This is a genomic window from Vreelandella sp. 162(4c) (assembly GCF_058152265.1).
In genome coordinates, this window is sequence record NZ_CM176981.1 from 4,916,601 (window position 1) to 5,029,316 (window position 112,716).

At 53.7% G+C, this 112,716-nt stretch carries 111 protein-coding genes and 2 pseudogenes (2 of these 113 running past the window's edge); 68 read left to right on the forward strand and 45 right to left on the reverse strand.

The features are described 5' to 3' along the window. The 21 genes and pseudogenes from AC4EYZ_RS22600 to AC4EYZ_RS22700 form a co-directional block, all read left to right on the forward strand. Nucleotides 1–1,436, forward strand: partial view of a LodA/GoxA family CTQ-dependent oxidase gene (locus AC4EYZ_RS22600; RefSeq protein ID WP_490204041.1) — the 3' portion only. Its footprint begins 397 nt before the window's first position; 1,436 of the gene's 1,833 nt are visible here — the last part of the coding sequence; the start codon falls outside the window, past its left edge; the stop codon is at nt 1,434–1,436. After that, nucleotides 1,436–2,518, forward strand: a complete 1,083-nt coding sequence (locus tag AC4EYZ_RS22605) for an NAD(P)/FAD-dependent oxidoreductase (protein ID WP_457547143.1) — start codon at nt 1,436–1,438, stop codon at nt 2,516–2,518. Before AC4EYZ_RS22600 ends, AC4EYZ_RS22605 begins: the two co-directional genes overlap by 1 nt. Nucleotides 2,519–2,521: 3 nt before the next feature. Beyond that, a pseudogene (locus AC4EYZ_RS22610) lies at nt 2,522–2,914 on the forward strand (VOC family protein); the annotation flags it as partial. A gap of 427 nt (nt 2,915–3,341) precedes the next feature. Then, a complete protein-coding gene (locus AC4EYZ_RS22615; RefSeq protein WP_474192699.1) occupies nt 3,342–4,220 on the forward strand; it encodes a class I SAM-dependent methyltransferase in 879 nt (292 codons plus the stop codon). Nucleotides 4,221–4,348: 128 nt separating this feature from the next. Then, the gene (locus tag AC4EYZ_RS22620; protein ID WP_474192698.1) at nt 4,349–5,410 is read left to right on the forward strand and encodes a MerR family transcriptional regulator; all 1,062 of its coding nucleotides are present in this window, start codon (nt 4,349–4,351) and stop codon (nt 5,408–5,410) included. A gap of 944 nt (nt 5,411–6,354) precedes the next feature. After that, entirely contained in the window at nt 6,355–6,819 is a 465-nt protein-coding gene (locus tag AC4EYZ_RS22625; protein ID WP_039859133.1) for an NUDIX hydrolase, read from the forward strand. 39 nt (nt 6,820–6,858) lie between these two features. After that, nucleotides 6,859–7,284 carry an N-acetyltransferase gene (locus AC4EYZ_RS22630; protein WP_041158571.1) on the forward strand — a complete coding sequence of 142 codons (426 nt, stop codon included), beginning with the start codon at nt 6,859–6,861 and terminating at the stop codon, nt 7,282–7,284. A gap of 61 nt (nt 7,285–7,345) precedes the next feature. Next, complete coding sequence (locus AC4EYZ_RS22635) at nt 7,346–7,780, forward strand: GFA family protein (RefSeq protein WP_084625343.1); 435 nt, start codon at nt 7,346–7,348, stop codon at nt 7,778–7,780. Between the two features lie 265 nt (nt 7,781–8,045). Beyond that, nucleotides 8,046–8,468, forward strand: coding sequence for a tetratricopeptide repeat protein (locus tag AC4EYZ_RS22640; RefSeq protein WP_474191410.1), 423 nt, complete (start codon nt 8,046–8,048; stop codon nt 8,466–8,468). A gap of 96 nt (nt 8,469–8,564) precedes the next feature. Next, nucleotides 8,565–9,050 (forward strand): YehS family protein, encoded by a 486-nt coding sequence (locus tag AC4EYZ_RS22645; protein WP_400671335.1) that lies wholly within the window; start codon nt 8,565–8,567, stop codon nt 9,048–9,050. Nucleotides 9,051–9,180: 130 nt separating this feature from the next. Continuing rightward, nucleotides 9,181–9,624 (forward strand): hypothetical protein, encoded by a 444-nt coding sequence (locus AC4EYZ_RS22650; RefSeq protein ID WP_474191411.1) that lies wholly within the window; start codon nt 9,181–9,183, stop codon nt 9,622–9,624. A gap of 65 nt (nt 9,625–9,689) precedes the next feature. Next, nucleotides 9,690–10,250 (forward strand): hypothetical protein, encoded by a 561-nt coding sequence (locus tag AC4EYZ_RS22655; RefSeq protein WP_474191412.1) that lies wholly within the window; start codon nt 9,690–9,692, stop codon nt 10,248–10,250. Nucleotides 10,251–10,726: 476 nt separating this feature from the next. After that, nucleotides 10,727–11,146, forward strand: a complete 420-nt coding sequence (locus AC4EYZ_RS22660; RefSeq protein ID WP_022523102.1) for a MarR family winged helix-turn-helix transcriptional regulator — start codon at nt 10,727–10,729, stop codon at nt 11,144–11,146. Between the two features lie 90 nt (nt 11,147–11,236). Beyond that, nucleotides 11,237–11,755 (forward strand): class IV adenylate cyclase, encoded by a 519-nt coding sequence (locus AC4EYZ_RS22665; protein WP_474191413.1) that lies wholly within the window; start codon nt 11,237–11,239, stop codon nt 11,753–11,755. 71 nt (nt 11,756–11,826) lie between these two features. Further along, the gene (locus AC4EYZ_RS22670; protein ID WP_474191414.1) at nt 11,827–12,204 is read left to right on the forward strand and encodes a nuclear transport factor 2 family protein; all 378 of its coding nucleotides are present in this window, start codon (nt 11,827–11,829) and stop codon (nt 12,202–12,204) included. A 51-nt stretch (nt 12,205–12,255) separates the two neighbouring features. Beyond that, a complete protein-coding gene (locus AC4EYZ_RS22675) occupies nt 12,256–12,882 on the forward strand; it encodes a LysE family translocator (RefSeq protein WP_009287036.1) in 627 nt (208 codons plus the stop codon). Between the two features lie 46 nt (nt 12,883–12,928). Beyond that, nucleotides 12,929–13,312, forward strand: a complete 384-nt coding sequence (locus AC4EYZ_RS22680; RefSeq protein ID WP_474191425.1) for a GFA family protein — start codon at nt 12,929–12,931, stop codon at nt 13,310–13,312. Between the two features lie 174 nt (nt 13,313–13,486). Then, nucleotides 13,487–14,014, forward strand: a complete 528-nt coding sequence (locus AC4EYZ_RS22685; RefSeq protein ID WP_161575205.1) for a GNAT family N-acetyltransferase — start codon at nt 13,487–13,489, stop codon at nt 14,012–14,014. Nucleotides 14,015–14,296: 282 nt separating this feature from the next. Further along, entirely contained in the window at nt 14,297–14,755 is a 459-nt protein-coding gene (locus tag AC4EYZ_RS22690) for an HIT family protein (RefSeq protein ID WP_141440954.1), read from the forward strand. 145 nt (nt 14,756–14,900) lie between these two features. Continuing rightward, nucleotides 14,901–15,392 (forward strand): RidA family protein, encoded by a 492-nt coding sequence (locus AC4EYZ_RS22695; RefSeq protein WP_474191415.1) that lies wholly within the window; start codon nt 14,901–14,903, stop codon nt 15,390–15,392. 141 nt (nt 15,393–15,533) lie between these two features. Further along, the gene (locus AC4EYZ_RS22700) at nt 15,534–16,040 is read left to right on the forward strand and encodes a GNAT family N-acetyltransferase (RefSeq protein ID WP_141440956.1); all 507 of its coding nucleotides are present in this window, start codon (nt 15,534–15,536) and stop codon (nt 16,038–16,040) included. 54 nt (nt 16,041–16,094) lie between these two features. Here the strand turns inward: AC4EYZ_RS22700 and AC4EYZ_RS22705 are convergent, their stop codons facing one another. Both AC4EYZ_RS22705 and AC4EYZ_RS22710 read right to left on the reverse strand, forming a co-directional pair. Then, complete coding sequence (locus AC4EYZ_RS22705; RefSeq protein ID WP_474191416.1) at nt 16,095–16,406, reverse strand: type II toxin-antitoxin system RelE/ParE family toxin; 312 nt, start codon at nt 16,404–16,406, stop codon at nt 16,095–16,097. Nucleotides 16,407–16,408: 2 nt separating this feature from the next. Continuing rightward, nucleotides 16,409–16,645 carry an addiction module protein gene (locus tag AC4EYZ_RS22710; RefSeq protein ID WP_474191417.1) on the reverse strand — a complete coding sequence of 79 codons (237 nt, stop codon included), beginning with the start codon at nt 16,643–16,645 and terminating at the stop codon, nt 16,409–16,411. A gap of 142 nt (nt 16,646–16,787) precedes the next feature. On the opposite strand from AC4EYZ_RS22710, the gene AC4EYZ_RS22715 reads away from it, so the two are divergent. After that, nucleotides 16,788–17,069 (forward strand): putative quinol monooxygenase, encoded by a 282-nt coding sequence (locus AC4EYZ_RS22715; protein ID WP_027957577.1) that lies wholly within the window; start codon nt 16,788–16,790, stop codon nt 17,067–17,069. Nucleotides 17,070–17,119: 50 nt separating this feature from the next. Here the strand turns inward: AC4EYZ_RS22715 and AC4EYZ_RS22720 are convergent, their stop codons facing one another. From AC4EYZ_RS22720 to AC4EYZ_RS22750, 7 genes are all read right to left on the reverse strand, one after another. Continuing rightward, on the reverse strand, nt 17,120–17,326 hold the full coding sequence (locus AC4EYZ_RS22720) for a YrhK family protein (RefSeq protein WP_022523108.1): 207 nt from the start codon (nt 17,324–17,326) through the stop codon (nt 17,120–17,122). Nucleotides 17,327–17,371: 45 nt separating this feature from the next. After that, entirely contained in the window at nt 17,372–17,827 is a 456-nt protein-coding gene (locus tag AC4EYZ_RS22725) for a carboxymuconolactone decarboxylase family protein (RefSeq protein ID WP_009287032.1), read from the reverse strand. A gap of 52 nt (nt 17,828–17,879) precedes the next feature. Beyond that, entirely contained in the window at nt 17,880–18,683 is an 804-nt protein-coding gene (locus AC4EYZ_RS22730) for a helix-turn-helix domain-containing protein (RefSeq protein WP_474191418.1), read from the reverse strand. Between the two features lie 45 nt (nt 18,684–18,728). Then, nucleotides 18,729–19,736 (reverse strand): GlxA family transcriptional regulator, encoded by a 1,008-nt coding sequence (locus AC4EYZ_RS22735; RefSeq protein WP_474191419.1) that lies wholly within the window; start codon nt 19,734–19,736, stop codon nt 18,729–18,731. Continuing rightward, nucleotides 19,729–20,295 (reverse strand): isochorismatase family protein, encoded by a 567-nt coding sequence (locus AC4EYZ_RS22740; protein WP_474191420.1) that lies wholly within the window; start codon nt 20,293–20,295, stop codon nt 19,729–19,731. The genes AC4EYZ_RS22735 and AC4EYZ_RS22740 overlap by 8 nt, the downstream gene beginning before the upstream one ends. A 203-nt stretch (nt 20,296–20,498) precedes the next feature. Beyond that, nucleotides 20,499–21,095, reverse strand: a complete 597-nt coding sequence (locus tag AC4EYZ_RS22745; protein WP_022523113.1) for a GNAT family N-acetyltransferase — start codon at nt 21,093–21,095, stop codon at nt 20,499–20,501. A 383-nt stretch (nt 21,096–21,478) separates the two neighbouring features. Further along, nucleotides 21,479–22,222 (reverse strand): class I SAM-dependent DNA methyltransferase, encoded by a 744-nt coding sequence (locus tag AC4EYZ_RS22750; RefSeq protein ID WP_474191421.1) that lies wholly within the window; start codon nt 22,220–22,222, stop codon nt 21,479–21,481. A 201-nt stretch (nt 22,223–22,423) separates the two neighbouring features. Between AC4EYZ_RS22750 and AC4EYZ_RS22755 the strand changes: the two genes are divergently transcribed. From AC4EYZ_RS22755 to AC4EYZ_RS22770, 4 genes are all read left to right on the forward strand, one after another. Next, nucleotides 22,424–22,831 carry a DUF4019 domain-containing protein gene (locus tag AC4EYZ_RS22755; protein WP_022523117.1) on the forward strand — a complete coding sequence of 136 codons (408 nt, stop codon included), beginning with the start codon at nt 22,424–22,426 and terminating at the stop codon, nt 22,829–22,831. Nucleotides 22,832–23,037: 206 nt separating this feature from the next. Further along, nucleotides 23,038–24,396, forward strand: coding sequence for an NfeD family protein (locus tag AC4EYZ_RS22760; protein ID WP_474191422.1), 1,359 nt, complete (start codon nt 23,038–23,040; stop codon nt 24,394–24,396). A 46-nt stretch (nt 24,397–24,442) separates the two neighbouring features. Beyond that, a complete protein-coding gene (locus AC4EYZ_RS22765) occupies nt 24,443–25,231 on the forward strand; it encodes a slipin family protein (RefSeq protein ID WP_009287026.1) in 789 nt (262 codons plus the stop codon). A 124-nt stretch (nt 25,232–25,355) separates the two neighbouring features. After that, a complete protein-coding gene (locus AC4EYZ_RS22770) occupies nt 25,356–25,673 on the forward strand; it encodes an antibiotic biosynthesis monooxygenase family protein (RefSeq protein WP_474191423.1) in 318 nt (105 codons plus the stop codon). A 192-nt stretch (nt 25,674–25,865) separates the two neighbouring features. Here AC4EYZ_RS22770 and AC4EYZ_RS22775 read toward each other — a convergent pair whose 3' ends face one another. After that, complete coding sequence (locus AC4EYZ_RS22775; RefSeq protein ID WP_027957570.1) at nt 25,866–26,684, reverse strand: DUF1206 domain-containing protein; 819 nt, start codon at nt 26,682–26,684, stop codon at nt 25,866–25,868. 142 nt (nt 26,685–26,826) lie between these two features. Between AC4EYZ_RS22775 and AC4EYZ_RS22780 the strand changes: the two genes are divergently transcribed. Beyond that, the gene (locus AC4EYZ_RS22780; RefSeq protein WP_009287024.1) at nt 26,827–27,660 is read left to right on the forward strand and encodes an AraC family transcriptional regulator; all 834 of its coding nucleotides are present in this window, start codon (nt 26,827–26,829) and stop codon (nt 27,658–27,660) included. Here AC4EYZ_RS22780 and AC4EYZ_RS22785 read toward each other — a convergent pair. Both AC4EYZ_RS22785 and AC4EYZ_RS22790 read right to left on the reverse strand, forming a co-directional pair. After that, nucleotides 27,646–28,251 (reverse strand): LysE family translocator, encoded by a 606-nt coding sequence (locus AC4EYZ_RS22785; protein WP_474191424.1) that lies wholly within the window; start codon nt 28,249–28,251, stop codon nt 27,646–27,648. The two genes, AC4EYZ_RS22780 and AC4EYZ_RS22785, sit on opposite strands and share 15 nt — an antisense overlap. 92 nt (nt 28,252–28,343) lie before the next feature. Then, on the reverse strand, nt 28,344–29,264 hold the full coding sequence (locus tag AC4EYZ_RS22790; protein WP_490204042.1) for a glutaminase: 921 nt from the start codon (nt 29,262–29,264) through the stop codon (nt 28,344–28,346). A gap of 204 nt (nt 29,265–29,468) precedes the next feature. On the opposite strand from AC4EYZ_RS22790, the gene AC4EYZ_RS22795 reads away from it, so the two are divergent. After that, nucleotides 29,469–30,332 carry a bifunctional transcriptional activator/DNA repair enzyme AdaA gene (locus tag AC4EYZ_RS22795; protein WP_009287023.1) on the forward strand — a complete coding sequence of 288 codons (864 nt, stop codon included), beginning with the start codon at nt 29,469–29,471 and terminating at the stop codon, nt 30,330–30,332. Here the strand turns inward: AC4EYZ_RS22795 and AC4EYZ_RS22800 are convergent. The 6 genes from AC4EYZ_RS22800 to AC4EYZ_RS22825 are packed head-to-tail and all read right to left on the reverse strand — an operon-like array spanning nt 30,329 to nt 36,043. Then, complete coding sequence (locus AC4EYZ_RS22800) at nt 30,329–31,195, reverse strand: phosphodiesterase (protein ID WP_051051972.1); 867 nt, start codon at nt 31,193–31,195, stop codon at nt 30,329–30,331. The two genes, AC4EYZ_RS22795 and AC4EYZ_RS22800, sit on opposite strands and share 4 nt — an antisense overlap. Then, entirely contained in the window at nt 31,188–32,270 is a 1,083-nt protein-coding gene (locus tag AC4EYZ_RS22805) for an ABC transporter ATP-binding protein (protein ID WP_039859114.1), read from the reverse strand. Before AC4EYZ_RS22805 ends, AC4EYZ_RS22800 begins: the two co-directional genes overlap by 8 nt. 23 nt (nt 32,271–32,293) lie before the next feature. Then, nucleotides 32,294–33,082, reverse strand: coding sequence for an ABC transporter permease (locus AC4EYZ_RS22810; RefSeq protein WP_474192212.1), 789 nt, complete (start codon nt 33,080–33,082; stop codon nt 32,294–32,296). After that, nucleotides 33,079–33,975, reverse strand: a complete 897-nt coding sequence (locus AC4EYZ_RS22815; RefSeq protein ID WP_009287021.1) for an ABC transporter permease — start codon at nt 33,973–33,975, stop codon at nt 33,079–33,081. Before AC4EYZ_RS22815 ends, AC4EYZ_RS22810 begins: the two co-directional genes overlap by 4 nt. A 2-nt stretch (nt 33,976–33,977) precedes the next feature. Then, complete coding sequence (locus tag AC4EYZ_RS22820; protein WP_009287020.1) at nt 33,978–35,009, reverse strand: ABC transporter substrate-binding protein; 1,032 nt, start codon at nt 35,007–35,009, stop codon at nt 33,978–33,980. Nucleotides 35,010–35,020: 11 nt separating this feature from the next. Then, on the reverse strand, nt 35,021–36,043 hold the full coding sequence (locus AC4EYZ_RS22825; protein WP_474192211.1) for a substrate-binding domain-containing protein: 1,023 nt from the start codon (nt 36,041–36,043) through the stop codon (nt 35,021–35,023). 202 nt (nt 36,044–36,245) lie between these two features. Between AC4EYZ_RS22825 and AC4EYZ_RS22830 the strand changes: the two genes are divergently transcribed. Beyond that, nucleotides 36,246–37,712, forward strand: coding sequence for a cobyric acid synthase (locus AC4EYZ_RS22830; protein ID WP_474192210.1), 1,467 nt, complete (start codon nt 36,246–36,248; stop codon nt 37,710–37,712). Here AC4EYZ_RS22830 and AC4EYZ_RS22835 read toward each other — a convergent pair. Beyond that, complete coding sequence (locus tag AC4EYZ_RS22835; RefSeq protein WP_022523133.1) at nt 37,672–38,070, reverse strand: RidA family protein; 399 nt, start codon at nt 38,068–38,070, stop codon at nt 37,672–37,674. The two genes, AC4EYZ_RS22830 and AC4EYZ_RS22835, sit on opposite strands and share 41 nt — an antisense overlap. 171 nt (nt 38,071–38,241) lie before the next feature. Between AC4EYZ_RS22835 and AC4EYZ_RS22840 the strand changes: the two genes are divergently transcribed. Together AC4EYZ_RS22840 and AC4EYZ_RS22845 are read left to right on the forward strand one after the other, a co-directional pair. Then, nucleotides 38,242–38,805, forward strand: a complete 564-nt coding sequence (locus tag AC4EYZ_RS22840) for a hypothetical protein (RefSeq protein WP_027957562.1) — start codon at nt 38,242–38,244, stop codon at nt 38,803–38,805. A gap of 125 nt (nt 38,806–38,930) precedes the next feature. Next, nucleotides 38,931–39,464, forward strand: coding sequence for a cytochrome b (locus AC4EYZ_RS22845; protein WP_027957561.1), 534 nt, complete (start codon nt 38,931–38,933; stop codon nt 39,462–39,464). A gap of 5 nt (nt 39,465–39,469) precedes the next feature. Here the strand turns inward: AC4EYZ_RS22845 and AC4EYZ_RS22850 are convergent, their stop codons facing one another. From AC4EYZ_RS22850 to AC4EYZ_RS22860, 3 genes are all read right to left on the reverse strand, one after another. Then, entirely contained in the window at nt 39,470–40,651 is a 1,182-nt protein-coding gene (locus tag AC4EYZ_RS22850) for a vWA domain-containing protein (protein ID WP_474192209.1), read from the reverse strand. A 3-nt stretch (nt 40,652–40,654) separates the two neighbouring features. Beyond that, the gene (locus tag AC4EYZ_RS22855) at nt 40,655–41,509 is read right to left on the reverse strand and encodes an AAA family ATPase (protein WP_490204043.1); all 855 of its coding nucleotides are present in this window, start codon (nt 41,507–41,509) and stop codon (nt 40,655–40,657) included. Nucleotides 41,510–41,787: 278 nt separating this feature from the next. Then, the gene (locus AC4EYZ_RS22860; RefSeq protein ID WP_027957559.1) at nt 41,788–43,770 is read right to left on the reverse strand and encodes a sigma-54-dependent Fis family transcriptional regulator; all 1,983 of its coding nucleotides are present in this window, start codon (nt 43,768–43,770) and stop codon (nt 41,788–41,790) included. 287 nt (nt 43,771–44,057) lie between these two features. Here AC4EYZ_RS22860 and AC4EYZ_RS22865 point away from each other — a divergent pair, with 287 nt between their 5' ends. From AC4EYZ_RS22865 to AC4EYZ_RS22875, 3 genes are all read left to right on the forward strand, one after another. Continuing rightward, complete coding sequence (locus AC4EYZ_RS22865; RefSeq protein ID WP_490204044.1) at nt 44,058–45,872, forward strand: NAD(P)-binding domain-containing protein; 1,815 nt, start codon at nt 44,058–44,060, stop codon at nt 45,870–45,872. 15 nt (nt 45,873–45,887) lie between these two features. Further along, a complete protein-coding gene (locus AC4EYZ_RS22870; protein WP_009287013.1) occupies nt 45,888–46,958 on the forward strand; it encodes a 2,3-butanediol dehydrogenase in 1,071 nt (356 codons plus the stop codon). Nucleotides 46,959–47,497: 539 nt separating this feature from the next. Further along, nucleotides 47,498–48,094 (forward strand): OmpW/AlkL family protein, encoded by a 597-nt coding sequence (locus tag AC4EYZ_RS22875; protein ID WP_027957556.1) that lies wholly within the window; start codon nt 47,498–47,500, stop codon nt 48,092–48,094. 142 nt (nt 48,095–48,236) lie between these two features. Here AC4EYZ_RS22875 and pepQ read toward each other — a convergent pair whose 3' ends face one another. The 7 genes from pepQ to AC4EYZ_RS22910 form a co-directional block, all read right to left on the reverse strand. Further along, nucleotides 48,237–49,535, reverse strand: coding sequence for a Xaa-Pro dipeptidase (gene pepQ / locus AC4EYZ_RS22880; protein WP_009287011.1), 1,299 nt, complete (start codon nt 49,533–49,535; stop codon nt 48,237–48,239). Nucleotides 49,536–49,578: 43 nt separating this feature from the next. Next, entirely contained in the window at nt 49,579–50,490 is a 912-nt protein-coding gene (locus AC4EYZ_RS22885; protein WP_009287010.1) for a LysR family transcriptional regulator, read from the reverse strand. 49 nt (nt 50,491–50,539) lie between these two features. After that, a complete protein-coding gene (locus AC4EYZ_RS22890) occupies nt 50,540–51,613 on the reverse strand; it encodes an ABC transporter ATP-binding protein (RefSeq protein WP_027957554.1) in 1,074 nt (357 codons plus the stop codon). Continuing rightward, the gene (locus AC4EYZ_RS22895) at nt 51,610–52,626 is read right to left on the reverse strand and encodes an ABC transporter ATP-binding protein (RefSeq protein WP_009287009.1); all 1,017 of its coding nucleotides are present in this window, start codon (nt 52,624–52,626) and stop codon (nt 51,610–51,612) included. The genes AC4EYZ_RS22890 and AC4EYZ_RS22895 overlap by 4 nt, the downstream gene beginning before the upstream one ends. 7 nt (nt 52,627–52,633) lie before the next feature. After that, entirely contained in the window at nt 52,634–53,590 is a 957-nt protein-coding gene (locus AC4EYZ_RS22900) for an ABC transporter permease (RefSeq protein ID WP_009287008.1), read from the reverse strand. Then, nucleotides 53,587–54,636, reverse strand: coding sequence for an ABC transporter permease (locus tag AC4EYZ_RS22905; RefSeq protein WP_039859109.1), 1,050 nt, complete (start codon nt 54,634–54,636; stop codon nt 53,587–53,589). The genes AC4EYZ_RS22900 and AC4EYZ_RS22905 overlap by 4 nt, the downstream gene beginning before the upstream one ends. Nucleotides 54,637–54,835: 199 nt before the next feature. Next, nucleotides 54,836–56,416, reverse strand: coding sequence for an ABC transporter substrate-binding protein (locus AC4EYZ_RS22910; protein ID WP_474191576.1), 1,581 nt, complete (start codon nt 56,414–56,416; stop codon nt 54,836–54,838). A gap of 297 nt (nt 56,417–56,713) precedes the next feature. On the opposite strand from AC4EYZ_RS22910, the gene AC4EYZ_RS22915 reads away from it, so the two are divergent. Continuing rightward, on the forward strand, nt 56,714–57,262 hold the full coding sequence (locus AC4EYZ_RS22915) for a hypothetical protein (RefSeq protein ID WP_474191575.1): 549 nt from the start codon (nt 56,714–56,716) through the stop codon (nt 57,260–57,262). A gap of 67 nt (nt 57,263–57,329) precedes the next feature. Here AC4EYZ_RS22915 and AC4EYZ_RS22920 read toward each other — a convergent pair whose 3' ends face one another. Continuing rightward, on the reverse strand, nt 57,330–57,716 hold the full coding sequence (locus AC4EYZ_RS22920; RefSeq protein ID WP_022523151.1) for a glutaredoxin family protein: 387 nt from the start codon (nt 57,714–57,716) through the stop codon (nt 57,330–57,332). Between the two features lie 275 nt (nt 57,717–57,991). On the opposite strand from AC4EYZ_RS22920, the gene mpl reads away from it, so the two are divergent. The 3 genes from mpl to AC4EYZ_RS22935 are packed head-to-tail and all read left to right on the forward strand — an operon-like array spanning nt 57,992 to nt 60,669. After that, complete coding sequence (gene mpl, locus AC4EYZ_RS22925) at nt 57,992–59,401, forward strand: UDP-N-acetylmuramate:L-alanyl-gamma-D-glutamyl-meso-diaminopimelate ligase (RefSeq protein WP_474191574.1); 1,410 nt, start codon at nt 57,992–57,994, stop codon at nt 59,399–59,401. Continuing rightward, on the forward strand, nt 59,398–60,042 hold the full coding sequence (locus AC4EYZ_RS22930; RefSeq protein ID WP_233974644.1) for a flavin prenyltransferase UbiX: 645 nt from the start codon (nt 59,398–59,400) through the stop codon (nt 60,040–60,042). The genes mpl and AC4EYZ_RS22930 overlap by 4 nt, the downstream gene beginning before the upstream one ends. A gap of 3 nt (nt 60,043–60,045) precedes the next feature. Further along, nucleotides 60,046–60,669 (forward strand): LysE family translocator, encoded by a 624-nt coding sequence (locus AC4EYZ_RS22935; protein WP_208797083.1) that lies wholly within the window; start codon nt 60,046–60,048, stop codon nt 60,667–60,669. 18 nt (nt 60,670–60,687) lie between these two features. On the opposite strand, the gene AC4EYZ_RS22940 is transcribed toward AC4EYZ_RS22935, so the two are convergent. Genes AC4EYZ_RS22940 through AC4EYZ_RS22950 form a run of 3 tightly spaced genes read right to left on the reverse strand, consistent with a single transcriptional unit; the run spans nt 60,688 to nt 63,909 of the window. Next, nucleotides 60,688–62,085, reverse strand: a complete 1,398-nt coding sequence (locus tag AC4EYZ_RS22940; protein ID WP_474191573.1) for a bifunctional DedA family/phosphatase PAP2 family protein — start codon at nt 62,083–62,085, stop codon at nt 60,688–60,690. A 43-nt stretch (nt 62,086–62,128) separates the two neighbouring features. Then, nucleotides 62,129–63,058: a diguanylate cyclase domain-containing protein gene (locus tag AC4EYZ_RS22945; protein ID WP_009287001.1), complete on the reverse strand. Its 930-nt coding sequence runs from the start codon at nt 63,056–63,058 to the stop codon at nt 62,129–62,131. After that, nucleotides 63,055–63,909 (reverse strand): hypothetical protein, encoded by an 855-nt coding sequence (locus AC4EYZ_RS22950; RefSeq protein ID WP_009287000.1) that lies wholly within the window; start codon nt 63,907–63,909, stop codon nt 63,055–63,057. The genes AC4EYZ_RS22945 and AC4EYZ_RS22950 overlap by 4 nt, the downstream gene beginning before the upstream one ends. A gap of 198 nt (nt 63,910–64,107) precedes the next feature. Between AC4EYZ_RS22950 and AC4EYZ_RS22955 the strand changes: the two genes are divergently transcribed. The 11 genes from AC4EYZ_RS22955 to lipB all read left to right on the forward strand — a co-directional run bounded on the left by AC4EYZ_RS22955 (nt 64,108) and on the right by lipB (nt 74,706). After that, nucleotides 64,108–65,415: a glutamate-5-semialdehyde dehydrogenase gene (locus AC4EYZ_RS22955; protein WP_022523154.1), complete on the forward strand. Its 1,308-nt coding sequence runs from the start codon at nt 64,108–64,110 to the stop codon at nt 65,413–65,415. A 9-nt stretch (nt 65,416–65,424) separates the two neighbouring features. Continuing rightward, nucleotides 65,425–66,084, forward strand: coding sequence for a nicotinate-nucleotide adenylyltransferase (gene nadD / locus AC4EYZ_RS22960; RefSeq protein ID WP_161463574.1), 660 nt, complete (start codon nt 65,425–65,427; stop codon nt 66,082–66,084). A gap of 78 nt (nt 66,085–66,162) precedes the next feature. After that, the gene (gene rsfS, locus AC4EYZ_RS22965; protein ID WP_022523156.1) at nt 66,163–66,549 is read left to right on the forward strand and encodes a ribosome silencing factor; all 387 of its coding nucleotides are present in this window, start codon (nt 66,163–66,165) and stop codon (nt 66,547–66,549) included. Continuing rightward, nucleotides 66,546–67,013 (forward strand): 23S rRNA (pseudouridine(1915)-N(3))-methyltransferase RlmH, encoded by a 468-nt coding sequence (gene rlmH, locus AC4EYZ_RS22970; protein ID WP_009286999.1) that lies wholly within the window; start codon nt 66,546–66,548, stop codon nt 67,011–67,013. Before rsfS ends, rlmH begins: the two co-directional genes overlap by 4 nt. Before the next feature lie 88 nt (nt 67,014–67,101). Then, nucleotides 67,102–69,009 carry a penicillin-binding protein 2 gene (gene mrdA / locus AC4EYZ_RS22975; RefSeq protein WP_022523157.1) on the forward strand — a complete coding sequence of 636 codons (1,908 nt, stop codon included), beginning with the start codon at nt 67,102–67,104 and terminating at the stop codon, nt 69,007–69,009. Between the two features lie 3 nt (nt 69,010–69,012). Next, on the forward strand, nt 69,013–70,173 hold the full coding sequence (gene rodA / locus AC4EYZ_RS22980; protein WP_490204045.1) for a rod shape-determining protein RodA: 1,161 nt from the start codon (nt 69,013–69,015) through the stop codon (nt 70,171–70,173). Between the two features lie 78 nt (nt 70,174–70,251). Further along, nucleotides 70,252–71,313, forward strand: coding sequence for a lytic murein transglycosylase B (gene mltB / locus AC4EYZ_RS22985; protein ID WP_009286996.1), 1,062 nt, complete (start codon nt 70,252–70,254; stop codon nt 71,311–71,313). Further along, entirely contained in the window at nt 71,310–72,326 is a 1,017-nt protein-coding gene (locus AC4EYZ_RS22990) for a septal ring lytic transglycosylase RlpA family protein (RefSeq protein WP_474192198.1), read from the forward strand. The genes mltB and AC4EYZ_RS22990 overlap by 4 nt, the downstream gene beginning before the upstream one ends. A gap of 96 nt (nt 72,327–72,422) precedes the next feature. After that, complete coding sequence (locus AC4EYZ_RS22995) at nt 72,423–73,637, forward strand: D-alanyl-D-alanine carboxypeptidase family protein (RefSeq protein WP_027957539.1); 1,215 nt, start codon at nt 72,423–72,425, stop codon at nt 73,635–73,637. A 95-nt stretch (nt 73,638–73,732) separates the two neighbouring features. After that, nucleotides 73,733–74,041 (forward strand): HP0495 family protein, encoded by a 309-nt coding sequence (locus AC4EYZ_RS23000; RefSeq protein WP_022523161.1) that lies wholly within the window; start codon nt 73,733–73,735, stop codon nt 74,039–74,041. Nucleotides 74,042–74,043: 2 nt separating this feature from the next. Next, a complete protein-coding gene (lipB, locus tag AC4EYZ_RS23005) occupies nt 74,044–74,706 on the forward strand; it encodes a lipoyl(octanoyl) transferase LipB (protein ID WP_009286994.1) in 663 nt (220 codons plus the stop codon). A 112-nt stretch (nt 74,707–74,818) separates the two neighbouring features. On the opposite strand, the gene lipA is transcribed toward lipB, so the two are convergent. Both lipA and AC4EYZ_RS23015 read right to left on the reverse strand, forming a co-directional pair. After that, nucleotides 74,819–75,883, reverse strand: a complete 1,065-nt coding sequence (lipA, locus tag AC4EYZ_RS23010) for a lipoyl synthase (protein ID WP_474192199.1) — start codon at nt 75,881–75,883, stop codon at nt 74,819–74,821. A 178-nt stretch (nt 75,884–76,061) separates the two neighbouring features. Then, nucleotides 76,062–77,048, reverse strand: coding sequence for a LysR family transcriptional regulator (locus AC4EYZ_RS23015; protein ID WP_009286993.1), 987 nt, complete (start codon nt 77,046–77,048; stop codon nt 76,062–76,064). Nucleotides 77,049–77,283: 235 nt separating this feature from the next. Here AC4EYZ_RS23015 and AC4EYZ_RS23020 point away from each other — a divergent pair, with 235 nt between their 5' ends. The 6 genes from AC4EYZ_RS23020 to AC4EYZ_RS23045 all read left to right on the forward strand — a co-directional run bounded on the left by AC4EYZ_RS23020 (nt 77,284) and on the right by AC4EYZ_RS23045 (nt 85,016). Beyond that, entirely contained in the window at nt 77,284–79,827 is a 2,544-nt protein-coding gene (locus AC4EYZ_RS23020; RefSeq protein WP_474192200.1) for a DUF3141 domain-containing protein, read from the forward strand. A 314-nt stretch (nt 79,828–80,141) separates the two neighbouring features. Next, nucleotides 80,142–82,769, forward strand: a complete 2,628-nt coding sequence (gene topA / locus AC4EYZ_RS23025) for a type I DNA topoisomerase (RefSeq protein WP_009286991.1) — start codon at nt 80,142–80,144, stop codon at nt 82,767–82,769. Continuing rightward, a complete protein-coding gene (locus tag AC4EYZ_RS23030) occupies nt 82,766–83,227 on the forward strand; it encodes a DUF6586 family protein (protein ID WP_022523167.1) in 462 nt (153 codons plus the stop codon). The genes topA and AC4EYZ_RS23030 overlap by 4 nt, the downstream gene beginning before the upstream one ends. Before the next feature lie 46 nt (nt 83,228–83,273). Beyond that, nucleotides 83,274–83,738, forward strand: coding sequence for a ferritin family protein (locus AC4EYZ_RS23035; protein WP_022523168.1), 465 nt, complete (start codon nt 83,274–83,276; stop codon nt 83,736–83,738). Nucleotides 83,739–83,892: 154 nt separating this feature from the next. Then, nucleotides 83,893–84,522, forward strand: a complete 630-nt coding sequence (locus AC4EYZ_RS23040) for a L,D-transpeptidase family protein (protein WP_027957534.1) — start codon at nt 83,893–83,895, stop codon at nt 84,520–84,522. A 230-nt stretch (nt 84,523–84,752) separates the two neighbouring features. Continuing rightward, complete coding sequence (locus tag AC4EYZ_RS23045) at nt 84,753–85,016, forward strand: Lpp/OprI family alanine-zipper lipoprotein (RefSeq protein WP_022523170.1); 264 nt, start codon at nt 84,753–84,755, stop codon at nt 85,014–85,016. 177 nt (nt 85,017–85,193) lie between these two features. Here the strand turns inward: AC4EYZ_RS23045 and AC4EYZ_RS23050 are convergent, their stop codons facing one another. Both AC4EYZ_RS23050 and mfd read right to left on the reverse strand, forming a co-directional pair. Continuing rightward, on the reverse strand, nt 85,194–86,363 hold the full coding sequence (locus tag AC4EYZ_RS23050) for a L,D-transpeptidase family protein (RefSeq protein ID WP_141440974.1): 1,170 nt from the start codon (nt 86,361–86,363) through the stop codon (nt 85,194–85,196). A 111-nt stretch (nt 86,364–86,474) separates the two neighbouring features. Beyond that, complete coding sequence (gene mfd / locus AC4EYZ_RS23055) at nt 86,475–89,924, reverse strand: transcription-repair coupling factor (RefSeq protein ID WP_022523172.1); 3,450 nt, start codon at nt 89,922–89,924, stop codon at nt 86,475–86,477. 231 nt (nt 89,925–90,155) lie between these two features. Between mfd and AC4EYZ_RS23060 the strand changes: the two genes are divergently transcribed. From AC4EYZ_RS23060 to sthA, 9 genes and pseudogenes are all read left to right on the forward strand, one after another. Further along, nucleotides 90,156–91,610, forward strand: a complete 1,455-nt coding sequence (locus AC4EYZ_RS23060; protein ID WP_474192729.1) for a glyceraldehyde-3-phosphate dehydrogenase — start codon at nt 90,156–90,158, stop codon at nt 91,608–91,610. A 306-nt stretch (nt 91,611–91,916) separates the two neighbouring features. Beyond that, nucleotides 91,917–93,266, forward strand: a complete 1,350-nt coding sequence (locus AC4EYZ_RS23065; RefSeq protein ID WP_490204046.1) for a Na(+)-translocating NADH-quinone reductase subunit A — start codon at nt 91,917–91,919, stop codon at nt 93,264–93,266. Nucleotides 93,267–93,268: 2 nt separating this feature from the next. Then, nucleotides 93,269–94,492: an NADH:ubiquinone reductase (Na(+)-transporting) subunit B gene (locus AC4EYZ_RS23070; protein ID WP_022523175.1), complete on the forward strand. Its 1,224-nt coding sequence runs from the start codon at nt 93,269–93,271 to the stop codon at nt 94,490–94,492. Next, nucleotides 94,492–95,313, forward strand: a complete 822-nt coding sequence (locus AC4EYZ_RS23075) for a Na(+)-translocating NADH-quinone reductase subunit C (RefSeq protein ID WP_009286986.1) — start codon at nt 94,492–94,494, stop codon at nt 95,311–95,313. Before AC4EYZ_RS23070 ends, AC4EYZ_RS23075 begins: the two co-directional genes overlap by 1 nt. A 2-nt stretch (nt 95,314–95,315) precedes the next feature. Continuing rightward, a complete protein-coding gene (locus AC4EYZ_RS23080) occupies nt 95,316–95,984 on the forward strand; it encodes an NADH:ubiquinone reductase (Na(+)-transporting) subunit D (RefSeq protein ID WP_009286985.1) in 669 nt (222 codons plus the stop codon). Nucleotide 95,985: 1 nt separating this feature from the next. Further along, nucleotides 95,986–96,603, forward strand: coding sequence for an NADH:ubiquinone reductase (Na(+)-transporting) subunit E (gene nqrE, locus AC4EYZ_RS23085; RefSeq protein WP_009286984.1), 618 nt, complete (start codon nt 95,986–95,988; stop codon nt 96,601–96,603). A gap of 72 nt (nt 96,604–96,675) precedes the next feature. Continuing rightward, complete coding sequence (gene nqrF / locus AC4EYZ_RS23090) at nt 96,676–97,908, forward strand: NADH:ubiquinone reductase (Na(+)-transporting) subunit F (protein WP_009286983.1); 1,233 nt, start codon at nt 96,676–96,678, stop codon at nt 97,906–97,908. Nucleotides 97,909–98,140: 232 nt separating this feature from the next. After that, nucleotides 98,141–98,395, forward strand: a complete 255-nt coding sequence (gene nqrM / locus AC4EYZ_RS23095; protein WP_022523176.1) for a (Na+)-NQR maturation NqrM — start codon at nt 98,141–98,143, stop codon at nt 98,393–98,395. 60 nt (nt 98,396–98,455) lie between these two features. Next, nucleotides 98,456–99,848, forward strand: a pseudogene (gene sthA / locus AC4EYZ_RS23100) (Si-specific NAD(P)(+) transhydrogenase). 63 nt (nt 99,849–99,911) lie between these two features. Here the strand turns inward: sthA and AC4EYZ_RS23105 are convergent. The 6 genes from AC4EYZ_RS23105 to leuS all read right to left on the reverse strand — a co-directional run bounded on the left by AC4EYZ_RS23105 (nt 99,912) and on the right by leuS (nt 106,983). Next, the gene (locus AC4EYZ_RS23105) at nt 99,912–101,117 is read right to left on the reverse strand and encodes a GGDEF domain-containing protein (RefSeq protein WP_474191627.1); all 1,206 of its coding nucleotides are present in this window, start codon (nt 101,115–101,117) and stop codon (nt 99,912–99,914) included. A gap of 288 nt (nt 101,118–101,405) precedes the next feature. Next, the gene (locus tag AC4EYZ_RS23110; RefSeq protein WP_474191626.1) at nt 101,406–102,344 is read right to left on the reverse strand and encodes a PA2778 family cysteine peptidase; all 939 of its coding nucleotides are present in this window, start codon (nt 102,342–102,344) and stop codon (nt 101,406–101,408) included. A 13-nt stretch (nt 102,345–102,357) separates the two neighbouring features. After that, nucleotides 102,358–102,756 carry a PA2779 family protein gene (locus AC4EYZ_RS23115; RefSeq protein ID WP_009286979.1) on the reverse strand — a complete coding sequence of 133 codons (399 nt, stop codon included), beginning with the start codon at nt 102,754–102,756 and terminating at the stop codon, nt 102,358–102,360. Nucleotides 102,757–102,842: 86 nt separating this feature from the next. Then, on the reverse strand, nt 102,843–103,910 hold the full coding sequence (holA, locus tag AC4EYZ_RS23120; protein ID WP_141440978.1) for a DNA polymerase III subunit delta: 1,068 nt from the start codon (nt 103,908–103,910) through the stop codon (nt 102,843–102,845). Beyond that, a complete protein-coding gene (locus AC4EYZ_RS23125; protein WP_190373119.1) occupies nt 103,907–104,401 on the reverse strand; it encodes an LPS-assembly lipoprotein LptE in 495 nt (164 codons plus the stop codon). Before AC4EYZ_RS23125 ends, holA begins: the two co-directional genes overlap by 4 nt. Further along, nucleotides 104,398–106,983, reverse strand: coding sequence for a leucine--tRNA ligase (gene leuS / locus AC4EYZ_RS23130; RefSeq protein ID WP_474191625.1), 2,586 nt, complete (start codon nt 106,981–106,983; stop codon nt 104,398–104,400). The genes AC4EYZ_RS23125 and leuS overlap by 4 nt, the downstream gene beginning before the upstream one ends. A 161-nt stretch (nt 106,984–107,144) precedes the next feature. Here leuS and AC4EYZ_RS23135 point away from each other — a divergent pair, with 161 nt between their 5' ends. Beyond that, nucleotides 107,145–107,666: a zinc ribbon-containing protein gene (locus AC4EYZ_RS23135; protein WP_009286975.1), complete on the forward strand. Its 522-nt coding sequence runs from the start codon at nt 107,145–107,147 to the stop codon at nt 107,664–107,666. 4 nt (nt 107,667–107,670) lie between these two features. Here AC4EYZ_RS23135 and AC4EYZ_RS23140 read toward each other — a convergent pair whose 3' ends face one another. Together AC4EYZ_RS23140 and AC4EYZ_RS23145 are read right to left on the reverse strand one after the other, a co-directional pair. Beyond that, entirely contained in the window at nt 107,671–108,984 is a 1,314-nt protein-coding gene (locus AC4EYZ_RS23140; RefSeq protein ID WP_474191624.1) for a hypothetical protein, read from the reverse strand. A gap of 412 nt (nt 108,985–109,396) precedes the next feature. After that, nucleotides 109,397–109,798, reverse strand: coding sequence for a phage integrase N-terminal SAM-like domain-containing protein (locus AC4EYZ_RS23145; RefSeq protein ID WP_427769744.1), 402 nt, complete (start codon nt 109,796–109,798; stop codon nt 109,397–109,399). 232 nt (nt 109,799–110,030) lie between these two features. Here AC4EYZ_RS23145 and AC4EYZ_RS23150 point away from each other — a divergent pair, with 232 nt between their 5' ends. From AC4EYZ_RS23150 to AC4EYZ_RS23160, 3 genes are all read left to right on the forward strand, one after another. Then, a complete protein-coding gene (locus AC4EYZ_RS23150; protein WP_474191623.1) occupies nt 110,031–110,333 on the forward strand; it encodes a hypothetical protein in 303 nt (100 codons plus the stop codon). Nucleotides 110,334–110,499: 166 nt separating this feature from the next. After that, the gene (locus tag AC4EYZ_RS23155; RefSeq protein ID WP_474191622.1) at nt 110,500–111,459 is read left to right on the forward strand and encodes an endonuclease domain-containing protein; all 960 of its coding nucleotides are present in this window, start codon (nt 110,500–110,502) and stop codon (nt 111,457–111,459) included. 143 nt (nt 111,460–111,602) lie between these two features. After that, a protein-coding gene (locus AC4EYZ_RS23160; protein ID WP_490204047.1) for a transposase crosses the window boundary here: on the forward strand, nt 111,603–112,716 show its 5' portion. Its footprint extends 461 nt past the window's final position; only the first 1,114 of its 1,575 coding nucleotides appear in the window; its start codon is at nt 111,603–111,605; its stop codon lies off the right edge, out of view.

The following is a 112,716-nucleotide window of genomic DNA, read 5'->3' on the forward strand; positions in this document are numbered from 1 at the left end:
CGCGTAGCATCAATACCTGTTTCGGCGTGGCTCAGTTTCAGGGCGGCACGTTCATGGGAATAGAGGTGCCACTGGGGGAGTTACGCACCGACACTGTTGGTCGCCTGCAGGTATTCGGTGGCCATGGGCGCTCCGCTTCCTATCAGGAAAAGCCACCCACTACCTTCGCCAATAATGACGGCTGGTATGATGACACCAGTGACGGCCCCGTGACGGCCACAGTATTGGTGGATGGCAGTCCGATTACCGTGACGCCAGCCTGGGTGGTGGTGGCTCCGCCCAATTACGGCCCACAGCAGAAAGCGGTGCGTACCATGTACGCGCTGATGACGGATGTGGCTATCCAGGCTGGCCGGTTACCGGCACCCACCAGACCTTCCTTTACCGACGACATACTGCCCATCCTCAAAGCCATGTGCGATCTACAATGGATGAATGCGGGCTTTGCCGCTGGCTTCGGCTATGGCATGCCCCAGTACTTCCTGGAGCACCGCTACCTGTCGCAACTGGCCGAGCCGGGTGAAACCTACGCCGAACTTAGGCGCACCGTGGCCAATAGCTTCCGCAATCCCCAGGACGGCGATATCTCCATGAAGCCTTGGCCCTGGATCTATGGCGATGCCATGAATGTTCCCATGCCAAATGTGCCCGACGCTATGAACACCCTGACCACCACCCAACTGGCACTTCTGGACAAGTGGGCAGAAGGGGATTTTGAAGCGGACTACGATCCACATCGGCAATCACCTGAGAGTATCGACAAGGTTCCGTTGGAGCAGCAGCCCGCTATGCTGGACAGAGCAGCGATGGAGTTCTGCATCGCTGACGCTTTCCATCCGGGGTGTGAGATGACCTGGCCGGTACGCCATAGCACCATGTATATGGAACCCTACCGCTGGCGCCACCGCAGCCCCGAAGATCCGGAGCCGGACTATGGCACAACGCTGACGCCAGCCATGGCGAAGTCCTATAACGGCCCCCTATACGGCCAATACCCCGGCTCTATTACCCGTTGGATGGCTATTCCCTGGCAAACTGACACTGCGAGTTGCCGCTCCGGCTACGACACCGAATACGATCCCTATCTACCCACCTTCTGGCCTGCTCGGGTACCTAATCAGGTACTGAGCAAGGAGAACTATGACACGGTGATGAACGACTCGCTGCCGAGAGAAGAGCGCTTGGCTGCCTACCATCATCGCGCCGACTGGGACCGCACCCTGGGCCCTGACCACAAGCAACAGTTGGCGAGAATGGTGACTGATTTCGATCAGATGGGGATTGTGGAGGTGCGGCCAGGACTCAACGGGGATCCCGACTTCCCGCCGCAGATGCAGATCGAAGATAGAGGCGGCCGTGACTTGACGCCTGAGGAGCGGCACGACACAGACAAAGGCATGCGGAAGCTGTTGATCGAACAACGACGCGGCCGCTAATGGCTAACTATCGCCCCTTCGACGTAGTGATTGTCGGTGCCGGACCTGCTGGGCTGGCGCTCGGCACTCTGCTGCGGCCGGAGCAGCGGGTGCTGGTGCTGGAACGCCGGGCTTCCCTGGCTAGGACGCCCCCCATTGGTGAGTCCCTGCCGGGAGCAGCAGCTGTGCTGCTGCAGCGCCTTAACTTGATGGCGGCTTTTCGGGACGCGGGACACCGGGAGCGGGGCGCTGCAGTATCGGTGTGGGACGATGATAAGCCGGTCTGGCGGGATGCCATCCAGGATCCGGCCGGACCTGGGTGGTATCTAGATCGGCGGGAATTTGAGCAGATGCTGCGTCTTCGAGCCCAGGATGTCGGGGTGACGCTGGGGGAGGGCTGCAAGCAAGTGGATATCCGCCACCGTCAGGGCCAGTGGTACTTGGACACGACACTGGGATCGTTTAGGGCGCCTGTGATGATTGATGCCACGGGCCGTAGTGGGTATCTGGGGCGTCAATTGGGATTACGGCGCGATGCTGATGATCCTTTGCTGTGCCTCTACAGTTTCCTGGACCAAGCGGCCGAGAGCCAGGACGCTACTATGCGCATTCAGGCGGATGCCCGTGGCTGGTGGTATACGGTGCCCCTGCCTCAAGGGCAACGGGTGTTGGCCTACCATATGGACGTCGATGATCCGCTATGCCGTCAGTTGTTGCGTCACCCCGATGCCTTTCTGGCCCGAGCCAGGGAGCATGCCCTATTGGCAGAGGTACTGGAGAGGGTGGCCCCCGCCCGTGTACGCGGTCGACCGGCGGGTACTTCCCTGTTGGAAGTAGGGCAGTTGCCGAAGGCGGGGCCGGGATTTCTGGCTATCGGCGATGCCCTGCTGGCCTTCGACCCATTGGCTTCACAAGGGCTCTTTCATTCCCTGGCTTCGGCAACCAGTGCAGCCAAGGCCATCGAATCTGGCTTGCACCAGTCACTCGGTGCCTACCAGCAGGAGATGCAAGCAGTCAGCCAGCGTTATCTCTGGCATCTCAAGGCCAGCTACCAGGGGCCAAGGCGTTTCAGTCAGGAGGCCTTCTGGCAACGGAGGCAGTGAATTGAAGGCCATGGCGAGTGATATGGCAAACCGCGTAAATGGGTGCACTTTGGTGACGACGAACATTACCTGGCGCTAAGCGATCACGGTGAAGGAGTGAATCGCGATTTGAAAGGCCACAGCGTTGGCTTGGCCCACTTTGCCTATGTGACCGATAACCTTGATGCCGTTGTGGCCAGGTTGAATAACGCGGGTTATGCCATTGCGAAACCAGGAGCTGTAGAGCCGTTTCGCAAAAATGTCTATTTTGTCGATCCGGCCGGTTTTGAAGTGGAGTTTGTCGAGTACCTGAACGATATCCCGGCCGAGCGGAATTTAAACCGCGATGCTCAGCAACCCGTAACGCAGGGAGAAACGCAGCAACAAGCAGTGCAACAACGGAAGGGGGAGGTGTGATGAACTATGGGTAGGTTTGGATATCCCAGGCAACTACGATCCTGAAATGCGTAACAGACTAGGAGCGCAATCTGGGCTTATCGCTCATTCAGTAGACGGTGTTTTAGATGACACAGACTTGTTCGCTGCGCGTTATTTAGGCCAGCGCGTGATGCAAGTCAGCAAGAAGTTTGCGGCATGTGGCCTATTCAATTGGGTGCTCGGGAGCCCCCTTCCATTTACTTCGTGACGTCAATCCACAGTAAAGAGGGTCCATTATTGCTCATATGCCACCGCTCTGGTGGGTAGATTAGCGTTTTGATACAAAATTCTGGATCTGCCTTAGTAGGTTAAAAAAAGCACTAAATTAATTCGTTCTGGGATATTGACCTTCACGCAACGTGAGGCCTTAGAGTCCCTGCATTGTTAAAAAACGATGGAGCTAACAATGCAGGATCCGAAGACGATTCAGACCTCAAAGGCCAATCCCAACGACTCTGCCCATCGCGTGGCGATTGCCCGTGCGGTGCATCAGTTGTTGGACGAGCCAAGAGTATTAGATGATCCTTTGAGCTTGTCCCTGCTCGGTTCAGAGCTTGGTAAAGCAGTGAGTGCTGACCCATTTGCTTATAACGACTCTAGCGCCCGTTCCATGCGCGCAGGCATTGTCGCCCGTAGCCTGCTTTCAGAAGATACACTAAATGCAGCTGTAGCAAGGGGCGTGTCTCAGGTAGTGAGTCTTGGTGCTGGTTTGGATACCTACGCCTTGCGTTATGGTGCAAGCATGCCTCATGTGAATCTGTATGAGGTGGATCAGCCAGCAATGCTGAAGCTCAAACAAGATCGGGTGGCGCAGGCCGGATTGACGATACCCGCCAAAATGCAGTTTGTAGCAGTTGACCTGACGCGGCCAAGCTGGCTTGAAGTGCTGTCAGGGGCAGGTCTCGATTGTACTCAGCCCGTTGCTATTAGTTGGATGGGCGTTAGCCCTTACCTGACGCCGGAGCAGGTATGTAATGTGTTGGAATCGGTGGCTGGCTTGCCTCCAGGGTCGATTATTGTCTTCGACTATCGTGTGGCTACCAATTTGCTCAACCCCATCGAACAATCGATAGTCGCTGTTTCTGAGCGGATATTCGCTGCCATGGGGGAACCTTGGCTCTCGCAGTTCCATCCTGCAACGTTGGTGGAGGGGTTGCAAGGAATGGGCTTTGCCCAGGTGGACAATAATGATACCACCAGCCTGAACCAGCGATATTTTCAACGGCGTAAGGACGGGTTGCAGATTGTCGGCGGTGGATTTAATTATATTGTTGCTTTGCGATAAATCGTGGTGCGCGTCTGGGGGAAGCGCTGGGTAAAATGGCTCAGTTGCTGTGATAAACGTACACCGAGTCAAATCAATGCAATCAATAAGAGCTGATGGAGAAAGTAGAAGGAGGGAAGGCATCGCTCATGAGGCAAAATAAAAGCGACGATATCCTTAAGCCTATGCAAGCGGGTGAACTAGCTCGGCGCGCTGGTATCACCGTGCGTACTCTGCATCATTACGATGCTTTGGGGCTCCTCAAACCTTCGGGTCGTACCGAGGCTGGCTATCGCCTCTACCATGCTCAGGATATTGCTTGCCTACAGCGTATCCAACTGCTTAAGAACCTGGGGTTCACCTTGGCAGAGGTCGCCTCACTTCTGCAAGACGATGCCCGTCATTCTATCAAAACGCTTGTGAACGACAACATCACAGCCCTAAACGCCCAAATCGATAGCGCTACGCGCTTGAGGGATCACTTGCAGCAGCTGCGGAATACATTCGCTGGAGAAGCAGAACCCAGTACTGAGGCATTTCTCAATACTCTGGAATTACTGGAGGCTTATAGTCGCTACTTCTCCAGGGATGAACTTCAAGATCTGCGTTTTTACACACGTCAGCGTGCCACGCGGGCTCAGTGGCAACTGCTGCTGGATGAATTAAATACTCTCCAGGCCGAAGGCGTAAAGCCGACCGCTCCTTCAGCCCAAAATTTAGCGGTGCGCTGGATGGAGCAACTAGAGCAGGATACTACTGGTAACCCTGAGCTACTCCGTAAGCTGAGCCTGATGGCCGAGCGAGAGCAGGCTCTACGGGACTATCTGTCCATTGAAAGGGAGCAGTTGAGCTTCATCCAGCAGGCTTTCCTGGAGCACAAGCTAGCGATCTTCCGCCGCCACCTGAGTCCGTCAGTCTATGCCTACTTGGCTGAGCGTTATGGCGACTATATGAAACATTGGCCGCCTCTCCTCAGGCGTATTAACCAAATGCTGGAACAAGGTATTAGCCCCGAAAGCGAAATTGGTCGAGAGGTGGCTCAGGATTGGTTGGCCATCTTTCAAGGCTATGCTGGTCAGGACCCAAAGGCGCAAGCAGAAATACGCAAGGTGCAGATGAACGAGCCAGAACTTCGCCGCGGTACTTGGCTTCGAGATGCCCAACTCGATTTTCTTCAGCGCGCACTGGCGGCGCTGCGGCAATATCACTGAGCTGCCATCAGGGCATTTGTAATGCCTTGTGACAAGCGGAGACTTGTATTAGATTCAAGCGCTTGGCGTCTAGTTGACCTGCTCCTCGCTTTCTATTCCAAAGTGATCTCAGTAACGTTCATCACTACAGAGGAAAATAAGTTTGAGAGTCGATTCACAGAAGGAAAGATTATCTGCAATCTGAAGCTCCCCGAAGAAGAGAGCGCCCAGGTCAAGAGGCTGTTGGCCGAATAAAATTTAAACCGCCATGTTCAGTAACAAGCATAGCAGCCTCCATAGGGGGCGCTGGCCAGCGATGGAGTTATTTTTTTTAGTGAAATTAAGTATAATTTATATTAGCTGTTAAGTTCTGGAGTTTTAATGAGAGTTGAAACTAAAAAAGGGATATCGGAAAGCGAGAGACATTACGTAACCCAATGGAAGGAGAGGGGGCCGGAAGAGGGGCACGGTGAAGAGTGGACACCTGTTTCCTGGCATAGCAGCGCTTACTAGGAAGAGAATAAATCTATTGGGCACATTGGCTTTGATCGTTTTGCAGTCTTAATCGATGCCGTACGTACCTCGTTTAGTGATTGGTGGTGTTTGTTTACTTCCTACAGCAAGGTGAGAAAGTGCTTTCTACCTTTGAGTTCATGCATTGTGGCGACTTAACCACAGATGAAGGGTGCTACAAAGTGAACCCTAGTGATAGGGAGCTAGGCTCTGACTGAAAACTGGCTGTGCTCGACCATACGGCGTTAAAAATCGGCTCGTGCGCGAGTCCGATCCGTCTTTTCGCCGATTTTGGCCTTGTCTGGCCTTCGCTCGCCGACTCTTCAGACAAAGCCTAAAGTAATATTGTATTGCTACTGCGAAGATTGGTCAGTGTATCGGCTGGCCTTTTACACATCTCTGCAGTTGCGAAAGCCGACGTTAATATTTATAGGAGCAGCGGAGCATTAGAAATGGAGACAAGAAAATCATCCAGGTTAATAATCGTTGATGAAGAAGGACGTTTACTGCTGTTTTTATATCAAGATGAACATCAGTCTCCGTTTTGGGCCACCGTGGGAGGTGAGCTAAAACCGGGAGAGAGCTATGCTGAGGCTGCGAAACGTGAGCTATATGAGGAAACAGGTTTAGCACAAGACGTTGGAGAAATGTTAAGGGAGCGTGATGATGTTTACGCCGTTGCGAGATCGGTGCCAGCGCGGTGGCTTGAACAGTACTTTTTAGTTGAGTGGCCTGCAAACAGAGAGGTGTTTGCGGCAAAGTGGACAGATGAGGAGAAGAGCACTATTCAGCAGTGGAAATGGTGGAGCCTTGACGAATTACTCGATAAAGATCCCTCACTCTTCAAGCCTGGGTGGATTCCTGATTTACTTGGCTCTGTACTACACCGGCAACATTTATCACATGGCTCTCCGTGATGCCATTGGTGCAGTTGATTATCAGAAAGGAATATGCAGATGATTCGCAAATACCGAGAGTCAGATATTGATCAAGTGCTGGATATCTGGCTTTCAGCCTCAATTAAAGCACACGCTTTTATTGGATCAGATTTTTGGCGTTCAAAAGTTGGTGAAATGCGTGATGTATATCTCCCTGCATCGGAGACTTTTGTATTTGAATCTGAGGGACAATTAGCTGGATTTTACAGTCTATACGAAAATACGTTGGCCGCCGCTTTTGTGTCTCCAAACTTACAGGGGAGAGGTGTGGGGTCTGCGCTTATTAACGATGCCAAGAGCAGAAGGGAGTGCTTGCAACTGACGGTCTACAGTGAAAATTTACCAAGTATCAATTTTTATAAGAAGCATGGATTTATTGTATTAGATGAGAAAATTGATGAATTAACGGGTCATCCTGAGTTAGTCATGGAGTGCTGCTGTTAACAGCGATTCGCGGCCAGCGATCGTCTAGGGCCGCTTGCTGCTTAAACCAAAGGAATATTCAATGAAAGGTGAATGTCTGTGTGGGGAGATTAAGTTCGAAATCGAAGGGGAACTGCCGAACTTCTATCAATGTCACTGCTCTCTGTGTCGCAAAGCGACAGGGTCTGCGTCAAATACGGCCACTTTTGTAAAAGCGGATAGCTTCCGTTGGCTTTCCGGCCAATCCAAAATCAGTACCTTTCAGAAGCCAACCGGCTATCGGAATGATTTTTGTTCGGTCTGCGGTAGTCTGGTACCCAACCAACTGAGAGACACGGAGTTGGTATGGGTTCCCGCTGGTTTGCTGAATGATGAGACTGCGTCGCAAATATCTATTCATCTTCACCTTTCTTCATCGGCTTCTTGGGCGTCAGAATCAGATGGTTGTGTTCGTTTGGATGGTGGCCCTGATAGTTTGGAATCGCTTAACCAGGCATTGCAGAAGCCAAGTCGTTGAATGCAGGTCGAATCTTTGCCGTTGGTAGCTGAAATGTCCTCCAATGCCTCTAAGGAGTGGTCTGATGGCGCGAGCAGCTAGGACGACCACTCAAGCAAAACATACCAACACCCCAGCACAAAAACCGTAAAATGATCGCCCGTAGAGCCATCCCCAAAGGGTATAATGCCACCGGTGACGGTGGGGTGGCTTCGTTACATACGTTGATTTTCAGCAGGTTTGTTTACTTGTTACTATATTTTAAATAGAGAAAAGGCAGTCGTTCATGATTAACACCAAAATATACAAGGCGGTTTACGAACTCGCTGAAAAGCTCATGAAGGCTGCCGATAAAGAGGATAGAGAGGCTTTTGATGCGCTCTATGCGCAGTTGGAAGCTATTTGCACCGAGAATGAGAGCACCGATAAAGATCATCCAGAGCAGTGGGAAACCTTGGCTGACTTCACGGAAGAGCTGGATGAGGCGCTGGCAGTCTACGAAAAAGCCTTTGAAAAGGCCGTCGCCGTTAACTCAAAAGATCACATGTCATCCATTGCGTTCTCCATGGCGAAGTTGCAAGTCGAACTGGGCCAAACCGACGCGGCTATCAGTAATCTTAAAAATGCCCAAGCCACCGCCAATAAAATTGAAGATGGCGAGCTTAAAGACGAAATTGACGAGCTGCTTGGGAAACTGACGGCAGGCTAGGCTTGTTACGTTACTGATTTTTCGACTATTCATGATAGATGCAGATGCACATAAAGCCTGATTGTGCTGGGTTTGCCTAAGACTAGGGACACTATTTTGACCAATAATGATATTTTTCGCCGCATACGTTACACCTTTGATTTAAAAGACAGCACCATCGTGGATATCTTCGCCTTGGCAGAGGTCAGCGTGGCTCAAGAGCAGGTAACGGCCTGGCTGAAAAAGGATGAAGACGACGCCTTTGTCACCATGAAGAACAAAGAGCTAGCGGCGTTTTTGAACGGCTTCATTAGCTTTAAGCGTGGTAAGCGCGAAGGGCCACAGCCCGTGCCAGAGTCGCAGTTGAACAACAATATGGTGTTCCAGAAGCTGCGCATTGCGCTGAATTTAAAGGCTGAAGATATTTTGGCTGCTTTTGAACTGGCTGGCTTCAACCTAAGTAACCATGAGTTAAGTGCTTTTTTCCGCAAGCCCAGCCATAAGAATTATCGAGAGTGTAAAGATCAGGTACTGCGAAATTTCTTACTCGGCATCCAGCTTCAGTTGCGGCCAAACCAGGACGCTTCAAGCTCTGAGTCCTGAGCTTAATCGCCTGAATTCATATAATACTGCAGCACTTTGTATCATACGGTATAGGCCAGCTGCGGCTTCGATGTGACGTTTTAACAGCTGTCGAATCGAGCGGTTATTGGCGGTCTAACAGGAGAGTGTAATGTCTATAGATCCAATGGCGGTATGGGCGAATATGACATTGAAAATCTGGCCTGAGCGCTACTGGATGCTCGATCTTAGCGATACATCCGCTCAAAATGTGGCTAACGTGTTCGTGGCAAGCGATGCTCGGTACAGCTGTTTAATTCGCGATCAGGCAGGTGTATCCGCGATAGTCGACGAGGCGGCTCTTGAACGCTTAAAAACTGAGGTCTCGATAAGAGATAGCTTCGGTCCGTTTCAAGTCATATCAACGGATGGAGAGCTTCCCTTCGATGTGATTGGTTTTCTCGTCCCCGCTCTGCGGGCGCTAAATGAACAAGGCATCAAAGCTGGCCCGCAGTGTGGTGCCGTATTCGATCACTTGTTTATTTACGAGCGGGATATCGAGCGAGCGAATGCTCTTTTAGAGGATTTCATTAGCCAAGCTAGGGCGTGTCAATAAGTTGCTTTGATATGTCGCTCAACGGGGCGTTTGATGGCTATTAGCTTGGCCGAAGGCATGAAACAGTGATCAGGCTACCCGATTTCGCTACCCACTATTATTTGCGAGAGACAGGCCCGTTTCGGAGTCTCTCAGAGCTTCCTGCTGGCTCGGAAGATCCTGTATTTCAAGATATCCTAACTCGTCATCAGCGTGATCCCGGTTACCGGCGGCGCTACGGTAGGAATTACATAGGAGTCCGACGTGAGGTTGAGGCTCGGCTGCGTGAACTCTTCGTTGCGCGTGGAGGTAAACCGCGCCGCGATCATCCCTTCTATCTAGTGCTTGGAGAATCCCCTTGGTTTCGTGACCTGAACGCAAACCAAGGTGAGCTTAGAATCCCTCTCTCTGAGCTCGATCCCGAAGTAACGTCTTTGACTTACCCGGATAGCTTTATTGCGCTAACCCGAGACGACAAGCCTTACTACAATCAAGTGTTTCTGCTTAATGAGGTGAGTAGGCTCGTTACACGCTTCGGAATCCCTGTCAATGATCACGAGATTCCTTACGAGCGCTATTGGGAAACAGATTTTGAGCTCTATATCGAGGTGCAGCTTTGGGACACTCCACCCAACTTCAAAGCCTAGAAAACAATTAATTCAATTTTTTGGGAATGAAGGCAGCAAAATTGCGCTATATAAGCATCGGTGAAGGTAGGCTTTAGCGTTAGGCTTTGTACGAAAACTGCCTGTGCTCGGCCATGCTGCGTTAAAAAACGGCTCAAAATGCTCATTTACACTCCGTAAACTCCGCTTTTTCGCCGTTTTTTGCCTTGCCTGACCTTCGCTCGCCGACTTTTCGTACAAAGTCTAGTGCCTTTCTCGAAATGGGAAGCAGTGGTGCCTTCGTGTCGCATTTTATCCTGAAGATGAAGGACGGATTCTAATTCTCTTTGTCATGAATTAGGAGAGTCAGCCTCGTGCATACATGCATGAGAGCAGCTAACCTGGCATTTCACTCGGTCATCAATAACCGCTAACGACCATTTGCTTGCAATATGTTTGACTGCGCAATCATTTGAGTATATATTTGTGGGATCAACCATCGCGCAAGAGTAATGACTATGTCGGAAAATATAGAGGCAGGATTGGTGTTAAGTGTCATCAACCTGCAAAGTAAAATCCAAAAACGGATTGGCAGTGCGCTTTCCGCGCATGGTATTGGCCTGTCCGATTATCTGGTTCTCAATCAGCTATACACCGCACCCAATCAAAAAGTACGCCGTAGCGATCTTGCTGAACAGGTTGGGTTGAGCCCATCAGGGGTTACTCGCCTTTTAAATCCTATGGAGAAAATAGGGCTGGTTAAGAAGCAGGAAAACCCTCGTGATGCCAGAGTCAGCCTGGTGGCACTTACCACTGCTGGGACAAAAATTTATGAAGATGCGCAAGTTTCGTTTAAACATGCTTCTGCCGCATTGCTTGAACCACTTGATAAGAAAGAGTTAGATGAGTTTTATAAACTGTTAAAGGCAGTGTTGTAGTTTTGCTTGCCCACTGGGCATTGACTCTTGATAGACCAGCCAGCAGATTTCAAGGGTTTGCACCGAACGAAAGCGGCGGAGGCACTTACCATGGCCAGAAATATTGAGATCAAAGCACGTATCGACAACATCGAAGCGCTCGAGTCCAGGGTGGCTAAGATCGCGGACAATGGGCCTACTGAGATAGTGCAAGACGATACCTTCTTCCATTGTGAGGCTGGTCGGCTGAAGCTTCGGGTGTTTTCAGAAAAGCACGGCGAACTCATTTTTTACCTGCGCGCCAATCAGGCAGGCCCGAAAGAATCGTTTTACGTTCGCTCGCAAACCGATGAGCCTGAGGCGTTGCGAGAGACGCTTTCGCTGGCTTATGGTGAAGTTGGCCGTGTTCGAAAACATCGCACGCTGTATCTTGTTGACAGGACTCGTGTACATCTCGATAGAGTGGAGGGCCTTGGGCACTTTCTTGAACTTGAAGTGGTACTTTCCTCCAGTGAGTCATCACAGCCCGGTGTGGAAGTCGCGCACCACTTATTGGATCGGCTCGGTATCGAGTCATCCCAGCTCATTGAAGGCGCTTATGTCGACTTGCTCAAGGAAAAGGGGAGCTAACCATCCATTCTACAGGCTCTAACCAAGGAGCCGCGGGAGGTTGTCGAGTTCAGATGTTAGGGTAATCGGCTATGGAAATCGAAGCGGATCTGATAGAAAAGGAGAGAGCCTTGCTTAGCTTCGAGGTGCGCAGGTCACCGGCGAAGCTGCGGTCTCTGCTATCCTCGGATTTCCTGGAGATCGGCACATCAGGCGATTTTTTCGGGTTAGATAGTGTCCTTGATTGTTTGTCGCAGGAGTCCGCATGGTCGGCCATATCTCAGGACTTTGAGCACCGGAGATTGAGCTCTGATCTTATTCAGCTCTTTTATAGGGTTGCTATCAGTCGTCAAAATGGCTTAGGTACAAGCTATTCTCGGCGAAAGTCAATATGGCGGAAAGAGGGAAGTGACTGGAAAATGGTTTACAACCAAGGTACGGCTATTTCTCCTTTTGAGGTTCAGTCTTAGATCGTTGATTCTGCGGGCGTTACACACTTTAATTTTGAAAAGTGAGGGGATATGGGAACGGAAATTTGGCTTCTGTATGTCAGCACCGTATTCATTTTGATGAGTACACCGGGCCCTAGCCAGCTTTTGATGCTTTCCAATAGCGTTAGCAATGGCTTCCAACGGTCGCTATTTACCGCTGCTGGCGATTTGTCAGCCAATTTTTTACAAATGATTGTCGCCTCGATAGGTTTGGTGAGCATTGTTCAGCAATCCAGTGATTTTTTTATCGTTGTGAAGTGGGCGGGGGTGGCATATTTATCGTACTTAGGCCTAAGGTTGATCTTCTCAAAGAGTGGGGGCCATGTAGGTGTGGCGAATCAGGGGCGGTCGAAACAAAGCTTGTTTTGGCAAGGTTTTATCACTTCAGCCGCAAACCCTAAAGCCGTTATTTTTTTCGCTGCTCTTTTTCCACAGTTCATTAACCCATCTGAGCCCCTTCTGCATCAGTTTGCGATACTGAGTGCCACGTATCTCATCATGGATGCGGTTTTCTTGTTTTCCTACGGTAAATCAGCTGAATGGGTTAGTACGAAACTAAAGTCATCAGCGCGCCAGTACTTAGGTAAGGTATCTGGATCGTTTTTGATTGGCGCAGCGGTGCTTCTAGGGCTGAAGGAAGTTGATGCTAACTTATAAAACGCCTCGCCAGCGATAGATACGGGGGAAAGCTGTGGTCAAGCAAGTGGGCGGAGTTAACATTCAACCTAGGCACAGGGCTACATGCCACTGCGGCATGGTGGAGCTCGAACTCGATCTGCCTGATGGTCTTGTTGACCTGAAAAGGTGTAACTGCTCTATTTGTAGGCGCAAAGGTGCTGTCATGGCCTATGTACCATTGAGCGGTCTTCACATTCTTCGCGGTGCTGAGCATCTAAAGCTATATCAATTCAATTCAGGTGTCGCAAAGCATTACTTCTGTTCAAAATGCGGCATCTACACCCACCACCAAACGCGCTCGAACCCCACTGTGTATGGATTCAATGTCGGGTGCCTGGAAGGCGTTAACCCCTGTGATTTGGATGGTGTACCGGTTAGCGACGGTATCAACCATGAATCTGATCTGTAGCGGAGAGCTAGGAAGTGCTAGTGCAGAGTGCCTACCCGGTTGGTTAAATCCAGGTATCGAGGTTGCTTTGGGATACTCCATCCATATTCATCGCCTGAAAGATGATATAAATTAAAGCCTTTTCGTACGGAAGCAATGGAACTGCGCTGTTGTGGCGACGTAAAGGATCCAAACATGATTACGGCTTCCAAAAGGCTAGTTTTGAGGTACTACTGGCCTGAAGATATTGCCCCAATCTTTAAAAGCTATACGGGGGATTTAGGCTCAACAAAATACCTTGCACGGCACCCTCACACTGAAATCGAACAAACTGAAAAGATGCTTCAAAATCTTTCCGTTCCTGAAAGTATGGCGTTAACAGGCAAGTGTATTTGGGTTGTAGATGCTATCAGGGAAGGAGGTGCCATAGGGCTGATAACCGTTGTAAAAAGTAAAGACTCAATGGTTGTTCACTTTGGTATCGGGCGACCATATAGAGGTTGCGGGTACGCAGCAGAGGCGTTGGTACTTACCGCACAGCACTTGCTCGCAGAAGATCACGCAATAAGAGTTAACACCTTCACTGACGTCGAGAACGTCGCTGCACAAATGGCTTTAGCCAAAGCAGGGTTTAGATTCACGACAAGAACCAAAAAGTTTTATCAAGCCCCTCAATTGAACGGGGAGTATAGGGACGTTTTCCACTACGAGTTCAGGGGTTAATAAAAGCTAGTCTCGGGGTGCTTTTGCTCTGAGTTAGCCTTCGCTAAATACTACTTCTGCTCAAATTGCGGCATCTACACTCATCACCAAACGCGCTTGAACTCCAATGTGTATGGATTCAATGTTGGGTGCTTAGAAGGCGTTAACCCCTGTGATTTGGAAGGTGTCCCGGTTAGCGACGGCATCAATCATGGATCTGATCTGTAGTCTGACCTTTTACCGCATCGCTCTACCTGGGCTGTCTCTGAACAACGGAGTATAAAGTGAAATCAAGGAGTGAACATGAGCTGTGTTTTTTGTGAGATCGTGGCTGGTAACGTTCCATGTCACAAGATATGGGAGGACGCAAATCACTTGGCCTTTCTGTCCATTTATCCGAATACACCTGGGTTTTCAGTGGTCATTCCGAAGCATCATGTTCCAAGCTACCTGTTTGCTCAAGATGATGATGTCGTTACGGCGCTAGTATTGGCTTCAAAGCGAGTGGCTTTGCTGCTTGATGAAGTATTGGATGATGTTGGTCGTACGGGAATGATATTCGAGGGTTATGGAGTGGATCATTTACATGCGAAACTATTCCCTATGCACGGGACGGGTCAACATTCGGCGTTCAAGCCTATTGCGTCTAGCGTGAACAAATATTTTGATCGGTATGAAGGCTATATTTCGTCCCATGACTATAAACGTGAAGACGATAACATTTTAACGGATCTCGCTGCCAAAATCAGGACGAATATTTAATTAAACTAGCATGGTTAAGTCTGTTATATCGTGTTTTGGTTTCAGTGAGATCAAGAAGTGGAATGTTTATCGTCTAGATCTTTAATAAACCAGCACCAGTGCGCGTAGTCACAAAATCCTTAACAGCAAATACTTGGAGCCTGTAATGAAATCAACCGTGGAAGAGCGTATCCGTTCGTTGGGATTGGAACTACCCGTCGTTACCACGCCAAGGGGCAACTTTCGTTCCTATGCCATTTCGGACAACATGCTCTATCTGTCAGGTAAGGGGGCTCCGTTGCGAGAAGGGGGAGTTGTTGTCCCAAAAGTTGGGCAGGAAGTCACTGTTGAGCAGGCTCGGATGTACGCTCAAGAGGTTGGCCTGTATCTCCTTGCGCTCATTAAAGAAGCGCTGGGTGACTTTGATCGGGTTCAGCGTGTCGTGAAGGTGTTTGGTATGGTCAATGCTGATCCTAATTTTACTTATCACACTGAAGTCATCAACGGTTGTTCCGACCTGTTTGTGGCCGTTCTTGGTGAGCGCGGTGAGCATGCACGCTCTGCCATTGGGGTTGGCTCATTGCCGAAGGGGTTTGCTGTGGAAATTGAAGCTATCGTTGAGTTTTCAGACTCTTCGCCACACCATCGCGACGCTTAACCTCTTCCTTGAGCTGTCCCCACTTTTGGTAGCTTTTGCCAAACGCCGAGGGCTTAGGCTCAGTAAAGGCACACTCCTGCCGGAAATCAATCGGGTTCGGAGCTAGCGCTTGCCGAGAGCATCATCAACAAGGAGGAAAGGGTGCAAATTTGTGAAACGGAGAGGCTGGTTATAAGAACGTTGTCCTTAGACGATGTTCCCGAGTTGACCAATATCCTCAGCGACCCTGAGGTGATGAAATATTCGATTCGAGGCGTTTGCGATGAAACGGCGACTCGGCGGTTTATCGAGTGGTGTTTGGAGAGCTATGCAGCTCACAGCATCGGGCCGTGGGCCTTAGTAGAGAAGGATTCTGGAAATCTTGTTGGCTTTTGTGGTATCAGCCCCGAAGAGGTCAATGGTGTTGAGGAGATGGGGCTAGGCTATCGGCTAGCCAAACGGTACTGGGGGCAGGGGCTGGCGTCTGAGTCAGTGCAAGCGGTACTCCATAATGCACTTAATCAAAAGCAGCTATCGTCGGTGGTGGTTATTATTGAGCCTGAGAATGTTGCGTCGCTTAATGTCGCAGAGAAAGCCGGTTTTTCTGCGTTCGATAATCTTGAATTTCATGGCCGTCCGGTGAGGCAGTATCGGTTAACTCAGCAGTAGAGGGGCGTACTTCATACTAATGAAATGAAAGCGATAGGTGCGCGATGAGTGGCATTATGGGCTAACCCGATTATGCCAGTAGCCCGGCTTTCTCGAGTGATGGGCGAAAGTAACAATGGTAATTGTTTGGTTATTGGAAACAGTCACAAGGGAAAACGGGAATTGTTGAAGGATGAAGCGCTTTGCGCCACGTTTGCGTGCTTCGCCTATTACAGGAACCAGTGGTGGATTTGGTGCGCTTAGCTTTGTGGTAGCTTGTTCAAAGGTATCAATAAGCTGTTCACCAAGCCCCGGTGATTCGAGTTCATACCAAGCTGCGGCTTCCATCAGTTCTTCTGAAGCCTCTGGACTAACCTTTACTATCAAAATCAGTTCCTTAACCGAGCTCTGGCACGCTCAAGGGCTTCACTGACATCTAAAGATTTGATTTTGCCAGATTCAATCTCATTGATTCTGCGACATATCTCCGCGTCCCAAGCTTCCGATACACTGATTTCAGCCATACCATCCAGGCTTGCTATCAAATCATGAGCGAGTTTAGCTCGCTCTTTCTCCGATAGGGTCATTGCTTCGTTCGTGATGGTTTCAAGTTGCGCTGTATTCATCTATTTACCCAGCCTCATGGAAACGGCAATGTCAAAATCATGCAGTAAATTACACTTGATAACAAGGCCATCATGCCTGCCTATGGACTGTTGCGGAACCATATCATTAGCGCAGTTGGCAGATTCTGCGCCGAGGAAATCAATGCCAAAGGTCATACTGAAAGGATTTATCATCGTCCCCGAGCCGGATCTGAACGCTGTTAAAGCAGAGCTCATCAACCATAAGCGGTTAACCCTGTCTGAGCCCGGCTGCCTCGTTTTTGAGGTTGTTCAAGGCACTATTAACCCCTATCGATTTGATGTGTATGAAGAGTTCATTGACCGAGACTCTTTTGAGCGACATCAAGCTAGAGTGAAATCCTCCGCCTGGGGTAAGGTTTCAGCCAATATTGAAAGGCATTACAGTCAGCAATCCGCTGGGTAGCTAACCCAGCGGCTATAACCGACGTTTCTTACTTTCGTATGTGTGCTCTATTAGCCGCGCTTCTTACCAGTATCTCTCATACTCATCACGTAAATAATGAACATGATCAGTGAGCCCATTACAAAACACCATACGCCTACGGTTGCGTAGCTCGCAAAAGCGGGAAGAAACAAAAGACTGCCAAAGAAGAAAAATAAGCTTGATAAGAGACCGAGTAGGTTGGGTAGCTGTTGATGCTGCGCTATCTCACTGTTCATTTTATTTCCTTATCTGAACTATTACTTTCAAGAGCCTCACAGTGCTTAAATACTGATGTCCGGTGCAAACTGAAAGCCCACCGATACCCGATTCCAACTGTTGATTTGGACAATAATGGCGGTGAGGTCAATTAGCCCCTGCTCACCAAACGCAGCTAGGGCGTTTTGATAGTCGTTGTCACTCACCGCTTGCTGGCTGACCAGTGTTAGTGCTTCGGCCCAGGCGAGTGCGGCGCGCTCTTGTGTGCTGAAGCAGGGGGCTTCACGCCAAGCAGGCAATACGTCTAAGCGAACCTGGTGTTCGCCATCGTCTCTGGCCTCTTGCGAATGCATGTGCTGACAAAAGCAGCAGTGATTAATTTGCGAAACACGTAGGTTGACCAAGTGGATTATCGAGCGATCAACCGTTGAGTCTGGGGCAACGTCGCCTAGTGCCGTCAGGTGCTTAGCTAGGCGGGGGCAAAGGCGATATACAGACTGTTGAGAGATACGAGTAGACATGTGGGTGACCTCGGTGAGTAAGTTGAGAGCTCAGCTTAACGTCGAGGTTTTTTTACGCCTTGTAAATTTGCGACAGTTTGCGCTTGCGATAGGCGGCGGGCGTTTCATAGGCGAGTGATTGGAAGGCATGGGTGAAGTGAGCTTGGTCATAGTAGCCGCATTGCAGGGCTATTTCCGTTAGGGGCAGCGTGGTTGCAAGCAGTCCATGGCGGGCTCGGTTCAGCCGGGCATAGGCCACTAATTGGCCTGGGGTAACGCCCACCTCGCGTTTTAATTTGCGCTCCAGGGTACGTCGAGTAAACCCTAGCGTGGCGCCTAACTGTTGGGGCGGAAGCTGAAGTGCTCCAATGGCTTGAACAATCTTAGTGATACGGCTATTGGCGGGTGGCTGGCTTTCTAGTCGATGTAACAACCATGTTTCCAGCAGGCGTAAACCCTGTTGCGAGTCCGACTGGTAGAGGCGCTCTACCACAGGTATTAATCCTTGCAATCCTAATGGTTCAAGCTCGTTATCCAAGCGGTAGTGTGTATCTGTGAATGCTTCGGGTAGTAAGCCCAGCAAGCTGTGGGCACCTGCCGCTTTAAAGCGAATGCCCAAACAGGGTGTGGTTGTGTCGAGTGTTTCTATTAACGTTCGCCTGTTGAAACAGAGCGTGATGAGGGGGCGGGAGCTGGAGAGTTTAATGCTAAGACTAGCCCCTGCATCGGGGTAGAACTTTTCGGTTCTGGGTTCAGTGAGGTGACCTGGAGTTCCCATTGACCAAAAGCATTGAACCCAAGGCGTTAATCGCCTATCAGGCAGGCGATGCCGGAAGTTTAGATAGTCAGTGTCGCTTGGTAGAATGAGGTCACTCATGGCGTCAGTCAGCGATAGGTTTTACCAATAGTAGCTCTTATTGCCTCAATCAAGCAGTTTTTGGGAGCAGGCCCGCCGCCACACGCTAGGCGGCGTATTTTCCTGGCGAGCCCAGTTGCGCCTTAGCTGCCGCTCATCCCCGAATCCGGATGCTTCGGCGATACGCGCTAGCGTCCATGTCGTTTCGGTCATTAACGCTTTGGCTCGCTGCAGGCGCAACCCCATAATGTAGTCGCCCACCAGCATGCCGGTGAGGCTTTTGAATTGGCGCCGGAAATGACGCTCGCTCATGGCTGCCTGAGCCGCCAATGTCTCGATACGCCAGGTTTGCGAAGGGGCGGCACATATTGCATCTTGAACGCGATGCAGCCGTTCATCCACATGATTGCGGCCCTCAAGCCAGGCACCCAACTGAGGCTCCTGACCACTGCGGCGAAGATACAGCACCATCTCTCGCGCTACCGCCAAGGCCAGTGAATGGCCACAAGCACGGGTAAGCCAGTACAGCATGGTATCAATGCCGGTCGAAATCCCCGCGCTGGTTAAATAGCGCCCGTCCTCGGTAAAAATACAATCACTTTGTACCTTTGCTTGTGGGGCTTTGGCTTGTAACTGCTCGATTAGCGCGTGGTGGGTGGTACAGCGTCTTCCCTTTAACAGGCCCGCGTCTGCCAGTAATAGCGTGCCCGAGCAAACGGTCATCAGCGTATCTGCATAGTGGGCATTCGCTTTGAGCCAAGCAACACACTCTTGCTGCGCTAATGGCTCAAGGCTATTGCGGTACTGACCAGGAATAAGCAGTAAATCTTGAGTAGGAAGCTGTTCAGGCAAGGGATCGATGCCGCTAAGGGTCAGCGGCCCTAGCCACTGCATGGCCGCTTTGGGGCCGAGATAGCGCACCTGAATGTCTATCGAAAGCCGGTCAGCACACTGTAAGACCTGAAGTGGGCCAACCAAATCAAGTGGCACTTGGCCGGGCATCATCAGTACCGCCACCCGCAAGGTGGTGGCTCTTGTGGATGGCGGTTGGCTATTGTGTTGCTCTTCACTCACGGGGGTTTTGCCATTCGTTGATCATGTCTTGTGTGCTGATAATACGCGCAAAGCGGTCTTCAAGTACCAGTTCGGTGCGCGCCTTAATATCATCTGCTGACCAGGTGATGCCGTGGCGTGTCATGGGGAACGTTAGGGTAGCATCGCTGATAAAGTCGACGCTAAACCCTAAATCCGACGCCACCCGTGCGGTGGTTTCGCAGCATTGCTCGGTACGAATACCGCTAATCGCCAGCCGTTCAATGCCTCGCTCCCGTAACCAGCTTTCTAGTGAGGTATCGCTGAACGCGTTATGCGCACGTTTATGAAAGGTTACCGTCACTTCATCGTTAAAGTCATCAAGCGGACGAATAAGGCCACCGTCAGGGTCGAAAGCCCCTTGGCTGCCAGGTGCCTCATGCAGAATGCGCACAACCGGTATATCGTTGGTCTGGGCTGCGTTCAGCACCGCACGCTGCTTGGGACGCCACGCCTGAGCCAGTGCTTCTACCCAGTAATCGCGGGCAGGGAACGAGGCTTGAACATCAATTAATAGTAATGCGGTTTTAGGCTGGGTCATGGCTAATCTCATCGTGTTGAAGTGAGGTTACAGATTAGCTGTTACGCATTCTGCCAACGATGCGTTAAGCGGTCACAAAGGGGGCAATTTCGGCCATGTGTGGCCGAAGGGTAATATCTGACAATGGCGATTATGAATGAACATCTAGGCGCCAGGCTCTCACCTCTGAAGGGATATGCTTTCGAGAGGGCGAGCATTGTCTGCTAAGTTAAACTTGCTACCTTCAACACCATGGTTGTTGACCCAGAAAAGCCGATTAACCATTTCAAGTAGGGAAAATGCTCTTCGTTTACGGCGATAAATCCCTTGGACTCGTACAGCCTCCTTGCTCTCGGGTTGCTATCGATAACGTCTAAGCGGATCGTCTCGAAACCATTATCCACGGCATGTGCAATAATGCTATCCAAGAGTCTGGAACCTATGCCTCGCCCTCGGAATCGGCTATCGACAGCAATCCCATCCATCACCAATTCTTGAGATTTTGGCTTGCGCTCGAATAAGCTGAACACCAGACATGCCCAGAGCCCTTTCAATGTTCCAAGCTTGCCTATCAGCTGTTTCATCCCGATTCCGCTCGTTAGCGAACCATTGGGCTGCTGAAACCCTGCTAGCCCAATGACCTCATCTTCAAAGATGGCAGTAAAGGAAAATTCAGGGACAAAACAGTCGGAGAGTAATTGAATGCGCTTAGCCTTGTCAGGTATTGCGCTCGCGAATTTAGCGCCGAAAGCTTCTTCATATAGCTTAGCGACAGGCCCAGCCTTCTCAAGGTTAAAGCCTTTCTGAATCAGAACGTTCATATACTGGCTCCTAGATTCAAAGAGAAATGACTATTGGTCACAGACGCAGTGAATTAATTTTTATTTGCAGGGATGAGGCAACTTCAGTAGTGGATGAGGAATTGCCGCGGGTCTTTGGTTCAATATCATAAAGGGGGGATGCATCGTTAGTACCTTCACTGATAATGGCATGATGAGTATCTGTACCGTAGAAGGCCATTCTTAAGTGCGCTATAGAATTTTTCCAGCAAGCTGAATGTTGTAAAGCGGCGCTTATGACGAGGTCTAAAGACCCCTCGACACACAGGTTCTACGAGTCTTCAGCCCAAGCAAGCAGGGGGATCAGATAAGGTTCGATGCTTAAAGCTGACTTGTCCTACTAGTGAAGTAATTGGTAGGAGAGATTAAACCTTCACACAGACAAAAATAGCGTTTCCAGAGGTGGCATCCCAGGGGATGATTTTTTCATAGTTGTGTTCAAACACATGAACCTCAAAGTGAGGCGCTAATAGTGCGCTTAACTCCGCAAAGCTGACGGCTACCATGGGGTGTTCGTCGTTCCATAGCTGTGTTCCTTCAGCGTTGGCTTTTTCAATGCTGAGCCTAAGCGACTGCTTTTCACCTTGGCCACTGTAGTGCCATCCCGAGCGGAACGTGAATAAATCGCTTTCTTGTTGGGCGCTGTGTTTAACAGATAAAGCGTTATCGATTTTGTCTTTATCGACTGCGTTAAAACAGAAAATACCACCAGACTTGAGGGCACAATGAGCACTGGATATACACGCTTTTAGCTTTTCAATCCCATCGTTGTAGTGGATTGAGTATAAAAAGCAGGTGATTAAGTCTTGAGGCTCGTTGGCCTTGAAGTCACTCATGTCTTGCAACGTGAAGTGTGCTTCTGAGCAACGCGTGGTGGCAATATCCAGCATGGGTTGATTAATATCAAGCCCGCTACTGGCGTATCCAAAATCAATAAAATGGCGCACGTGTGGGCCGGTGCCACAGGCTAAATCTAGGTGTGTCGTTCCGCCGTTACCGAAAATCTGATGCAGCCTGCGAATGGCGTGGCTTTGCGCTTGATAGTCGATATCCACGCACATCAAATCGTAGTAGCCAGAAAGGTCGGTATAGAGGGCATTGACGGACATAGTGACCTAATAGTGGCTACTGAAATAGGGTGGGTGGCGCATAGTAAACGAGCGAGTAGGGTTTGAGAAGCAGGCACAGCTTGGAGTTTAACGATTACGCAAATACATCTTGCAGCCCTAAAGAAACTCTGACGATGACCGATATATACCTAAGACCATCGAGATTTCTCTGGTCGTTGCTAAATGCCGAGAGTGCCCGTTATGCCGAAAATGCTGATCTTTATCATCACCTTGCTTCTCATTCTGTCTAACCAAGCGCAGGCAAACTCGAGTGCGGCAGAGGCGGCGGCGTTGGCGTGGCTAGAAGCCATCGATAGTGGTCAGTATGAGCAGGCATGGGAATCGTCATCTTCACTACTAAAAAAGCCGCTTTCACCGCACATGTTAGAACGGACGATTGGTGCAGCGCGTCGTGACTTTGGTGCGGTTCAGTCGCGTCGGCGAGTAAGCGTTGTCCGCGAAACCTCTATGCCTGGGGCTCCAAGAGATGACTACGCGGTTTTGACGTTCCAAACACGTTTTGAAAACAGATCATCGCAGATTACGGAAACCATCACTCCTCACTTGGAAGAGGGCACGTGGAAAGTTAGTGGTTATTACTTGAACTAACCGACTCCTCAAAAATATTGCAACCACCTCTGGTTTGCAGCATCGCCTTGGTTCAGGCTCCTTTTTCCCTCGAATCCTGCCATCACGTTGTTCATGACGAAGCTCAATTTGGCTGCTACGTTGAGTAGATAGCCTTGTGTATGTTGCTATGGATAGGCTGCAGATTCAGACGGGAATGTTCAAGGCGTTGAATGCGAGGAGTGGGTATGCAAACCCTTTCTCTCAAACCGCACTGGCTCTGGTTGATGGTTGCCGGTTTGCTAATGGCTACTATGTCGTTTACATGGCAGGCCATGGCACAAAGCGCTTCACCAAGCGTTCTGGTGCTTAATATTGAAGGCGCCATCGGCCCGGCTACCAAGGACTACTTTGAGCGTGGGCTGGATAAAGCCCGCGAGCAGGGCAGTGAGGTGGTGATCGTCGAGCTCGATACCCCCGGCGGGTTGGTCGACACCACCCGCGACATGATTCGCGAGATGCTCAACGCTGACATTCCCGTGGTGATGTACGTTTTCCCCAGTGGTGCGCGAGCGGCAAGCGCGGGCACCTATCTACTTTACGGTAGCCACGTGGCTGCCATGGCCCCCTCGACGCATCTCGGCTCGGCCACGCCGGTACAGATGGGCGGTGGGCTGCTCGGCAGCGATGAAGACGAAGAAGATAATTCGGCTGAGGAGTCGGATGGCGAGGGCAGCGCCATGGAACGCAAGGTGATGGAAGATGCGGTGAGCTTTATTCGCAGCCTAGCGGAACGCCATGATCGCAATGCCGATTGGGCTGAAGAGGCCGTGCGCAATGCGGTCAATTTCACTGCCAGCGAGGCGCTGGAGCAGAACGTCATCAATGTGGTGGCGCGCGATCTTGACGATCTCCTTGAGCAGATTGACGGCATGAGCGTGGTCATGGAAAGTGGCGATGCTACGCTTGAGACCGCAGGCCTCACCATTGAACGCTTCGACCCTGATTGGCGCACCCAGGTGCTATCGCTGATCACTAATCCCAACATAGCCTTCTTCTTGATGGTCATCGGCTTTTACGGGCTGGTTTTCGAGCTGGCCAATCCCGGCAGCCTGTTCCCCGGCACCATTGGCTTGATTTGCTTGCTGCTCGCCCTGTTTGCGTTTCAGGTGCTGCCGATTAACTACGCCGGGCTTGCGCTGATGGTGGTCGGGCTGGCGTTGATGGTGGGTGAGGCATTTATGCCTAGCTTCGGCGTGCTGGGGGTTGGCGGCATCATTGCCTTTGTACTTGGCTCGGTAATGCTGATGGACGCGGAGCATCTTGCCATTTCGCTACCTCTAATCGGTGGTGTGGCATTGATGTCCGGGGGGCTAATGCTATGGACGTTAACACGCTTTGCAACGCTGCGCCGTCGTCCGGCACACACTGGCGCGGAGCAGTTAATCGGCGCAGATGCGGTTGCACTGGATGATTTTGAGACCAGCGGCCATGTAAGGCTGCATGGCGAGCGCTGGAACGCAGTAAGCGATGTGCCAGTCAAACGAGGTGAGAAGCTTGTGGTGGTGCGCCTTGATGGCTTGACGGTATATGTGACGCCCCGCTAGTGCCCACTTTCTGACATAACCGACCCACAGCTAAACGAGGTGTCCAATGATTATTTCGTATTTAGTTCCTGTCGTGCTGGTGGTGATGTTGATCGCTGCCTCTATTCGCATACTGCCAGAATATAAACGCGGCGTAGTGTTCTTTCTGGGGCGTTATCAGATAGTGAAAGGGCCTGGGCTAGTCATTGTGATCCCCGCCATTCAGAAGATGGAGGTGGTGGATCTGCGCGTCATTACCATGGATGTGCCGGAACAGGACGTAATCTCTCAGGATAACGTCACCGTTAAAGTTAATGCGGTGCTTTATTTCCGCGTCGTCGATCCAGAAAAGGCAATCATTCAAGTCGAGAATTTTACCCAGGCGACCAGTCAACTGGCGCAGACCACTTTGCGCTCCGTGCTGGGTAAGCATGATCTGGATGAGATGCTTTCCGAGCGCGATAAGCTCAACGACGATATCCAGGAAATCATCGATACCCAAACCGAAGCGTGGGGTATCAAGGTCGCCAATGTTGAAATTAAGCATGTAGATTTGGATGAGAGCATGATTCGCGCCATTGCGCGCCAGGCAGAGGCGGAGCGTGAGCGTCGCGCTAAGGTGATTCACGCTGAAGGGGAACTGCAAGCATCCAAGAAACTGGTCGAGGCGGCCAATGTCATGCAGGAAAACTCTGCTGCGCTGCAACTGCGCTACCTGCAAACCATGAGCGACATGAGCAACAAGAATGCCTCGACAATCGTTTTCCCGCTGCCCATGGACATCATGGAAGCGTTCAAGGATATGAAAGCCAAGCATACGGCAGCGACGCCTGGTAAGGCGCAGGATGACGCCTAGGCTCACAGCTCTTCCCACTGCCTGTGGTACGGTTTGGCAGCAACTGGCAGTGGGCTCCCTGAATACATTTTTTGTTTCATGGGATATGCTTCGAAGCCTCTGATCCAAGGATCCCGGTGATGCCATGTCCCTGATTGCCACTACCCCTGAACCGCCTTACTACGCCGTTATTTTCACTTCACTACGCATCGAGGTCGATAACGGCTATGATGCAATGGCCGCAAGAATGGTTGAGCTTGCAGCACAGCAGCCGGGGTTTTTAGGGGTGGAGTCTGCCCGCAATGAGGTGGGTGTAACAGTTTCTTACTGGGCCGATTTGGCATCTATTAAAGCGTGGAAAGCCCATGCTGAGCATCAAGAAGCTCAGCGGCTAGGCCATCAGCAGTGGTACCAGCACTTCAAAACCCGTATCGCCAAAGTCGAGCGAGATTACGGTATTTAGCTGGTTGCCACCGATTCACGGCTTACACCACCAGCAACAGCAACAAGGGTATCAATACCAGTTCAATAGGAATGGGCAGAAGAATAGTCTCCAGAAAGGAGAGGGTGGCGAGTAGACACAGCATATTCTTCGAGCGGTTAATGCGCTCAAACCACTACTTAGTGCATTTGGATGTTATGGCCATGCAGGTCTCTACACTTCGGGATTAATGCGGCGATAGACAGCCGCTAATAGGCTGTAAAGGCCAAACGCAAAAAGTCCCAGCGCGACAAAACCAAGCAACCACTGACCGAAGGGCTGGCTTCGCAGGGTGCTAAACACCTCGCTCATACCGCCTGCTTGATTGGGATTGATTTGATAAGCGGCGATGATAAAAAAGCTACCCACGATCACAAACACAGCACCACGAATCACTAAGCCGAAACGGCAAATAGGGTAGGCCCATTGTTGCGTTTGTGGTGGCATAGCGAAGTGTTTGTCGAATTTGGCCTTGTAGCCTTTAAGCGCGTGGGCCATACCTACCCCTATCATGATTAGGCCAACCCCAGCGACCAGCCAGCGCCCGAAAGGCTGCTGCATCAGCCAGCCCGCGACACCTTGCGAACCGCCACCAGAATCACCTGAAGAGCCCGCAAATTGAAAGATGAGCGTGGCGGCAAAAAAAGACAACAACGTGTGGGTAATGGCGCTCGCCAATAAGCCCGCACGAATTGCCAGCCCCTTGGCGCCGTTGCCGTGATGGTCAGTGTCTTTAACCGCCTGGATGATTCGCCACATAGCGTAGCCCACCAAGCCGATGGCCATAATGGCTAACAAGACTTTACCGAAGGGAGCGGTGAGCAAACGTTCTAAGGCGCCACGACTGCCTTCTGTTTGGCCGCCTTGTCCAAATGCTGCCAGCGCTGCTAGGCTACCCACTAATACATACACAATGCCGCGGGAGGCATAACCCATGCGGGCATAAAGGGTAATTGCATCCCAGTGGTTGCGGTTTTTCATACTGTTGGCCATGGCGTCCTCCTGACTAATATGGCGTTGCGCATTCCTATGCAATCTAGCGTATAGAGCAGTATAGCGGCCCATACTGTGCTTGTGCTGTGCTATTGTTCAGCGTAGGAAATGAATCGCTATTTTTAACTATTGCGAGCAGAGCATGAGTACCATTTCGTCACCTATCTTCTGGCGCGATGCGCGTATGCCCTATGTGGAGCTGCGCAAGATTAGCGACGCGCGACAAGTTTGCTATGCGCCGCACAGCCATACGCATTGGTCGCTGGGGGCCATTACCGCAGGTAAAAGCACTTTTTGCTATCGCGATGCGACGCATCAGATTAGTGCGGGTGACATCGTTATGATGAACCCCTACTGGGTGCATGCCTGCAACCCCATCGAGAACCAGCCCTGGGCGTACATGATGCTCTACGTCGATACCGAGTGGCTGAGTGAATTGCGTTACCAATTGGGCCTGTTGAATACGCCGTATTGGCAAGATATCGCCACCGCCGTCATTACCCAGCCAGCGCTTTATGCCGGGTACTGCGATATGGCTGCTTGTTTGCTGGATGAACATCGCGAGATTAGCGATAAGCAAACGGCGCTAGTCGAATACTTGTCCATCATGATGCAAGTGCTTGCTCAGGAATCCCCCGCGGTATTGCCCCAAGCGCCCAGTGCGCTAGAACAGGTCGCGGCCTATTTGCGTGCCAATTGTAGCGCTGATATATCGCTAGAACGCCTATGTGAGCAGTCCGGCTATAGTGCTGGGCACCTGATTCGCGCCTTTAAACAGCACTTCGGACTAACACCCCATGCTTACCTGATTAATCAGCGCATTCAGCTGGGGCAGCAAGCGTTAAAACAAGGGCAACCTATCGTTGAGGCGGCTTTGAACGCTGGCTTTAATGACCAGCCCCACTTTCAAAGGACGTTCAAGCGGCTGGTAGCAGCGACACCCAACCAGTACCGCTACCCGCTACTCAACCAGTAAGACAATAGCGCTAGCCGCCAGGCAGATAGCGAGTGCGCGGTTAATCGTCAGTAAGATGATAGGACGATGAACATAGCGTTTCAGAAAAGCGCCTGCATATACCCAACTGGCTAGCGATAGCCAGCAAATAGGCAGATAAAGGCCGGCGAACAGCCATAGCAGATGGGGCTCATTAGCAGTGGTGTAGGCGGCAATGCCAGCGGCAGACGCCAGCCACGCCTTGGGGTTGAGCCACTGCATCATGGCACCTGTCATAAACCCTGGCGCTTTGACGCCGCCTCTCTCCTGCAAGCGCCCATCGTGCTGTAAAAGTTGATAGCTGAGATAGAGTAAAAACAGAATGCCTGCCCAGCGTAAAAACTCTTCCAGCAGCGGCAGCACATTCAGCAGGGAGTAAAGCCCCGCGCCGATGGCTAAAAATAGCGCGATAAACCCCAGCGTGGCGCCGGTTACAAAAACAAGCCCTTTAGCAATAGGGTAGTGCGTACCGCTACTCAAACAAACGATGTTGACCGGCCCCGGCGAAATAGGCGCTGCGAGGGCAAAGGCGGACATGGGTAGCAGCAAAGATAGCAGGGGTGAAGCGCTCATTGTCATTCTCCTCAGATAATGCAAGGAGAATGCAGTAGCGCTTGTGGGCGGTATTGAACAAAATTGAGATCGTTGCTTAAAGCGTTGCCCTGCTAATGCCCAAAAACCGACCAGCCGGTGCGCTGCACAAACATTTCGAGCGCCTGGGTGCCCAGAAAACTGTTGCCGTAGGCATCCAGCCCCGGCGACCAAGCTGCGATGGAGCCATGGCCGGGTGCAATCGCCAGAATGCCACCGCCCACGCCACTTTTGCCAGGCAGGCCGACGCGAAATGCGAACTCTCCCGAGGCGTCGTAGTGCCCGCACATCATCATTAGTGAATTGATACGCCGCGCGCGCTGGGGGGCTACCACGCGAATGCCACTGGGTTTGTTGATACCATCCGAGGCCAAAAATAGCCCGGCATGGGCCAACTGCTCACAGCTCATGGCGATAGCGCACTGGTGAAAATAGGTGCCTAGCACCTTATCGACATCATGGCGTAGGCGGCCAAAGGCTTTCATAAAGTGCGCCAGTGAGGCGTTGCGGTCGCGGTGGGCCATTTCTGAAGCGGCCACCGCGTGGTCGAAGTAAATGCTGTCGTCATCGGCGATATAGCGCACAAAGCTAAGAATCTCGCCAAGTGTCTCTTTGGGCTCGTGGCCCATCATGATCGCATCGACTACCGCAATGGCCCCGGCATTGATAAACGGGTTACGCGGTTTGCCGCTTTCATGCTCTAGTTGCACGATGGAGTTGAAGGGATCCCCTGAGGGCTCGCGGCCTACTTTTGACCACAGAGAATCACCCACTTGCCCAAGTGCAATGGTCAGCGTAAATACTTTAGAGATACTTTGAATCGAGAAGGGCGTGGTAGCACAACCTGCCGAGTACACTTTGCCATCCACCGTGGCGAGCGAAATGGCAAACTGCTGTGGGTCAACATGGCCAAGCTCGGGAATATAGTCTGCGACCTTACCGCGTTCTTCGGCGTTTGCCATGGCTGCTGCAATGTCATTGATCAAGTCTTGCATGGGCGTATCGTGTACCGTCAATGGAGGCGGGGCATTACCCTAGCGAAAACTGGTGGAAATGTCTGTTAAACATAACGCCTCTTTTAAACATAAACTGTCTGATCACCCGCCGGTGCGCAAGATTCGGGTCGGCAGCTCGCCCGTGAAGGCTTAGGCTGAAAGGAACTAAGCAGCCCCGGCCCCGACGGCCAGAGAGATAACCCAATGAATGACTATGAGCGTATCGAAAAAGCCATGGCCTATATGGTGGCTCATGCGGCGGAACAGCCCAATCTGGAAACGGTGGCTGCTCATGTTCATTTGAGTGCCTTCCACTTCCAGCGGCTGTTTTGTCGTTATGCGGGGATTAGTCCCAAACGCTTTTTGCAGGCACTCACCTTAGAGCGCGGTAAGCAGTTGATGCATTCGTCCACTTCTTTGCTGGATATCGCCCATACCCTGGGGCTGAGCGGTGGCTCGCGGCTTTACGACCACTTTGTTCAGTTAGAGGCGGTCACGCCCGGCGAGTATAAGCGCCAGGGTGAAGGAGTGGAGATCGCTTATGGCGTTCACGAAACACCTTTAGGTCGCCTATTCGTCGCGGTAACGCCCCGGGGTATCTGCCGAATGGGGTTTGTCGATACGACTAATTCAGAGGAGTTACTGGCAAGGTTGGCCAAGGAGTGGCCGCGCAGCACCTTTCAACATAACACTGAGTCCACTCGCTATGCGGTGGAAAGGCTGTTTACTGAGCCTGAAGAGGGGGCTACCGCTGTCTCGCTACACGTCACTGGCACCAACTTCCAAATAGCGGTTTGGCGAGCGCTGTTAACGATCCCCGAGGGGCAATTTGCCAGCTATTCCCATATTGCTCAGGCGCTGGGATCACCTAAATCGTCCCGAGCAGTGGGCAATGCAGTGGGCGCTAACCCCATCGCGTTATGGATCCCCTGCCACCGGGTGATTCAACAAAGCGGTGCACTCGGTGGTTACCGCTGGGGATTAGAGAAAAAGCAGATGGTACAAGCCTGGGAGCTGGCGCTGGCTCACACAGATAACACAGCGCTCGCCCCCAGTTTAACGACCTAATCAATCAGCCCGTTCGCATCAAAAAACGGGAAGGGGCCAGGATAGCGCTGGATAAACCCTTGGTGAGTCACCATACCGTTAGTTGCCGACCACTGGTGTAGCAGGTAACCGGGGGGCTCTAGCTGAAAGTGGGCGGGGCCGTCTGGGGTTAGATCCAAACTTACCTGATGGGAAACCCCAGGGCAGCTAATCGCCAAAGTGTTAGCAAAGCGGGCCTGGATCGAACGGTGCAGATGCCCGCAAAGCACGCGCTCGACCTGGGCATGTCTGCCAATGACGTCGGCTAGCGCGTCTGGTCGCTTCAGCGGCTGGCGATCCATATGGTCGATGCCACTAACAAAAGGGTGATGATGCACCATGACGAGAGTCGGTTTTTCGGGTTGCTCTGCCAGCATAGTGTCTAGCCACTGCAGGCTTTCATCGCTTAACTCGCCATGGGGTTTGCCGGGCACCGATGAGTCGAGCCCTACAATGCGTACCGGATAGTCATCCACGACCCAGTGTAAATAGTCGTGGTGCTGAAACAGGTAACGGTGCTCGGGAAAGGCGGCGCGTAGATGCTCGCGGTCATCATGATTGCCAGGGATCAGGTACACGGGCAGCATTAACTCAGCCAGAATCTGCTTAAAGGTGGCGTACTCGCTAGGGTGGCCAAAATCAACCAAGTCACCGCTAATTAGCACCAGGTCGGGCCGCGGCGCTAGCTGATTGAGCGTGCTGATTGCTTGGCGCAGAGCACTGGCGGTATCTACCTGGCGGTAAGAGAGTTTCCCGCCCGCCTTGATATGCGGATCGCTAATCTGGGCGATAAGGCATTGCTGGGCATGAGGGGCTTTCTGAATGTTTAAACCTTGATCAGCCATTGGCCATCTCCTTGGCATTAACAGGGGCAGTGGGCTTATCTGGATGAAAAAGCACGTTAGAAGGGAGGGACAAACCAATCGCGGTACCGTTTGGCCAGCGCTGGCGAGAGGGTGCCTCAATCTGGAGTGGCGAAGCGCCGCCCGTGTCCACCATCAGGCGCTGGGTCTGGCCCAGGAAGATGCTCTGTACCACCTTGCCTGTTACATCGGCTTGGTCAACGGAAACCACCTGAATGTCTTCTGGACGGCAGTAGACAGTGGATACTCCCTGCAAATGGGCAGCGATGAGTTCACCGCCATGGACGACCAATCCTCCATCGGCGCGTGTGCTGATCACCTCCAGGCAGTTAACCGCACCAATAAAATCGGCCACAAAGGCGTTGGCCGGCTGATGATAAATCTCTTGGGGAGTGCCCAACTGCGCAATGCGTCCGGCTTGCATTACCGCGATGCGGTCACCCAAGGCCATCGCTTCGTCTTGGTCGTGGGTGACGTAGACCGCCGTGGTGCCCAATTCACGCAGCAGTTGGCCAATCTCGATGCGTAAGCGGTCGCGCAGTTTGGCGTCTAGAGCTGCTAACGGCTCATCAAACAGCAGCACCTTGGGGCGAACAGCAATCGCACGGGCGAGAGCGACGCGCTGTTTTTGGCCGCCGGAGAGGGCGTCGATGCGCCGGTCACCAAAGCCTTGCAAGTCGACCATATGCATGACTTCGTCAAGCCGATGGGCGATCTCGGCACGTGGCAAACGCTGTATTTTCAAGCCGTAGGCAATATTGTCGGCAACGCTCATATTGGGAAATAGCGCGTAGTTTTGAAACACCATTCCCACGTCGCGCTGCTCAATCGGCAGAGCGGTGACATCACGCTCGCCAAACATTACTTGCCCGCCTTTGTCGGGGCTTTCCAGGCCGCTAATAATGCGCAGGGTGGTGGTTTTGCCGCAGCCGGAAGGGCCCAGCAGTACCAGGGTTTCGCCCGCATTAACCTGCAAATCAAGCGGTTGGAGCGCCGTGTTGCCGCCTGCGAAGGTGCGGCTGCATTGGTGTAGCGTAATGCTGACAGATGAACTCATAACGGATTCTCAAATAATAAAACTTAGCGGCGCTGCTCGGTGAGTCGGCCCGCCCACTGAATCGCCACTAGCAAGGGCACCACCATCACCAGAAATATCAGCGTGTAGGCTGAGCCAATTTCCAGGCGCATCGAGGCGTAGCTGTCGGCTAAGCCGACCGGTAGCGTTTTGGTCAAGGGGGTGTGCAGCATCCAGGTAATGTTGAATTCACCGATCGATAGGGTGACCACCATCAGCGCCCCCGCCAAAATGCCGCTCATACAGTTAGGGATGACCACCCCGAAAAAGCGTTGCCTAAAACTGGCGCCTAAGCTGGCGGCGGCTTCTTCAAGTTGGGGAAGCTTGGCGGTTTGCATCACAGAGAGCACCGCGCGCACCATAAAGGGCAGGGTAAACAGCACATGGCCAACCAGAATAAATAGCCAACTGCCGCGGAATTCACGGTAGCTGCCATAGGCGAGCAGTAGGGCAAGCGCGGTGGCCAGCCCAGGTACGGCAACCGGCAGCAGTAGGAGTTCTTCAATCGCGTTGGCCCAGCGGCGACGGCTGCGCAGCAGGCCATAGGCGGCGGGTACGCCAATCAGGATAGTGATCAATAAACAGGCCAGCGCCAGTTTAATTGAGAGCCAGATGGTATCGGCGTAGAGCTGCCACACCTCATCCACCCAGCGCAGGGTCAGGCCACTCTCAAGGCCGACAAAGTAGTTTTCGGTCAGCCCCGCCATGACCGACATGGCGACGGGCACAATCATGAACAAGCACACCAGCAGGGTGAAGCCCAATTGCAGCGTAAAGCGTAGGTGAGATTTCATACCGAAGCCCCCAAGTTGCCGCCTGCCAGCCTGCGGGCAAGACTCAATGCCATCCAGGTGATCACGCCCAATACCACTGATAGCGCGGCTGCCATGGCGAAGTTAGCGTAGTTGGTGAATTCGCCGTAGATATTGAGCGGTAGAATGCTCAACCGCGTGCCCAGGGTAAACGCCGTACCAAAGGCGCCCATACTGGTAGCAAAGCAGATGGCACCGGTTGAGAGCAGCGCGGGTGCAATGCCGGGTACGATGACGTCCTTGGTGACCTGCCAAGTGTTAGCGCCTAACGAGCGAGCTGCCTCTTCAAGGCTTCTATCCAGGTTGTCGCAGGCAGCCATCACCGTGGTAATAACACGAGGAATGGAGAAGTAGAGGTAACCAATAAATAGCCCGGCCAGTGAGTAAGCGAACATCCAGCGCTCGCCAAACAGCCACAGGCTGGTCTGCGCCAAGGCACCTTGACGCCCTCCCAGCATGATGACCAAAAAGCCCACCACCACGCCTGGGAAAGCCAGCGGAAAGGTGAGGATAGCCACTAGTATGGACTTGCCAAAAAAACGCTGGCGGGCGAGAAAAAATCCGGCAACGCCCGCAATGGCAACCGCTACCAGTGACACTACCAGCGAGAGACCCACGGTGGTCGCTAGACTAATTAAGTACTGACGATGGGTAAGAATGGTCAGGTAGGCGCTAATGCCACTGCTTGGATCAGCCTCGGCGCCCATCATGATCAGACGCGAAAAAGGCAGTAGCCAAAAGGCGCAGAAAATCACCAGGGCAGGCAGTAAGGCGAACAACGCGATAAAGCGTTTACGCCGGGCTGGGCCTACCATCGTCGATGGTCGACTTAGGTAAGAAGCAGCCCCGGAGGGCTGCTTGGATGCCGCTGTCATGATTAACGAACCTCCGACAGATACCGCTCAGAGAAGCTACGTTGAGCAGCCGCCATGGCGGGGTAGTCAAGTGCCTCGGCGCGGGCATACTCGCTATCGGGCAGAAAGACTTCGCGTGCTTCGGGGGAAATGGCGCTGGCGCGCACGGGACGTAGGTAAGCATCTGCCCATACCGCTTGGCCTTGGTCAGAGAGCACGAAATCAAGCACTTGCTGACCGTTTTCGGGGTTAGGGCCATCTTTTACCAGGCTCATAACATAGGGCACTACCACGCTGCCCTCTTCGGGAATCACAAACTCTACGTTGGCACCATCGCTATGGCGTGCGCGGTAAGCGTTGAAGTCGTAATCGAGAAGAATCGGGATCTCACCAGAAAGTACTCGAGCGTAGCTGGTTTGCTTGGGCACAATCGGGTCGTTTTTGGCTAGCTGATTGAAGTAGTCGATCGCCGGAGTGAAGTCATTAAGATCGCCACCCATGGCTAGGTTGACCGCCACGGCACCGACGTAGCCGACAAAGGCGCTGGCCGGGTCAAGGTAACCCACCATGCCGCGATACTCGGGCTTGAGCAGATCTTCCCAGGAAGTGGGCACCGGCGCGCCATCCAAGGCGTCAACGTTGACCATAAAACCGAGGGTACCAGAGTGAATGGCAAACCAGTTGCCTTCGGGGTCTTTTAGACCTTCAGGAATCTCATCCCAGTGTTCGGGCTGGTAGGACGCCACTACGTCCTCTTCCATGGCTTGAATGCCGAAGGTCACCCCGTAGTAAACGACATCGGCCACCGGGCTACTGGCTTCGGCAACCAATTGGGCTAAGGATTGGCCGGAGTTCTTGTTGTCTTGCGGCACGCGAATGCCGGTCTCCTGTTCGATCAAACGCAACTGGGTGCCCCAGTCCGCCCACTCAGGCGGGCAGTTGTAGCAGATAGCGTTGTCGCTTGACTGGGCAGTAGCGACCCCTGACGCACTGATAACCGCCGTGGCCAGTAACGCTTGATACAGACGCTTAAGGTTCATGCGTTTAAGACTCATACCAAGTTCCTCTATAAAGTGCTTAACGTGGACTTGCGGGATGTCGGGGTTCCGACACTTTCGCCCTTACGCAGTGCGTGGGGCAGGGGAGCGGGTGTGCATTTTTCTCCCCGAATCATGGCTAGCAAGGTGTGAACCGCCGCGCGCCCGATCTCGGCGCGAGGCTGTTCAATGGTGCAGAGCGATGGATATAGATGCTTGCCCAAGGCAATACCATCAAAGCCCATCACGGAAAGTTCGCCAGGCACGCTAAAGCCTGCGCGTTGCAGTTCGCCCATCAGGCTGATGGCAAGCAGGTCATTGGTACAAATCACTGCGCTGAGAGCCTCTGGGCCTTGCAGTGCAGGTATCAGGCTTTTCAGGTCAGCTTGGGTGTGGCGGGTCATCTCAACCAATGAGCGGGCGATCAGGCCTGCCTCGCCCATAGCGTGGCAGTAACCGTCAAAACGCAGTCGAGCGCGGTCTGATTGCAGCAGTGGGCCAGCAACCATGCCAATTCGCTCATGACCCAGGGTGATTAAATGGCGGGTGGCATCAGCGCTGGCAGCGCGGTTATCGACGCCAATAGAGGGAAAACCACTTTTCCCTGGCGGGTTGTAAACTAGTAAGCACGGGGTGGTTTCCAAGCGCAGCGTGTTCAGCACGGCACTGTTATCCGCTTCAGCCACGGTCAGCACCAAGCCGTCCACGCGCTGGCGCAGCATCTCCTCAACAATGTCACCCTCGCGGCTGGGCGAGTATTCGCTGGTGGTAACGATCAGTGAGTAGCCAGACGCGCGGGCGGCCACTTCCATGGCTTGTAGCTGCTCGGCGAATACGGGGTTATCGAGACTGGGCACCATCACGCCAATCATCTGCGTCGCTTGAGAGCGCAGCTGTTGGGCGATTTTATTTGGCCTAAACGCTAACTGCTGGGCAGCGTTAAACACTTTTTCACGGGTAGCGGGGCGTACCAAGTCGGGGCTTGAAAAAGCCCGCGCCGCGGTTGCCCGAGAGACTCCTGCGAGTTTGGCGACACTAAGTAAATCTGCCATGGAAATACCTGTTATGAATGCAATGAGATCGATCTCATTTATTAGGTGTCAGCCTAGAGATGGCGTATGACGAATTGATGGCAATAAAAAGTATTTTTGATTATTAAGGGTAGCAGCGTGCTTAAGCGGAGATTGAACACATTGCACCGCTTAGCCCCTCCCGCTAAAGTCTCGCTCTTGTTCACCTGGACGAGACTTCTTTATGGCTACACTGATGATTCAAGGCACCACCTCGGATGCGGGTAAAAGCACTGTGGTGGCTGCCCTTTGCCGCGCGCTGGCAAGGTGTGGAGTATCGGTGGCGCCATTTAAACCCCAGAATATGGCATTGAATAGCGCCGTGACTGAGGACGGCGGCGAGATTGGCCGTTCCACGGCGTTACAGGCGCAAGCCTGCTATTTAGCGCCCCACAGTGATATGAACCCGGTACTGTTAAAGCCGGAAACCGATCGTGGCGCCCAGGTGATTTTACGCGGCAAAGTGCATGGCCATATGGATGCGCTGGATTACCACGCCTATAAACGCACCGCGAAAGAGAGCGTGATGGCGGCATGGCAGGCGTTGGAAAACCGCTTTGATGTCATTATTGCCGAAGGGGCGGGTAGCCCTGCTGAGATCAACCTACGCGAGGGGGATATCGCCAATATGGGCTTTGCCGAAGCGGCTGACTGTCCAGTGATACTGGTGGGCGATATTGACCGCGGTGGGGTATTCGCCCAATTGGTAGGTACGTTGGCGCTCTTGAGCGAGAGCGAACAGGCGCGTACCAAAGGCTTTATTATCAACCGCTTTCGAGGTGATATAGCGCTGCTTAAACCGGGGCTTGAATGGTTGGAGGAGCGTACGGGAAAACCCGTATTCGGAACACTGCCTTATCTGCAGGGGCTAGTACTCGATGCTGAAGATAGCATTGGTTTAACCCACGCCGAAAAGGCTAGCCAGACACTTAACGTGATCGTTCCGGCGCTACCGCGCATCAGTAACCATACTGACTTCGATCCGCTGCGGTTGCACCCACAGGTATCGCTGACCTTTGTGGGGCCCGGCCAGCCGATACCCGCCGCCGATGTGGTCATTCTGCCCGGTAGTAAAAGTACCGCGAGCGATTTGGCGTGGTTAAAGCAACAGGGCTGGGATAACGCCATTCAGCGCCACCTGCGCTACGGCGGCAAGGTGTTAGGTATTTGCGGTGGCTTTCAAATGCTGGGCGAATGGGTGGATGACCCTGATGGCCTGGAGGGTAAGCCAGTAAAAGTGGCGGGCTTGGGCTTGTTGCCGCTGACCACCCGAATGGTGGCAGGCAAACAGCTACGAAATGTTCGCGGCGTGACCGTTGCTGAAGGGGTAACCGTCACCGGATATGAAATTCATAACGGCGTAAGTGAAGGGCAGGCGCTTAACGCGCCATTATTTGACATAGAAGGCCGACCAGAAGGCGCCGTCAGTGAGGATGGCCAAATAATCGGTACTTACCTGCACGGGTTATTTGACCACCCGGAGGCCTGCCAAGCCCTACTGAAGCAGTTGGGACTCGTTAATGGAGAGCAGAGCGATTATCAAGCTCACCGAGAACGTGAGCTTGACCGTTTAGCCGATATGCTGGAAGCCCATATCGACATTGAGGCGGTTATTGCGCTGATTGATGCGGGCGCTTCGCCATCACAGTGATTTCAATACTGCTTCCGCCGTAGAGGTTAGGGGATTCGGTGCAGGTGCGGGCAGGGTAGCGGCCAGGTTCAAAGTACTCCGCGTAAACAGTGTCCATGTCTTGGATAGCGTGTAGATCCGTGAGGTGGATATCCACCCGCACTATATCCGCTAAGCTGCCGCCTTCCATTTCAAGCATGCGCGATAGTGCGCGCATCACAAGGCGAGTCTCTTCTTTAACGTCGCCTTTGACTGCGTGGCCGTTAGAGAGATCGCCAACGGTCAGTCCTGAAATAAACACATAGTGATCATCGACTACCATGTGGCTACCGGGGAAGCTTGGTGTGGGCATGGTAGGGTCATTCATAAAGGTGGGCATACTAGCTCCTTCTAGGTGATGTTCACACTTACAGTTCTTTTCGACAGATTGTTAACAGTAGTGTTCAGTATCAGTAAAAATGAATGGACGTCGTGGTGAGGCACGTCGCGCTGTCAAAACGGTGATGTTTGCTCTAGGCTTGCGGGTTTTTAGTCGGTGAGGATGATTCAAATGAAGGTCGTACACGTTAACGCAGAGGCCCAGCGCAACGCCTGTCTGGCGCGATTATGCGCTGAGGTTTACGGACAAGAGGCGGGTCTTACGCCGCTGGTCGTGTTCACCGGCACCTGCAGTGTGTTTTTTCCGCAAGAAGCAGCGCGGCTGTTTGCTGCTGTTGATAGACAGGGTAAACCTCAAGCGCTGGCACTACTAGTGCTGGACGAGGAGGGCGAGGGCATGACGGTGACTCACGCCTGCGCGCTTGACCAGGCAGATGCCCAGCAGCGGTTAATCAGCGAACTTACTCTGAAAGCGCCGCTACGTGTCGAAGTGGATAACGCCGAACGAGAAGCGTTCTATCAAAAAAGTGGCATTAAGCGCTGGTTCGGCGGGGTGGATGGAAAGCGTATTGGCTTGGGCGCTCGCCACCCTGCCAAGAGTATTCGCGAATTAGCGCCTACCCTAGTGTTGGATGAAGCGCTTATCCTGCGTCGCTTTAAACATGACCCTAAGGCGTTTGAAACGGCCAAACAGGCATTTTTGAAGGGCTTAAACGATTTCCCGCAGTCGCTTTAATAGCCCTTAGGAAACGCTGCGTTCCAGTTTGTGCAACTAAGTTGCACGTTGTTGCCATGTTATTTACGTGTTGCCCCTATAAAATAAGCATCACGACTAGCTTATTAAAAGAAGGGAGAAGCTGCATGGCATTACCGATAATGGATAACAGTCAACGTTACGGTGCGATTAGCCGCTTGTTGCATTGGGGGATGGCGCTACTGTTTGCTTGGCAGTTTACGAGTGCCACGGCGCACTGGCTTTTTCCGGACACACCCTTTGAAGAGTTCTTCTGGGGAACCCATTACCCAGTGGGTGTATTGCTACTGACCTTAGTCGTACTGAGAGCGATATGGGCGTTGGCCAATGCATCGCGCCGCCCGCCATCGGTGAGCGTTATGGCAAAGTTGGGCCATCTTGCCCTCTACGGCTTGATGATGGTGATTCCGACGATTGCGCTTATTCGCCAGTACGGTTCGGGCCGCTCGCTTGAGGTGTTTGGCTTTACGCTGATGTCAGGTTTTGAAGGCGAGGAAATCACCTGGATGACAGATCTGGGCGGTTTGCTCCACGGTGAGCTGGGCTGGACACTGCTAGCGCTGATAGTAGGGCACATCGTGATGGCCATTTTGCATCGCAAGCTGACTCACCACGACGTGCTGACGCGCATGGCCAGATAATCAGACTACTTCTTTGCTAGCTCGCGCATGGCGGTTTCCAGGCCCTCCATGGTCATGGGGTACATGCGGTCATCGATGATCTCGCGGATAAGTTGGGTCGAGTAAGTGTACTCCCAGGCCCGGGGCTGCATCGGGTTAAGCCACGCCAGGCGAGGAAACGTTTCGCATAAACGCTTAAGCCACACGCCGCCCGCTTCGTCGTTAAAGTGCTCTACGCTACCGCCGGGGTGGGTGACCTCATAGGGCGACATGGCCGCGTCACCGACAATCACGACCTGGTAATCCGCACCGTAGGTGTGCAAAACATCCATGGTCGGGATCCGCTCGTTACCCCGACGCATATTGTTTCGCCAAACCCCTTCGTAAAGGCAGTTATGAAAGTAGTAGTGCTCAAGATGCTTGAACTCTGAACGGGCGGCAGAGAACAGTTCTTCGCAGACGCGAATATGATCATCCATCGAGCCGCCCACATCCAAAAATAGCAGCACTTTAACGGCGTTATGGCGCTCTGGGCGCATCTGCACGTTGAGTAGCCCGGCGTCCTTGGCAGTTTCGCGAATAGTGCTATCCACGTCAAACTCATCTAGCGCCCCTTGGCGGGCAAACTTGCGCAGGCGACGCAGCGCCATTTTGATATTGCGCGTGCCTAATTCCAGAGAATCATCGTAATCGCGGAAGCGTCGCTCGTCCCAGACCTTGGTGGCGCGGCGGTGACGAGAGCCATCCTGGCCAATGCGAATGCCTTCTGGGTTGTAGCCGTAGGCCCCAAACGGGCTGGTGCCGCCGGTGCCGATCCATTTATTGCCCCCCGCGTGGCGCTCTTTTTGCTCCTCCAGGCGTTTTTTAAACGTCTCAATGAGTTCTTCGAGGCCGCCCAGAGATTCGATTTTGGCTTTCTCTTCGTCGGTAAGCTGCTTCTCAAACTCACGGCGTAGCCAGTCGTCAGGGATTAGCGCCTCAATGGCGGCGTCCATATCCTCAAGGCCTTTAAACCAGGCGGCGAAGGCACGATCAAAGCGGTCGAAGTGGCGTTCGTCCTTGACCATCACCGTGCGCGCTACCTGATAAAACGCCTCCATGTCGGCGAACACCACACCGCGTTCCACCACGGCGTGAAGATCCAGCAGCTCGCGTAGCGATACCGGAACGCCCGCGCGTTTTAAGGTCTCAAACAGGCCGATAAACATGGCTTAGCGGCCTGTGCCTTTCTGGCGGCGGATCATAAACGCCAGGCGTTCCAGCAGTTGAGTGTCCTGCTCGTTTTTGACCAGTGCACCTGCCATGGGCGGCAGCGCTTTGGTCGGATCGCGGTTGTAGAGCGCCTCTTGAGCAATATTGTCAGCCATCAGTAGCTTGAGCCAGTCGACTAGTTCAGACGTGGAAGGCTTTTTCTTGAGGCCTGGCGCTTTACGTAGCTCAAAAAATACCTCTAGGGCTTCGCTGACCAGCCGGGGGGCGATATCCGGGAAGTGCACATCGACAATCGCCTGCATGGTCTCGCGGTCAGGGAACTCGATGTAGTGGAAAAAGCAGCGGCGTAGGAATGCATCCGGCAGCTCTTTTTCATTATTCGAGGTAATAACAATAATTGGGCGCTGTTCGGCGCGGATGGTTTCGCCGGTTTCGTAAACGTGAAACTCCATACGATCCAGCTCTTGAAGCAGGTCGTTGGGGAATTCGATATCGGCCTTGTCGATCTCGTCGATCAATAACACTACGCGCTCGTTGGCGGTAAAGGCTTCCCACAGCTTGCCGGGCTTGATGTAGTTGGCGACGTTCTCGACCCCTTCGACACCCAGCTGTGAATCGCGCAGGCGGCTGACCGCATCGTACTCGTACAGACCCTGGGCCGCCTTGGTGCTGGATTTGATATGCCAGGTAATTAACTGGGTATCGAGAGATTCAGCCAACTCTTCGGCCAATAGGGTTTTGCCGGTACCCGGCTCGCCTTTGATCAACAGCGGCCGCTCGAGCACCACGGCAGCATTCACCGCCTGCTTAAGCGCATCGGTTGCGATATAGGAAGAAGTGGAGTCAAACGCCATGGGAGGGCCTCGGCTTGTCGAAAGCGGGTTTATAAAAGGATAAACGGATTCAAACAAGTGTACGTGAGGGTCACCCTCAAGGCCAAGAGGTAGTGGTAGCTGGCATTCTGCACAACACTGTGCCGAGTGCAGGTTTCCGCGAGGGCGCTGTTAACCCATCCGTGGGCGCTACTTTCGCCATCCATGGCGAAAGACCCTCGCTTCAACCTGCCCTCGCACCGTGTTCTCAAGATATGTTGCAGTTATTTCCCAATCAAAAGCTTTGAAGTAGCTTTTTATCACCCCTGCCAATTCGGCGGCACGATGCCCTGGCGCTGCATTTGCCGGTATATCGTGGGCCTTGAAACCCCGAGAGCGCGAGCCACGGCGCTAATGTTCCAGTGCTGCTCCTTGAGCATTTCCAGCAATGTGTGATCGCTGTCGCTACCAGCGTCTGCAGGCAGGGGAGTTGCTTGCCGAGTGATGCGTTGACTTAGGCACTGCTCAGGTAAGTCATGAACGGTGATTTCTTCGTTTTCTGAGGTGGCCAGTGCAAAGGCCAGCGCATTCTTTAGCTGACGGATATTACCGGGCCAGGCGTAAGCTAGTAGGGCGCTAATGGCATCGGCCCGCAGGCGCGGTGATTGGCTGGAGGCTCGCTCCTGGATGATGTCATCAAATACGCGGCGGATAACGTAGAGCTTATCGGCGCGGTCGCGTAGCGCGGGCAGGCGCAGTTGAGCCCCGTTAAGGCGGTAATAGAGGTCTTCGCGGAACTCACCCTGCTGGATCATCGAATCGATATTGCGATGAGTGGCGGTAATCACCCGAATATCAACCTTTTCAGGCTTATTGGCCCCAAGAGGCATCACTTCTCGCTCGGCCAGTACGCGCAGTAGGCGGGTTTGCAGGGCCAGCGGCATATCGCCGATTTCATCTAAAAACAGTGTGCCGCCGTGGGCTTGGGGAATCAGCCCGCGCATGCCTTTGGCGCGCCCGCCGGTAAAGGCGCCGGGCTCGTAACCAAACAGCTCGCTTTCGATCAGCGCTTCGGGAATGGCGGCACAGTTTACTGCGATAAAGGGGCCTTTAGATCGGTTGCCGCTGTCATGCAGAGCACGGGCAACGACCTCTTTGCCGGTGCCGGTTTCTCCGCTAATCAGCACATTGACGCTGGCTTCGTTGCGCAACCGTTCAGCCAGTTTCTGCACTTTGCGCATGGCGGGGTCGTCGGCGCCGAGGCGTACCAGTGGTTCCGGCAGGCTGGAGGCGAGAGGTTGTGCTTGCTGAGCAGGGCGCGGGCGGCGTGGCTCCAGCAGGCTAATAAAGTAGATCGTGTTATCGACCCTGGCGCGAAAAGCACGCAGTTGATCGTCGGTGGCGCTATTAATGCTGAGTACATCGGCGATCTCGCACTCGAATAGCTCCCCCAGCATTGGGGTGTGATGGGCTGACCAGGGTGGCCAACGGCGCTGGTGTTCACTTATCAGATCACGACCCACTGCGTTGGCAGCAATCACTTGCCCGTTCTCTTCAATGGCGATGAGTCCGCGCCCGTTTACATGCACAAACTCTCGTGAGGTATCCAGCCGCACCATCAGGCAGTCACGGTAGCGCTGAAGAAAATAGGCGTCCTCGATCATGCGCGCGTAGAGCGTTACCAGAGAGAGACTAAAATTTTGACTCTCATGCTGGGTAGGCGATTGCAGCGCGGAGATGTCCAGTACGGCCATGACGTTGCCTTGCGGGTCGGCGATGGGCGCGGCAGTGCAGGTAAGCGAAATATGCGAGGCGTCGAAGTGCTCCTGGCGGTGGCAAATAATCGCTTGGCGGTCATGCAGGCAGGTGCCTACGGCACAGGTACCCGCAAAGCGTTCGTCCCAGTCGGCACCGAGGTATAGGCCTGCTTTGCGCAGTTGCTGGTCTTGGTTGGGATCGCCACGAAACTCAACGGTTATCCCACGGTGGTCGGTGAGCAGTAGCACGTAGCCTAGTTGAGCAATTTGCTGATAAAGCTGGTCAACCCCGGCTCTTGCCACGTGCAGTAGTTCATCCACGGATTCCCGGTGCTCGATCAGGATTTGTTGAGGCACCACCCGGGCTGGGCGTGGCTGGGTGGGATCGAGTTGGTACTCGTTTAGGCAGCGCAGCCAGGAGCGTCGAATAGTCGGCTGGGCGGGTAGCTGGGGCATTTCCAAGCCTTCGCCGAGCTGGAAAATATGCTCGATATGCTGGCGCTGGACGGATTGCAGCCGTGCAGGCAGGGACGATTGAGTGGGCATGGCGTGGTTCACCGTGGGGCTTGTTATTGTCCTTCCAGCCTATGCGCTCTGGCGTGGGTGTCAACGCAGCGCTATTACGCCGTTAGTCGTGCGTTACACCTGTAACGTTGTTTACAACTAGATGTGACAGGTGTACGCCTTGGGCAACGCCTAATCGACAACTGTTTTTTAAATTTATTTATATTTTTCATATGCTTGTGGTTTATCTGAAATGATTGGCACGGCGGGTGCTTAGAGTTGGGTGTCTCACCAGCAATTCAACAATAACAAACGATGGAGTACTCACTATGTCCGAGATACCGGCACAAACCCAGCAAACCGCCACGGCTATTGTCCAAGGGTGGCTAAGTGATTTTGATAAAGCGCTGCAAGCCCAGGATATTCAGCGTGTTTTGTCGCTATTTAATGAGGAATGCTACTGGCGCGACTTTGTAACCTTTACCTGGAATTTAAAAACCTGTGAGGGAAAAGATGCTATTCAGGCCATGCTCAATGCGACCCTGGAGAACGTGCGTCCTTCGAACTGGCAGCTAGAAGGCGAAGCTACCCAGAACGGCGATACCAGTGAGGCGTGGTTTACCTTTGAAACAGCGGTCGCCAGCGGCAAAGGCTACTTGCGTCTAAAAGACGGCAAATGCTGGACGCTACTAACCACTATGCAGTCGCTTCATGACTACCCCGAACCGCGTAACCACAACCGCCCAAAAGGAGCTGAGCACGGGGCCAATAAACAGCGTGAAACCTGGTTAGAGTCACGGGAGCGCGAAGAGGCAGAGCTTGGCTATACCCAACAACCTTACTGCGTGATCATCGGTGGAGGCCAAGGTGGGATTGGCCTTGGGGCCCGGCTGAAGCAGATGGGCGTGCCGACCATTATTATCGAGCGCAACGAGCGAGCCGGGGACTCCTGGCGCAAGCGCTATAAGTCGCTCTGCCTGCATGATCCAGTCTGGTACGACCACCTTCCCTATATTCCTTTCCCTGAAAACTGGCCGGTGTTTGCCCCCAAAGACAAGGTGGGCGATTGGCTGGAGATGTACACAAAAGTGATGGAGCTCAATTATTGGAGTTCCACTGAGTGTCAGAATGCACGTTATGACGAAGCCGCAGGCGAGTGGGTGGTTAACGTTAAGCGCAACGGCGAAGAGATCACGCTACGCCCGAAACAGCTGGTAATGGCCACCGGGATGTCGGGTATGCCCAATGTGCCGACATTTCCGGGCGCAGAGAGCTTCGCAGGCGAACAGCAGCACTCTAGCCAGCACCCAGGGCCGGATGCCTACCAAGGTAAAAAGTGTGTGATTGTGGGTTCGAATAACTCTGCTCACGATATTGCCGCGGCACTCTGGGAGCACGACGCCGATGTGACCATGCTGCAGCGTTCATCCACCCATATTGTGAAGTCGGACTCTTTGATGGAGGAAGTGCTGGGGCCGCTCTACTCCGAAGAGGCAGTGGCCAATGGCTTAACCCACGACAAGGCTGATCTGATTTTTGCCTCGATCCCCTACAAGGTGCTTCCGGACTTTCAGCGCCCGGCGTTTGAGGCAATCAAACAGCGCGACGCCGAGTTTTATCAGAAGCTGGAAGACGCGGGCTTTCTGCTCGATTTCGGTGACGATGACTCGGGGCTGTTTTTGAAGTATCTACGCCGGGGCTCAGGTTATTACATCGACGTAGGCGCCTGCGACTTGGTGGCTAACGGTGATATCAAGTTGCGAAGCGGTGTGGGCATTGAGCGCATTAACCCCCACTCCATCACACTTACCGATGGCAGTGAGCTAGAGGCAGATTTGATCGTCTACGCCACCGGCTATGGCTCCATGAATGGCTGGGCGGCGCGGCTTATCTCTCAGGAAGTGGCGGATAAAGTCGGCAAGTGCTGGGGCCTGGGCTCTGACACCACCAAAGACCCCGGCCCTTGGGAGGGCGAACTGCGTAATATGTGGAAACCCACCCAGCAAGAGGCGCTGTGGTTCCACGGCGGCAACCTGCACCAGTCGCGGCACTACTCACACTATTTAGCGCTGCAGTTAAAGGCACGCATGGAGGGGCTGGAAACGCCTGTCTATGGGCTGCAGCCGGTTCATCATACGTCTTAACAGGAAGGGTAACCCATGAGTCAGTCAAGCATGCAGGCAGCGGTTTGGTACGCAGCAAAAGATTTACGCGTTGAGCAAGTTTCGGTTCCCTCTATGAGCGACCCCCATGAAGTGAAAGTGAAAGTGGCTGCCTGTGGTATTTGCGGCAGTGACTTACACGAGTATGCTGCCGGGCCGATTTTTATTCCGGTGGGCAAGCCGCACCCCATTAGCGGCGAACAGGCGCCGATCATTATGGGCCATGAGTTCGCTGGGGAAGTGGTAGAGGTCGGCGAGAAAGTCACGCGGGTGAAGGTAGGCGACCGCGTGGCGATTGAGCCGATCCTTTCCCCCAACAAGGATGGCGCTTATCAGATGGAGCGCTACAACCTCACGCCCTTGCTGGGCTTTCACGGCCTTTCGGGCGGTGGCGGCGGCTTTTCCGAGTTCACCGTGATGGGGGAACATATGGTGCACAAGCTGCCGGATGACCTCAGCTTCGAGCAGGGTGCACTGGTAGAGCCCGCGGCGGTAGCGCTGCATGCGGTGCGCCAAAGCTGCCTGAAAGCCGGGGATAGCGCGGTAGTTTTTGGCGCGGGGCCAATTGGCTTGATGACCATTGAAGCGCTAAAAGCCGCAGGCGCTGCTCAAATATATGCCGTTGAGGTCGCGCCTTCACGGAAAGCCAAAGCCGAAGCGTTAGGGGCCATTGTGGTTGACCCACAGCAGGAGGATGCGGTTACGAAGCTACAAGCCTTGAGTGGTGGCGGGGTAGACGTGGCGTTTGAAGTCACCGGCATTCCTGACGTGCTGAATCAGGCGTTGCACAGCACCCACGAAGGGGGCGAAGTGGTGGTGGTGAGTATCTGGGAAGGAGAGGCCAGCTTCCAGCCTAACGACCTAGTCATCAAAGAGCGCACCATGAAGGGCATTATTGCCTATCGCCATGTTTACCCAGCGGTAATGGCACTGATGCAGCGGGGCTACTTCCGCGCCGAGGACATGGTGACCCAGCGCATTCCACTGGCGGATATCGTGGAGGAGGGCTTTGAGGCGCTTCTAAACGACAAAGCCCAAGTGAAAATCATCGTGACACCCAACCACTAATCTGAGGATTCCGAAGCGTAAACAAACGCATATGATGCTTTGTGATGCAAAAAGGCTTCAAAGTGCGCAATGCTGGTGCATTTTGTTTGCTGCAGTGCGTCGGAGGTTGATGTCAGTGAAGAGGTTTTTTATTAACCATATGATTTTTAATGATATTTAAAAAATTGGCACGCAGATCGCAATGTATATGGCAAAGGATGAGTGAATAGAGAGGCGTAATTAACTATCTGGCTTCTTTTCCTTCTTCATCCACGTTGCTACCGGCTGGTAGCAACAAACCGAGTGAGCTGGCGTGCTCCACCTGGTCCCCTTCGGGGGACTTTTTTTTGTGCCCGGATTTTATGCCTGAGTTTATGCAAGAGTTTTATGCCAGAACTTTACGCATAGGAAAAACTATCAGGGTGCAGTTTCTTATAACAATATTTTACAAGCAATTTGGAAACAGTGTTCGTATACTATACTCTGTACAGGTAAGTTGGATAGCAAGTACCGCAATCCCCAAGCGCAAGGAACTGCGCGCTGCATAGAGGATGACCCTTATGAGTAATATGAAACTGATTTCTGCTGCTGTAATCACTGCCGGTTTCGCACTGGCAAGCCAGGCGGCTCTCGCTTATAACGCTGGCGATGTATTCGTTCGTGGTGGTGTTGCCCAAACGGATACGGGGTCAGGTAATGGCAATCTGAATGGTGATTCACTGAACGTGCAGAGCGCTCGCGGCTTCACCTTTGGTGCTGGTTACCTGTTTACTGATAAGGTTGGCGTTGAACTCAACAGCTCTGAGAAGTTCGAGCACGATCTGAACACCTCTGCCTTAGGCGATGTGGGTAGTGTTGATCGTCTACCTGTTAATCTACTCGTGAATTACTACCCGATGGGTGGCCTGGATTCACGTGTACAGCCTTACGTTGGTGCTGGCCTTAACTACACACGCTTCTCTGGTGAGCCGAGTGGTGTGAATGTTGATGAAAGCTACGGCGCGATCGGCCAAGTAGGGGTTGATCTGGCTGTGACTGATAATATTATGCTCAATGGTTACGCAAGCTACGCTGACGTGAACGCAGATATCAACGTCGGTGGTGAAGTTGACATCGAACCCGTCACCATTGGCGGTGGTGTTACTTACCGCTTCTAAGTTTTACTAGACATTAGCTTTACTGGATTTTAGCTTTGCCTAGGTTTTAGCTTTGTTAAGTCTTCTGAAATATCACTACGCCCGGCCTTGAGCCGGGCGTAGTGCGTTGTAGAGTGTCGATTAGCAAGACGTTACAGAGGGCTTATGGTGTTAAGTTATCAAAGCCGCTCTCTGTCACTGCTACGTTATCTTCGATACGAATACCGCCACAGGATGAGAGTTGGTCGACCAACGGCCAGTTAATGGGCAGTGAGGTGTTGCGCAGCGGGTCGAGCAGCATGGCGATAAAATAGAGCCCGGGTTCAATGGTAACGACCATGCCAGGGCGCAGCATGCGCGTCAGCCGTAGCGCTGGGTGCTGCTCTGGCGCAGGGGCGGGCGTGCCATCTGGGTGGCGTAACCCGGCCACATCATGCACTTGAAGGCCCAGCGAGTGGCCCAGTCCATGAGGGCAGAATACCCGCGTAATGCCCTCGGCAACCGCTTGTTCTGCAGTGCCTTTAAACAGATCATTAGCCACCAATATTTCACCCAGGTGGTGATGCATCTGCTCGTGCAGTGCTAAAAAGTTAACGCCAGGGGCTACGCCTTTGACTAACTCATCTTTCAGCCCATGCATGGCGGTGACCAGTTCGCCAAACGCGACGGGGGCATCGGGGCCAGCGTATGTGCGGGTAATATCGGCGCAGTAACCTCGAAAGCGGCGACCCGCATCCACTAGCAAGCTATAGCGCTGTTTAGGCGCGTTAAGGTCGTAGTGTTGATAATGCAGCACGCCAGCATGCTCATTTAAACCAATAATATTTTGGTAGGGCACGTTTGATTCGCGCTGGCGACTCGCTGCTAAGTACGCCAGCTGAATATCCAGCTCACCGGCGGCGCCGATAAAGGCGGCCTGGGATGCCTGATGGCCCGCTATCGCTAAACGGTTGGCTTCACGGAGACAGGCAATCTCATAGGGCGTTTTAAACAGCCGTAATTCATCAAGGGCATGCACTATGCGTTCAGGGTGATGTTCAGCTTTTAGCGCCTGTTGGATGCTGATGGGAAGACGCTCGATATCTCCAATAACGACGGCATTTCCCGAAAGCGATGGGGAGACTTTCTCGCTGCATAAGTGGATATCAAACGTCTCTACCCAGGGCTCATCGGGTAGCTGAGTGGGCAAGTGCCAAAAGTCGGCGGGCGCATACAAGTAGAGCTGGGGGCGCTCTCCCGGCTGAATAATCAGCCAGCTATGCTGCACATCGGCTAAACCCACCCAGTGCATAAAATGCCCGTAAGCCTGAAAAGGAGGAGCGTGGTCATCTGCAAAATGGTCGCTGGCATGGCCACTGTAAATTGCCAGGCTATCGAGCCCGTGGTCGGTCAAAATATCCGAATAAGCACGCTGTAGGTGCGCTATATGCTCGCGTTGCAGGTTAAATAGGGTGGTTGACATACAAAGCTGTGCCCTCTCTTAAGTAAGGTTTCTCAAATGGGGGTCATACACGGGGCGGCGCAAGTTCGCTCCACAGGCTATCCAGCTCAGCGTGGCGATGATTTTGATGACGGTATAGCCGTAGCTCCATAGGCACATCCCAGCGACTATCGCCCGCTCTTACCAGCGTGCCTTGAGCAAGCTCTGCTGCGACGTTGCGCTCTGGCAGCCAGCTCATGCCGTAGCCAAGTAGCACCAGCTCTTTAATACCCGCCGCGTAGAGATTTTCACTCTGCGCAGTTAAATAGGTGGTTTGGGGGAGCCTGGCTAGGTGTGCTTTAACCGCAGACCCCAACAACCCACGCTTGGGGTAGGCAAGCCAAGGCAGCGGTTGATGGCGCGAGCCAGGCAGCAGTGCGTGCGGTTCTCCCTCTGGGTTTAACCCAGTTACTGGAATCAGTCGTTCATGACCAATCACACGATAATTGCAGGCGCTGGTGTCGATCTCCAGATCGCAGCGCCCAATCGGCCAGTAACAGATAGCCAGGTCGCACTCGGCACGCGCTAAGGCTTGAAAGTAGTCATTGGCCACCCAGCCGGTCGCCCGCAAATACGGCTGTACGCGATCTTGCCACCCCGTAGACGCCAACCATTCCGGTAAAAAATGCGGCAACAGGCTCTGCGGTGCTGCGACCATAATGCGCCGCTGCTGGCCAGCGTTAATTTCGCGCACCCGGTCACGGGTCAGCCGCACCCGGTCGGTCACCTGTTCGCACAGGGTCAAAAACTCCTCCCCGGCCGGGGTGAGTGAGAGCGGCAGCGTTTGACGATTAATCAGCGTTACGCCCATCTCCTCCTCAAGCAGTTTAATCCGCCGGGAGAAGGTGGGTTGGGTAACGTTTTGATCATCTGCTGCGCGTGAGAAGTGCCGCGTTCTGGCCAGGGCGATAAAATCTTCTAGCCAGCGAATTTCCATGCTCTACCTCTCAGCGCCTGGGGTCGCTGTATCGAATACGACGCCCGCTTCATAGGCGTCCCTCCTCAACAGCGTGGCACGCCACTCGGGTTCCGTCATCCTGTGTTTGCAGCAAGGGGATCTCTTGCTTACAGCGCGCATTGGCATGGGGGCAGCGGCCATGAAACACGCAGCCGCTAGGCAGGTTAACCGGGGTCGGCACTTCGCCGGTGAGACGAATATGCTGGGGCCGGTCATCCTTCAAGCGTGGAATGGCCGAGAGCAGCGCCTGGGTATAGGGGTGGCGCGGCTTATCGAACAGTGTCGCGGTGGTGGCAACTTCACACACCGTGCCTAAGTACATCACCGCCACGCGGGTGCCAAAGTGCTCCACGACGGCTAGGTCGTGGGTAATGAACAGGTAGGTCAGATTGCGCTCTTGCTGGGCTTCCATCAGCAGGTTGAGCACCTGGGCTTGAATCGAGACGTCCAGTGCGGAGATAGGCTCATCGGCAACGATAAACTCAGGGTCAACGGCCAGGGCGCGGGCAATGGCAATACGCTGCCGCTGGCCGCCGGAGAACTCGTGGCCAAAGCGTTTGCCCCAGTCCGGGTCAATTCCCACTGAGCGCATCACTTCCTCTACCTTGTCGAGAATTTGCGGTCGCTTCCAATCAGGGTGGTGCAGGCGTAGCGGTTCTTCCAGGGTTTGCTGAATGGTCATGCGTGGGTTGAGCGACGCATAAGGGTTCTGGAAGATCATCTGCATCCGCTTGCGATACGGCAGCAGTTGGCGCGAGCTTAAGTTATCGATGCGGTTGCCGTCGTAGCGAATCTCACCCTCTGTTGGGGTCAGCAGCCCCATGACGGTTCGCGCCACGGTGGACTTACCGCAGCCCGACTCACCGACCACGCACAGCGCTTCACCGCGTTTGATATCCAGATTCACACCATTAATGGCGTGAACGTGCTCTTGGTGGCGAACCAGCTTACCGCCCTTAAAGCGCAGCTGATCGAGAAAATCCCCAGAGAGCGAGAAGCGCTTTTTCAAGTCGCGAATCTGCAGTAGCGAATCAGCGCTCTGTTCGTTCTGACGTGGAGTAGGATTATGGCTGTCCGTTATAGCCTCAGCGTGCGCACTCATGAGGTTTCCTCCTTCAAACGGCGATCTTCGAGCATTTCAGCCACCATATGACACGCCACACGGCAATTGCCGGATTCGACAAATTCAGGCACCTGCTGGGTGCAGGCGGGGCGGGGCTGGCCATCGGCACGATTGATAAAATCGCAGCGCGGATGAAACGCGCAGCCGCTGGGCAGGTTAGAGAGTGACGGCATGCTGCCGCGAATCTGATTGAGCTTTTCACCCGGCGTTGCCATCTGAGGCAGGGCGTTGATTAACCCCTGGGTGTAAGGGTGCTGCGGGTCGTTGATAATCTCCCGTGTTGGCCCTTGCTCAATGACTCGGCCAGCGTACATGACCAGCATGCGCTGGGTGACCTGGCTGACCACGCCCAGGTCGTGGGTGATCAGAATAAGCCCCACATTGTGCTGCTCGCAGAGATCAAGTAGCAGCGCCATGATCTCGGCTTGAATGGTCACATCAAGTGCCGTGGTGGGCTCGTCGGCAATGATAATGTCCGGGTCGAGGAGCAGCGCAATGGCAATAATAATCCGCTGACGCATACCGCCTGAAAGCTCGTGAGGGTACTGATCCAGGCGCGTTTCCGGCGAAGGGATTTGCACCTGTTGGAGTTTGTCCAGGGCGATCGCACGGGCTTCTTTGGAAGAGATGCGCCGGTGGGCTTTTAAGCACTCGACCATCTGCTCGCCAATGGAGAGCACCGGATTAAGCGTCATCATTGGGTCTTGGAAGATCATCGAAACGCGGTTGCCGCGTACTTTACGCAGGCCACGCTCAGACATGCGGTTAAGCACCTGACCGTCAAACGTCACCGTACCGCCGGCGATAAAGCCCGGTTTGGCGATCAAGTTGAGCAGCGAAAACGCGGCAACCGATTTGCCTGCGCCGGACTCACCGACAATACCCAGGCGCTCACCGCGCTCAAGGCTGAAACAGATATCGCGCAGGGCGTGCACCTCACCCTGGCGCAGCGCAAAGCGTACATCGAGGTTGTTGACTTCAAGTAGTGCCATGGTGTCCTCAGCCTTTGTAGAGTCGTGGGTTCATGACATCACGCAGCCAATCGCCGAGTAGATTGATCGACAGCACCAGTACCACCAGAACTGCACCTGGGATCAAGGTGATCCACCAGGAGCCGGACTGGATGTAGTCAAAGCCAGATTTGATCAGTGAGCCAAGCGAGGGGTGGGTCTCTGGCATCCCCAGTCCCAGAAACGAAAGCGCCGCTTCAGAGATAATCGCGTTGGCAATCTGCACGGTAGAGATAACGAATATCGGTGACATGGTGTTGGGCAGCACGTGGCGGAACATAATCCGTTTGCTGCGTAGGCCCATCACGCGGGCGGCATCAACGTACTCTTTGTTTTTCTCTGCCAGCACTGAGGCGCGCACGGTACGGGCATACTGAGGCCATTCGGCCAGGCCGATAATCAGAATCAGCATCATCACCGCGTACTGGCTATAGAAGGCGCTACCCATGGTCGCTTTGACCAAAGCGCCCACCACGATAGCGACCATAAGTGTCGAGAATGACAGCTGAATGTCTGCCAGGCGCATCAAAATCGTATCGACACGGCCGCCCAGGTAGCCCGCCATTAGGCCGAAGGTGACCCCTAGCAGCGCCTGCAAAATAACCGCACCGAAACCAATCAGCAGCGATACGCGGGTGCCATATAGCACAATCGACCATAAGTCGCGCCCCTGGGCATCGGTACCTAGCGCGTAACGCTCATCTGCACCGTCAATCCAGAAGGGCGGCAGTTCAGATGACATAATGTCTATCTGGGATAGGTCGTAAGGGTTCGTGGGCGCCAGCAGCGGTGAGGCAAAGGCGGCGATAACCATGCAGATAAACACAGCCAGGCAGAGCTGGGCGGTGCGGTCACGCTTGAAGCTGTACCATATATAGGAGTCGCGCAGGCGTTCCCAGCGGCTGGGTGAGGCGCTCGCTGGGGAGGAATTGTTGGTGGTGCTCATGCGGGCTTCCCAGTCAGTTTAACGGTGGGGTTCACCATGCCGTAGATGAGATCCACGATGGTGTTAGTGACGACAAAGATCACGCCGACGATCATCAGGTAGGTCACAATCAGCGGTATATCGGCGCGGTTGATCGCATCCAAAAACATCAAACCCATGCCGGGCCATTGGAAAACGGTCTCGGTCAAAATGGTGTAGGCCACCATGGTGCCGATCTGTACGCCGCCCACGGTAATCACTGGTAGCATGGTGTTTTTAAGGGCGTGAACGAAATACACCCGGCGCATAGAGATGCCTTTAGCGCGGGCATACTTGACGTACTCCGACTGCAGGACTTCCATCATTTCGGCGCGAATCAGACGGATAAACAGCGGTAGCATAATGGAGGCCAGTGAGACCGCCGGCAGCACTAGATGCTGTAAACCGTTCCAAGTTGCCAGGTTGGTGTCCCAGTTGCCCACCACGTTAACGAGATCATAACCACGGCCGAAGGAGGGCATATTGCCTTCGGTGGAGAAGAAGTCATTCAGCCATGCGCCCCAGCCGGTACTTTCGGGGAACAGTGTGACAGTGACGCCGATGGCGAAGATTTGAATCAGTACGATCGCGGTCAAGAACACTGGAATCGAGATACCGATAATCGATATACCCATAAACAGGCGTGAAATCGGTGAGCGCGGTTTGATGGCGCTATATACCCCAATGGGTACCGAAAGCAGCACAATAATCAGCGTCGCGGCAAATACCAGCTCCAGGGTGGCGGGTAAGTGGCGAGCAATTACTTCTAACGCCGGTTCGCGATAAAAGTACGAGTAGCCAAAATCGCCTTGAACGGCGTTTTTAGCAAAACGAGCGTACTGCACCAGGAAGGGGTCATTGAGGCCAAAGCGCTCGCGAATCTCTTCACGCTCGCTCTCTGGCACTGACTGGCCAACCATCTGCTGTATGGGGTCACCCAGGTTATCCTGAATGGCGAAGGCCAGCACGCTGATGACAAACATCACCAAAATCGCGTGCATCAGCCGCTTGATTAAAAAGGCAATCATGGCGTACGCCACCTATATGAGGGGTTCATCAAAGGGAGTAGGGGCATGTTATGCAGAATTCTCACAGACGCGAACTGCCAGCTAAAAGGCTTCGCCCCCTAAACGCTTAGGGAGCGAAGCATCCTTGCGGTTTACTTGTTGGCTGTTAACGCTGCAGTGACTCTTTTCTAGGCATTTAATCAATCAGCGCTGTGAGCGCTTAATCGTCGCTGCGATTAATGACCAAGTCACCCAGGTAGGGGAAGTCAAGGGCGTTGACTACAGGCTCAATCTCAACCCCTTCAGCGGCTGCGTAGGCAAGGTTCTGCCAGTGCAGTGTGATATAGCCGACGTCTTCATAGAGCATGGCTTCGGCTTCGCGCAGCATTTCGTTGCGTTTTTCCAGATCGGTTTCGCTATCGGCTTCGGTGACGAGTGCGTCGATCTCTTCGTTGCAGTAGCCACCGTAGTTGTACTGGCCAGCACCGGTCTCTTCATCGAAGCAGAAGGTTAGATACTGGAAGAAGTTAGCGGTATCTTCAGTATCCGCGTGCCAGCCGATCATCGCCATATCGGATTGGCGGGTATCGTACTCAGGCCAGTACTGCGCCAGGGGCATGGTACGCAGGTCAACGTCAATATTGATTTGTGCCAGCATGTTGGCGACCGCTTGGGCGATCTGGGCATCGTTTACGTAGCGGTTGTTGGGGGCAATCATTTCAACGCTGAAGCCGTCTGCGTAGCCCGCTTCGGCCATTAGCTCTTTGGCGCGTTCAATATCGTAGCGTGGCGTTAAGTCTGGGTTGTGACCGGAGTAACCTTTGGGTGATAACTGTCCGGCGGGCGTCGCGAAGCCGCGCATTAAGCGGTCGGCAATGGCTTCCTGGTTAATGGCCAAATCAACCGCTTGACGAACGCGGGCATCCTGAAAGGCTTCAACGCGGTCTTCGTTCATTTGGAAGCCAATGATACGCGTACCGTCAACCTCAACCAGATTAACGCCGTCGGCCTCGCGTACGCGATCCAAATCGTTGGGAGGCACGGCATCAATAAAGTCGACACCGCCAGAGAGCAGGGCGGCAACCCGTGAGGCGTTCTCAGCGATGGGCGTCAGCACGATATTAGAGACGTTGCCTTCGCTTTCGGTATCCCAGTAATCTTCAAAGCGCTCAAAATCTACCCGTACACCCTGACGGCGGTCAGTCACCATGAACGGGCCAGTACCGGAAACATTGCGCGAGGCAAATGAGTTGCCTGCTTTAACAATTTCAGCTTTGTCGTTGCCGTCGTCGGTTTCACCGCTATAGAACTCGCTATCCATCGGGAAGATGTAGGTAGCCAGGTTGAGCAGCAGCGGGTAAGGTTCGGTGGTGACGATCTCAACGGTGTAATCGTCAACGGCTTCGGCGCTGGCAACCGGCTCAAAAATAGCGCGATAGTCAGGGCTCTCTTTTAGACGCTCAATGGTCCATACCACGTCATTGGCGGTGAATTCGTTACCTGAGTGGAAAGTAACGCCTTCACGCAAGGTCATGCGCATGGTGGTTTCGTCGACCTGTTCCCACTCGGTGGCTAAGCGCGGCTCAAACTCAAAATCTTTTGTCCAGCGAACTAGCGGATCGAATGCCATATGAGAAAAGCGCAGCACACCGCCAGAAAGCTGCTCATGGAGGTCGAGTGTTTCAGGGTCAGCGGAGTAGCCAATACGCAGGGTTTCAGCACTTGCGGTCATCGGTAGCAACGTCGTACCCGCAACCACTGCACCAATAACGGAAGCCAGTAAGGTTTTCTTGAGCGTCATCATCGTTCCCTTAAATCATTGTTTATTTTTCGTTTTACCGCCGTTTTCTTGGCTAGAAGCACCCTTCCCGCCAGGAAAGCGTCGGCAAAACAGACACGGTCAGTTGTTAAGCCTATTTACAACACAAGCGCACAACCTAGGCTTACAACATAGAGAGTGCCTATCGCGTCATACAATCGAAATAATGACAGGCATCATTCGTCTACTGAATGATGGGGCTAATAGCGGCATGCTGAAGGCTTGTTTTAAGACGAAAGTAGTAAGCGAAAAGCGACACATAATAGGACGGAAAATCTTATGTGGAAAAAAATTGGGATAGCGTTGATGGGGTCTTGGCTACCTATCACTGGTTTTGCTACTGAGCCTGTGGGGCAAGGTCCTCCTGATCAAGGTGGCTCTGAGCGCGCGGCGCCTGAAATAGCAGGGTCGTTGGATGATGAGCTACGCGAGTGGTTTATTTTACGCCATGGTAATGACTCAAATGCCTCATTCGTAGAGCTAGGCGACGATATCAATATTGATATCACAGGCTCTGTTGACGATGAGACGTGGGAAGGCGAGGAGGCGCTCTCTATTAGCCTGACCGTGAACGAAGAGCAGTTGACCAATGCAGTGGTTATTTATTCCATTGGGGCTTCTATTGCCCCGCCGCTATTCACCTCTGAAGGGGGGGAAGTAGTAGTAACGCTGACTCACTATGACCGTACCAGCCAAACGGTTCACGTAGCAGGGAAAATAGAGGGGGAGCTGCTACTGCAAGTCGAGCTAGGTGAACCGCCAAGCCAGGAAGAGGGCATTGAGATCGACGTGGTGTTCGATGTAGAGGCGCAAAAAGTAGAGTTCTAATGCCCAGGTCGACGTTTGCCGACCTGGTGACAAGACCTCAGTGGCTATCCATGTCCATCAAAAGCGCTTAACCGAACTGCTGGTGCAGCCAGGCATTAATAGTGTCAGATTCGTACATCCACTCTTCACGCCCATCGTCGTGGGTGATTCTCAAGCAGGGCACTTTGACTTTGCCACCCCCTTCCAAGAGCGCCTGCTTATGGGCAGGATCAAGTTGAGCATCACGTACCTCAATGTTTAAACCCAGCCGCGCTATCTCTTTGCGCACCTTGATGCAGAAAGGGCAGGTGCGAAATTGGTACAGCGCAAGGTTCTGGCACGCTTGATCCACCTTGGCTTGCTCTTCAGGCGTACGCTCTACTGACTTAGGCGTGGAAAGCTTCTCGGAAATCAGCATGACCGGGGCGAGCACCAAGCGAAGACCACGAAAGAAATAGCGAATTAAAATGCGCATCGAAAAAGGCTCCTGTGCTGAGATGTTGGCTTACATCAGCGTGACAAGTGGGAAGAAAGGGGTAGTCATCATAAGTAAACAGTGGCCGCATCCTGCAACAACTAAAGAGATTTGTCACTTGAGTGGTGCTTTGTCAGCGTTTATGGCGATGAATAGATGAGCAAATAGCCTCAACATGCTAGGCTGCTTAGCTATTTTTTAAACCGGTGGCTATTTTTACGCCATTTTTTGGCTTTTAGTAAATTAGTTTATGGGCGATTAACGGGGCGAGAGCCATGCATCTGCATATTATGGGTATCTGCGGCACCTTTATGGGTAGCCTGGCACTGCTGGCGCGTGAAATGGGGCACCAGGTGAGTGGCTCCGATCAGAATGTTTACCCACCCATGAGCACCCAGTTGGTTGATGCGGGCATCACCTTAATGGAGGGCTACCACGCCGAGCATCTGTCGCCAGCGCCGGATCTTGTCGTGGTGGGCAATGCCTTGTCACGGGGCAATGAAGAGGTTGAAGCGTTACTCAATAGCGGCCTGCCGTATACCTCGGGGGCGCAGTGGTTGGCGGAGCACGTGCTGCCCGGCCGACGCGTCATTGCCGTGGCAGGTACCCATGGTAAAACCACCACCGCCAGTGTATTAGCCTGGCTTTTAGAGAGTGCCGGCTTAGCGCCGGGGTTTTTAATCGGTGGCGTGCCACGTAATTTTGGCGTATCGGCGCGTTTGGGTGATCCGCAAGCGCCGTTTGTGGTGGAAGCTGACGAGTACGACACGGCGTTCTTTGATAAACGTTCCAAGTTTGTTCATTATCGTCCGCATATCGCCATCCTCAACAATCTTGAGTTTGACCACGCCGATATCTTCCCCGACCTGGCAGCCATTGAGCGCCAGTTCCATCACCTGGTGCGCACCGTGCCAAGCCAGGGGCACCTATTAGTTGCTGATGAGCAGCCCGCCCTTGAACGTGTTCTGAGCCAGGGCACCTGGACGCCGGTAGCGCATTTTGGCGATCAGGCCGCGAGCGAATGGCAGCTTAAACTAGAGCGCGCCGACGCCAGTCGTTTCCAGGTGATTTATAGCGCTGGCGAGTCTGGTCAGGATACCCATGGACAAGAGGAGGACGGGGTCGTCGAGTGGGCGCTAACCGGCGAGCATAACGCCCGCAATGCGTTGGCAGCGCTGGCGGCGGCGCATTTGTGTGGGGTTGATTTAGCCCGTGGCTGTGCGGCGCTGGCGCGTTTTGAAACACCCAGAAGGCGCCAGGAGGTGCGCGGCGAAATCAATGGCATTCAGGTGATCGATGATTTCGCCCACCACCCCACGGCGATTGCCGCCACGCTTAAAGGGCTACGAGCTGCAACCACGAAGGGGCGCTTGCTGGCGGTCATTGAGCCGCGCTCCAACACTATGCGTTTAGGTGCACTGCGCGAGCGGTTAATTGAGAGCGTGGCTGACGCTGATGGCGTGTTTTGGTTTCAGCCTGCCGGGCTTGACTGGTCGATGGACGAGCTGGTTGCCACGCAAGGTGCGCATGCCCAGCTGTTTAGCGATATTGATACGCTGGTGGCAGCAGTGGTCACTCAAGCGTCACCGTTGGATCGCATTGTGGTGATGTCCAACGGTGGCTTTGAGGGCGTGCATGAACGCTTGCTCGCCGCATTAGCCGCAGCCAAGGAGGGGAATGCGTGACAGATAGAGCCGACGCATCGTTCAAAAAACCGATTACCGTGGCACTCACCGGCGCATCCGGGGCTCAATACGGTTTGCGCTTGATCGATGTACTAGTCGCCGCAGGTCATGAAGTGTGGGTCATGATTTCGAAAGCTGCGCACATGGTCATCGCCACAGAAACAGATATTGAGCTACCCGCCCAGCCCCAGCGTTTAGCCGAGGCGCTGAGTGAGCGCAGTGGGGCACAGCCTGGTCAGATCCGCTGCTTTGGCCGCGAAGACTGGATGGCGCCGGTGGCATCAGGCTCTGGCGCGCCCTCCGCCATGGTGGTGTGCCCGTGCTCTACCGGCACGCTTTCTGCCGTCGCAACGGGGGCTAGCAATAACCTGATTGAGCGGGCGGCGGACGTGGCGATTAAAGAGCGCCGAACGCTGGTGCTGGTGCCGCGGGAAAGCCCATTTTCGCCGATTCACTTGGAGCACATGCTGACATTGAGTCGCTTGGGAGTGGTCATCTTACCGGCAGCCCCAGGATTTTATCACTGTCCACAAACCATTGATGATCTGATTGATTTTATTGTCGCGCGTATTCTTAACCAGTTGGGAATCGAGCATTCGCTGGTGCCTCGCTGGGGAGAGGTTGGAGATAAGGATGAGTGATCTATGATGTCGTGGGCCACGCTGTCGGTTTTTGTGCCAACGTTTCTGTTTGTCTCGCTGACCCCAGGTATGTGCATGACCCTCGCCATGGTGCTGGGCATGACCCAAGGCGTTAAACGCACGCTGTGGATGATGGTGGGCGAGCTGCTGGGCGTTGGTTTAGTGGCTGCCGCCGCAGGCGCGGGGGTAGCTGCGTTGATGCTGCGTCAGCCAGAGCTGTTTGTGCTGTTTAAGTGGGTGGGCGGCGCTTACCTGGGTTATTTGGGTATTATGATGTGGCGTTCCCGTGGGCGCATGGCGATTCCCAGCGAGCTGGATGCGGGTCCACCCGCTAGCCCCCTGCAGTTAGCCATGCAAGGGTTTGTTACCGCGGTGGCAAACCCTAAAGGGTGGGCATTTTTTATGGTGCTGTTGCCGCCTTTTTTGGATAGTAGTCGCCCATTGCCGGGGCAGCTCAGCTTGTTGATCGGGGTCATTTTGACCATTGAGTTTGTCAGCATGCTGGTCTATGCCACCGGCGGCAAAACGCTACGCAATGTGCTCGGTAAAAGCGGCAATGTCCGGCTCCTGAATCGCATCGCCGGAACACTGATGATTGGGGTAGGCCTGTGGCTTGCTTTGGGGTAAAGCGGTGTCGATTTAAAGCTAAACCGGTGGGAAGAAGCCGACGCGAGCGCTGATAAGCACTAGCGATGCCAGGCTGAGCAGAAGCCAAGGGCAGGGGCGCATCGACGGGCGCGACTGCTGCTGCCAATGAAGTAGCGTGAGTGCGCAAACGACCAAGCCGAGTAGCGCGCCTCCCACCAGGTCACTGAACCAGTGCACGCCCACCACCAGTCTTGATAGCGCCATGGGCAGCGCAAGCGCTAGTGCTATCCAGTACACCCAAAAGCGTTTTTGACGGGGTATCTCGGCCGCAACGAACGCCGCTGTAAGGCCAACGAGCACCACTGCGGTGGAAGTGTGGGCACTGGGGTAGGAGAACGAGCCCATTAAGTAGTCCGGTGTCTCTGGGCGAGCACGACCAAACAGCCCTTTGCCTACTGTGTTTAGCAGGGCGACGCTGGCAAAGGCGCCACTCCAGTGCAGTAAAGCCTCCCATCTCTGACTCACCAGCATCCATGCTGCCCAAGGCAGTGTTAAAGCGATAATGCCTAGGGTGTCGCCAATGCGTGCAAAAACATTCCCCGCTCGGTACAAAACATCGCTCTGCAGCCAGGAGAACAGTTGCTGAATGAACAGATCAATCTCAAGCGGTTCATGGTGGGCGATGACCAGCAGTGTCCAGCCAGACAGACTGCCTAGCGCTATGACCAGTAACAGTAGTGAAGCCAAGGGAACATCGCCGGTTTGACTCATGGCCAGCCATGGCCTGCGTAGTAGCGGTACACGGCGAACGCTGCCAGCAATAGCCCGGTAAAGTCGTCCATGCCGTGTCACCTGATGCCGGCCCCAGGAGAAAATCACCGCGAGCACGACAATGATCGCTGCGAGGATAAGCAGCGCAGCCTCTATGCCTGGCGGTAGATTCAAATGGTGCTGCCAGGTACGCCCCAACAAATAGCCGGGCAGTATATAGGCAGGCGCCCACAGCGCTGCAGAAGTGATATTAGCCCAAATAAAGGTGCGTGGTGGCATACGCATCATGCCTGCTACCAAGGGAATAATCGGTCGCACTGGACCGACAAAGCGGCCGATAAACACTGACCAAATGCCATAGCGCTCAAAGAACCGTGCCCCGCGGCCCAACCATTCGGGATGCAGGGAAAGGGGCCATCTCTGAGTGACCTGCTCGTGATGTTTAAAGCCCAGCGAAAAACTGACGCCGTCGCCTAAAATAGCGCCTATGAAGGCAGCACCGATTAACCATGCCAAGCCAAGATCCTGATGTCCCGCCAGGGAGGCTGCGGTAGTGATTAACACCACGCCCGGCACCAGCAGCCCGATCAAGGCAAGTGATTCTACTAATGAAATCGCCAGCACCAGACAGACGATCAACGCAGGCGATGGCGTTAATGAGTGGAGCAGATCGGCTAGCGGCAAGGAGAGTACTCCAGCGTCAGATAAGAGACATTGAAAAGGCAGACTAGAGGTTGGCGAGGGCGGCGCCGCGGGTTTCCAGGCGCTTTACATAGTGTGCAAAGTGCTCGGTGCGACTGGGTAAGCAGGCGGCAATGCGCGCTTCCAGTTGACCGGTTTCTACCAGTACACGCTGTGAAAGAGCTCTTTGTAAACGCTCGCGTACCAACAGAGCGCCGCTTTCACTAGTGTCAGGTAGAACCAGCCAAAAAGTGGCGCTGTCCGCGCGCCCCAGCACATCATGATCGCGACAACGGCTATTCACTTCACCGCATAGCGCTCCCAGCAGCGCCGTTTGCGCACGATGGCCAAACTGCTCTGCTGCCATATCCAACTGCGGTAAATGCAGTACCAGCACTGCCAGTTGCTGATTGAGCATGGCAGCGCGCTGGAACTCGCTGTGTAAACGCTCTTTTAGCGTGTCCATGTGGAAAGCTTCACAGTCGCTGTCGTTGGGGTCGGTAGCTCTTAAGAGTGCACGGCGACGAGCATGCTCCCAGCGGGGGAGGGCAAGTAACAGTGTTAAAGCAGCATAGCCCACGATAATCGCCGGTGGCGCAGAGGCGACCGAAGGAAGCAGCCACCACAATGGCCCAATGGCAATATTAATCAGCATTGCGGCCCATAGCGGTAGCAGTAAAAACGCGGCGGTAATCGGCAGGCCTAACCATAGAGGTGATACCTGCGGCTGAAAATAGAAAGCGCCGAGCACTACCGAGTAGGTACTGCAGAGTAAAATAATGCGCGGCAGGTAGCTTTTCACGCCCTGCCCTATATGCATTAGCAGGGCGGCCATTAGCAGCAGGGTCATAAAGGTGGGAATCAGCAGGTCGCGGTAGTCACCCATGGCATACAGCCATAGCGCGTAGCCCACCATCAACGCGATACTGGAAGTATAAGCCAGGGTCATTAATCGTTTGGGGAGGTGCTCGATCATACCGTCTCCCGCACCCGCTCAGCCGGAAGTTTGCTGATCTCAAACACCGAAAGCGTTGCCGGTTCGATATCGATTAATTCAAGGTGTTCACTGGTAATATTGTCGGGTAAGTCGGCGAGTAGTAGGCTGCGTCGTTGAGCGGCTTCTCTAGGTGAGCGGGCAAGAATGAGTGTCACCAGCGTTGTGCTGCTTAAGCGGTAAACGTTTTCAAAATCATAGGTTAATTCGCACAGCTTTTGCGCCATTGGCCACAGTTGGTGGCGTTTTACGTGCAGAATAAACAGTTCCGCATGAACGCCTTCACGCTCGCAGCGCGTTTGTTCCCGGGCGATATCGCGCAGCAACTGCTCACCGGCCCAAAGGTTAAGGCCGGGAATCAATCGCAGGCGTTGGCGAATGGAACCGTTCATATCAATAAGCTGCTGTGCTCTGGATAAGGCCAGCAGACCAAGCACCAGCAGTGAACAAATCAGCAGCACAAGCGCTGACGCCTCCAATTGAGGTGCTACCATTACAGCGCTAATCAGTGCAGCGCTGAGGTTAAAAGCGGCGACCCCATTGTTTTGGGGCAGCATCAGCATTGCGGCCCACGCCCAGATTAAAATGCCGTGTCGTTCTGGAGCAGTGGCAATTAAACCCAATAGCAGTGCACCCGGTACAATTTGCCATGGCAATCCTCGCGAACGACGGTGGCTAAAATCAAGCATCAGTGCGGTGATGAGTAACCAGCCGACTGATAGCCACAGCACTAGGGCAGCAGCAGGGGGTGTAGCGGGTGTCCATAGTGCCAAAGCGACGGCAGCAGCTAAAAGATTGGCACGTAGCAGGCGGATTTTGTACTTGCTTTGCATGGTGACTTACTATTCGTCCTGAATGACCAGATGTATCTCATCAAGTAAAGTAATTGTAGGATAATAAATGTACGCGAGACATATTAGTGCCTTAATCGTCCCCAGTATAACGATGAAATGACGTAACATAAGCAAAACATGTAAAACGCGATACATGGTTAATTAAAAAATTAAAGTATCCTTCCGTACGGAGACACTATGAGCGCTTCAACACCGTTCCAAGACGAGGCCCATCAGCACTTAATTGCCGGGAATGTGCCCGCCTACATGCAGGCCTTGGGGCAAGCGGCGCGCCGTGCCGCCAGTGAACTGCGGCGGGCGGATACCGGGTTGAAAAACCGTGCGCTAATGGCTATGGCGCAGCGCTTGACCGAGGCGCGAGCCAAAATACTGGATGCCAACACCGAGGATTTACAGCGTGGCCGCGAGAACGGTTTGGAAAGCGCGCTGCTGGATCGCTTAGCTCTGAACGACGCGCGTATCGACGCCATGATTGAAGGGCTACAGCAGGTAGCGGGCTTGCCCGACCCGGTGGGCGAAATTGGCGATATGCGTTATCGGCCTAGCGGCATCCAAGTGGGCAAAATGCGCGTCCCGCTGGGCGTCATCGGGATTATTTACGAGTCGCGCCCAAATGTAACCCTGGAAGCCGCCAGCCTATGTTTGAAGTCGGGCAACGCCTGTATTTTGCGCGGCGGGTCGGAAGCCAGCCAGTCAAATGCCGCCATTAGCGCCTGTATCCAAACGGGGTTAGCTGATGTAGGCCTGCCAGCGGGTAGTGTGCAGGTAGTCGCCACCACTGATCGCGCGGCGGTGGGTGAAATGATTAGCATGCCGGAATATGTCGACGTGATTATCCCCCGCGGTGGAAAGTCGTTGATTGAGCGTATCAGCCGTGATGCCCGCGTACCGGTTATCAAACATCTCGACGGTGTTTGTCATGTGTATATCGATACCACCGCTGATCCCGCCAAAGCGCTAGCCATCGCCGTCAATGCGAAAACTCATCGCTACGGCACCTGTAACACCATGGAAACGTTGCTGGTTGATGCGCCGATTGCTGACCTGCTGCTGCCGGAACTGGCCCGCGCTTATGCCGAACATGAAGTTGAACTGCGTGGCTGCCAGCGTACGCAGGCATTGTTGCCACAGGCGGCAGCTGCTGAAGAAGCCGATTGGTATGCCGAGTATTTGGCCCCCGTGCTGGCAATCAAAGTGGTCGATGGTATCGATGAAGCGATTGCCCATATTGAACAGTACGGCTCTCACCACACTGATGCGATTGTCACCCAGGATTATTCACTCGCACGCCGCTTTATGGCGGAAGTCGACTCCAGTTCGGTGATTGTGAATGCCTCTACCCGGTTTGCCGATGGTTTTGAGTACGGGCTTGGCGCTGAGATCGGAATTTCAACCGATAAGCTTCACGCCCGTGGGCCTGTCGGTTTGGAAGGGCTAACCACTCAGAAATACGTCGTATTTGGCGATGGCCAGGTGCGTGAATAGGGTGGTGGCATGAGTCAAACGGAGCAGCGTATCGGCATGTTGGGTGGCACCTTTGACCCTGTTCATCTGGGGCATTTGCGCAGCGCGGTAGAGTTGCATGAGGCGCTGTCGCTTGATCGGCTACATATGATACCGGCTCAACAGCCACCGCTACGTGGGCGACCCCAAGTCTCGGCGAAACAGAGATTGGCGTTATTAGAAGCGGGTATCGGTGCGACGCCTGGGCTGATCGCCGATGACCGCGAGCTGCGCCGTGACGGCCCCTCTTATAGCGTCGATACACTGGCTGAGCTGCGTGAGGAAGTTGGCGAACAGGCCCGTCTGGTGATGGCGATTGGTTTTGATGCCTTTTTGCGGCTCGCCCAGTGGCACCAGCCGGAGCGCTTGTTTGAGTTTGCTCATCTAGTGGTGATTGCCAGACCGGGCTATGAAGATCCGTTACCGGCATCATTAATGGAACTGGTAGCGCATCGCAGAGTCGATAGCGTAGACGCATTGATGCAGCGGCCTTGCGGCGGCTATCTGCCATTGGAACTGCCATCACTGATGGCGATCTCGGCGACGTATATCCGCGAGCGTTTGGAGGCCGGGAAAAGCGTGCGCTATTTACTGCCAGAAGCCGTTGAATTGGCCATTACGCAGGACGGACTTTATCGACAACGCGAATAGCGCTGGCAGTCATCAAAGAAGCCGTTACAATGGCCGGCTTTATTGACCGATTAACCAATAAGGTTGTCTTTAGGAGTCATGCACATCGATACATTGAAAAATCTAGCGGTTGACGCGCTAGAAGAACTGAAAGCACGTGACATTACACAGTTGGATGTTGCCAAATTAACCGAGGTTACCGACCTCATGCTGATTGCCAGTGGCACTTCGACCCGCCATGTGGCTGCCCTGGCGCAAAACGTCGTGGAAAAAGCCAAGGCTGCAGGGCTTGGCCCGCTGGGCGTTGAAGGTGGCGATAACGCCGATTGGGTACTGGTCGACCTGGGGGATGTCGTTGTCCACGTGATGATGCCCGAGGCACGCACCCTGTATGACTTAGAGCGGCTGTGGGCCGATCTGCCCAGCGACTCGGGTGCCATTGGCGACTCTCTTGAGCGCTTCCAAGAGCGAGCCGGCATGTCATGAAGATCCGGCTGTTAGCGGTAGGAAGCAAAATGCCTGGCTGGGTAGAAGAGGGCGTCAATACTTACCGCAAGCGGCTACCGAGAGATTTTAATCTCGAGATAGAAGAAATTGCCCTCGGTCAGCGTGGCAAAAATGCAGATATCGCGAAGGCGCGTGCCCAAGAGGCGCAGCGAATTCGCGATAAGTTGCGTGGCGACGAGTATCTAGTCGCGCTGGAAGTCAAAGGTAAGCCTTGGACCACCGAACAGTTAGCGCAAGAAGCCGATGCCTGGCGCATGGCCGGGCGAGATATTGTCCTGCTTGTGGGGGGGCCAGACGGTCTCGAGCCCTCACTCTCTGCGACGGCTGACAAAACCTGGTCGATCTCCCCGCTGACGCTGCCTCACCCGCTGGTGCGGATTATGCTGGCCGAGCAGCTCTACCGTGCCTGGACACTACTGGTAGGTCACCCTTATCACCGCTGACGGCTAACTGAGATGGTGAGCGATCACTGTTATGGCCCGCTGCGCCTTTTGTTTGATTTGATTGTTTGATTTGAGAGTCATCGTTACCATGCTCAAGCGCCCCAACACGCTAAAAAACTCCGAGCAAGAACTGCGTATTTTTCGTGTTAGAGCGCTACTCGCGGTGTTAGTGGTTTTTACGCTTGCAGGCTTGCTAACGAGTCGCTTGGTTTATTTGCAGATCGTCCAGCATGATATGTACAGCACGCGCTCCGAAAACAACCGGGTTCGCGTCGAGCCGCTGCCGCCGAACCGCGGTTTGATCTATGACCGTAACGGGGTGCTGCTGGCTGAAAACCGTCCCACCTACAACCTCACGCTGGTTCGCGAGCGTGTCGATAACCTAGATGAAACCCTAGCACTATTGGTCGACCTGCTTGAACTGCCTGAAGAGGAGATCGAGGCGTTCAATGTGCGTTCACGCCAACGCCAGCGTCCTTTCCAGCCAGCCCTCCTTACCAGTGACTTAAGCGAAGCACAAATTGCCCGTTTGGCGGTTAATCGTCATCGTCTGCCTGGAGTCGAAATAGAGGCTCAGCCGCTGCGCTACTATCCCGATGCCGAAATCATGGCACACACACTGGGCTACGTTGGGCGGATTAACGCCGAAGAGATGGAAACCCTGGACGCGGGTCGCTACGCAGGGACTCATTTTATCGGTAAGACGGGGGTTGAGCGTTTTTACGAAGAGGAGCTGCACGGTCAGGCAGGCTTGCGCAAAGTTGAGACAAACGCTCGCGGGCGAGTCTTGCGGGAGCTTGGGCGAACCGATCCGGTGCCTGGTAAGAACCTAACCCTAACCCTGGATAAGTCGCTGCAAACACTGGCTTACGAATTGCTGGATGGTCGTCGTGGCTCCATTGTGGCTATCGTGCCGGGCACTGGTGAGATCCTCGCCATGGTATCGACACCGGGTTTTGACAGTAACCAGTTTGTCACCGGTATTGATGTTGCGTCTTATCGCGCTTTGCAGCAAGACCTTGATCTCCCTCTGTTTAACCGCGCGACTCGCGGTCACTATCCTCCCGGCTCTACGATTAAGCCCTTTCTAGCGCTCGCGGGTTTGGTGGAAGGGGTAATCACTCCAGACAGCACCATAAACGACCCTGGTTACTACCAATTGCCTAATGATTCCCGACGCTATCGCAACTGGCTGCGTTGGGGGCACGGGCGGGTCGATTTAGAACGAGCTTTAGCGGTATCTAATAACACCTATTTTTATACCCTTGCGCACGATTTAGGCATTGATGATTTACATGATCAAATGAGTAATTTTGGCTTTGGCCGGCGTGTAGCCCATGACGTTCAGGGAGAGAGTGGTGCTTTGATGCCTTCGCGAGATTGGAAGCGTGGCCGCTTTAACCAGCCCTGGTATCCCGGGGAAACCCTCTCGGTGGGGATTGGACAAGGCTATTGGCAGGTAACACCTCTCCAGCTAGCCAGTGCTACGGCAACGCTGGCCAATCGGGGCCATTGGGTGAAACCAAGGCTGGCCCGACAGATTGGTGATACCCCTGTGCCGCGTGATCTGCCGGATACGTTAGATGATATTGTGCTCGCCAATGATAGCTGGTGGGATCGTGTATTCAGCGGCATGGAAAAGGTGGTTAGTGGCACGGAAGGCACTGCCCGGCGAACCGGTGTGGGCCTTGAGTACCGCATGGGCGGCAAATCAGGCACCGCACAAGTATTTTCGCTGGGGCAGGATCAGCGCTACAACGCCGATGAGCTGGCCGAACGACTGCGCGACCACGCTCTGTTTGTGGCCTTTGCGCCGTTGGATGACCCCCAGATTGCTGTCTCGGTTATTGTTGAGAATGCCGGTGGTGGCAGTACCCACGCAGCGCATCTGGCCCGTGCAATGACCGATGCCTGGTTACTTGAGGATGAGGCCCCCGACGTAGAGGAAGTGCGTGAAGTGTTGGAAGAAGATGATGCCAATGTGGAGGGAAACTAAGCCATGCCTTGGCATTATATAGCCCGTTCGATGCGTGGCCATCCTGTTCGCCTGCCTGAGAGTGGTATCGCCCGGCGGAAAAGTATCTGGGAGCGAATCCATCTCGACCCTTGGCTGCTAGGTTTGCTATTGCTGCTGATGGGGAGCGGTTTAATCGTTCTTTACAGCGCTTCCGGACAATCTATTGATGCAGTGATTGGCCAAGGCGTGCGTTTTCTTATCGCGCTGGTAGGCATGGTAATTATTGCCCAGTTCTCGCCCTCAACCTTTTTGCGCTTTGCACCATTGGCCTATTGCATTGGCGTAGCCATGCTGATTGCCGTTGATGTAGTGGGTGATGTGGGCATGGGGGCGAAGCGCTGGCTAGTGATTCCTGGTGTGATACGTTTTCAGCCATCGGAAATGATGAAGTTAGCAGCCCCGTTAATGGTTGCAGCCTATCTAAATCGCTGCGAACTACCGCCCCGCCTGCGCGATATTGTCGTGTGCGGGGTCATTATTGGCGTGCCTGTGGTGCTAACCGCGATCCAACCTGATTTGGGTACTTCGCTGCTGGTATCTAGCGCGGCCCTGATTGTCGTGCTACTGGCGGGCTTGTCGTGGCGTTTGATTGGATTTATTACCGCGCTGGGGGCTGCCGCAGTGCCGCTGCTCTGGATGAATATGCATAACTACCAGCGTCAGCGGGTATTGACGTTTCTCAACCCTGAAAGCGATCCGTTGGGGGCAGGCTGGAATATTATTCAGTCGACCACGGCCATAGGTAGTGGAGGGCTATGGGGCAAGGGGTGGCTGCAGGGTACCCAGTCCCAACTAGAGTTTTTACCTGAACGACACACCGATTTCATCATTGCCGTCCTGGGCGAGGAGTTTGGTTTGGTGGGTATGCTTGTGCTGCTGTTCCTATATCTATTGATTGTCAGCCGAGGTTTGTGGATGGCTAGCTCCGCGCAGGATACCTTTGGGCGTTTGGTGGCAGGCAGCATCATTTTAACTTTTTTTATCTACGTGTTCGTCAATATGGGCATGGTGAGTGGCATTTTGCCCGTGGTGGGGGTGCCGCTGCCATTGGTTAGTTATGGCGGCACCTCTAGCGTGACCTTGTTAGCGGGTTTCGGTATTCTCATGTCGATACATGCGCATCGTCGGTTACTGTCGCGCTAGCGACGCTGTCTGCTTTAGACGCTAATGTTGCTCGGTAATGGATAATTCAGGATTGAATAGCTCAGGAGTGGAGAGCCAATGAACAAGGTTCAAGGGAAGACGAGCAGCTATGTGTTGGCCGCGCTGATGTGCTGGGTGACCCCCATGGCGTTTGCTGATCAGCCTTCACCGCAGGCTCAGTTTGAGACTCCTCACCACTTTGCTCCCCAGCAAAATGCTGACAGCCAAGCGCTGGTGGAAGAGCTGGTCGAGCAAGGGTTGCCGCAAGACTGGTTGGCAGAAGCACTGGGTCAGGCGAGCTATACCCAAAGCGTATTAGATGCCATGGAAGGAGCTGCTGAGCGGCGTCTGAAGTGGTACGAATATCGTGCTATTTTTCTGACCCAGCAGCGCATTGAAGAGGGCGTGGAGTTCATCGATGCTCATGCCGACGCCTTGGCGCGCGCGGAAAGCACCTATGGTGTGCCCGCTGAAATCATTACCGCTATTATTGGCGTTGAAACTTACTATGGTCGCCATAAAGGCCAGCATCGCGTGCTGGATTCGCTAGCCACACTGGCGTTTCATCATCCGGCAAGGGGGGCTTTTTTTCGCGGTGAGCTAGCGGCCTTTTTACGTATTGCCTACGAACAGCAGGTCGACCCTACCGAGTTGCGCGGTTCCTATGCCGGTGCGATGGGTTACCCGCAGTTTATTCCCACCAGTTATCAAGCCTATGCCGTGGATTTTGATGGCGATGGACGACGTGATCTTTGGGAGAACCCGGTTGATGCGATTGGCAGCGTCGCGAATTACTTTGCCGAGCATAACTGGAAGCCGGGAGCTGATATCTACCACCAGGCCACTGGGCCAGACGTAATGCCCGTAGAGTTACTCCAGGAACTCTCATTTAACCAAACCTCACCTCCTGCGGTGAGCATTGCTCAGTTGGCCACTCATGGGATTGAGCCCAGCGAGCCACTTGATGATAATTTGCCAGTGGTGCCGTTGGCGCTTGAGTTCGCCAATGGAGAGACCCGTTACCGGTTTGGCGAGTATAATTTTTACGTGATTACCCGCTACAACCATAGTCACCTCTATGCCATGGCCGTAGCCGAGTTGGCAGAAGCGATTGCTGAGCTGCACGAGGATGAGGGATGAAGAGCAAATTGAGGATTAGCCAGCGGGCGGTTGGCGCGATTGCCTTACTGGCGCTGGTCAGCGGCTGTGCCAGCAATGACAATCAGCGGGTAGATGCCTCCGGTTCCGCGAATCAAGCGGCGGCTCCGGCTTCAACGGCGGCCAACACTAGTGGTGGCCGCTATGCCATGAGTGGTGATGCCTATCCGCTCGAGCCGCCGGATGTTACCAAGGTGCCTGATGCAGAGCCCCGCATCGAGCAGCCTTCCAGAGCGGGCAACCGCTCTAGCTATGAAGTGTGGGGGAAAACCTATCAAGTGCTGCCTGATGCAACGGGTTATGAGAAACGTGGTACGGCCTCCTGGTATGGCGAAAAATTCCATGGCTACGCGACCTCAAACGGTGAAATCTACGACATGTATAAGATGTCGGCGGCACACCGTTCGCTGCCTCTACCCACCTTTGCGCGAGTCACAAACCTGGATAATGGGCGATCGGTCATTGTGCGAGTGAACGACCGTGGCCCCTTCCACAGTGACCGTGAGATCGATCTCTCCTACGCGGCAGCCGCCCGGCTAGGCTTCCTCGACAATGGTACCGGTTCCGTGAAAGTGGAAGCGATCAACCCTGAGCAGTGGCTAGCCGAGCACGGCAAGGGCGGTGGCGGCGCTTCCCCCCAGCCTCGCGTAGCCGAGGCACAGCGGGTTGCTGCAAATGCTTCTTCTATGCCCGTTCCGCCGGCGGCGTCTGCTGCATCTGCGGCTGATCCTTCACCACAGACACAAACAGCGCAGCCGCCAAACGAAGGGGAAGCTGGCGACGCAGTGTATCTGCAGATCGCGGCACTGGGTAATCCGGAAGGCGCTCAGCAGTTGCAGCAGCGTTTACAAGGTGAGCAGCCCCATGCGGTGCGTATTATGAACGACGCTGACGTTTATCGTGTTCAAGTGGGGCCCATCGCTCCGAGCCAAGAACCTCAAGCGCGAGAAACACTGCGCCAAGCAGGGTTCCCCCAGGTCTTTGTTGTGCGATAATTCACCCCCTGTTTATTTCCGGTGGCGCGCCTTACGCGCCGCCGTTTTTTAAAATAAGCTTTTCAAGTAAGCTTTCAAGTAAGTGAGACTGACGTTATGAACGTGTTTACATCCATTGGTCGCTCTGCACGCCTGTGCCTCTTCGCTGCCATGGCGACGGTTGCTGTGCCTGCCAGTGCCCAGCCAACGCCTCAGCCGGTAATTCCGCAGCCGCAAACCATTATCCCTTCAGCCCCTCAGTTAGCGGCAAGTTCGTGGATTCTGATGGATGCTAACAGTGGCCGTATCTTGGCCGAGCATAACTCCGATGAGCGTCTGCCACCGGCAAGTTTAACCAAGCTGATGACCGCCTATTTGGTAGAGCGTGAGCTCAATCGTGGCACCATTAAGCTCACTGATATGGTTAATATTAGCGAGAATGCCTGGCGCACCGGCGGCTCGAAAATGTTTATTGAGGTGGGTGATCAGGTTTCGGTGGATGATTTACTCCACGGTATCATCATTGTGTCGGGCAACGATGCCAGTGTCGCCATGGCAGAGCATTTGGCGGGTGGTGAGGTGCCCTTTGCCGATCTGATGAATCAGCATGCCACGCGGTTGGGCATGAATAACACCAACTTCCAGAACGCCACTGGCTTGCCCGCCGACAATCACTACTCAACGGCCCATGACTTGGCGCGTTTATCCCGGCACATTATTAATGATTACCCTGATCACTACGAAATCTACTCCCATCGTACGTTCTCCTATGGCGGTATTGATCAGCCCAACCGCAACCGTTTGCTGTGGCGTGACCCTTCGGTGGATGGCCTGAAAACCGGCTGGACAACGGAGGCGGGGTTCTGTCTGGTGTCTTCAGCTAAGCGTGACGATATGCGCTTGATTTCCGTAGTGATGGGCACCAACTCTGATGAAGCGCGCGCTCAAGAAACCCAAAAGCTACTCAGCTACGGTTTCCGCTTTTTCGAAACCATGAAGCTCTATGAGCGCGGTGCCGTATTGGCAACGCCGCGGGTTTGGGGCGGCGATATCAATGAGCTGCGTGTTGGCGTCGATGAAGAAGTCTTTATGACCCTGCCACGCAACCGCAACGAAGAGCTGCGTGCGCGCCTAAACCTCAATCCAGACCTACAGGCACCGATTGCCATTGGCGACGAGGTTGGTACGCTGGAAGTGCATTTAGGTGATGAAGTGGTCGGTGAGCGCCGCTTAGTGGCGCTGGAAAACATCGAAGAGGGTGGTCTCTTTAAGCGCTTGTTCGATCAGGTGCAGCGCTTCTTTAGTAATCTGATTAGTAATTTTACGGATTGATTATAGACTTACAGCCGATAGGTTGATGGGTTCTAGCGTATATCTGTGATGAACCCAGTCTTTGTGAAAATCAGTCTTTACGAAATAGGTTTGTTATGAAAAAAGGTGCTCCGGGACTTCGTGATTTGCGCCAACCGGCGGCTCAGGAGCCGCCTAAAATCACTTTCCCATGTGATTACTCGTTAAAAGTCGTCGGCGATGCGGCCGAAGACTTTCCTGCCTGTGTGTGCCAGGTGATTGTGCGCCATGACCCTGACTTCGATGCAACGGCAATGCAGGTGGTCGATAGCCGCAATGGCCGTTTTCAATCGGTACGTGTGGTGATTAGAGCGACCGGAGAGCAGCATATTAAAGAGTTGTTCGACGACCTCAAGGCTACTGGCCGTGTGCATATGGTGGTGTAACCGTGGAAAACGCCGTGCCGATTGAGTTGCACGATTTGGGTCACCAAGCCTACCTGCCAGTGTGGGAAGCTATGCGCACGCTAACCGATACACGGGATGCGCAAACCCCTGATCAGTTCTGGTTGGTCGAGCATGACCCGGTGTTTACCCAAGGCCAGGCTGGCAAGCCCGAACACCTGCTGCTGCCCGGCGATATTCCGGTGGTGCACGTTGATCGGGGGGGGCAAGTCACTTATCACGGGCCAGGGCAGGTGGTGCTGTACCCGCTGCTGGATGTACGGCGGGGAAAAATTGGCGTGCGCGATTTAGTCACTGCATTGGAGAATGCCGTAATTGACGTCTTGAGCCACTATGGCGTGAGCGCCCGAGCGCGGCCCGATGCTCCAGGGGTTTATGTGATGACAGAAGCGGGTGAGGCGAAGATTGCCTCACTGGGTCTGCGTATTCGTCGGGGGGCGAGCTTTCACGGCGTGGCGTTGAATGTAGACGGTGACCTGACGCCTTTTTTGCGCATTAACCCCTGCGGCTATGCAGGTATGCCCATGGCGAAGTTGGCTGACCTCGTCTCGTTATCAGGTGATCATCGGGTGGGTGAGCAGCTGGCCGAGGCGCTAGCTAAACGGCTAAACCGCGAATTGGTCAGTGTCGAGAACACGCCACTGTAAAAATTGGGTCACCGTTATTAAAAAAACGGTTCAAAAAAACGAGGCTTATAAAGCGGGTCTTAAAACCCGCTCCATACATAGTAGCAAGCCCCGTAGAACGCTTAATTTAAGCCTATCCTACGTTGAGCGCTGGAATAATATTGGGGTTTGCTTCTTGCTCCTGACCGGGAATCGCGGCAGGTGAGGCGAGCCTCAGGTTGTTTTTCTCAAACACGCGATCAGCGCGGTAGCTTGAACGTACCAGCGGGCCAGAGGGCACTTCCATAAAGCCTTTTTCCAGGCCAATCACGCGGTAGCGATCAAACTCTTCAGGCGTTACCCAGCGCTCCACCGACAGGTGGTTTTTGGTCGGGCGAAGGTACTGGCCAAGCGTGACAATATCGACGCCGATCTCACGTAAATCATCAAACGTTTGCAAAATCTCTTCGTCGGTTTCACCCAAGCCCAGCATCAGGCTGGTTTTGGTGATGATATCTGGGCGGTAGCGCTTGGCATGAGCAAGGACATCGAGGGTTTTGCGGTAACCTGCCCGCCGGTCACGCACTCGGCCTGTCAGGCGTTCCACGGTCTCCACATTTTGGGCAAATACCTGTAGGCCTGAATCGACGACGCGTTCGATAGCGGCAAGGTCACCATCAAAGTCGGGCGTCAAGGCTTCGACTACCACCTCGGGTGTGCGCGCTTTGATCGCGCGAATGCAGTTGGCGTAGTGGGTTGCGCCGCCATCGTCGAGGTCGTCACGGTCAACTGAAGTCAGTACGATATAACGCAGCCCCATGAGCTCTACAGATTTAGCCGTATTTTCAGGCTCTTCGTGGTCAAGCCAGCCCTGGGGGTTGCCGGTGTCTACTGCGCAGAACCGACAGGCGCGGGTACATACCGAGCCCATCAGCATGATAGTGGCCGTGCCGTTGCTCCAGCACTCGCCCATATTGGGGCAGTGGGATTCAGCGCAAACAGTGCTTAATCGGTGGGTCGCGACGTTTTTCTTGACCGCTTCAAAACGCTCGCCACCTGGAATCTGTGCTCGCAGCCACTTGGGTTTGCGCTCAAGCTCAACAGAAGGGGCCTCTGGCTGCGCTTTGCGCTGCTTCATGCCATCCTTGATCACCGACATGCCATGTTCATTACGGTATTTTTCACCGCTGGACACGCGCTGCGAGGGGTTATTGCTCATAGTGACAGAGCCTCTCTTCTGTGCGGTAGGCCGAAGGCGTAAAAAAGGTTTAACCCTGTTCCAAGCCTGCCTATTGATACCTGGTTAATACGAAGTTTGCTCAATATTTTATCGCGCTAATGATGGCTAATGTAACATATCTCGCTGCCAACAAGACACCGTAAGCCATCACTCGCCTTCAGGAGGGAAGTATCGGCAAACAGGCTACCCCATGGCTGGGTAAGGGGCTGACGGGCGCCTGAAAGTGACGGCGATAGTCGGGTAAGTGTTCACGGATGAAACTCAAAAATAGCTCGGCGACCGGAGTGGGTAAGCGCTCCCGCGTATAGACCGTGCACCAAGAGCGGTGGATAGGAAAGTCGGGCAACCCCAGCTCAAACAGTAACCCCTGCTCAAGCTCCAGCTGCACCGCCAAACGCGGCAGCACGGCAACACCTAAGTGAGCCATGACGCCCCCTTTAATCGCTTCATTGGTACCTAACTCAATACAGTGGGGAAGCGCGACCTGCTGACTGGCCGCCATCTGCTCAAAAGCGTTGCGTACGCCGGAACCGGGTTCGCGCATTAGCACGTAATGGCGCGCAAAGTCTGCTAAGGAGGGTTGCGGCATCGAAAGTAGCGGATGCTCGGGCCAGACGACGGCGATCAGTTCGTTATCAATAATCGGCATCACTACCAAGCGATCGTCTTCAGGCACCATGGCCATGATAACCAAGTCGTCCTGCTGCTCAGCCAATCGATCGAGTGCCTGGCAGCGATTGCATACCTTTAAGCGGACATGTACTTCGGGATAGTGAGCACGGAAGCGGGCAAGTAAATAAGGCACCACATATTGGGCTGAGGAAACCGCTGCGATGTTGAGTTCGCCGCTTATTTTGCCGTTAATATCCGATAGGTTCATTTCCAGCCGTGACAGTTGGCCAAAAATTTCGCGCGCTGAGTGGGCGAGGGTATCGGCGGCGGGAAGCGTGTGAAGCGTTTTACCCGCATAATTAAACAGAGGCTGACCCAGTGCCAACTCAAGCTGCCGTATTTGCGCGCTGACTGCTGGCTGGGTCAGTCCCAGTTGCTCAGCTGCACGAGAGTAGGAGCGCTGCCGATGCACCGCCTGGAAGACCTGGAGTTGCCGAAATGTTAGGCGATTGAGCAGATTGGGGGATGACATAAAAACCTCGTAGTGAGCACCCTTTAACTAATATCAAGATCAGGCTTCATCGCCAGGGCAAAGCATGCTAACACTGAATCTTTTAGACTGCCTAAACAGGACTTCATTAGTCACATAAGGCGTAATTGCCAGGGTTAAAGATCGACGCCGTGCGCATAGTGGCCTAGACTATATTGCATTGCAGCATCATTGCTTTCGGGTCTGATGCCTGTGCATCAACCCAACGGGAGACCCTATGAACTTTCTTGCTAACCCACTCGCCAAGACTATGTTTCCTGCTAACGCTTTCACTAGCGCATGGTTGAAGCAACAAAATGATTCCACAGCCATACCTGGAAGTGAGGCGATCGCTTCATTATTCGATCCTTTCGGGTTTGGGCGTGCAGCCTTTGGTTACTGGCGCGATAGCATGGAGCGCAGCGTTCTCTATCTGGACGTTATGCGCGAACGCGGTAATCAGTACCTCGAGCATATGGAGCAAACCAAGCCCAATGTGTTGGGGTTCGATACCGAAGTGCTGATGGATGGTCGGACGCTGCCGCGGCCAACCAACTACGAACTGTTGCGTGTGTTGCCCCACGAAGGGACAGAAATTGATCTGCAAAAGCGCCCGTTTGTAGTGGTTGACCCACGTGCGGGGCATGGGCCAGGGATTGGAGGGTTTAAGCCGGACAGTGAGTTGGGCGTGGCGCTTAAAGCGGGGCACCCCTGCTACTTTATTGGTTTTTTGCCGTTTCCTGAGCCAGGCCAAACCGTTGAGGATGTGGTCGAGTCGGAGATCGCTTTTTTGCGCCATGTGATTGAGCTGCATCCCGAAACGACTGAAAAACCGATGGTGGTGGGCAATTGCCAGGCGGGCTGGCAGATCATGATGGCGGCTGCCTTGGAGCCTGACGTTTTTGGCCCTATCCTGATTGCTGGCGCGCCACTCTCCTACTGGGCTGGTGAACACGGCAAAGCCCCCATGCGCTATACCGGCGGGATGGCGGGAGGCAGCTGGATTACGGCACTCACCAGTGATATTGGCGACGGCCTGTTTGACGGGGCGTGGCTGGTGCAGAACTTCGAGCGCCTCAACCCGGCTAATACCTACTGGAAAAAGCAGTATCACCTTTACGACAATATCGATACCGAAGCGGGCCGATACCTCGATTTTGAGCGTTGGTGGGGTGGTCACGTCGTATTAGGCGGTGAAGAGATTCAGTATATCGTCGATAATCTATTTGTCGGTAATCGGCTCTCTACCGCGCAGCTGGTCACCCATGATGGCCGCCGAATCGACCTGCGTAATGTGCGTTCGCCGGTGGTTGTGTTCTGTTCGCGTGGGGATGACATTACTCCGCCGCCTCAAGCATTGGGGTGGATTCGTGATTTATATGCAAACACCGATGACATCATTGCCAATGAGCAAACCATCGTCTATTGCCAGCATGATACGACCGGCCATCTAGGTATATTTGTTTCGGGCAGCGTATCGCGCAAAGAGCATACCGAATTCACCGCCAATATGGATTACATCGACGTACTGCCGCCTGGGCTGTACGAAACCTCCATATCTCCGGCAGAGAAGGGTGAAGACGCTGAGCTGTTCGAGCGGGATTATCTGCTCGAATTTATGCCGCGTAACTTTGAAGAGTTAGATCAGGCAGTAATGCACAAGCCAGAGGATGATCGTCGTTTTGCCACCGTGGCACGGATCTCAGAAATCAATTTGGGGATGTATCGGCTCTTTTTGCAGCCGTGGCTAAAAGCCATCATGACACCGGAGGCTGCCCGCTTGATCCGTCGTATGCACCCTATCCGTTTGGGCTACAAACTGCTTTCTGATCGTAATCCACTTTCGGTGCCGCTACCGGTAATGGCGGAAGCAGTGCGCAAAAATCGTCACCCAGTATCAAAAGATAATCTGTTCAAAACGCTTGAAACCATGGGGTCTGATCAACTGGTCGCCAGCCTCAATGCGATGCGCGATTTGCGGGATAGCAGCACCGAAAAAATGTTTATGGATATCTACGGCCAGCCGCTATTGCAGGCTGCTGTCGGTCTGTATGGCGATGCCCATGTACATCGCCGCCGTCCAGGGGCAGAGCCCGAGCACCGTCGCTTTATTGAGCAGCGTCAGGAAGAGCTGCGAGAGAAAATTGCTAAGGGCAGTGCCCATGAAGCGGTTATGCGCTCGCTTATCTATGTGCTCGGTGGCGCCCCAGCTACAGATGAGCGTAACTTTAAGCGGCTACGCGCCTCCCGTGCGGAGCTTGAGCCTGGTATCGAACTGAGTGATTTTAAAAACTTGGTGCGCGAGCAGTTCTTTATCTTGAAGCTGGATCGTGAGCAGGCGTTGAATTCGCTGCCTACTTTGCTAGCAGGTAGCAGCAACGATGATGTCGATGGCTATATTAGCCACCTTGAGCATGTGTTTGCCGCCAGCGGCGATCTTTCAGAGCATGCTGCTGAGCGCTTTGCTCAAATTAAAGTGTTGTTTGATAAGGCAAGACCCCGCAAATCGGTAGCGAATAAGCCGGCTGCGAGCAAGCCGACGGCCAGCAAAGCGGCTTCGACAACTAAGCCTGCCGCTAAGCCCAAAGCTGCTACTGCTAAGCTGGCCGAAACGCAAACGACTTCGTCTGCGCCAGTGGCCAAGGAGCAGCCCGTGGTGAATGAGGAGTCCGTGGTTAAGGAGTCATCGCCTAAATCTGCTGCGACTAGCGAGTCGGCCAGTGAGCCGGCGGCTAAACCCACCAGCACTACCAGACGTAAAAAGACGCCGCCTAAACGCTAAATCAGTACATTAGCTCATTGCGCCCCCGCCTATTTGGTGGGGGCGCTTTGTTTGCCTTATTACCTTTTGGGTTGCTGTAATGTCGGTGGCAGTCTAGTGTCTAGCTACTATTTGTCTGAAATATAACCCTGGTTGTCTAAAGTCTATGGATTCTCCCTACGGCTTGGTTGCCACTGGCGCTTAGCTAAGGGCTGGGGTAGGGTAGGCGCATTTTTTCATCCGTATCTTTTTTAACGGGCAGTTTCAGCCCGTCGATACGGCACCGAATTCAGAGCACGCGCTAGACAGTCCGTGCATTAGGAAAGTGGAGCACTATGGGCAAGTCACTGGTCATCGTCGAGTCGCCAGCGAAAGCGAAGACGATTAACAAATATCTCGGCAACGATTTCATCGTGAAGTCGAGCGTGGGCCACATTCGTGACCTGCCGACCAGCGGCTCAGGTAAGGCAGCCTCCGACCCCAAGGAGCGCGCGCGCCAGGCCGCAGCGACACGCAAGATGTCGGCGGAAGAGAAAGTAGAATATAAAAAACGTAAAAGCCAAGATCAGCTGATTCGGCGGATGGGGATTGACCCCAACAACGGCTGGGAAGCCCGCTATGAGGTGCTGCCCGGAAAAGAGAAAGTCGTTGCCGAGCTAAAGAAGCTGGCTGAGAAGGCTGACGCTGTCTACCTCGCAACGGATTTGGATCGCGAAGGGGAAGCCATTGCTTGGCACCTGCGCGAGACCATCGGTGGCGATGACAGCCGCTACAAGCGCGTGGTGTTCAACGAAATCACCAAAAACGCGATTCAAGACGCTTTCAAGGCGCCTGGCGCGCTCAATATCCCCCGGGTAGAGGCGCAGCAGGCAAGGCGTTTCCTGGATCGCGTTGTGGGCTTTATGCTTTCGCCTCTACTGTGGGCGAAAGTAGCGCGCGGGCTGTCGGCTGGCCGTGTACAGTCAGTCGCGGTACGTCTAATTGTTGAGCGCGAGCGCGAAATCCGTGCCTTTATTCCTGAAGAGTTTTGGGATGTGCACGCGGATTTGGCCTCTCCTGAGGGTGAGCTGGTGCGTTTTGCCCTGGTTCGTCAGGATGGCAAGGCCTTTAAGCCTACCTCCGAAAAAGACACCCTTGCGCGTATTGAGCAGCTTAGAAAAGCCAAGCTGGCGATTACCTCACGGGAAGACAAGCCCACCAGCTCAAAGCCCACGGCACCCTTTATTACCTCTACGCTGCAGCAAGCGGCGAGTGGCCGGTTAGGTTTTTCTGTGAAGAAAACCATGACCATGGCTCAGCGCCTCTATGAGGCGGGTTACATCACCTATATGCGTACCGACTCCACCAACTTATCGAAAGATGCGGTTGAGGGTGTGCGTAGCTATATCGGTGAAGAGTTCGGCGAACGCTACCTGCCCGAAGCACCTAATCGTTATAGCAGCAAAGAGAGTGCTCAAGAGGCCCATGAGGCGATTCGCCCTTCCAGTGTCGAGCGTAAGGCTTCCGATCTGGCCGGAATGGAGCGGGATGCCGAGCGTCTCTACGAGCTGATCTGGCGTCAATTTGTGGCCTGCCAAATGACCCCTGCAGAGTACCTTTCAAGCACGCTGAGTGTTGAAGTCGATGGCTACGAGCTACGTGCCAAAGGACGTGTACTGAAGTTTGATGGTTATACCCGGGTGATGAAGCCTAGTGGTAAAAATGAAGATCAGAGCTTACCGGACTTGCCAAAAGGTACGCCTATGGCACTGGAAGCGCTCGATCCTCAGCAGCACTTTACCAAGCCAGCACCACGCTACACTGAAGCAAGCCTGGTCAAAGAGCTTGAAAAGCAGGGCATTGGCCGACCGTCAACCTACGCTTCAATTATCTCAACGATCCAGGATCGCGGCTATGTGAAGCTGGAAAACCGTCGTTTCTATGCCGAAAAGCTGGGCGATATCGTCACCGAGCGGTTGAAAGAGTCCTTCCCTGATTTGATGGACTTCTCGTTCACTGCCCGCATGGAAGATAGTCTGGATGAGGTCGCCGAAGGCGAACGCAACTGGCAGGCGCTGCTGGATGCCTTCTACGAAGAATTCCGTGAAGAGCTGGCCAAGGCTGAGAGCGAAGATGGCATGCGCCCCAATCAGCCGGTGCCAACGGATATCGACTGCCCAAGCTGTGGTCGTCATATGCAAATTCGTACCGCTTCCACCGGGGTTTTCCTGGGTTGTAGTGGCTACAATTTGCCCCCCAAAGAGCGTTGTAAAACCACCATTGACCTGATTCCTGGTGAAGAGGCGGTGGCCGAAGACGCGGGAGAAGAGGCCGAAACCAATGCGCTGCGTGCCAAGCGTCGCTGCCCCAAGTGTGGCACGGCGATGGACAACTACCTAATCGATGAAACGCGTAAGCTGCACATCTGTGGTAACAGCCCCGATTGTGACGGCTACGAAGTTGAAGGCGGCAAATTCAAGATCAAAGGCTACGACGGCCCGATCATCGAGTGCGATAAGTGCGGCTCTGAGATGCAGTTGAAGTCAGGCCGCTTTGGCAAGTATTTTGGCTGTACCAATAGCGAATGTAAAAACACCCGTAAGCTATTGAAAAGCGGCGAAGTGGCGCCGCCAAAAATGGACCCGATCCCGATGCCGGAACTGGCTTGCCAAAAAGTTGACGACCATTACGTGCTGCGTGATGGCGCAAGCGGGCTGTTTTTGGCTGCCAGCAAGTTCCCTAAAAATCGTGAAACACGGCCGCCGCTGGTGAAAGAGCTGAAAGCGCACGCCGATGAGCTGCCCGAAAAGTATCACTTCATTCTTAAAGCGCCGAGTGAAGATCCGGATGGTCGCCCGGCGCAAATCCGCTACTCGCGGAAGAGCAAAGAGCAGTACGTGATGACCGACGAGGAGGGCAAGGCCACAGGCTGGAAAGCCATGTTTGATGCCGGTAAATGGCACGTGGAGGACAAACGCAAGTGAATGCACGGTCACGAACCAACCAGCTGCTCTATCAGGCGGAGCTATTAGTCACCTTGCCCGCGGGAAGTGATGAGCATGCTTCTGCGCGGCAGATGGCGTTGGAAGAGAGTGCGCTGGCGCTTTTTGAGCTGGCGCTTGAGTCGTTACTGCGCGAAGTTACTGAACACGCTCGGCTGTCGGAGCATCGCTGGACTGTATTGCTGGCCCAGGATGGCCCTGCCTTGGCCGAGCTGCAACGTCTGCGCGACTTGAAAGCCCAGCCGGAAAGCTGGCTGAACTGGTTGGAGGGGCAACTTGAGCGCCTACATAGTGACGAAGGTGCTGCGCGGCGCGAAACTCACAACCCCGCTATGATTGCCGTGGGTAACCAGGCCGGTTTGCGCCAGCAGTTACTGGATAATCTTCAGGCGGCCAAGCGTGAAATAGGCGCGCTGCGCGAAACCAGCCTGGAGTGGTAGTGTTTATTGTTATGCATCGCTCAAGTCGTTAAGAAAGGAGATCATGATGCGCTATAACCAGGTGAAAGATTTAATCGAATGGGCGGCGGGTTTTCATGCCCGGATGGCGCGACAGTATAGCGAAGCCGCTGAGGATGCTGAGAATCAGCGCTTAGAGATGGCGTTTAATTACTTGGCCAGCCGCGAGCTAAAAATGAAAACGGGGCTTGAAGATCTCTTCCACGATGGCTCTGACCATTCAGAAGTGCTGGAGTTATGGTTCGATGATTCCAGCGATTTCCCCCAGCCGCCTGAGTTGGATCGCTTGTCGGAACAAACCATCACCGGCTCGATAGAGGATGCGATGAGAACTGCCACATCGTCGCATCAGCGCCTTCAAGCGCTCTACGAGCATCGCGCGGCACGAGCGAAAATTGAGCCTGAAGAGGAGTTTTTCAATGCCCTGGCTCAAGGACATAATTCCGAGATACGCAATATAATGGCGAGTATGGAAGAGTTTCAGGGCGTTTGATGGGGTCTCTACTAGTGGATTATCGGTTACTGCTCTTCGGGGCGTCAGTCGTGTACATGACGAAATTGCTAACGGCGAATGTGGGAATAGGGTATAACAGCCACCAGATGCGCCGAGTCGGTCAATCGCGGGCTAACTTGTTTCGAGAGCTGTCATGTTTTTAGTTAATCGCCGTCGATTTTTAGCCATGGTGTTGAGCTTGCCAGCCGTGGCCAGTGCTGCTGTTACTGCGCCCAGTCAGGATACCGCCACCGATCTCGTAGAAACGATACTAAGTCGCGCTCATGTGCCGCGTCATAGCAACGAACTGTGGGTGCTGGTGGACGACAAAGAGGCCACCCTTAGCGTGTTTCGGGGTAACGCGCTGCTGGAGCGGTTTGCGCCCATATCACTTGGCCGTGCTGGGGCTAAAACCCAACGGGTTCGCGGCGATAATGTGACTCCCATGGGGGAGTTTCATGTCAACCGTTTTAATTACGAAAGCCAGTGGCGTACCTTCATAGGCATTGATTACCCAACCCCAGCGCACGCTAGAATGGCGCTGGAAAAAGGGATTTATTCCCAAGCTGATTATGATGACTACTTCGACTACTATCGACGTTACGGTCGCCCCCCGCAAGATACCGCACTGGGTGGGGCGATTGGAATTCATGGCCTGGGTAGCGCAGACCCCGATATTCATGGGCGCTATCACTGGACTCAGGGGTGTGTTGCCGTTACCAACGATCAAATCGATCGCCTGGCAGCGCTAGTGGGTGTTGGCACTCGGGTAGTGATCCGTTAAGCTAACGCCGTTGATGGAAGTTCGAGGTTTTAAACAGGTGGCTATAGACAACCGCTGTGGTCTATTATAAAACAGCGTTTGACTTGCGTGCTTTGCAGCACAAGTCACTGAAAAGAACCTGCACCGCAGGTAGACAAATTTAAGCTAAGAACTTATTCTAATTTAAGTGACTAGCCTTACCTTTGTCATACCCTTAACGTAGTACCCAAGGACGACTCAAGGAGAACATTATGACTCTGAAAACTACTCTGAAGATGACTGCTGCTGCCGCTTCTCTGGCAATTCTTGCTGGTTGTGCTTCTACCAGCGCGCTGGAAGAAGTTCGCATGACTGCAGAATCTGCACAGGCTGACGCTGCAGAAGCACGCAGCATGGCTTCACAAGCTATGAACACTGCAAACCAAGCCCAGCGCGACGCGCAGGCTGCTCTGCAGATGTCTGAGCAGAACCGTGAAGAAATGAACCGTATGTTCCAGCGTTCCATGCAGAAGTAATTCTGCTTGGGCTGCTGAGGGAGTCGTCTGACTCTCTCAGCAGCAGCTGGAAGAAAGCTGTAGTTAGTTAATATGCCGTAGTAAGGCGCTGTACGTTAAAGCGTCAGACCAGTAGGTTTTGATACTAGCTACGCAAAAACCCCGCCTTGGCGGGGTTTTTTGTTGCTAGGTATTCGGTTAAGCGTCTTTATCGTCGTCAGTGGCGGCGCTGAGCTTAAGCTCGTCAATCAGCTCAACAGGCTCTGGTTCTGGCTCGGGAGCCTGAGGGCCATATAGCGCGATAAATTGGCCGTCAGGAGCTTCTACGGCGCGCTGAATCTTGTCCGCGTCTATTTCAACGTCACTGCCAGTTAGCTCAGTGACGCGTTCAAGGGCATTAAGCAGTGGCTCAAAGCCTTCCGCGTTCTCTTCCAGCTGTGGGAAAGATTGCACAAACAGCGTGCCATCGGCTGCAAAGCCCGCTTTGAACGGTGCATCCATCAGGTTGACCTGAGTACCGCTAGGCAAACGCTCGTAGAGCGATTTGATATCTTCCGGGTACATGCGGATACAGCCACGGCTAACGCGCATACCGACGCCATCAGGGCGGTTGGTACCGTGAATGAGATAGCTCGGCATGGCCAGCAGGATCGCGTGCTCGCCCAAGGGGTTGTTAGGGCCGGGCGGTACCACGGAAGGCGCTGGTTCGCCGCGTTCGGCTGCTTCGCGACGCATAGATGCCGGTGGAGCCCAGGCGGGGTCTTTAACCTTAACCGTGGTGCGGGTGATGCCTACGGGGGTAGCGAACTCTTCACGCCCCACGCTAACCGGGTAGGTTTCGACGATGCCGGGTTTGTCGGCAGGGTAGTAGTAGAGGCGTAGCTCAGAAAGGTTAATGACAACGCCTTCCCGCGGTGCAGGCGGAAGAATGTATTGGGCGGGGATTACCACTTCGGTACCTACGCCAGGTACCCAGAGGCTAACACCCGGGTTGGCCATGCGAATCTCTTCATAGCCAATGTTGTGGCGTCGGGCGATATCGATCAGCGTCTGCTTGGGGTCTTCGACAACGACGGTGTAGCGCTCGCCAATGACATCGCCTTCTTCGGGTAGGCGGAAGTGACCACGGGGTAGCTCATCCTGATCAGCAACCTGAGCGGCGCTATCGACGGCGTCTATGCTGATTTCCTGTGCTTGCGCCTGTGGCGATTCTTCTGAGCTGTCTTGAGTCTGCTGCTCTTGCGCCTGTGTTGGGCTGTCGGCTTGCTCGTTAGCTGGTTGCGCAAAAGCGGGGCTCACCAGACTAGCGGCGAGTAGCACGGCCAAGCTGGTAGGGCCCCAATGGGTAAAGGTATCGCGAATGTTCATGATCGTTCCTAATGTGTTAATTCACTGCTGATGCGCGTTGCTGGGCCACTGGGATCAATAAACGGCTGTTGATCAACTGGGCCATGGCTACTGGCAAGTTTGCCCCAAGCTTCACGCCGCCGCTACTTTTTGGTTAAGGGTACTAAGTAGGTTTTCAAGTTGCTGGAAGCGCTTGTCGACACTTTCCATTGGTAATTCAAACCGTAAGGTGTCAGAGCCATCTAAACGATAGTGCTTTGGTGACGTCTGAATGAGGGTCACCAGGGTTAAGGGATCCACCTGGGTGCTGCTATCAAACAGTACTCTACCGCGGCTCTCGCCAGCCTCGATTTTGCTGATTCCCAGTTGCTCGGCACGGTGGCGCAGCTTGGTCTGGCGAATCAGGTTTTTCACCGGGTTGGGCAGCAAGCCAAAGCGGTCGATCAGCTCAACCTGTAACTCTTTAAGTTCGCTATCGCTCTGGGTGTTGGCAATCCGCTTGTACATCACCAGGCGCTGCTGAACATCGTGAATATAATCACTTGGAATCAGCGCAGGCAGGTTAAGGTTAATCTCCACGCCGGTATTGAAGGGGGCATCGATATTGGGCGTTTTGCCCGCGCGAATGGCCTTCACCGCTCGATCCAGCATCTCCATATAGAGGGTGTAGCCGATGGTTTCCATCTGGCCGCTCTGTTCATCCCCCAGCAGTTCACCCGCGCCACGGATTTCCATATCGTGGCTGGCCAGGGTAAAGCCAGCGCCTAGATCATCCGAAGCGCTAATTGCTTCCAGACGCTTGATAGCATCACGGGTCATCGCTTTGGGCGGTGGCGTTAATAGGTAGGCGTACGCCTGATGGTGACTACGGCCGACCCGGCCCCGCAGTTGGTGCAGCTGGGCCAAGCCAAATTTATCAGCACGTTCGATAATAATGGTGTTGGCGCTGGGTACATCAATGCCGGTTTCAATGATGGTCGAACACACCAGCACGTTAAAGCGTCGGTGGTAGAAGTCCGACATAATGCGTTCCAGGCTGCGCTCGGGAAGCTGGCCGTGGGCAACCGCTACCCGCGCTTCGGGGATTAGTTCACGAATCTGTTCGGCACTGTTTTCAATGGTTTTGACTTCGTTATGCAGTACATAGACCTGCCCACCACGCAGTATTTCACGTAGCAGGGCTTCCTTGATGATACTGGTGTCGTGCTGCTGAACAAAGGTTTTAACCGACAGACGGCGGGCGGGCGGCGTAGCGATAATCGACAGATCACGGATGCCGCTCATGGCCATATTGAGCGTGCGCGGAATAGGGGTCGCGGTCAGCGTCAAAATATCGACTTCGGCACGCAGCGTTTTGAGCTTCTCTTTTTGCGCCACCCCGAAGCGGTGCTCCTCATCGATGATCAGCAGGCCCATTTTGGGCAACTCAACGCTTTTGGCGAGCAGTTTATGGGTGCCGATGACGATATCCGTTTGGCCGCTTTTAATGCTCTCTAGTGTCTGGGTGACCTCTTTGCCGCTGGTAAAGCGCGAGATCAGGCCAATATTGACGGCGGTGTCAGCAAAGCGGTCGCGGAAGTTCTCGAAGTGCTGGCGCGCCAACAACGTAGTGGGCACCAATACCACCACTTGGCGGCCAGACTGTACGGCCAAAAATGCCGCGCGCATGGCCACTTCGGTTTTGCCGAAGCCGACATCGCCGCACACCACGCGATCCATGGGCTGCGGGGAGGTCATATCGCTGATGACCGCTTCAATCGCCGCGTGCTGGTCAGCGGTCTCTTCAAATGGGAAGTTACCCGCAAAACGCAGATACTCCTCGCCTGGCGCCTCATAGACCACCCCTTGCTGGGCTTCCCGGCGGGCGTAGACATCCAGCAGCTCTGCAGCGGTATCGCGAATTTTTTCGGCGGCTTTGCGGCGGGCTTTTTCCCACTGGTCCGAACCGAGCTTATGCAACGGGGCCAGTTCGTCACCGGCCCCGCTGTAACGGGAGATCATATGCAGGCTGTCGACAGGCACATAAAGCTTGGCACCATCGGCGTAGGAGAGCGCCAGGAACTCATTTGCCTGGCCACCGGCCTCTAAGGTTTCCAGCCCTAAATAGCGGCCCACGCCGTGGGCCTGGTGAACCACTGGCGCACCTTCGCGCAGCTCCGACAAGTGGCGTACTGCAAGCTCATTGTCATCCGTGGCTTTTTCGCGCCGACGGCTCTGACGTACCACGTCACCAAACAGCTCGGTTTCACTAATCACCGCAATACTTGGATTATTTAGCCATAAGCCGCTGTCGACCAAACCTTCCGTAATTGCATAGGTATGATCGCTAGCGAGAAAGTCGTGGAAGCTATCGGTATGCGGAAGCGAGAGCTGAAGTGGCGACAGGATCTCTTCCAGGGCTTCCCGGCGACCCCGCGACTCCGCCACAAACAGCACCCGGGTTTGGGCATGGGAGTGCAAAAATGCTGACAGCTCCGCCAATGGCTGCTTGGCGCGGGCATTAATAGAGAGTGTGGGAAGCGGTGCGGCTTCAGGCTGTTGCGCATGGCGCTGCTCGCTATCCTCGGTTAACTCTATTCGCGGGCAGGCTTTGATTGCCGAGAATACATCGTTGACCGGGAAAAACGCTCGGTGCGGTGGCAGCAGCGGGCGGGTTGGGTCAACGCCCAAGTTTACGTAGCGAGCGTCGATCGACTGCCAGTGCTGCTCGGCGGCAGCAAAAACTCCCGGCAGCAGTGCGACTCGGGTATCGTCGGTCAGGTGGTCAAACAGCGATGCGGTGTGTTCAAAAAACAGTGGTAAATAGTGCTCAAGCCCCGGTGAAGGAATGCCTTTCAACGCATCGTTATAAAGAGGGCATTGCCGCGGATCAACGTCGAACAGGGTTTCAAACTGCTCACGAAAACAGGCAATCGCGCTGCGGCTTAGCGAGTACTCGTGGGCGGGTAGCAATTCTAGCGATTCAAGCTTATCAGTCGAGCGCTGGCTGCCAGGGTCGAAGTGGCGCAGCGAATCGATCTCGTCATCGAACAGATCAATACGGATCGGCTCATCCATACCCATCGCAAACAGGTCAATCAGCGCGCCGCGCATGGCGTATTCGCCGGGCTCATAGACCGTTTCGACAGCGCGATAGCCCGCTCGGGAGAGCGATTCCCGAAACGCTTCGCGATTCAAGCGCTCGCCAGTTTTGAGTGTCATGACCCGCCCGGCAATGTACTCAACCGGGGGCAAGCGCTGCATCAACGTGTTGATCGGCACCAGCACAATGCCGCGCACGCCATCTTGCAGTTGGCGCAGGGTACGCAGTCTCGCCGAGACAATATCCTGATGGGGTGAAAAGCTGTCGTAGGGCAGCGTTTCCCAGTCGGGGAAGGGCAGTACCGGTACGTCGCTATAAAAATAGAGATCTTGTTCAAGACGCTGCGCGCTGGCCGTATTGGGAGTGATCACCAATAGCGGAGCTTTCGCAGCAACGCGGGAGAGTGCCAGCGCAGTCGCGCTACCCGGCGGCGATGTCCAGTAGAGCGTATCGCGAGTCCCTTGGGGCTGGGGCGGTTCGAGCAGAGAGAATGTCGGCATAAGCAAGATATCGTTTTGCGCTGAAACGGAAGGGAGATCATACACGATCACCCGTTTCAGTTAGAGTGCCGCGGCTTAAGGTAGCGGGTTAATCTGTACTGAAAGAGGTTTTGTAGTGAGATTGGCATTTCTGTAATACCCCTACATGTTGTGCGACTATCCAGTCATTGCGACCGCTGCGCTTGCCCCGGATAATACACTCTCCGTTCCCACTACCTGATGAGGCCGCACGTGAGTCAGCAAGCGCTCGAAAACGTTTTTCAAGAATGGCAAGGCAACGAAGCCTTGGCGGAGCAGATGATCCCGTTAGTAGGGCAGCTCTATCGTCAGAATAACGTCGTTGCCACCATGTTCGGGCGTTCACTTATTAAACGGTCGGTCATCCGCATTCTTAAAGACCACCGCTTCGTGCGTAAAATAGAAGGGACTGAGCTCTCCGTTGAGGATACCTACTCTATCGTGAAGGGGATGGTCTCTTTGAACCTTGGCCCCGCCCATGTGGATGTAGGGAAGCTGGCGGTGATGTTCAAGAACCGGGGCGGTGGCGATGTCGAAGCCTTCCTACGTAAAGAGCTGCAAGAGATTATTGATGGCTACCAGCCGGGTGCTAGCACCGGGGAGCCGCAAGACGTGGTGCTCTACGGTTTTGGCCGCATTGGTCGTTTACTGGCACGAGTGATGATAGAGAAGGCCGGGGGCGGTAATCTGCTGCGTTTGCGCGCTATTGTGGTGCGTGGCCGTGGCGATGTGGCTAAAGACCTTGAGAAGCGCGCCAGCCTGCTGCGTCGTGACTCAGTACATGGGCCTTTTGACGGCACCATCATGGTCGATGCAGAGGCCCGCACGCTGACGGTCAACGGCAATGTTATTCAGGTTATTTACGCCGATTCGCCCAGTGAGATTGACTATACCGAGTATGATATCGATAACGCGGTGATTGTTGATAATACCGGTATCTGGCGCGATGAAGAGGGCTTGGGCCAGCACCTGAAGTGTAAAGGCGCTGCCAAAGCGCTGCTAACGGCACCGGGTAAAGGCGATATTAAAAACATCGTTTACGGTATTAACCATGAATCCATTGGCGACAGCGATCTCATCGTCTCTGCTGCCTCTTGCACTACCAATGCGATCGTTCCGGTATTGAAGGTACTCAACGACGAGTACGGTGTGGTGAATGGGCATGTGGAAACCGTGCATGCCTATACCAACGACCAGAACTTGATCGACAACTACCATAAAGGTGACCGTCGTGGCCGTAGTGCGGCGCTGAATATGGTATTGACCGAGACAGGGGCAGCCAAGGCCGTATCGAAAGCGCTACCTGAGCTAGAGGGTAAGCTGACCGGCAACGCCATTCGTGTGCCAATCCCAAATGTCTCTATGGCCATTCTCAATCTGACCCTGGATAAAACGACAGATGCCGTAGCGCTAAATGACTACTTGCGCCGTATGTCGATCGAGTCTGCCTACCAGAAGCAAATTGACTTTGTCGATTCAGCAGAAGTGGTGTCGTCAGACTTTGTGGGCAATCGTCATGCCGGTATCGTGGATGCTAAAGCTACCATCGCCAACGGCCATCATGCGGTCATTTATGTGTGGTATGACAATGAGTTCGGTTATAGCTGCCAGGTTGTACGTATTTTGCAGCAAATGTCTAACGTACGGTTTTTAAAACTTCCTCGCTAGTTAAACTTAGCAAAGCCCGCATGCCGGGTGTTAGAGCTAAGAGAATGCGTTGACGCCACCTTCGGGTGGCGTTTTTTTGGTCTCAATCTCATCTTTTGCCAATGTATATAGCACTTTTGGTGGTCATCAGGGATGTGGTCATTGGACGCGCTTATCTTTATAATACGATGGATTTTTCGGGGTGGTTCAAGTGCTGCTTGGGCCGGACTGGTAACAATCTGAGCAGAAAATAACAATTCGCTGAGCAGAAAATAAGCATTCGAACCCCATACCTTCGTATATCCGATCCAACAACTGGGCGAGACTATGATCGAAGTCAAAAAAGGCCTGGATCTCCCCATCACGGGAGCGCCCGAGCAGCGTATTGAAGATGCGCGGCCTGTGCGCCACGTGGCAATCCTGGGTACCGACTACGTTGGCATGAAGCCGACGATGGAAGTCCAGGAAGGGGATAAGGTCAAACTGGGCCAATTGCTCTTCACCGATAAGAAAATTGCTGGTGTGCGCTATACAGCGCCCGCTGCCGGTGAAGTGCTTGCAATAAACCGTGGCGAAAAACGTCGTTTGCTGTCTGTCGTAATTAAAGTAGACGAAACTGAGGGAGCGGTCGAATTCGCTGCTCATGATCGTAATGCCTTAGCGCAGCTTGAACGTCAGGTCGTTGTCGACCAACTGGTAGAATCGGGACTCTGGACTGCATTGCGCACTCGTCCTTTCTCGCGCACCCCGGCCATTGATAGCACCCCGGCCGATATTTTTGTAACCGCCGTGGATACCCATCCACTTAGCCCTGACCCTGCGTTGATCATTAACGAGCAGTCGCAGGCATTCGAGGATGGCCTCAAGGTGTTAGCGCGCCTGACCGAGGGCAACGTCTTCTTATGTACGGGCGAAAATGCCTCAGTCCCGGGTGGCGATGTTGACGGCGTAAAAACCGAAAGCTTTGCCGGCCCTCATCCTGCGGGACTTGTCGGCACGCATATTCACTACCTTTCTCCAGTCGCACTGCACAAAAAAGTGTGGCATATCGGCTACCAGGACGTTATTGCGTTCGGTAAGTTGTTTGTAGAAGGGAAGCTGGATATGAACCGTGTGGTTGCCATTGGTGGCCCGCGTGCTGAAAATCCGCGTCTGATTCGTACCCGTGTCGGCGCTAGTACAGATGAACTCCTGACCAACGAAGTCATCAAACCCGAGGACACTCGCGTAATTTCTGGTTCGGTATTCTCTGGCTTTGCCGCTGAAGGTAAGTTGACCTACCTTGGCCGCTTCAGCAATCAAGTGAGTTTGCTGGAAGAGGGCAACAAGCGCACGTTTATGGGTTGGTTGTCTCCTGGTGCTAATCGTCACTCGGTCTTGGGTATTTATATCTCCAAGATTAAGGGGCTCAGCAACTATGCGCCGACGACCTCTACCAATGGTTCCGAGCGTGCTATGGTGCCGGTAGGTGCCTATGAGCAGGTGATGCCGCTAGATATCATGCCGACTCAGCTATTGCGTTCGTTGATCGTGGGCGACATTGAGGTTGCCATGCAGCTTGGGTGTTTGGAGCTGGACGAAGAGGATCTGGCGCTGTGCACGTATGTTTGCCCTGGCAAATACGAATATGGCCCCATCCTGCGTGATAATCTCACCATGATCGAGAAAGAGGCCTGATAATGGGTATTCAACAGACACTCCAAAATATCGAGCCGCATTTCCACAAAGGCGGAAAGTACGAAAAGTTCTATCCGCTGTTTGAAGCGGTAGATACTATTTTTTACACGCCACCGAGCGTGGCTAAAACCACCGCGCATGTGCGTGACGGTATCGATCTTAAACGCATCATGATTACCGTGTGGATGTGTACTTTTCCGGCGATGTTTTTCGGCATGTGGAGCGCTGGTTGGCAGGCCAACACGGCAATTGATGCGGGCTATGCCTCTATGGGAGGCTGGCGCGAAGCGATTATGATGACGCTGTCGTCCGGTCACGATGCGAATAGCCTATGGGCTAACTTTGTCCTTGGCGCTACCTACTTCCTACCTATCTACCTGGTCACCTTTGTGGTCGGTGGTTTCTGGGAGGTGCTGTTCGCTATCAAGCGCGGTCACGAAGTCAACGAAGGCTTCTTCGTCACTTCCGTACTCTTCGCGCTGGTACTGCCCGCCACCATCCCCCTTTGGCAGGTTGCCTTGGGTATCACCTTTGGTGTGGTGATCGGTAAAGAGATCTTCGGTGGCACGGGGAAAAACTTCTTGAACCCCGCGCTGACCGGTCGTGCATTCCTTTACTTCGCTTATCCCGCGCAAATCTCCGGTGACTCTGTATGGGTTGCCGCTGATGGCTATACTGGTGCGACGGCACTCTCTCTAGCGTTCCAGGACGGTATGTCTGCGTTGACCGACACCTTTAGCTGGTGGGATGCCTTCATCGGTTTTATCCCTGGCTCGATCGGGGAGGTCTCGACACTAGCCATCTTTATCGGCGGCGCTGTGTTGCTGTGGACGGGAATTGCCTCTTGGCGAATCATGCTGGGGGTACTCCTGGGCATGGTGGTGACCAGTACGCTGTTTAATCTAATCGGCTCTGATACCAATCCAATGTTTGCCATGCCGTGGTACTGGCATCTGGTGATCGGCGGTTTCGCTTTCGGTATGGTCTTCATGGCAACCGATCCGGTGTCGGCGTCGATGACCAATCAAGGCCGTCTGCTGTTTGGTGCGCTGATTGGTGTGATGACTGTTTTGATTCGCGTTGTGAACCCGGCTTTCCCGGAAGGCATCATGCTGGCGATTCTGTTCGCTAACCTGTTTGCACCGCTGATTGACCATTTCTTCGTCCAGGCCAACATCAAGCGTCGCGTGAAGCGAACCGCCGTACCGGCCGAGGAGACTGCCTAATGGCACAAGGTAACAACTCCATCAAGAAAGTCCTGATTGTGGCGTTTGCATTGTGTATCGTGTGCTCCGTCATTGTCTCGACCGCGGCGGTCGCCTTGCGACCCATGCAGCAGCTTAACCAGGAACTCGACCGTAAAACCAACATCTTGAACGTTGCCAAGCTTTATGAGCCGGGTATGGACGTTGAAGAGGTGTTTAGCGATGAGATCATCGCACGGGTCGTTGACCTGGATACGGGTGAGTATTCCGATGAGTTCGATCCCGATACCTACGATAGTTTTGAGGCTGCCCGTGACCCGGCCTCGGGTCGCACGCTTTCTGGCGATCAAGACATCGCGGGCCTTTCACGGGTTGAAAACTACGCTACTGTTTATCTGGTCGGCAGTGAAGACGATCCGGAACAGATCGTGTTGCCGATTCGTGGTCAGGGGCTTTGGGGCTTGATGCGTGGCTTCCTGGCCGTAGAGGGTGATGGCAATACTATTGTCAGTATCACCTACTACGAGCACAGTGAAACGCCAGGTTTGGGCGCAGAAGTTAACAACCCGCGCTGGCAAGCCCAGTGGGAAGGCAAGAAAATTTACGATGAAGAGGGCGACCTCTCACCGGAGATTCACCTGACCAAAGGCGGCGCCAGTGACGAATACGAAGTCGATGCGCTATCTGGCGCTACGCTGACCAGTAACGGCGTGACTAACATGCTGCAGTTCTGGTTGAGCGAAGAAGCTTTCGGTCCCTATTTGGCTAAATTCCGCAGTGGCACTGAGCCGGAAGACGCCGAAGAGACCGATACCAACTTCGAAGACGTTGAGGGGGCCTGATCATGGCGGACGTAAATGCAAAAGGCGTTTTAACAGCGCCGATTTTCCAGAACAACCCTATTGCGCTGCAAATTCTGGGGATCTGTTCGGCACTTGCGGTAACCACCAGTATGAGCGTATCGCTCGTTATGGCGCTGGCGGTTATTTTCGTAACGGCATTCTCAAATCTGTTCGTATCGTTGATCAGGAATCATATTCCCTCTTCGATCCGTATCATCGTGCAGATGACCATTATTGCCTCGCTGGTTATCGTGGTTGATCAGATTCTCAAGGCGTATGCCTATGAGATGTCTAAGCAGCTCTCGGTATTTGTGGGTTTGATCATTACTAACTGTATCGTCATGGGCCGCGCTGAAGGCTTTGCGATGTCCAATACGCCGGGCATGTCGTTTTTAGACGGTATTGGTAACGGCCTCGGCTATGGCTTTGTACTCATGGTGGTGGGTTTCTTCCGTGAGCTGCTGGGTTCGGGCAGCGTATTTGGCATTACCATCCTCCAGACCGTGCAAAATGGTGGCTGGTACGTGCCTAACGGCTTGCTATTACTACCGCCTTCAGCGTTCTTTATTATCGGTCTACTGATCTGGGTAATGCGTTCCGTTAACCCTGAGCAAGTAGAAGATAATGAGTTCAAAATGAAGGAAAACACCAAGCCCAAGGAGGCCGTGTAACATGGAACATTATCTGAGTCTTTTTGTTGCCTCGGTGTTTGTTGAAAACATGGCACTGGCCTTCTTCCTGGGGATGTGTACTTTCTTGGCGGTGTCCAAAAAGGTCTCCTCAGCGATTGGCTTGGGCATTGCGGTGATTGTGGTATTGACCGTCACCGTGCCGGTTAACAACCTTGTCTATACCTTCTTGCTACAGGAAGGTGCGCTGACCTGGACCGGTATTAGCGGTGCTGAAAACATCGACCTCTCCTTCCTTGGGTTGCTCTCCTACATCGGTGTCATTGCGGCGCTGGTACAGATCATGGAAATGTTCCTTGATAAGTACGTACCGTCGCTCTACAACGCGCTAGGGGTCTTCCTGCCGCTGATTACCGTTAACTGCGCCATCCTGGGTGGCGTACTGTTCATGGTGGAGCGTAGCTATAACTTTGGCGAAGCCGTGGTCTATGGCTTTGGCGCGGGCACCGGTTGGGCATTGGCCATTGCCGCCCTGGCGGGTATTCGTGAAAAGCTGAAGTACAGCGATGTGCCGGGTGGCCTTCAAGGGCTGGGCATTACTTTCATCACCGTGGGGCTGATGTCGTTGGGCTTTATGTCCTTCTCGGGCATTCAGCTTTAATCGGAGCCGGTTTTTCCCGGCGGTGGCAAACATCGCCGGGTAATAGAAAACCTCCAGCAATAGGAAACCGACATGGTTGATACAACAGTCATCTTGCTCGGTGTTGTCATGTTCACGGTCATCGTTATTAGCTTGACGGCGATCATTCTGGCAGCGCGCAGCAAGCTTGTGAGTAGCGGGGACGTGACCATTGAGGTCAACGGCGACCCTGAGCACACTTTGAAGACCCAGGCCGGTGGTAAGCTGCTAAACACGCTTGCCGCTAACGGCATTTTCCTCTCGTCCGCCTGCGGTGGCGGTGGTTCTTGTGCCCAGTGTAAGTGTCGGGTTGAAGAGGGCGGCGGCTCTATTCTGCCGACTGAAGAGTCGCACTTCACGATGCGTGAGAAGAAAGAGGGCTGGCGCCTCTCTTGTCAGGTACCTGTGAAGCAGGACATGAAAGTCGAAGTGCCTGAAGAAGTCTTTGGGGTGAAAAAGTGGGAATGTGAGGTTATTGCCAACCCCAACGTTGCCACCTTTATCAAAGAGTTAAACCTGAAACTGCCAGAGGGCGAAGAAGTCGCCTTCCGCGCCGGTGGCTATGTACAGCTCGTTGCACCGCCTTACGATATCAAGTTCTCTGATTTTGATATCGACGAGGAGTATCGGGGTGATTGGGAAAAATTTGATATGTTCAAAATTTCCCACAAGAACAACGAGGAAGTGATTCGCGCATACTCCATGGCGAACTACCCAGACGAGAAGGGTATCCTCAAGTTTAACATCCGTATTGCCACGCCACCTCCCGGCACTGACCATCCGCCTGGCTTGATGTCGACTTATGTCTTCAGCCTTAAAGAGGGCGATAAGGTCACCGTAATGGGACCGTTCGGTGAGTTCTTTGCCCGTGATACTGACGCCGAGATGATCTTTATCGGTGGTGGTGCAGGTATGGCACCGATGCGTAGTCACATCTTCGATCAGTTGAAGCGCTTGAAGTCTGATCGCAAGATTACCTTCTGGTACGGTGCTCGCTCCTGGCGTGAAACCTTCTACAACGAAGAGTACGACCAGTTAGCCGAAGAGTTCCCTAACTTTGAGTGGCACCTGGCGCTATCTGATCCTCAGCCGGAAGATAATTGGGAAGGGCCGACAGGCTTTATCCATAATGTGCTGTACGAAAACTATCTGAAGGATCACCCAGCACCTGAAGATTGCGAGTACTACATGTGTGGGCCGCCGATGATGAACGCCTCGGTTATCAAGTTGTTGCTTGATATGGGCGTTGAGCCGGAAAATATCCTGTTGGATGATTTCGGTGGCTAAACGGTCGGCGTAAGTCGATAGTAGCGTTAAGCGGGGCTGGCCTTTTGGGCTGGCCCCGTTTGTTTATATAACCTTGTGCAGGGAATGACTTATCACCGCGCTGATAAGAGGGGCTTGGCTAAGGTATAATCACTTTAATGATGAATGACCGTGAGGCACTTATCACGACGACTGTTGTCGTCAGGTAAGGCCAATAATTTAAAGCGAAGCAATGTGAAGCGGGGAGGTTGATATGACTATTTGGCTACTGGTATTCGGTTTCATGGCACTGATTATGGGTGCGATGGCTGTGGGCGTCATCATGGGCCGCAAACCAATTGCCGGTTCTTGCGGAGGTTTGAATCAAATCGGCATGAAAGATGGCTGTGATATTTGCGGTGGCAAAGATGAGGTTTGTGAAGAAGAGAACCGCAAGCGCGGAGGTGTGCGCCGCCGTAGCGATGAAAGCCGTGGTGCCGATTTGGGCTATGATGCTACACGTCGCTAACAAGACTGCGTTGTATGCAACGGGATGATTGACCAAAAATAGCAAGGGGACGCAGAGAGCATGGCGGTTCACAATTACGATGTTGTGGTGATCGGTACGGGGCCTGCAGGAGAAAGCGCTGCTATCAACGCTGCAAAGCATGGCAAGCGTGTAGCGATTATTGAGAAGCAGGTTCAGGTAGGTGGCAATTGTACTCACTGGGGTACCATTCCTTCCAAAGCGCTGCGCCATCAGGTGAAACAGATCATGGCGTTCAACACCAACCGTATGTTCCGCGATATTGGTGAGCCGCGCTGGTTCTCCTTCCCCAAAGTGATGGAACGCCTCAAGGGGTACCATCGATAAACAGGTAGAGATGCGTACCACCTTCTATGCGCGCAACCGCATTGATCTGTTTCATGGCGTCGCCCGATTTAAAGATGAGCACACCTTGTTGGTGCGTGACCGCCAGGAAGGCATGGAAGAACTGGTGGCGAAGAAAATCGTGATCGCCACCGGTTCTCGCCCTTACCGCCCGGCGGATATTAACTTCCGCCATCCGCGTATTTACTGCTCTGACACCATATTAAGCCTCTCGCATACCCCGCGCACGCTGGTGATTTTTGGCGCCGGGGTGATTGGCTGTGAATATGCATCGATCTTTTCGGGCTTGGGCGTCAAAGTTGATCTCATTAATAACCGTGACAGCCTGCTGTCGTTCCTGGACGATGAGATTAGCGATGCACTCTCCTACCATTTGCGTAAGCACGGTGTGCTGGTTCGCCATAATGAAGAATACGAGAGCGTTGAGGGCGATGAGTCAGGCGTCGTCGTGCGTCTCAAGTCAGGCAAGAAAATTCGCGCTGATGCATTTTTGTGGGCCAATGGGCGAACCGGTAATACCGACAGCTTAGGCCTTGAGAACATTGGCTTAACCGCCAATGGGCGTGGTCAGCTAAGCGTTGATGAGCACTACCGCACTGCGGTTTCCCATATCTACGCAGCGGGCGATGTAATTGGCTGGCCGAGTTTGGCGAGCGCGGCTTACGACCAAGGCTTGAACTCGTGCAATGAGTTGCTCGATAAAGAGTATCGCTTTGTGAGTGATGTACCTACCGGAATCTACACCATCCCTGAGATTAGCTCGTTCGGCCCCAATGAGCGTGAACTTACCGAAGCCAAAGTGCCCTATGAAGTAGGCAAAGCTTTCTTCAAAGATACCGCCAGGGCACAAATTACCGGTGATACTGTGGGTATGCTTAAAATTCTGTTCCACCAAGACACCCTGGAAATACTCGGTATTCATTGTTTTGGCGACCAGGCATCTGAGATTTTGCATATCGGCCAAGCGATCATGCAGCAAGAGGGTGATGCCAACACGCTCAAGTACTTTGTAAATACCACGTTTAATTACCCGACCATGGCAGAAGCGTACCGGGTGGCTGCGCAGAATGGTTTAAACCGGGTTTTCTAGCCACAGCTTTAGCGAGGGCTTTTTCAGACGTCTAATCCGAGAAGTTGCCTTTGTCGTAGACGTTTAAGAGTCACTGGATTCGCGAATAAGCGTATGGCCGTAAGCTTGTGGTTTGTTATCAGGTGACGGCTCAGTGAGGGGCAACAGTTTTTCAACGCGGTTGCGCCCCAGTGCTTTAGCTTGATAGAGCGCTTTATCGGCAAACGAATAAAGCTGCTCAAACGTCAGCGAGCCGACTTGGCACGTCGTCACGCCGATGCTAATAGTCGGGTTGGCTTGCTGCTCTATACCGCTCAGCGTATTAACTTCGACCTCTCGGCGCAGCCGATCTGCTACCTGAAGCGCATCATGGGTAGCGGTGTTGGGCATCAATAAACAAAACTCCTCTCCACCAATCCTCGCTAATGTATCCGATGGACGGCTAAGCTCGCGAAGCTGCTTACTGATCTGGCGAAGTACCTCATCGCCGGTTGGGTGCCCGTAGGTATCATTAATTTGCTTGAAGTGATCAAGATCTAACAGCAGCAGGCTAAGCGGTGCTCGATCGCGCTGGGCTTGGGTAAGCGCAGCGGATGCTATATTGACCAAATGGCGCCGGTTATATAGCCCGGTCAGTTCATCGGTTAGCATTAGCTGATGCATGACGTTGCGCTGACGGTGGAGATGAATAACCGCTAGGCAGAGTGTAATTGCAGCGCTGACCATTAACACCAATAGCGCACTCACCGCAATCGAGAGTCGCTGCATCACCAAACGTTGCTGAACAGAGGTGTCGCGCACTTCTTCTAGCAGCTGGTTGTATAGCCAAGCCTGAGCGCCGCCTACCTCCATGGCAACCCGTTGTAACGGATCAATCAGCTCTGGGCGCTGTTGGGCTTGCTGTGACTGCTGGGTTAAGTCTGAAAGGCGATTGTTAAGCTCGCTGAAGTGATTGTGCAGGTATTCAACGTCCGAGATGAGATATCGGTGGCGTTCAATACTGCTCTGTATGTTATTTAAATGCTGTTTGGAAAGTGAAATAAAATAATCGATGTATTTAATGTGTTCGCTGCTAGGCTGGCGGCTGCCTTCCTCTAATGCGGCCCGTAACTGAGGCGTGGCCTGTTGGGCTAGAACAATATCACTCACTAGCGTGGTGTAATCGGCGCTAGCTTTTTGGCACGCACTGTAAACATAGCTGCCCATTACTGCGGACATAGCGCAAAGAAGGACGGCAAAAATGGATGCTAAGCGCCCACCGGGCTGACGAAGAAAGTGGCGCATCATCATGAGATAATCAGCAAGCAGGCAGTGATGCCGCCCCTCTCTGTATACTGCCGAGCAGGCGAGAGTACGTTTGGTAAAAACACGTAATCATCAAAAGAGTGCTTCCGTTGCAAAGGGCAGTTCTGCATGGCACCTCTCCGTTAATGGGTAGGTAATCCAATGAACAGCTTAAAGACTTCATCCTTATGCAACTTAAGCACTCACCCGCCGAGTCTGCCATCCCACAACTTTACTAATTGCAGGATCATACTTGTGCTCGTTATTATTAATAACGCTGTTAGTGATTGATATTTAATCGTTATTTAGAGAGTCTAAGGCTAAGCTTGCTTTTTCTCGCCAGCTACCATCAAGGGAGGCAGCGTGGGTTAATGCTTCGCGCGCGTCTTCAGGCGCATCGCTTTGCAGTAGTAAAAGGCCTAGATTTAGCCATGCAGCGCCCATTGACTCATCCAGCTCGGTTGCCCGTTCAAACGCCTTGCGTGCGTTGCCGGGTTGTTGATCTGCGTAAAGCGCATTGCCTAACGCAAACTGCCCCATAGCGTTAGTGGGATGGCGTTTTGCAAACGCTTGCCAGCTTGAAAGCGTGGCGCGTGGCCCATGGGCCTCTTCGTAGGCGCTAAGCGCTTCTAAGGCGTTGCGGGCAGTAATACCTGTAGGCAAAGTACCTGGTTCGGCCACCACAAATCCCCAGCGCTCTGTGCGTGCCCAAGTGGCATCGAAACGGCTGAACGACATGGTATGGCGCTCAATCTCGCCGCTGCGCAGAATAAGCGTTTCACTGGGCAAATCGTAACCAATGGCCACAGCGTAGTGCCACATTGGATAAATCGGCAGCGACAAATTCTGCATAACGACCACCGGGTCGCCCGCTGCCAAATGGTTTAATAGGGCGTCCATGGTGCCGCGAATAGGAAACGCGAGCTGCTCATGACGTCTCACCGTTGCCAGCATTTCTGGCTGCACACTGCCATCGCGTCCGGGCAGAAATACTTGAGGAATCAGCTCCTCAACGTCGGTGTCGACACCCTGGTGATTGAGTACCATTGCCAGCGTGGCAGGGCCGCACTGAAATTCTGTTTGGGCGTAAAACGGTACGCTAGTGATTTCTGTATGGGGCGGTAGGGCTTGATAGGTGCTTTGCAGTAATACCGGATTACGCGCACAGCCGCTGAGCAGTAGCAGCATAATAAAAACGCCCGCAAAGCGGGCGTTGGAAAACAGGTAGGTCATGAGCGGCCTTGTATTAGCGAGTAAACGGGTAAACGTCGGTTAGGCCGAGAATGTCGGTTACCAGCAAAATAATGAAAACGGCAAATAAAGCGCCTACAACGCCGGCACCGGCTGGCAGTTGCTCAAGCTGATCAGCCATTTGCTGTGCTTCAGCATCACTGAGTGATGCAACGCGAGCCTCGACTTCGTCCAGATCAACACCCTGTTTTACCAGCTGATCTTGCACATCGGCGCGGGCCAGGATCTCGTTAATCCGTTCGCGATCAGCGCCAGCACGGTCAGCTGCCAAAACAGATTGGGTGGAGACTAAATCCATTGATTGGGGCGCAGTGGGTGCAGCGGCAACGGGTAAGCTGGTAATAACCAGCGCTGCAATCAGTAGGGTAGAGAGGTAAGCACGCAATGTTTTCATCGTCTTCTTCCTTATAGACTAGTCGGGGTGGTAAGGAATGAGTATAGAAACAAATGGTTTGATTTTTAAGCGTAATATGCAAAGTGCTAATTATTTGCACTAATGCGATAGGTCCAGGCCGACTCTGAGAGCAGCCCGCGGCCCCCGGCCATGGTCATGGCCAGATCGTGTAGGCCCGGCCATAGCGGTACCGTTGCCGCGCCCTTAACGGCTAAATCGAGCCGCTGGGCCATTAAAAGCAATTTATGCAGCCGCTTCATGGGCAGGCGGCCAATCGCTTTCTGGTAAGCGGGGCGGCGCTTATCAAAAATCATCGGCTTTTGAGTTTTGCAAGCGTGCTCAAAGCTCTGCCCTTGATCCAGGTGCTGATGCAGCGAGAGTAGCGTGCGTAGCTCTCGGCTAAGTGCCCACAGCACGATAGGCGCTTCAACGCCTTCACTGCGTAAGCCATTCACAATGCGCGAAGCGCGGCTGGGTTCGCCTTTCAGGCAGGCATCGGCCAAATTGAAGACATCAAAGCGGGTGCTGTCCTCCACTCCTTGGGCAATGCTCTCGACGTTCAAGCGCGTACCTTGGGGGTGAATCAGCGCCAGCTTTTGCAACTCTTGGTCAGCGGCCAAAAGATTGCCTTCGGTGCGCTCTCCCAGCAGGCGAGCGGCTTCCAGATCAATTTGTAGACCGTGCAATGAAGCACGATCCCGCAGCCAGTAGCCTAAGCGGGAAGCATCCACGGGCCACACGGGAACAAACAGGCCGTGTTTATCCAGCGCTTTGAACCAAGCGCTTTTTTGTTGCTTGGCATCAAGCTTGCCCATACCAATGAGCAGAACGTCATCGCTGTTATCCAGAGTTTCGGCGTACTGCGCTAACGCTTTGCTGCCTTCTTGCCCTAATTTGTGATTGCCTAAGCGCAACTCCAGTAGCTTGCTGGTCGCAAACAGCGAGAGGTTGCTCGACATTTCCATCAAGCGACCCCAGGCAAAATTGGGCTCGACATCGAGTACCTCACGCTCCTCGACACCACCCTGGCGAGCTGCGGCCCTTACAGCATCGCAGGCGTCGCGATGCTGTAAGGGCTCATCCCCCGCTACGATCACTACGCGGGGTAGCTTTTTTGCTAACGCAGCGGGTAGCTGATCAGCAAATACCTTCACTGCATGCCCTCAACGTAAGTAAGGCGCTCAATGATTTGCTGAGACAACTGGCGTGCAAGCGTCTGTTCTGCTTCCATCATTAGCGTTTCGCGGTTAAGGAGGTCGTCATCGCTAACGCGAATGCGGGTATCCGTCGACAGCGTTTCATTATTGATGTGATAGGCATTCGATGCTCGCTCCTGAACTGAGAGTCTGGCGCTGAGCGTTAGCTCGTGCTCGCGGCTTGCTCTGCCATCACCGCCGAGTCGACGCTCGGTTAAAACAGGCGTGCCCAACGTGACCCTCCAAGGCGCCCCAGCGGCTACCTGGGTGCCTAACTGCTGAAGACGAGAGGCGATCTGCTGAGCGACGGCACTGTTGGTGTCGCCTTCTAAAGCAAGGGGGGGCAGCGTAGGCAGCGATTCAGAGCCGCGTAGCCGAAACCCACAGCCGCTGACCAGCACCGCCGCCGAGGCGGCGATGCTAGCGGTTAAAAATGTGCGTCGGTTCATCCACTCACCACGATATTAACCAGTTTGCCGGGCACCACGATCACTTTACGTACGGTGTTGCCCTCGAGGAAGCGCTGAACGTTTTCATGCTCCATCGCCAGCTTTTCAATAGACGCCTTATCTGCGCTTGCCGGTACTTCAAGGCGAGCACGCAGTTTACCGTTGACCTGTACCACCAGCTCGATGCTGTCGCGGGTAAGGGCGGATTCATCTACTACCGGCCAGGTTGCTTCAATGGCCGGGCCTGAATGGCCAAACGCTTCCCAGAGACTATGGCACAGGTGCGGCGTAATCGGCGAGAGCAAGAGTACGCAGGCTTCCAGCGCTTCACGGCTAACCGCCAGGCCAAGTTCAGAGCTATCGTCGAACTTACCGATAGCGTTGGACAGCTCCATCACCGCGGCAATAGCGGTATTGAAGGTGGTGCGGCGGCCGATATCGTCGCTGGCTTTCTTGATAGTCTCGTGGGTTTTCCGGCGCAGCGCCTTTTGATCGTCGTTAAGTGCATTGACGTCCAGCGTGCCGGGCGTGCCCGCTGCCAAGTGCTCATTGACTTGACGCCATAGGCGCTTCAAAAAGCGGTGTGCGCCCTCTACACCTGAATCCGACCACTCCAGGGACTGCTCGGGGGGGGCGGCAAACATCATGAACAGGCGTACGGTATCGGCACCAAACTTGTCGATCATCGACTGCGGATCAACGCCGTTGTTTTTCGATTTGGACATCTTTTCGATGCCACCCATTTCCACTGGCTCGCCGTCGCTCATAAGGATAGCGCTCAGCGGGCGACCTTTCTCATCACGCTTCACTTCCACGTCAGCGGGGTTAAACCACTGCTTGCCACCGTTATCAGTGGAGCGGTAGAAGGTTTCCGCAATGACCATGCCCTGGGTCAGAAGCTGCTGGAAGGGCTCGTCGGAATCTACCAAGCCAAAGTCACGCATCAGCTTGTGGAAGAAACGCGCATACAGCAGGTGCAGAATGGCGTGCTCGATACCGCCAATATAGAGGTCAACCGGCAGCCAGTAGTTGGCGCGCTCATCCAGCATTGCTTCGGTGTTATCCGCACAGCAGAAGCGCGCGTAGTACCAAGACGACTCCATAAAGGTGTCGAAGGTGTCGGTTTCGCGCGTCCAGCCATCGCCCAGGTCAGAAAACGCCGGCATCTTTTTCAGCGGCGAGCCGGAGGCGTCTACGGTGACTTCCATAGGCAAAGAGACTGGCAGCTCATCATCGGTGAGCGGAACGGTTTGACCTTCCGGGCCGTATTTAACCGGAATTGGCGCGCCCCAGTAGCGTTGGCGGGCAACGCCCCAATCGCGCAGGCGATAGTTGGTTTTGACTTCGCCACGACCAAGCTCCGCCAGTTTGGCGGCAATGGCATCAAAGGCTTGTTCAAAATCAAGGCCATCAAACTGACCTGAATTAACCAGCTTGCCGTATTCGGCGTAGGCCGCCTCAGAAACGTCGGCAGGCTGGCCGCTTTCATCGGCGATGACCGGTTTGATGGCAATGCCGTACTTGGTGGCAAACTCCCAGTCGCGCTGGTCGTGGCCAGGTACCGCCATGACGGCACCGGTACCAAACTCCATGAGCACGAAATTTGCCACGTAAACGGGAACTTCATCGCCCGTTAGCGGGTGAACCGCCCTATGGCCGGTGAGCATGCCTTTTTTCTCTTTGGTGGCCATCTCTGCTTCGGAGGTGCCACCCCTGGTGCACTCGTCGCAAAATGCAGCTAGCTCGCTGTTCTGCTCGGCCGCCTGCTTGGCCAGCGGGTGGCCAGCTGCAACCGCCACATAAGTAACGCCCAGCAGCGTATCCGGGCGAGTGGTATAAACCGCCAGCGGCTCATTGGCTTGGCCATCAGCGCCTTTGACATCAAAGGTCAGCTCGACACCGCGGGATTTGCCAATCCAGTTGCGCTGCATGGTTTTGACCTGTTCTGGCCACTCCACTTTATCCAGGTCGGCCAGCAGCTCATCGGCGTAGTCGGTAATCTTCAAGAACCACAACGGGATCTCTTTACGCTCAACCAAGGCACCAGAGCGCCAGCCGCGGCCTTCGATAACTTGCTCATTGGCGAGGACGGTTTGATCCACCGGATCCCAGTTAACCGTCGACATCTTCTTATACACCAAGCCTTTTTCTACCAGCTTGGTGAAGAACCACTGCTCCCAGCGGTAGTAGCTGGTATCGCAGGTGGCGAACTCGCGGCTCCAGTCATAGGCAAAGCCCAATGCCTTCAACTGATTGCGCATGTAATCGATGTTTTGGTACGTCCACTTGGCAGGCGGCACCTGATTCTGAATGGCGGCGTTTTCCGCGGGCATGCCAAACGCATCCCAGCCCATGGGCTGCATGACATTTTTACCCTGCATGCGCTGGAAACGGGACACAACGTCGCCGATAGTGTAGTTACGCACGTGGCCCATGTGCAGCTTGCCGCTGGGGTAGGGGAACATGGAGAGGCAGTAGAACTTCTCGCGGTTCGCGTCCTCTACGGCTTTGAAGCACTGATGTTTGTCCCAGTACTGCTGGGCGTCGCGTTCGATATCACGAGGGCTGTAGTGTGCGTCCATCGGTTTATTAATGCCTTGGCGTATTCGCCCAAAAGGGGCGCAAAGTGAATGTTAGATGACATCTGTCAGATAAGTGAGGTCGATTGTATCCTATGCGGGTGTATCCTTGAACGGTAAGCCGATGATAGGTAACTGCACGCGTCGACAAAAGGAGAGGCACCATGAGTGAACAACAGAATGACAATCGCCTACGCGAAGGCTATGAGCGCTTGCTAGAGCGGATGCAGGGGGGCGCCAATGAGCTAACCTGGGAAAACTTGCAGAAGGATTTGGACGACGCGGTCGAGTTTGAAGCGGAGCTAGAGGAGTACACCAAAGATGAGCTAGCCCTGCTGCGCGCCTGGGTAGAGCGTGACCTGAAAGATATGCGCTACTACATGGCAGATACCGGCAAGCAGGTAGCCAGCTGGCTGGGCATCGACATTGACGGCCTTTCGCGCCGCGTGGCGGAGTCGCTGCTTTCGATTGCTGACCGCAGCGTGGTCGAACGCGAGCGCTTCGAAGAAGATTTAGAAGCTGCCCGCGCTGACTACTGCGAAGGTGAGATGGCGGCGCCTGGCCTAATGGCCTGCACACACTGCGATGCCCAGGTGATGCTGCCTACCGTTGCGCGCCTGGAGCCTTGCCATCAGTGTGGCCATCGCTACTTCTACCGTTTTCCCAATAAAATCATTGAGACCTGATCGATTAGGTAACCAGTAAGCTGACGCCTGCGATCGCCCCTAGCGAGAGCAGGCTCATGACTGCTGCGTAGAGCAGGTTATTTTTCATCATGCGGTAGCCGCTCACCCCGTAGCGCCCCTGCAGTGACAGGTTGATCCCTGAAAGCGGGCCCACGCTGGTGCCCACTGCCCACGACGTTAATGCCACAAATGCAAATACGGTTTGCTCACCGTTCTGTAAGTTCAGTATCGAGGCCAGCACCGACACTCCAATAATGGGATGAAGCCCTGCCAGTGCGCTCAGGGTAATCGCTGCAAAGCTAAGCATCGCCTGAGGTGTGCCAAAGCGGATGAACAGCGTCCAGTCGCTGCCTGCCGCGGCTGTTACCAGTGTTGAAAGCCCAATCGTTAATAGCCCTGCGGCTAAAAACAGCGAAATTTCCCCGCGCATGGCGGGTAGCCGCGTGGTGGTGTGCTGGCGAATGCGTCGCAGGGTAAAACGGGGCCCATGGGGTAGGTTGCTCAATACCGCCACGCTGGGCAGCAGAAAGGTAATAATGCTGACAATGGTAAGGGTAGGGGTGAGCACAAAGTGAAAAAGCATCACCAACGCTGCCATACCTACCGGCATCAATAGGCTACGTGGTGCCAGTGAGTAGCCATCCACCTCGCTGAGATCAAACCGGCGCCGCAGCTCCAGCGTAGTTAACAGCCCCGACAGCATCGCCATGGGAAAACCCACCACGGCAATTTGCGCGTACTCAACGTCGGGCACCAGCGCAATCACCACGCCCATGGAGGCAAAAAACGGCGACCACAGCGCCGCGCTGCTCAGCCCACGGTTAAGCGCCAACAGCTGCGGCGTAGTGAGGGGGCCACGCCGGGCCAGCTTATCGCCCACCATAAATACGGTAGACAGATTTAAAATCGTGCCCAGAAAGTGCACCCCCAGCCAGGTACGTAAAATACCGCCCGCCCCAGTCACTCGGCTTCCCGTCGCGCCCTTATTACCTTGCTTACCAATCAGCGAAATAAAACTAACGCCCACCAGCATCGCCGCCACAAACGAATTGCCCTGCAACATAGCGGGCCAATCCACCTCGGCGCCATACACAAACCGCGCCACCAGCAGCATGCCCGCACCGAGTGCGATGAGTACGGCCGCCTGAATCCGCGAACGCTTAGGAATATCTCGCCACAGCAACACAACCGCCGCCCACAGCAAATAACTCACTGCATGGGCAGTGTTCAACCAGCCGGTAAAGCCAATAATTTGTGCGATCAAACCAAGCAAAATCAGCACGCCCGCCAAGCGTTGCCGAAAAGTCGTCTCTTGCATGCCAAACCCTTAATAGTGAATTAGCAGGCTAATCGGATTTGCAAAGGAAGGCCAGCGGCAACGAGTTATTAACCAAGTGCATTTCGTACACTGGCACCATTGCGTGCGTAGCCACATTTCGTAGCGCGTGGTAACGAATCTGCGAGGAACGAGCAAATGAGGCACCCGCGGGAGCATCGCGCAGCGATGCCAGATCCATGCAACTAACGAGCCGTTGCCCTCAGAGAGGAAACACTTTTTTTCATCGATACGTGACCTAATCCAAATTTATGAATAAGGTATGATTAATTAGTCAGATTCGGTCGTAACTGGAGCGTTTTAACGTAACCCAGGTGCGCCTTGGCGGTAGCGTGCTTTCGTTTTAGCTCATTAGCCTAAAAGGCAGCGCACACCGGCAAATTCCTTCCTCAGGTCAGGGGGTGGCTATCAAATTCATAGGCCCACACACTCGATTTAACACGCGCATAACCTCTTCGTGAGAAAGCACGACAGGTAATCGACGCGGGCGTTTAGCTCGTGAAAAGGCGCCAATATCACCCAATGGCATATCAAGGATATGACGATACAGAAATACTAAAGCATTAAGCGCTTGGTTTTGTGTAGCTGCAGCCACATATCGCTCTACGGCAAGGTGCTCAAGAAAAGCTTGGACTTCAGAAGAGCCCATACTGGCTGGGTGTCGCAGCCCATGATAGCGAATGAAATAACGTATCCAGTAACAGTATGTTTTTTCAGTACGTGGGCTGTAGCGCTTTACTCGCATAACAGCTTTCACACGATCCATTAGTTTCGGAGGCCTGCTTTGCATATCCATTTGGTTGTCTGTCTCCTGGTGGTGGATATGCATACAGTATTATTGAGCTTGGCAAAACGTGCAAGCGTGTGAATTCAGCAAATGCAGCCTAATTAATATTAATTTAATTTAGAATCATGTGGTTATACACAGAAAGGTAGGCTACATTTGCTAAGTAAAAATGCTGGCGCGTTCATCCAATCATAGGACGCGCCGCCTAATACCTGTTAGCGCAACAAAGAGGAAAAAAATCATGACCATCAAAATTGGCACAATTGAGTACACAGTGGCCGATGAACAATTTGAAACGGACGATATAAAAATAACAAAAACGGAATATCATGAGGAACAAGGAGGCTACAAAGAACCTAATGACGTTGTAGAAACGGTGCAATTCGAAGCGCACACAGAGCACGGAAAAATTACTGGCAGCGCCACTGCTAGGCGCTCAGGATTTGATACTTACTTTGTATGTGAAGATGTATTCATAGATGACAACAATGAGATTGATGAAATATCTACGCCAGATTGCACAATAGAGGAAGAAGACGAATAGTTCGCTTCAAGTCTAATTCTATATTTGTGCGATAACGTGCTAATCGCGCTAACAAACGGCTGCACCGGACAAATTTCCGCTGTCACATTTTGTGCAATAAGACGCACAAAAGCCGCCATCAAAATTTGCTCGGTGAGCCGGGCATTAGCCATTTTGGTAATCCGACATGACTCCTGATAATTACGTTGTTGTGTATTCCGAAGATGTTCGAAGAATATTTGTGATCTTCTCTGAACACTTTGGGGATTTTGTGCTTACCAAGGACTGTAAGGGTAGAGGCTGTGGTTGTATGGGTTGTGTACTGCTGCAGGCTACCATTGGAAACAATGAGCAGCAGTTCTCTGTAGTTGATATTGAGCTATGTGAAGAACTTGAATCGAATCTGATTGCTTACCCTTTCACCGAAGAAGGTGGTGTATTCTTATACGGCTTGAAACGTGAGAAATACAAGAGCTACAAGGGAACGATAACAAAGCAAAAGCTTGATAAGATTTTTCGAACTCCAGAGGCTTTGCTTATTGTTAAGTCAGAACCAGATGGGACCTTCACTCACTCATATATGTCGCCAACCGTCGATAGGCGAGTGATATCTAAAGGGTGCAAATCTGGCAATTGTCCCTGTATTGGGTGTCGAATTGTAGATATGTATTACGCTGCATCTCCGGAGCAGCTCGTCCCCGCAATAGATCGCACCAAAGCTAGAGCTACGGAAGATGGTGAGCTCATCCTGCCGATATTTGAGGGAGAGGAAATTATCTCAAAACTCCTCAACCGCGACCCTGCTATTCGCCATGCCTTCAGCCCAAATATATTCGACTCGCCTCTTGAACAGATGTTTTATGAGCTGGCGTTCCTTGATCTGCACATTTACCCGCAGCACAAAGTTGGGAAATACAGACTCGACTTCGCTATACCTGAACAAATGATTGCGATCGAGCTCGATGGACACGAATACCACAAGACAAAGTATCAGCGAACCCATGATGCTCAGCGGGATCGCTGGCTTTTTGGTAAAGGCTGGCATGTATTGCGTTTTACCGGGACTGAAATTTATAAGAACTTGGATAAGTGCATCAGCGAAATCTGCGCTCTCGCAGGCGTCGATCGAGTGAGCACTCTGCCATGAGAATGGCTAACAAGTTGCTGCACTCGGAAAAATTACTCGCTACGCTCCCAATTTTCCGGTGAGCAAAGCGTTGAGCCTGTAGAAAAACCCCACTGACGGCTAAGTTTTGGTAGGATCGAGAAAACAGACGAGGAGTGGTCAGCATGCCGCGCTTCAAGCCTTATAACCACGATCAAAATGCCATGGTGGTGATCAACTACCAAGATCAACTCCAACCCGGCACCTTTGAGCACGCAGTGCATTACCTGATCGAGCATAAACTCGACTTGTCCGTTTTCCACCCCAAGTACCGCAACGATGCGACCGGCCGGCTGGCCTATGATCCGGCCATCCTGCTTAAGATTATCCTGTTTGCTTACTCAAAAGGCATCACCTCCAGTCGTGAAATGCAGTGGTGCTGCGAGACCAATATTATTTTTAAAGCTCTTTCCTGCGATACCGTTCCTCACTTCACCACACTGGCCAGCTTTGTCAGTCGCCATGCCGATGAGATTGAAGCGCTGTTCGAACAAGTGCTGCTGGTGTGCCATGAACAGGGCTTGCTGGGTAACGAACTCTTTGCCATTGACGGCTGCAAGATGTCCTCCGATGCCTCCAAAGAGTGGTCTGGCACGTTCAAAGAATTGGACGAGAAACGTGAGAAACTGAGAGGCCTGATTCGGCATCACCTACTGGAGCACTACGCGCGTGATGAGGCCGAGACGGAAGCCGATCTGGATAGGGATATCCGACGGGCCAAGACGATTCTCTCGCTAGATGCCGCCATGAATAAAGTGGATCGTTTCCTAAAGACGCACAGCCCAAGGATGGGCCGGGGGAAGCGAATCAAGGAAGTGAAGAGCAATCTGACCGATAACGAAAGTGCCAAAATGACGACAAGCAAGGGCACGATCCAGGGCTATAACGGCGTAGCCACGGTGGATAAAAAACACCAGATCGTCATTGACGCTCAGGCCTTCGGCGAAGGCCAGGAACATCACACCTTGCAGCCCGTACTGGAAATGGTCGAATCTCGTTTTAAGAAACTGGGCATTGCGGAAAACATCTACCAGAAAGGCACCGTCGTCACCGCCGATACAGGCTTTGCCAACGAAGCCAATATGAAGTATCTGAACGAACAGCAGATCAACGGCTACATCCCCGATAACCAGTTCCGCAGCCGAGATCCAAAGTTCGCTAACCAGAAAGACAAATACGGCAAGCGCCACCAGAACTTACCAGATAAAGGCTGGCGAGAGACGACGCCCGCCAGCGCGT

What these genes read in the sequence shown, in the direction of transcription:
- AC4EYZ_RS22895 (WP_009287009.1), bottom strand. Translation starts at nt 52,626, where the DNA reads ATGGCACTACTTGAAGTCAACAACCTCGATGTACGCTTTGCGCTGCGC.
- AC4EYZ_RS22800 (WP_051051972.1), bottom strand. Translation starts at nt 31,195, where the DNA reads ATGGCTGATCAAGGTTTAAACATTCAGAAAGCCCCTCATGCCCAGCAA.
- AC4EYZ_RS22745 (WP_022523113.1), bottom strand. Translation starts at nt 21,095, where the DNA reads ATGAACGTTCTGATTCAGAAAGGCTTTAACCTTGAGAAGGCTGGGCCT.
- AC4EYZ_RS22850 (WP_474192209.1), bottom strand. Translation starts at nt 40,651, where the DNA reads ATGTTTATCGGCCTGTTTGAGACCTTAAAACGCGCGGGCGTTCCGGTA.
- AC4EYZ_RS23135 (WP_009286975.1), top strand. Translation starts at nt 107,145, where the DNA reads ATGAGTGAACAACAGAATGACAATCGCCTACGCGAAGGCTATGAGCGC.
- AC4EYZ_RS23045 (WP_022523170.1), top strand. Translation starts at nt 84,753, where the DNA reads ATGACTCTGAAAACTACTCTGAAGATGACTGCTGCTGCCGCTTCTCTG.
- AC4EYZ_RS22920 (WP_022523151.1), bottom strand. Translation starts at nt 57,716, where the DNA reads ATGCGCATTTTAATTCGCTATTTCTTTCGTGGTCTTCGCTTGGTGCTC.
- AC4EYZ_RS23035 (WP_022523168.1), top strand. Translation starts at nt 83,274, where the DNA reads ATGCGCTATAACCAGGTGAAAGATTTAATCGAATGGGCGGCGGGTTTT.
- lipA (WP_474192199.1), bottom strand. Translation starts at nt 75,883, where the DNA reads ATGAGCAATAACCCCTCGCAGCGCGTGTCCAGCGGTGAAAAATACCGT.
- rlmH (WP_009286999.1), top strand. Translation starts at nt 66,546, where the DNA reads ATGAAGATCCGGCTGTTAGCGGTAGGAAGCAAAATGCCTGGCTGGGTA.
- rsfS (WP_022523156.1), top strand. Translation starts at nt 66,163, where the DNA reads ATGCACATCGATACATTGAAAAATCTAGCGGTTGACGCGCTAGAAGAA.
- AC4EYZ_RS22690 (WP_141440954.1), top strand. Translation starts at nt 14,297, where the DNA reads ATGAGCTGTGTTTTTTGTGAGATCGTGGCTGGTAACGTTCCATGTCAC.
- AC4EYZ_RS22815 (WP_009287021.1), bottom strand. Translation starts at nt 33,975, where the DNA reads ATGACAGCGGCATCCAAGCAGCCCTCCGGGGCTGCTTCTTACCTAAGT.
- topA (WP_009286991.1), top strand. Translation starts at nt 80,142, where the DNA reads ATGGGCAAGTCACTGGTCATCGTCGAGTCGCCAGCGAAAGCGAAGACG.
- AC4EYZ_RS22750 (WP_474191421.1), bottom strand. Translation starts at nt 22,222, where the DNA reads ATGTCCGTCAATGCCCTCTATACCGACCTTTCTGGCTACTACGATTTG.
- AC4EYZ_RS23020 (WP_474192200.1), top strand. Translation starts at nt 77,284, where the DNA reads ATGAACTTTCTTGCTAACCCACTCGCCAAGACTATGTTTCCTGCTAAC.
- AC4EYZ_RS22715 (WP_027957577.1), top strand. Translation starts at nt 16,788, where the DNA reads ATGCCAAAGGTCATACTGAAAGGATTTATCATCGTCCCCGAGCCGGAT.
- AC4EYZ_RS22710 (WP_474191417.1), bottom strand. Translation starts at nt 16,645, where the DNA reads ATGAATACAGCGCAACTTGAAACCATCACGAACGAAGCAATGACCCTA.
- AC4EYZ_RS22630 (WP_041158571.1), top strand. Translation starts at nt 6,859, where the DNA reads ATGATTCGCAAATACCGAGAGTCAGATATTGATCAAGTGCTGGATATC.
- AC4EYZ_RS22740 (WP_474191420.1), bottom strand. Translation starts at nt 20,295, where the DNA reads ATGACCCAGCCTAAAACCGCATTACTATTAATTGATGTTCAAGCCTCG.
- AC4EYZ_RS22650 (WP_474191411.1), top strand. Translation starts at nt 9,181, where the DNA reads ATGTCTATAGATCCAATGGCGGTATGGGCGAATATGACATTGAAAATC.
- AC4EYZ_RS23050 (WP_141440974.1), bottom strand. Translation starts at nt 86,363, where the DNA reads ATGAACATTCGCGATACCTTTACCCATTGGGGCCCTACCAGCTTGGCC.
- AC4EYZ_RS23110 (WP_474191626.1), bottom strand. Translation starts at nt 102,344, where the DNA reads ATGACCTACCTGTTTTCCAACGCCCGCTTTGCGGGCGTTTTTATTATG.
- AC4EYZ_RS22945 (WP_009287001.1), bottom strand. Translation starts at nt 63,058, where the DNA reads ATGATCGAGCACCTCCCCAAACGATTAATGACCCTGGCTTATACTTCC.
- AC4EYZ_RS22780 (WP_009287024.1), top strand. Translation starts at nt 26,827, where the DNA reads ATGAGTACCATTTCGTCACCTATCTTCTGGCGCGATGCGCGTATGCCC.
- AC4EYZ_RS22660 (WP_022523102.1), top strand. Translation starts at nt 10,727, where the DNA reads ATGTCGGAAAATATAGAGGCAGGATTGGTGTTAAGTGTCATCAACCTG.
- mpl (WP_474191574.1), top strand. Translation starts at nt 57,992, where the DNA reads ATGCATCTGCATATTATGGGTATCTGCGGCACCTTTATGGGTAGCCTG.
- AC4EYZ_RS22835 (WP_022523133.1), bottom strand. Translation starts at nt 38,070, where the DNA reads ATGCCCACCTTTATGAATGACCCTACCATGCCCACACCAAGCTTCCCC.
- AC4EYZ_RS22725 (WP_009287032.1), bottom strand. Translation starts at nt 17,827, where the DNA reads ATGTCTACTCGTATCTCTCAACAGTCTGTATATCGCCTTTGCCCCCGC.
- AC4EYZ_RS22805 (WP_039859114.1), bottom strand. Translation starts at nt 32,270, where the DNA reads ATGAGTTCATCTGTCAGCATTACGCTACACCAATGCAGCCGCACCTTC.
- AC4EYZ_RS22875 (WP_027957556.1), top strand. Translation starts at nt 47,498, where the DNA reads ATGAGTAATATGAAACTGATTTCTGCTGCTGTAATCACTGCCGGTTTC.
- AC4EYZ_RS23145 (WP_427769744.1), bottom strand. Translation starts at nt 109,798, where the DNA reads ATGGATATGCAAAGCAGGCCTCCGAAACTAATGGATCGTGTGAAAGCT.
- AC4EYZ_RS22900 (WP_009287008.1), bottom strand. Translation starts at nt 53,590, where the DNA reads ATGAGCACCACCAACAATTCCTCCCCAGCGAGCGCCTCACCCAGCCGC.
- nqrF (WP_009286983.1), top strand. Translation starts at nt 96,676, where the DNA reads ATGGTTGATACAACAGTCATCTTGCTCGGTGTTGTCATGTTCACGGTC.
- AC4EYZ_RS22675 (WP_009287036.1), top strand. Translation starts at nt 12,256, where the DNA reads ATGGGAACGGAAATTTGGCTTCTGTATGTCAGCACCGTATTCATTTTG.
- AC4EYZ_RS22770 (WP_474191423.1), top strand. Translation starts at nt 25,356, where the DNA reads ATGTCCCTGATTGCCACTACCCCTGAACCGCCTTACTACGCCGTTATT.
- AC4EYZ_RS22755 (WP_022523117.1), top strand. Translation starts at nt 22,424, where the DNA reads ATGCCGAAAATGCTGATCTTTATCATCACCTTGCTTCTCATTCTGTCT.
- AC4EYZ_RS22905 (WP_039859109.1), bottom strand. Translation starts at nt 54,636, where the DNA reads ATGATTGCCTTTTTAATCAAGCGGCTGATGCACGCGATTTTGGTGATG.
- AC4EYZ_RS22950 (WP_009287000.1), bottom strand. Translation starts at nt 63,909, where the DNA reads ATGCAAAGCAAGTACAAAATCCGCCTGCTACGTGCCAATCTTTTAGCT.
- mrdA (WP_022523157.1), top strand. Translation starts at nt 67,102, where the DNA reads ATGCTCAAGCGCCCCAACACGCTAAAAAACTCCGAGCAAGAACTGCGT.
- AC4EYZ_RS23040 (WP_027957534.1), top strand. Translation starts at nt 83,893, where the DNA reads ATGTTTTTAGTTAATCGCCGTCGATTTTTAGCCATGGTGTTGAGCTTG.
- AC4EYZ_RS23105 (WP_474191627.1), bottom strand. Translation starts at nt 101,117, where the DNA reads ATGATGATGCGCCACTTTCTTCGTCAGCCCGGTGGGCGCTTAGCATCC.
- AC4EYZ_RS22840 (WP_027957562.1), top strand. Translation starts at nt 38,242, where the DNA reads ATGAAGGTCGTACACGTTAACGCAGAGGCCCAGCGCAACGCCTGTCTG.
- mfd (WP_022523172.1), bottom strand. Translation starts at nt 89,924, where the DNA reads ATGCCGACATTCTCTCTGCTCGAACCGCCCCAGCCCCAAGGGACTCGC.
- AC4EYZ_RS23115 (WP_009286979.1), bottom strand. Translation starts at nt 102,756, where the DNA reads ATGAAAACATTGCGTGCTTACCTCTCTACCCTACTGATTGCAGCGCTG.
- AC4EYZ_RS23065 (WP_490204046.1), top strand. Translation starts at nt 91,917, where the DNA reads ATGATCGAAGTCAAAAAAGGCCTGGATCTCCCCATCACGGGAGCGCCC.
- AC4EYZ_RS22685 (WP_161575205.1), top strand. Translation starts at nt 13,487, where the DNA reads ATGATTACGGCTTCCAAAAGGCTAGTTTTGAGGTACTACTGGCCTGAA.
- AC4EYZ_RS22810 (WP_474192212.1), bottom strand. Translation starts at nt 33,082, where the DNA reads ATGAAATCTCACCTACGCTTTACGCTGCAATTGGGCTTCACCCTGCTG.
- AC4EYZ_RS23070 (WP_022523175.1), top strand. Translation starts at nt 93,269, where the DNA reads ATGGGTATTCAACAGACACTCCAAAATATCGAGCCGCATTTCCACAAA.
- AC4EYZ_RS22760 (WP_474191422.1), top strand. Translation starts at nt 23,038, where the DNA reads ATGCAAACCCTTTCTCTCAAACCGCACTGGCTCTGGTTGATGGTTGCC.
- rodA (WP_490204045.1), top strand. Translation starts at nt 69,013, where the DNA reads ATGCCTTGGCATTATATAGCCCGTTCGATGCGTGGCCATCCTGTTCGC.
- nqrM (WP_022523176.1), top strand. Translation starts at nt 98,141, where the DNA reads ATGACTATTTGGCTACTGGTATTCGGTTTCATGGCACTGATTATGGGT.
- AC4EYZ_RS22830 (WP_474192210.1), top strand. Translation starts at nt 36,246, where the DNA reads ATGGCTACACTGATGATTCAAGGCACCACCTCGGATGCGGGTAAAAGC.
- AC4EYZ_RS22855 (WP_490204043.1), bottom strand. Translation starts at nt 41,509, where the DNA reads ATGGCGTTTGACTCCACTTCTTCCTATATCGCAACCGATGCGCTTAAG.
- AC4EYZ_RS22635 (WP_084625343.1), top strand. Translation starts at nt 7,346, where the DNA reads ATGAAAGGTGAATGTCTGTGTGGGGAGATTAAGTTCGAAATCGAAGGG.
- AC4EYZ_RS22860 (WP_027957559.1), bottom strand. Translation starts at nt 43,770, where the DNA reads ATGCCCACTCAATCGTCCCTGCCTGCACGGCTGCAATCCGTCCAGCGC.
- AC4EYZ_RS22670 (WP_474191414.1), top strand. Translation starts at nt 11,827, where the DNA reads ATGGAAATCGAAGCGGATCTGATAGAAAAGGAGAGAGCCTTGCTTAGC.
- AC4EYZ_RS22955 (WP_022523154.1), top strand. Translation starts at nt 64,108, where the DNA reads ATGAGCGCTTCAACACCGTTCCAAGACGAGGCCCATCAGCACTTAATT.
- AC4EYZ_RS22665 (WP_474191413.1), top strand. Translation starts at nt 11,237, where the DNA reads ATGGCCAGAAATATTGAGATCAAAGCACGTATCGACAACATCGAAGCG.
- AC4EYZ_RS23125 (WP_190373119.1), bottom strand. Translation starts at nt 104,401, where the DNA reads ATGAACCGACGCACATTTTTAACCGCTAGCATCGCCGCCTCGGCGGCG.
- AC4EYZ_RS22795 (WP_009287023.1), top strand. Translation starts at nt 29,469, where the DNA reads ATGAATGACTATGAGCGTATCGAAAAAGCCATGGCCTATATGGTGGCT.
- AC4EYZ_RS22765 (WP_009287026.1), top strand. Translation starts at nt 24,443, where the DNA reads ATGATTATTTCGTATTTAGTTCCTGTCGTGCTGGTGGTGATGTTGATC.
- AC4EYZ_RS22825 (WP_474192211.1), bottom strand. Translation starts at nt 36,043, where the DNA reads ATGGCAGATTTACTTAGTGTCGCCAAACTCGCAGGAGTCTCTCGGGCA.
- AC4EYZ_RS23155 (WP_474191622.1), top strand. Translation starts at nt 110,500, where the DNA reads ATGACTCCTGATAATTACGTTGTTGTGTATTCCGAAGATGTTCGAAGA.
- AC4EYZ_RS22865 (WP_490204044.1), top strand. Translation starts at nt 44,058, where the DNA reads ATGTCCGAGATACCGGCACAAACCCAGCAAACCGCCACGGCTATTGTC.
- AC4EYZ_RS23000 (WP_022523161.1), top strand. Translation starts at nt 73,733, where the DNA reads ATGAAAAAAGGTGCTCCGGGACTTCGTGATTTGCGCCAACCGGCGGCT.
- AC4EYZ_RS22790 (WP_490204042.1), bottom strand. Translation starts at nt 29,264, where the DNA reads ATGCAAGACTTGATCAATGACATTGCAGCAGCCATGGCAAACGCCGAA.
- AC4EYZ_RS23080 (WP_009286985.1), top strand. Translation starts at nt 95,316, where the DNA reads ATGGCGGACGTAAATGCAAAAGGCGTTTTAACAGCGCCGATTTTCCAG.
- AC4EYZ_RS22615 (WP_474192699.1), top strand. Translation starts at nt 3,342, where the DNA reads ATGCAGGATCCGAAGACGATTCAGACCTCAAAGGCCAATCCCAACGAC.
- AC4EYZ_RS22990 (WP_474192198.1), top strand. Translation starts at nt 71,310, where the DNA reads ATGAAGAGCAAATTGAGGATTAGCCAGCGGGCGGTTGGCGCGATTGCC.
- AC4EYZ_RS22720 (WP_022523108.1), bottom strand. Translation starts at nt 17,326, where the DNA reads ATGAACAGTGAGATAGCGCAGCATCAACAGCTACCCAACCTACTCGGT.
- AC4EYZ_RS22845 (WP_027957561.1), top strand. Translation starts at nt 38,931, where the DNA reads ATGGCATTACCGATAATGGATAACAGTCAACGTTACGGTGCGATTAGC.
- AC4EYZ_RS22775 (WP_027957570.1), bottom strand. Translation starts at nt 26,684, where the DNA reads ATGGCCAACAGTATGAAAAACCGCAACCACTGGGATGCAATTACCCTT.
- nadD (WP_161463574.1), top strand. Translation starts at nt 65,425, where the DNA reads ATGAGTCAAACGGAGCAGCGTATCGGCATGTTGGGTGGCACCTTTGAC.
- AC4EYZ_RS23015 (WP_009286993.1), bottom strand. Translation starts at nt 77,048, where the DNA reads ATGTCATCCCCCAATCTGCTCAATCGCCTAACATTTCGGCAACTCCAG.
- AC4EYZ_RS22915 (WP_474191575.1), top strand. Translation starts at nt 56,714, where the DNA reads ATGTGGAAAAAAATTGGGATAGCGTTGATGGGGTCTTGGCTACCTATC.
- AC4EYZ_RS22910 (WP_474191576.1), bottom strand. Translation starts at nt 56,416, where the DNA reads ATGACGCTCAAGAAAACCTTACTGGCTTCCGTTATTGGTGCAGTGGTT.
- AC4EYZ_RS22935 (WP_208797083.1), top strand. Translation starts at nt 60,046, where the DNA reads ATGATGTCGTGGGCCACGCTGTCGGTTTTTGTGCCAACGTTTCTGTTT.
- AC4EYZ_RS23075 (WP_009286986.1), top strand. Translation starts at nt 94,492, where the DNA reads ATGGCACAAGGTAACAACTCCATCAAGAAAGTCCTGATTGTGGCGTTT.
- AC4EYZ_RS22890 (WP_027957554.1), bottom strand. Translation starts at nt 51,613, where the DNA reads ATGAGTGCGCACGCTGAGGCTATAACGGACAGCCATAATCCTACTCCA.
- AC4EYZ_RS22625 (WP_039859133.1), top strand. Translation starts at nt 6,355, where the DNA reads ATGGAGACAAGAAAATCATCCAGGTTAATAATCGTTGATGAAGAAGGA.
- AC4EYZ_RS23150 (WP_474191623.1), top strand. Translation starts at nt 110,031, where the DNA reads ATGACCATCAAAATTGGCACAATTGAGTACACAGTGGCCGATGAACAA.
- AC4EYZ_RS22870 (WP_009287013.1), top strand. Translation starts at nt 45,888, where the DNA reads ATGAGTCAGTCAAGCATGCAGGCAGCGGTTTGGTACGCAGCAAAAGAT.
- AC4EYZ_RS22820 (WP_009287020.1), bottom strand. Translation starts at nt 35,009, where the DNA reads ATGAGTCTTAAACGCATGAACCTTAAGCGTCTGTATCAAGCGTTACTG.
- AC4EYZ_RS22620 (WP_474192698.1), top strand. Translation starts at nt 4,349, where the DNA reads ATGAGGCAAAATAAAAGCGACGATATCCTTAAGCCTATGCAAGCGGGT.
- AC4EYZ_RS22730 (WP_474191418.1), bottom strand. Translation starts at nt 18,683, where the DNA reads ATGAGTGACCTCATTCTACCAAGCGACACTGACTATCTAAACTTCCGG.
- AC4EYZ_RS22785 (WP_474191424.1), bottom strand. Translation starts at nt 28,251, where the DNA reads ATGAGCGCTTCACCCCTGCTATCTTTGCTGCTACCCATGTCCGCCTTT.
- nqrE (WP_009286984.1), top strand. Translation starts at nt 95,986, where the DNA reads ATGGAACATTATCTGAGTCTTTTTGTTGCCTCGGTGTTTGTTGAAAAC.
- leuS (WP_474191625.1), bottom strand. Translation starts at nt 106,983, where the DNA reads ATGGACGCACACTACAGCCCTCGTGATATCGAACGCGACGCCCAGCAG.
- AC4EYZ_RS22605 (WP_457547143.1), top strand. Translation starts at nt 1,436, where the DNA reads ATGGCTAACTATCGCCCCTTCGACGTAGTGATTGTCGGTGCCGGACCT.
- AC4EYZ_RS22695 (WP_474191415.1), top strand. Translation starts at nt 14,901, where the DNA reads ATGAAATCAACCGTGGAAGAGCGTATCCGTTCGTTGGGATTGGAACTA.
- AC4EYZ_RS22995 (WP_027957539.1), top strand. Translation starts at nt 72,423, where the DNA reads ATGAACGTGTTTACATCCATTGGTCGCTCTGCACGCCTGTGCCTCTTC.
- AC4EYZ_RS22885 (WP_009287010.1), bottom strand. Translation starts at nt 50,490, where the DNA reads ATGGAAATTCGCTGGCTAGAAGATTTTATCGCCCTGGCCAGAACGCGG.
- pepQ (WP_009287011.1), bottom strand. Translation starts at nt 49,535, where the DNA reads ATGTCAACCACCCTATTTAACCTGCAACGCGAGCATATAGCGCACCTA.
- mltB (WP_009286996.1), top strand. Translation starts at nt 70,252, where the DNA reads ATGAACAAGGTTCAAGGGAAGACGAGCAGCTATGTGTTGGCCGCGCTG.
- AC4EYZ_RS23140 (WP_474191624.1), bottom strand. Translation starts at nt 108,984, where the DNA reads ATGCAAGAGACGACTTTTCGGCAACGCTTGGCGGGCGTGCTGATTTTG.
- AC4EYZ_RS22640 (WP_474191410.1), top strand. Translation starts at nt 8,046, where the DNA reads ATGATTAACACCAAAATATACAAGGCGGTTTACGAACTCGCTGAAAAG.